The organism is Methylobacterium sp. J-043 (genome assembly GCF_022829505.1).
Taxonomy (GTDB): Bacteria; Pseudomonadota; Alphaproteobacteria; order Rhizobiales; family Beijerinckiaceae; genus Methylobacterium; species Methylobacterium extorquens_A.
Window position 1 is genome coordinate 1 of record NZ_JAKSYB010000075.1, and the last position, 112,883, is coordinate 112,883.

The window sequence follows — 112,883 nt, forward strand, 5'->3', positions numbered from 1 at the left end:
CCTTGCCGCTCTTTCGTGTTCCGGGATGGCTCGTGCCGCGCATGGTTCCTCCGCTTCAGAGTGCCTCACGACACTCCCGATGACCGATCGTCTCCGTTCTGGGCACGACGGCGCAGCGGGAGTTTCGTGAGAGACAATCAACCTCGCGCCGGACAACGCGGTGCGGGGGCCGGCGTTGCCGATGGACTGCCCCCCGGCCTGCACCCAACGGTTCACGCCGCGGCGCCTTCCCGCGAAAGAATCGCCCTGGATACCGGATCCAGGCAGAGTCCCTCGGCACTTGTTTTTGCATCATCTTTTTCCAAAAGCCGGCAACCACCGTTCGGGACGATGCTCTAGGCTCGCAGGAGCGCGAACGGGAAAGAAGCCGAATGCCGGATCGGAAACCGGAGATCCACGTCCTTGCGGTCGCCGCCGTCCTGACGGGCCTCGGGATGGGGGTGCTGCCGACCACGGGGATGGCAATCCTGATGCCGTGGGTGATGCAGCAAGGGGCGTTCCCGGTCGCCACGGCCGCGCTGGTTCAGGGGATGCACACCTACGGGTTGATCCTAGGCGCGCTGCCGATGGCGGCGCTCGCCGCGCGCCTCGGGCCGCGCCGCAGCTTCCTCGCCGCGATCCTCGCGCTGACCGGGCTCGTCCCCGCCGCCTCCCTGCCGCTCGACCTCGTGCCGCTGCTGGCTTTGCGCTTGGCGCAAGGCGCGGCTTCCGCGCTTCTCCTTTGCGCGGGCTGGAGCCTGCTGCGCCGCCTCTTCGGCGAGGCGCGCCTCGGGCTCGGCCTCGGCATCGTGGAACTTGCCGCCCTGCCGGCGCTGCTGGTGCTTCAGATGTCGGCGGGGTTCGCGCTCTCGTTCCTGGGAAGCCTCGGCATCGTCGCCCCCACGCTCCTCCTGGCGGGGCCGAGCCTGATCCTCGGGCTTATCGCCCTGCCGACGGAGAACGCGCCGCGGCCGCGCTTCGACGGGCTCGGCGCGCTCCTCTCGGTGCTCTGCCTCGGGCTGTTGCTGACCGCCGTGCCGCTTGCGGCAATCAGGCCGGTGATGGCCCTGCTGTTGCTCAATCTCGGCCTGATGCTGTCGGCGCTGTGGATCTGGCAGCAATGGCGGCGGCCGGCACCACTGCTGCCGCTCGATCTTCTCGCGCGCCCCGGGCTCGCGTGGCCGCTGGCCGCCGCGTTCGCGGGCACCATCGCCCTCACCGCGGCGGACACGGCCCTGCTCTCCGGCCTCAACGCCTTCGACGGCCTGTCGCAGGAGGGCGTGGGCTTCGTGTTCCTGGGGCTAGCCGCCCTCACCGCCGGGGCGGGCTTTCTCGCCGGCCGGTCCGGCGCCCCGCGTCTCGCCCGGATCGGGATGGGGCTCGCCGCACTCGGCCTTGCCGCGCTCGCCATGGGAGCCGCGGATGGCGGGACGGCGCGCGCCTGGGCGATCCTGGCCGCCGGCCTTCTCGCCTTCGGCATCGGCCGCGGCCTGTTCACCGTCGCCAACACCCTGGCGCTGCTGCGGGCAGCACCACCCGAGCGCACGGCCGCGGCGACCGGGCTGTTCGTCCTCGCGGGCGGGCTCGGGACGCTGCTCGGCCCGGTCACCCTCATGCAGCTCCCGGCCCTGGTCTTTCCGTCCGCCGAGGTTTCCGTCGGGCTTTGGCTCGGGCTCGCGGCAGGAGCGGCAGGGGTCGCGGCCCTGCTCAGCCGGTCCGGCGCGAAGACCGAGCCGCACAGCGGACGCGTCGCGCGAGAACCTGTCTGAGAGACGGTTTGCCCGGCCTGTCCCGGCCCATATGGCCCCGCCCGTAAACCGCGTTCGAAAAGGCTCAGGCCGTCGGACCGGTGCGCAGCGCGACGTTCAGGCCGCCGCCTCGATCTCGCCGCTGACCTCCAGCCACTCCTCTTCCGCCTTGGCCAGGGCGTCGGCGGCCTCGGCGCGCATGCGGGCGATGTCGCCGGCCTTGGCCGCGTCCTTGAGGAAGGCGGTGCCGTCGGCCAGAGCCGCGTCGATCTTCTCGATCGCCGCCGAGAGCTTGGCCATGCGCGCCTCGATCCCGTCGAGCCGCTTGCGCAGCGGCGCCAGCGCCGCGCGGCGCTCCACCGCCGAGCGGCGGGCCTCGGCCTTCTGTCCGCCGGTGCCCTCGCCGGACGTGTCCACCCGCTCCGGGCCGGCGAGCACGAGGCGGCGGTAATCGTCCATGTCGCCGTCGAAGGACTTCACCGAGCCGTCTCCGACGATCCAGAGCCGGTCGGCGCAGGCCTCGATCAGGAAGCGGTCGTGGCTGACGAGGATCACCGCCCCCTCGTAGTCGTTGATTGCCTCGACCAAGGCCTGCCGGCTCTCGATGTCGAGGTGGTTGGTCGGCTCGTCGAGGATCAGCAGGTGCGGCCCGTCGAAGGCGGCAAGCCCCATCAGGAGCCGCGCCTTCTCGCCGCCGGAAAGCTTCTCCACCGGCGTATCAGCTTTCGAGGCCGGGAAGCCCAGCCGGGCGGCGGCCGAGCGCACCTTGGCCTCGGGCGCGTCGGGCATCCGGTCGCGCACATGCGCCACCGCGCTCTCGGACGGGCGCAGCTCGTCGAGCTGGTGCTGGGCGAAGTAGGCGACCTCCATCTTCGAGGAGCGCCGCATCTCGCCCGCGAGCGGGGGCAGCCGCCCGCCGATCAGCTTGCAGAAGGTCGACTTGCCGTTGCCGTTGGCGCCCAAGAGCGCCACCCGGTCGTCGGGGGCGAGGCTGAGATTGAGGCCCGACAGCACGATGCGCTCGCCGTAGCCGGCATTCACCCGCTCCATCGCCACGATCGGCGGCGAGAGCGGCTTTTCCGGGCTCGGCAGGTGGATCACCGGCACCTCGTCTTCGAGAAGTGCTGCGATCGGCTCCATCTTGGCGAGCCGCTTCATCCGCGACTGGGCCTGACGGGCCTTCGTGGCCTTGGCCTTGAAGCGGTCGATGAAGCTTTGCAGATGCGCCCGCTCCACCTCCTGCTTGGCCTTGGCCTTGGCCTGGAGCACCCGCTTCTCGGAGAGCTGGCGGGCAAAGCTGGTGTAGCCGCCGCGGTAGATCGTGAGCTTGCCGCGGTCGAGATGCAGGATGTGATCGACGGACGTGTCGAGCAATTCCCGGTCGTGGCTGATGATGACGGCGGTGCGCGGATACTTCTCGAGGTAGTCGTAGAGCCAGAGCGTGCCCTCGATGTCGAGATAGTTGGTGGGCTCGTCGAGAAGCAGCAGGTCGGGTTCGGAGAACAGCACTGCGGCCAGCGCCACCCGCATCCGCCAGCCGCCGGAGAAGTCCGCGCAGGGGCGCGCTTGCGCCGCCGCGTCGAAGCCCAGCCCGTGCAGGATCGCCGCGGCGCGGGCCGGGGCGGAGTGCGCGCCGATATCGACCAGCCGCGTCTCGATCTCGGCCCGGCGCAACCCGTCGGCGGTGTCCGCCTCCTGCATCAGCCGGGCGCGCTCGGTGTCGGCGGCGAGCACGACCGCGTGCAGGGTCTCGGGGCCGGCGGGGGCCTCCTGCGCCACCGCGCCGATGCGCATGCCCTTGGGCAGCGAGACCGCACCGGCATCGGTCGGCAATTCGCCGAGGATCGCCCGGAACAGCGTGGTCTTACCCGCCCCGTTGCGGCCGACGAGGCCGACCCGCGCCCGATCGGGAATCGCGAAGGTCGCGGCATCGAGGATGACCCGCTCGCCGATGCGGTAGGTGAGATCGTTGACGCGCAGCATGAGCGGCGTTCTGGGGGCGGGCGCCGGGAAGCGCAAGAGCAGCGACAGCGCGCAGGCCTTCCGCGGATCCTGCGCGAACGTTTTGCCAACTTGAGCGTTCGCGTCGGGCGAGCACGACGAGAATCGAGGGGGGAACCATGGGCAAGCCGGGCTTCAAGGCGCCACGCCCGCCGGAACTGCACTCGCCCTGGCGCACGGAGAAACGCGCGGCGCTCCAAGAGGAGGCCCGCGCCTTTGCCCGCGACGTGATCCTGCCACTGGCCGACGAACTCGACCCACAGAAGGGCGAGATGCCCCGCTCGCTCATCGACGCGATGGCGCAGAAGGGCTGGTTCGGCATCACCATCCCCGCCGAGTACGGCGGGATGGGTCTCGGCGTGTTCGAGTACTGCCTGATCTCGGAGGAACTCGCCCGCGCGTGGCTCTCCACCGGGTCGATCCTGGCCCGCGGCCAGGGGCTCGGCACCCAGACGCTCGACGACGAGAGCCGCCGGGCGCTGCTGGCCAAATCCGCCAAGGGGCAGTGGATCGGCTCGATCGCGCTCTCCGAACCCACCGCCGGCTCGGATCTCGCTGGCGTGCAGACCCGCGCCGTGCGCGAGGGCGACGAATGGGTGCTCACCGGCACCAAGCGCTGGGCCGGCTTCGCGAAAGGAGCCGACTTCATCGAGGTGCTGGCCCGCGTGCGCGACCCCGAGCCCGGCGAGCCGCGCTCGGCCGGCTTGGAGCCCTTCCTCGTGGTCAAGGAACCCGGCACCTTCCCCAAGGGCATGACCGGCACCGTCATCGACAAGATCGGCTATCACGGCTTCCTCACCTTCGAGCTGAACCTCGACGGGGTGCGGGTGCCCGAGCGCGACCGGCTCACCGGTCTCTACGGCGACGAGGGCGCGGATGCGGATTCCGGCGGCTTCGCCTCGGTGCAGCGCGGGCTCAACATCGCCCGCGTCCACACCGCCGCCCGCGCGGTCGGCGTGGCCCGCGCCGCGGTGGAGGATTGCACCGCCTACCTTCAGGAACGCGAGCAGTTCGGCCAGCCGATCGGCCAGTTCCAGGCCCTGCGCTTCGCGCTCGCCGACATGGCGGCGGAGGTGGCGCAAGCCCGCGCCTACTGGCAACAGGTCGCCCACCTCCTCGACGAGGGCCTGCCCGCCGAGAGCGAATCGGCCGGGGTGAAGCTGCTGGCCACCGAGATGGCCGTGCGGGTGACGAACCAGGCGATGCAGTTGCACGGCGGCAACGGCTACACCACCGAGCGGCGGGTCGAGCGCTACTGGCGCGATGCGCGCCTCACCACGATCTTCGAGGGCACCAGCGAGATCCAGCGCCGCATCATCAGCGACCGGATGCTGCCGCGGGGGTGACCAGGGATGAGGATACCGGGCCCGCTCGCCTATCGGGCGGGCGGCAGGCCGCCTATATTTGGTAGGCCATGTCCGCCGCCCCCCGCGATCCGCCGCGCGCCTTCGTCCGCCGCCTCGACCCGATCCTGGTCGATCGCATCGCCGCGGGCGAGGTGGTCGAGCGGCCAGCTTCCGCCGTCAAGGAACTGGTCGAGAACGCGATCGATGCCGGCGCGCGGGGCATTGAGGTGGCGATCGAGGGCGGTGGGCGCCGTCTGATCCGCGTCATCGACGACGGCATCGGCATGGGGGCCGACGACCTCGCGCTTGCGGTCGAGCGCCACGCCACCTCGAAGCTGCCCGACGGCGATCTCACCCGGATCGGCTCGCTCGGCTTTCGCGGCGAGGCGCTGCCCTCGATCGGCGCGGTCTCGCGGCTCACCATCACCTCGCGCACCGCCGACGGCGAGGGGGTGAGCCTCACCCTCGATTCCGGCGCCAAGGGCCCTGTGCGCCCGGCCCCCGCCTCGCGCGGCACCCGCATCGAGGTCACCGAGCTTTTCGCCGCGACCCCGGCCCGGCTGAAATTCCTGAAGACCGACCGAGCCGAGACGGCCGCCGTCTCCGAGATCCTGCGCCGGCTCGCGGTGGCCCAACCGCAGATCCGATTCACGCTCCGCACCGAGAGCGGCAGCCCGACGGTGTTTCCCGCCGAGAGCGAGCCGGGCCCGGCCGCCCTGCTGCGCCGGCTCGGGGCCGTGCTCGGCCCCGACTTTCCCGGCAACTCTGTCCCCGTCGACATGGGCCGCGAGGGCTTCGCGCTTGCCGGCCATGTCGGCCTGCCGACCTTCCACCGCGGGGCGGCGAACCACATCCACTTCGTCGTCAACGGGCGCCCGGTGCGCGACCGGCTCCTGCTCGGGGCCGTGCGCGGGGCCTATGCCGACACCATGAGTTCCGACCGCCACCCGGTGCTCGCGCTGCATCTCACCTGCGATCCCGCCCTCGTCGATGTGAACGTGCATCCGGCCAAGACCGAGCTGCGCTTCCGCGAGCCGGGGCTGGTGCGGGCGTTGATCGTCAGCGCGATCCACGAGGCTTTGCGCCGGGCCGGGGCGCGGTCTTCCAGCACGGGCACGCAAGCCGCCCTCGACGCGCTGCGGGCCGGCGGCAGCTTCCGCGCGGCCCCGGCGATGGCGGCGGGTGCGGGCCGGTTCGCCGTGCATTCGGGCGTCTCCACGGCCAGCGCGCTCAGTCCCCGCCCGGCGAGCCGTCTGTTCTCCGGCCCCTCGGTGGCCGCGCCCGCGGGCTACCGCCCGGCGCCGCGCCCGGCCTTCACCGAAGACCATCCGGGCTTTGCCGAGACGCCGCAGGCGCTGTTCTCCGCCGACCTCGCCCCGCCGGGCGCCGATCTGCGGCCCGAACCGGATGATGTGTTCTCGGAGGCCGAGGCCCATCCCGAGACCCATCCCCTCGGCGCCGCCCGCGCGCAGATCCACGAGACCTACATCGTCGCCCAGACCCGCGAGGGCATCGTGCTGGTCGATCAGCACGCCGCCCACGAACGCCTCGTCTACGAACGGCTGAAGCGCGAGCGGGCCGGCGGCGGCGTGCTCGCCCAGGGGCTCCTGATCCCCGACGTGGTCGAGATGGCGCCCGAGGAGGCCGACCGCCTCGTCGAGGCCGCGCCCGATCTGGAGCGGCTGGGCCTCACCCTGGAGGCGTTCGGCCCCGGCGCGGTGCTGGTGCGCTCCGTGCCGTCGGCGCTCGCGGGCGGCTCGGTGAAGGGCCTCGTGCTCGACGTGCTCGACGCGCTGGAAGCGAGCGGCCTCGAGGAGGGCGGCCCGGCCGGCGCGGGCGATCCCGACCCGGTGAGCCGGCGCCTCGACGCCATCCTCTCGCGCATGAGCTGCCACGGCTCGATCCGCGCCGGCCGCCGCCTCAAGCCCGAGGAGATGAACGCCCTCCTGCGCGAGATGGAGGCGACCCCGCTCTCCGGCTCGTGCAACCACGGCCGCCCGACCTTCGTCACGCTGGGCCTCGCCGACATCGAGCGGCTGTTCGGGCGGCGGTGACGGCCGCGTCACGGATGCCGCGGGCGACCCATTGCGTCGCGATTATCCAAGCGCGGGCGGAGGCCGGCACCGTCTCACTCGGTGTCGGCGCCGTCCGTCTCGGCATCTGACGCGCCGTCGTCCGTGGAGGGCGGCAGGTGTGGCGGCGGCAGGCGGCCGGGGCTCGGCGGCGTCGGCAGGCCGGCATCCTCGGTGGCCGGCGGGAGCGGAGCGGGTTTGGTCTCGGGCATCGATCCGTCGCAAGCTGCGGCGGCGCGGGGCGCGCCGTCTTCGCTACCTCAACGCGCAAGAACGCCGCGCGGTGTCCGACCGGGTCCGGCGGTGCCTCGTCAGCCGGGAGAGTGACATCGGCATGATCCCCTGTCCCAACCTGTTCGCCGGCCTCCCGGCGCACGCGGAGGAAGAATTCTTCGAGACCCTGCTCGCGCGTCCCGGCCTGCGGGTCGAGCGCATCGTCTCGACGGGCCAAGCGAGCCCGCCGGGCTTCTGGTACGATCAGGACGAGGACGAGTGGGTTGCGGTGCTTCAGGGCAGCGCCGAACTCCGCTTCGCCGACGAGCCCGAGCCGCGCCTGTTGTCGGCGGGCGACCACCTGCTGATCCCGGCGCATCGTCGGCATCGCGTCGAGCGCACGCAGAATCCAACGATCTGGCTCGCGGTTCACTGCGCGCCGCGCTAGCGCATCGTCTTTTTCCGAAAGCCGGCAACCACCTTTCGGGACGAGGTTCTCGATCATTGTCGTGACGCGCATTCTTGCGACGAAGCGGTTGCCACTTCGTCGGAATGCGCTCTAACGCGTTGCCCATGATCGCGTGCCGCATCGAACCGAAGGGACAGATCGAGCCGGAGGGGGAGGGCGTCTGGCGCTCCACCGGCTCCGACCCGCAGTTCCGCCTCACCCATCCTCGCGGCGGGCGGCTGTTTCCGTTTCGGCTCTCGGGGGGCTGGGTGCGCATCCGCGCCGACCTCGAAGGGCTGGGCCACACGAAGCCGGTGCCGCTGCTCTACGTCGATGACGGATCGGGCTTTCGCGAGGACGAGGCGGTCCGGCTGGAAATGCGCGACGACGGCGGCATCGACGACCTCGTGCGCCTGCCGCGCCGGGTGCGGGGCCTGCGGCTCGATCCGCTCGCCGCAAGCGGGCGGTTCCGCCTCGCGCGGGCGACGCTGGAGCCGCTGCGCGGTCCCGCCGCGGCGCTCGCCGTCGCCCGCCGGCTCCTGGCCCGCCTGCCGGAGGAGGAGCGGGGGGGCAGGGCTCTGCTCGGGCGCCTCGCGGGTCTCACCCGGGACCGCCCGCCCGCCGCCCTGTGGCGGGCGTTCTGGGACAGCGCCCGGCCGCGCCCGGCGGCCGCCTCCTACGCCGCCTGGATCGAGCGGGTCGAGCGCCTGGCACTGCCCACGCCGGAGGCGATGCGGGCGGCGATCGCGGGCTTCCGGATCAGGCCGCGCATCTCCATCGTCATGCCGGTCTACAACACGCCCAAACCCTATCTCGAGGCGGCGCTCGCGAGCATCCGGGCGCAGGCCTATCCCGATTGGGAACTGTGCCTCACCGACGACGCATCGAGCGCGCCCCACGTCGCACCGATGCTCGAGGCGCTCGCGGCGGAGGAGCCGCGGGTGCGGCTGCACCGTCGGGCCAAGAACGGCGGCATTGTCGCGGCGAGCAACGACGCCCTGGCCCTGGCGACCGGCGACTGGCTCACCCTGATCGACCACGACGACACGATCCCGCCGCACGCGTTCTACGCGCTCGTCGCCGCCCTCAACGCGGATCCGCAGATCGATTTCCTCTACTCCGACGAGGACAAGATCACGGTGGGCGGCGAGCGCTACGAGCCGTTCTTCAAGCCGGACTGGTCGCCCGAGACGCTGGAGGCCTGCATGTATACGGCCCATCTGGCGCTCTACCGCATGGATATCGTGACCCGCATCGGCGCCTTCCGGGCGCAATGCGAGGGCGCGCAGGATTACGACTTCGTCCTGCGCTACACCGAGCACGCGAGGCGCGTGCACCACGTGCGCCAAGTGCTCTACCACTGGCGCGCGATTCCCGGCTCGACTGCCCAGGCGATGGACAACAAGGGCTACGTGGTCGCCGCCGCCGTCCGCGCCCTCGAAGACCGGGCCCGGCGCACCGGCGGGCTCGATGTCGTGCGCCCGACGGCGTTTGCCGGCAGCTTCCACCTTCGCCGGCCGCTCGCCGCTCGCCCGCTGGTCTCGATCGTGATCCCCACCGCCGGCCGCGACAGCGAGGTTCGCGGCCGCATCGTCGATCTCCTGGCCGCCTGCCTCGCCAGCATCCGCGAGCGGAGTACCTACGAGGCCATCGAGATCGTGGTGGTCGACAACGGCGACCTGCGGCCGGCGACGAAGGCGGCGCTGGAGCGGTACGAGGCCCGCTCCGTCACCTGGGACCAGCCGGTCTTCAACGTCGCCGCCAAGATGAATCTCGGGGCGCGGGCGGCAAGCGGCGAGACCCTCGTCTTCCTCAACGACGACATCGAGGTCATCAGCCCCGACTGGATCGAGGCGATGCTGGCCCTGTTGCAGATCCCCGGCGTCGGCGCGGTCGGTCCCAAGCTGCTGTTCGAGACCGGCGAATTGCAGCATGTCGGCGTCACAGTGATCGATGCGACCCCCGACCATCCCCGCCGCTCCTACCCGCGGGAGGACCCCGGCCACTTCTTCTCGACCGCAGGCAACCGCAACTACCTTGCGGTGACGGGGGCCTGCGTGATGGTGCGGCGCGCCGATTTCGAGGCGATCCAGGGTTTCGACGAGGATTTCGCCGTCAACTACAACGACGTCGATCTCTGCCTGCGCCTGTGGGAGCGGAGCCTGCGCAGCGTCTATTGCGCCGAGGTCGAACTCTACCATTACGAGAGCCGCAACCGGGCCCGCACCGTCGCGGCGGACGAGCAGGCCCGCTTCCGCGCGCGCTGGGCTGACGCCATCCCGAAGGATCCCTATTATAGCGAGTGGTTCGAAGCGCTGCCGCCGACCTTCGAGCTCGATCCGGCGCGGTTCTAACTTCTCGACCAGTTTAGCGGTGTGCTTCCCCCCTCTCCCCGCACGCGGGGAGAGGGGATGCGCGCATCGATCCGCTCGTGAAGACAAGGGCTTCCACCCATCACCGCGTGTTGATCATCTCCTTGATGCGCGCGGCCAGCACTTCCATCACGAAGGGCTTGGTGATGACCTGCATGCCGGGCTCGAGGTGGCCGTTGCCCACGGCCGCGTTCTCGGCGTAGCCGGTGATGAACAGCACCTTCAGGTCCGGCCGCAGGACGCGGCCCGCATCGGCCACTTGGCGCCCGTTCATGCCGCCGGGAAGCCCGACATCGGTCACGAGGAGATCGATGCGCACATCCGATTGCAGCACCTTGAGGCCGGACGGACCGTCGGCGGCCTCGATCGCGGTGTAGCCGAGATCCTCCAGCACCTCCGTCACCAGCATCCGCACCGTCGGCTCGTCATCGACGATCAGCACCGTCTCGCCCTGCTCGGCGCGGGGCGCGGCGGCCAGATCCGGGGCCGCGTCCGGTTCCTCCGCCGCACCGTAGTGGCGCGGCAGGTAGAGGCACATCGTCGTGCCCTGGCCGACCTCCGAGTAGATCCGCACCTGCCCGCCCGACTGGCGCACGAAGCCGTAGATCATCGACAGGCCGAGCCCCGTGCCCTGGCCGATCGGCTTTGTCGTGAAGAACGGGTCGAACGCCTTGGCGATCACGTCCGGGCTCATGCCGGTGCCGGTATCGGTCACGCAGAGCGAGAGGTACTGGCCGGGATCGAGGTCGCGCTCGCGCGCGCCGCGGTCGTCGAGCCATTTGTTGGCGGTCTCGACCGTGATGCGCCCGCCATCCGGCATGGCATCGCGGGCGTTGATGCAGAGGTTCAGGAGCGCGTTCTCAAGCTGGCTCGGATCGACCAGCACCGACCACAGCCCGCCCGCGGCCACCACTTCGAGGGTGATGGAGGGGCCGATGGTCCGACGCAGCAACTCCTCCATGCCCATCACCAGCCGGTTCACGTCGGTGGGCTTGGGGTCGAGGGTCTGGCGCCGTGAGAAAGCCAGCAGGCGGTGCGTCAGCGCCGCTGCGCGCTTGGCGGCGCCCTGCGCGGCGTTGACGTAGCGGTCGATCTCGGTGATCCGCCCCTGCGCGAGGCGGGTCTGGAGCAGTTCGAGCGAGCCGGTGATGCCGGTGAGCAGGTTGTTGAAGTCGTGGGCGAGGCCGCCGGTGAGCTGGCCCACCGCCTCCATCTTCTGCGACTGGCGCAGAGCCTCCTCGGCCCGCATCAGCTCGGCGGTGCGGGCCGCGACCTGCTGTTCCAGGCTGGCGTTGAAGGCCTCCAACTGCGCCTTGGCCCGCAGCTCGCTCTCGATGTTGCGCGCCTCGATCACCGTGCCGATCGGCGCGCCGCGCTCGTCGCGGATCGGGCTCGCGGTGAAGGCGACGGGGTAGAACGAACCGTCGCGGTGGACGAAGATCTCTTGGCCCTGCTCCTGGTTGTTCTCGGGAAACGCCTGATCGATCGGGCATTCGTGGAGCGGGTAGGGGCGGCCGTCCGGCCGGGTATGGTGGACGACGTCGTGGAGCGCTTGTCCCCGCGTCTCCTCCAGCGTGTAGCCCGTCAACCGCTCGGCGGCGCGGTTCATGTAGGCGCAGTGCTGGCGCTCATCCATCATGAAGATGGCCTGCGTCGCGTTGTCGAGCACCGCGTCGAGCCGGCGCGTGGTCTCGACGAGACGCTCTTCGGTGACTTTGCGCGCGGTGATGTCGATGGCGCTTCCGACGCCGCGCAGGCAGCGGCCCTCCGCGTCGAACACGCCGCGCCCCTTGGCCGCGACCCAGCGGACCGTGCCGTCGCTGCGACTGACCGTGCGGAACTCCTCGTCGTAGAGGGCGCGGGTCGTGGGATCGAGCGCGGCGGCGAAGGCGGCGGTCACCCGCGCCCGGTCGTCCGGGTGGAGGCCGTTCGCGAAGTCGTCGAAGGTCACGTCCGCCTCCGAGGCCAACCCGAACATCGCCTTGATCCGCGGAGGCCAGAACAGGGTGCCGGCCCCCGGGTCGAAGTCCCACAGGCCGATCTCGCCGCTCTCGACGGCGAGCCGCAACCGCTCCTCGCTCTCGGCGAGCGCCAGCTCGGCGGCGCGGCGCTCCTCGATATCGACCACCGAGCCGATGTAGCCGAGGAAGCCCCCGTCGGCGGCAAAGCGCGGGCTCGCGGTGTCGATCGCCCAGCGGTAGACGCCGTCGAGGCGGCGCAGGCGGTATTCGAGGCTGAATCCCTCGCGCCGGGCATTCGCCCTCAGGAAGGTCTGGCCCGACCAGCCGCGGTCGTCCGGATGCACCGCCTCGAGCCAGCCGAGGCCGAGGGCCCCTGCCTCGCTTTGGCCGGTGAAGTCGTACCAGCGCCGGTTGAGGTACTGGCAGGCGCCGTCCGGGCCGGTCACCCACATCATCACCGGCGCGTCGTCCGCCATGGTGCGGAAGCGCGCCTCGCTCTCGGCCAAAGCCGCGTTGCCGGTGATCCGCTCGGTCACGTCCGAGCCGTCGACGAACACGCCGGTGATGGTGCCGGCCGCATCGCGCATCGGCTGGTAGACGAAATCGAGGAAGCGCCGCTCCGGTACGCCGCCCGGCACGCGCAGGAGCATCACCGGTGCGCCATGCGCCGTGTGGGTGCGGCCGGTGGCGAACACCTCGTCGAGCAGCTCGAAGAAGCCCTGGCCCTCGATTTCCGGCAGGGCCTCGCGCACCGGCCTGCCGAGGATGTCGCGGTGGGCCACGAGCCCGCGATAGGCGGCGTTGGCGAAGGCGAAGACGTGGTTGGGCCCGTCGAGCACCGCGACGAAGCTCGGCGACTGCTCGAACAGCCGCGCGAAGCGCTCGCGCTCGGCCTGCATCTGCCGGCCCGCCCGCACCGAGGCGGTGGTCTCCGAGCACGCGCAGAACATGCCCGCGACCGTGCCGTCCTCGATCCGCACCGGCGTGTAACCGAAGGCGAAGTGGGTCTCCTCCGGATAGCCGTTGCGGTGCATCGTGAAGGCGATGTCCTCCATATGCGTGGCCTCGCCCGCATAGGCCTGCAACAGGATCGGCTCCACTTGGTCCCAGATGTCGTGCCAGACCTCGTCGAAGGGCCGGCCCAGCGCCTGCGGGTGGCGGGCACCGCACATCGGCGCGTAGCCGTCGTTGTAGAGCGTGACGTGCCCCTCGCCCCAGACGATCAGCATCGGCTGCTGCGAGCCGAGCATCACGCCGACCAGGGTCTTGAGCGCGGCCGGCCACGTCTCCGGGGGGCCGAGCGGCGATGCCGCCCAATCGATTCCACGGATCACCGCGCCGGCCTCGCCTCCGCCGGCGAGGAAGAAGGGCCCGTCACTCACGCGGTGCGCCTCCGGCACGACGGATGCCGACCACCGGAACGCGGAGGGATCCGAGGACGGACGAGGGGAGCGGCCTCGGGCGGGCGTGAAGGGGCAAGGGATGAGGCAAGGGATGGGGGAGGGGATAGGGCAAGGGAGAAGCGGGACCGTATGTTCGACAGCGTTCAACGCGGAAGCCGGCCAGCCGTGCCATCGCCGGGGGCAGGAGGCGGCATCGGAAACCTCCCGGACCCATGCCATGGCGCGAACCGGTGGCGATGCCAAGGTGGTCGACGGTGAAGTTTGATCCCCCATCGACCGCATCGGCGGCTTCGAGGACGCGAGACGCCTTGCGCGGGCACACCGGCCGCGTCAGCATCCGGGGCAGGCAAGAGCCAGCGGTCGGGCTTCCTGCACCCCGGCGTGACGCCTGAGGAAACCCGTTCGTGGACGCGCTGCCTTCCTTCTACGACGACCTCGACGGCTTCCGCGCGGAGGGCTGGCGCCGCCTCGCCGAAGGCGTGGGACACCGGCACAGCCCGTTCCACACGCCGTCTCTCGCCACCGTCGATGCGGCAGGCCGCCCAAGGCTGCGCACCGTGGTCCTGCGCGCGGTGGACACCGGGGCGGGCGCCTTACGCTTCCACTGCGACCGGCGCTCGGACAAGGCGCGGGACATCGCGGCGAACGGCCTCGCCGCCCTCCACGTCTACGACGCCCGAGCCAAGCTCCAGCTCCGCATCGAGGGGCGGGCGCACCTGCACCACGACGATACGGTGGCCGCCGCCGCCTGGGCCGCCGCGCTGACGATGAGCCGGGTCTGCTACGGGGTCGAACCCGCCCCCGGCACCGCGCTCACCGCTGGCGACGCCTACGCGCTGCCCGACGAAGACCCGGAGGCGCGCATCGGCCGCGAGAATTTTGGTGCGGTGGTGTTCACAGCCGAGCGGATCGACCTGCTCTACCTCGACCGGCGTGGGCACCGGCGGGCGGTTTTTCTATGTGAAAGAGGCGCTTGGGCAGGGACTTGGGTTGCACCCTAATGGTTGCATTTCCCACCCGTTGGCGATCTAATATGTTCCTTATTTGTTCTGACTGTTTCTACTTCGGTCAGAGAGGAAACTGTCATGGCTGAGTCGAAGATCGAGTGGACCGACGCAACTTGGAATCCCGTTGTCGGCTGCTCCATCGTCAGCGCCGGATGCACCAATTGCTACGCTATGAGAATGGCGGCGCGGCTGGAGGCAATGGGTGTCCGGCGCTATGCTGGGCTGACCCGCAAGAGCGGCGGGCGTTCGGTCTGGACCGGGCGCGTTCGATGCGATGACGACGCACTCGCAATCCCTGGGCGGTGGAAAGGAAAGCGGCTCGTTTTCGTCAACTCGATGAGCGACCTTTTCCACCCGGACGTTTCGCAGGACTTCATCCGAAAAGTCTGGGCGGTAATGGAGGCCGTTCCTCAGCACACGTTCCAGATTCTTACAAAGAGGCCGGAGCGTATGCGCGAGGTACTGTCGGAGGCTGGAATCCCCATTCTGCACAATGTGTGGCTTGGGACCAGTGTCGAATCGGGCGAGGTTCTGCATCGACTCGATGAACTGAGGGAGACGCCTGCGGCTCTCCGCTTCGTTTCGTTCGAGCCACTGCTGGGATCGGTGGCGGATGCGGATCTGACTGGTATCGATTGGGCGATCGTCGGTGGTGAGAGCGGACCCCGATCCCGGGCCATTGACGTGACTTGGGTCGAAGAGATCGAGCAACTCTGCCGGATCAGCGACGCGGCCTTTTTCTTTAAGCAGTGGGGGGGGGCCAACAAGCGCAAGACCGGCCGTCATTTCCGGGGACGGACGTGGGATGAGATGCCGGTTGTAAGAATGTGATCGGCGACTTTTTTCGCAAGCGCGATCGCTTTGGCATTCGGGCTTGAGACTGCAAAGAACAGAGAGAACAGCGGCGCTCCGTTTTTCATCGTGAGCGTTCGAGGTTCTGATACGTGCGGAAAGACATCCTTGAGACGCTTCTTCACGTAATTTTCGATCGTGCGCACGTCAGCGACGCGCCGCAGCTTCGCTTGATTGTCCTCGTCGCCGAGAGATGCAAACAGGTCGTTCGCGCGCTCCTCCCGCCCATAGAATGCGCCTTCCCAATCTGGCGTACCAAGAATGCGCGTGATCGAGGCGCGCTTCTCCGGCGTGAGCTTCTCACCAGATCGCGCGGCTTGGCGGTATAGACCGCTCAAGGGAAACAGATACCAGACGTCAATGGCCTGCGTTGCTGCGATCTCCTGAAGCGTCGAGAATTCGACGTTCATCCCATATGGATCGAGGAAAAGGACAGCCCGGATCCCAGAAGAACCTTGATGTGGCCTGAGCCAAGGCGTCGTTCGACAGATGTCGATGATAGCGGCATTGGCTTCGCCGTGGTGCGTCCGTGCTTGAATATTCGGGTATTCGGCACAGAGAGCCTCAAGCGCGGCACTCCGCCCGCCATGGCGCTCGATCAGGATGATCTGCCGAAACGGAGGGGTAGTTTGAAGCGCGATGCGAGCCGATCCCGGCACGTAGACCTGTTCACGCTTGGCTTCTACACCGAGAATGAGCGGTTCGTTACTGATGACACGATCGATTAGGCGTCCACCACTGCCTGCGAAGGCGTCGATGTAGTAAAGCTCGAACCCCTTATTGCGCAGCGCCGTCGTAAAGAAGGAAAGGTACTTTCGCAGGGCATCGAGCTTCAGGTCCGTCCAACCCCCACCGAAGCGATGCCCCGCAGCCATCTCGATGCCGCCCCACCCTGCCTTATTTCAAGCAGAGGTAGCACATCGTTTCAGGATTGCGTGTGTGAAATCTTGCCTCGGCGACGGCTTCGCATGTCCTAACTTGCCGCCGCCATCCGCGCGAACCCGGCCTCCAGATCCGCCTTCAGATCCTCCGGATCCTCCAGCCCGATATGGAAGCGGAGCGCCGCGCCGTCCGGCGGCCAGCGGGTGGCGGTGCGGTAGACGGTCGGGTCGAAGGGGATGACGAGGCTCTCGAAGCCGCCCCAGGAAAAGCCCATCCCGAACAGTTCGAGCCCGTCGAGGAAGGCAGCCAAAGCCTCCTCGGAAACCGGCTTGAGGATCACCCCGAACAGGCCCGAGGCGCCGGAGAAGTCGCGCTTCCAGATCGCGTGGCCGGGATCGTCCGGCAGGCCCGGATGCAGCACGCGCAGCACCTCCGGCCGGGCCTGGAACCACTCGGCCATGGCGAGCCCCCGCGTGCCGTGCTCGCGCAGGCGCAGACCCATGGTGCGCAGGCCCCGCAATCCCAGAAAGATGTCCTCCGGGCCGGGGCAGTTGGCGAAGTGCTCGTAGGTCCGCTTGAGTGCGGGATAGTACTGGGCGTTGGCCGAGACGAGGCCGAGCAGCAGGTCGGAGCCGCCGCTGAGATACTTGGTGCCGGCCTCCACCGCGAGATCGACGCCGCGCTCGTGGGGCGGGAACAGCAGCGGCGTCGCCCAGGTGTTGTCCATCACCACCGCGCCGCCGCGGGCATGCATCGCCGCGGCGATGGCCGGCACGTCCTGCATCTCGAAGGTCTGCGAGCCCGGCGCCTCCACCAGCACCGCCCGGGTGTTGTCGCGCATCAGCCCGGCGATGCCGGCGCCGATCAGCGGATCGTAATATTCGACCTCGACGCCGTAGCGCGCGAGCACGCCGTCGCAGAAAATGCGGGTCGGGCGGTAGGCGGAATCGGTGACGAGGAGGTGGTCGCCCGCACTGACGCAGGCCATCAGCGCCAGCGTCAGGGCCGAGAGGCCGGACGGCGCCAGCACCGTGCCGGCCGCGCCCGCGATCTCGCTCCAGGCCTCGCACAGGGCGTCCATCGTCGGCGTACCCGACGTGCCGTAATTGTAGCGCCCGCGCCGGTGCTTGATGTCGTCGTAGGTCGGGTAGAGGACCGTCGAGCCGCGGTAGATGGGCGTGTTGACGAAGCCGTGCTGGGCCGACGGGTCGCGCCCGGCAAGCACGAGGCGGGTATCGGCGCCGAAGCGGCCGCGGTCGCGGGGGGGAGATTTGGACATCGGCCTCGGGAGAGTGAGCGGGCTCTTGAGCGTTGAAGCCCTTTCAGCCTCCCGAGACCGAACGCGTCAAGACGGTCTCGGGCGCCTCACGCCGCCGGGTCGTCGGTGACCGCCTCCTCGTAGGCCTGGATCCAGGCCGCGCGATCCTCGGAGCCCTCCACATAGGGGCATTCATCGATGCTCTTGCCGTAGAGACGCGCGTTGCGGCCCTGGATGAAGGGGCTGTCGCTCGCCGTCGCCTGCTCGTTCATGGCCAAATCCTGTCTCGGATGTCCTGAATAGGGCCGGTCCGCCGCGGGCCCGGTCGTCCGGTTCATTAACGACACCGCGCGCATCCTGTTTCCGGGGCCGCCGTTCACGGTCCCGCGTATCCTTGCGTATCGAGTTCCCCATCGTGAGCATCCTGCGCGTCATCGCCTTCGGCACCGTCACCGGCCTCGGGACGCTGTCGGTCGTCCTCGTGAGTGCGGATCGGCTCATGCATCAGGCGGTCGCCGCCGTGCCGGCCCCGACGATCGCACGGGTCGCCCCGGCCCTGCCCGATCCCGCTACGACCGGCACGGTGACGCAGGGGCCGGCGACCGAGTCGAAGAAGGAGCGCATGCTCACCGGCTTCGACACCGAGCGCCTCAACGCACTGATGCGCGGCGAGACGCCCCCCGCCCGCAAGCGCTGACCGCGCGCCCGGTCCGGGCTACAAGCGGCGCCCCGCCACGCCGCCGACCGTGCAACCTTGGGCCTGATCTACGCGCTCGCCGCCTATCTGAGCTGGGGCCTCGTCGTCCCGGTGCATTTCCGGCTGCTCGACGGCATTCCGCCCGGAACGATCCTGGCGCAGCGCATCGCGTGGTCGGCGCTGCTCGTGGTCGGCCTGATCGCGCTGCTGCGAAAGCGGCTCGCCAACCCGTTCCCCCTGCGCCCGCGCCACGGCCTGCTCGTCGTCTCGGCAGGGCTGATCGCGGTCAACTGGATGCTCTACCTCGTGGCGGTGTCGAGCGGGCACATGCTCGATGCGAGCCTGGGCTACTTCATCAACCCGCTGGTCTCGGTGGCGCTCGGCGCCCTCGTCCTCGGCGAGCGCCTGCGCCCGGTCCAGGTGGTGGCGGTGGCCATCGTCGTGCTCGGCGTGGTGATCGCGGTGGCGATGGCCGGGCGCCTGCCGCTGCTGTCGCTCGGCCTCGCGGTCACCTTCGCCCTCTACGGGCTCGTGCGCAAACTCGTCGCCGTCGACGGCACCGTCGGCTTCTGCGCCGAGACCTTCCTGCTCCTGCCCGCAGCTTTGGCCTATCTCTTCTTCGCCGCGCCGCCGGTGCCCGCTGACGCCCGCACCTGGGGGCTGCTGGCGCTCACCGGCGTGACCACGGCGCTGCCGCTGATCTGGTTCGCCGCCGCGGCAACCCGGCTGACCCTGGCGACCCTCGGACTGATGCAGTACATCGCGCCCTCCTGTCTGATGGGGCTCAGCACGCTGGTCTACGGCGAGACCCTGACGCCGGACCGCCTCGTGCTGTTCGGGCTGATCTGGCTGGCGCTGGTGCTCTACGCGTACGATGCGATCCGCCACGAGCGCCGACGGCGCGCCGCGCGGCCGACGGCACGGTCAGGGGAGGGGCGATGACCCGGCTCAACCGCATCACCGATATTTCCGGGCTTCGCGTCGGCCACGCGGAAGACGAAAGAATCGCGAGTGGCGTCACCGCGCTCCTCTTCGAGACACCCTTCGTCTGCGCGGTGGATGTGCGCGGCGGCGGCCCCGGCACCCGCGAGACCGACCTGCTGGATCCCGCCGCCACCGTCCAGGCGGTCGATGCCCTCGTGCTGTCGGGCGGCTCGGCCTTCGGGCTCGACGCGGCGGCGGGCGTCGTCGCCCATCTCAGGGAGGCGGGCCGGGGATTCGCGGTCGGCGATGTGCGGGTGCCGATCGTGCCGGGCGCCATCCTGTTCGACCTGCTCAACGGCGGCGACAAGGCCTGGGGCCGCTTCCCGCCCTACCGCGATCTCGGCTACGCCGCGGCGGAGGCCGCGCGCGGCGGCGCCTTCGCCCTCGGCTCGGTCGGGGCGGGGCTCGGGGCCCGCACCGCCAATCTGAAAGGCGGCCTCGGCTCGGCCTCGAGCGCGGTGCCGGGCCTCTCCGTGCAGGTTGGTGCGCTGGTCGCCGTCAACGCCTTCGGCCGGGTGACGATGGGGCAGGGGCCGCATTTCTGGGCCGCCCCGTTCGAGCGCAACGGCGAGTTCGGCGGCCTCGGCCTGCCGCAGCCGATGCCCGACGACGCCCTCTCGTGGCCGCGCGAGCCCTTGCCCGGCGCCAACACCACGCTGGCGGTCGTCGCCACCGACGCGCGGCTCACCAAGGCGCAGGCCAAGCGCCTTGCCATCGCCGCGCAGGACGGGCTCGCCCGGGCGATCCATCCGGCTCACACCCCGCTCGACGGCGACGTGGTGTTCGCGGTCGCCACCGGCGCGGTGCCGCTCGGGGATGAGGTGGCCGATCTCGCCCGCCTCGGCGCGGCGGCGGCCGAGACGCTGGCGCGGGCAGTCGCCATCGGCGTCCACGCCGCGACCCGGCTGCCATGCCTGGACCTGCCAGCGTGGCGGGATCTTTTCGCGAAACCTTGAACCGAAGGGGTTCCCCAAGGGATCATCCCTTGGGTTGGGCGGCGGGGCAATGCCCCGCCTTCCCTGCAACCAGGGCTCTGCCCTGGACCCTATGACAGGGACCTGTCCTTTCGAAACGCGAACTACAGGTTCGTATAGTTCGGCCCGCCCGGCCCCTCAGGGGTGACCCAGTTGATGTTCTGGTTCGGGTCCTTGATATCGCACGTCTTGCAGTGGACGCAGTTCTGCGCGTTGATCTGGAAGCGCACGCCGTCGCTGGCGGACTTGTCCTCCACCCACTCGTAGACGCCCGCCGGGCAGTAGCGGCTCGACGGACCGCCGTAGACGTCGTGCTCGGAGGTCTTCTGCAGCCCCATATCCTTCACCTTGAGGTGGGGCGGCTGATCCTCCTCGTGGTTGGTGTTCGAGAGATACACCGAGGAGAGCCGGTCGAAGGTGAGCCGGCCGTCGGGCTTGGGGTAGACGATCGGCGTCACCTCCGAGAGGGGCTTGAGGCAGGCATGGTCCGGCTTGCCGTGGCCCAATGTCCCGAACAGCGAGGCGTCGGCGATCGTGTTCATCCACATGTCGAGGCCGCCGAGGCCCACGCCGACCAGCGTGCCGTACTTCGACCAGAGCGGCTTGACGTTGCGCACCGGCTTGAGGTCGCGCCCGATCGGGCTGTCGCGCCAACCCTCCTCGTAGGCGGTCAGTTCGTCGCCCTGGCGGCCGGCGACGAGCGCGTCGAAGATCGCGTCCGCCGCCTGGATGCCGGACAGGATCGCGTTGTGCGAGCCCTTGATGCGCGGCACGTTCACGAAGCCCGCCGAATCGCCGACGAGGCAGCCGCCGGGGAAGACGAGCTTCGGCACCGATTGCCAGCCGCCCTCCATGATCGCACGGGCGCCGTAGCCGATCCGCTTGGCTCCCTCGAAGGTCTCGGCGATCATCGGATGGGTCTTGAAGCGCTGGAACTCCTCGAACGGCGACAGGGTCGGGTTCTCGTAGTTCAGGTGCGTGACGAAGCCGACCGAGAGCAGATGGTCGTCGAAATGGTAGAGCCACGAGCCGCCGCCGGCCTTGTTCGGCAGCGGCCAGCCCATCGTGTGCTGCACCAGCCCCGGCTCGAACTTGTTCGGGGCGAGTTGCCACAGCTCCTTGACGCCCAGGCCGTATTTCTGGTGGTCGCTGTTGCGGTTGAGCCCGAACCGATCGATCAGCGTCTTGGTGAGCGAGCCGCGCGCGCCTTCGCCGAACACCGTGTACTTGGCCCGCAACTCCATGCCGCGGGTGAAGTCGTCGCGCGCCTCGCCGGTGCGGGAGATGCCGAGATCCCCCGTGGCGATGCCGGTCACCGTGCCGCGCTCGTCGTAGAGCACTTCCGCTGCCGGGAAGCCGGGATAGATCTCGACGCCGAAGCCTTCCGCCTTGGCACCCAGCCACTTCACGGTGTTCGAAAGCGAGCCGACGAAATTGCCGTGGTTCGACAGGAGCTTGGGGAAGAACAGGTTCGGCATGGTGACGCCGCTGTTCTTGGTGAGGAAGAGGAACTCGTCGCGCTCCACCGCCGTCTTGAGCGGCCGGTCCGGGTCGTCACGCCATTCGGGGAGGAGAGTGTCGAGGCCGAGCGGATCGACCACGGCACCGGAGAGGATATGCGCGCCAACCTCGCCGCCCTTCTCGACGACGACGACCGAAAGCTCCTCACCCTTCTGCGCGGAGAGCTGCTTGAGGCGGATCGCGGCGGCGAGGCCGGCGGGTCCCGCGCCGACGATCACCACGTCGAAATCCATGCCTTCGCGTTCGGGCAGCGCCATCCTCATTCCTCCTGCGGCCGTTCGGGCATCCGGCGCCGCTCCGGCTCGATTCATTGTCAAGATGTCTCTCAAGCGATTCCAAGGTAGGAAGGCAAGGCCGTTCGGGTAGCGGCAGGCAAGCGCAGGGGGATACGCAGGGAGCGCCCGTGCGACGATCCGCAGGACGCATCCGGGCGTTGTCCACAGGTCGCTCCCACGCCACATGGAAACGATGACGGCAAACCACGCGGATACCGACGCCAGAGGCGACCTGATCTCCTACCTCGACTTCCATGTCGCGGCAGGCGTCGACGCGGCCCTCGACGAGCAGCCCCACGACCGCTTCGCCGAGACCGAGTCCGCTCAGGCGCCCGCCGCCTCGCGGGCCGAGCCGCCGCCCCGCCGCGAGGCCCTCGAACCGCGCCGCGAGCCCCTCGAACAACGCCGTGAGCCCCTCCCGCCGCGCCGCGAGCCGCCGCAGGGCGACACTCCCTCTGCGGAAGGGCCGCCCCTGGAGTTCCGGCGCGAGCTGCCGAGCCGCGACGCGCCCGCGCGTGAGCCTCCCCGCACCTACGGCAACGCGGCCGGCGCCAAGCCCGGCGAGGCAGCGGACGATGCGCGGGCACGGGCAGCGCAGATGAAGACCCTCGACGAATTGGAGGCGCTGCTGCGCGGCTTCGAGGGCTGCGGCCTGCGCTTCACCGCCAAGAACCTCGTCTTCGCCGACGGGAATCCGCAGGCGCGGGTGATGTTCGTCGGCGAAGCGCCGGGTGCCGACGAGGACCGGATCGGCAAGCCGTTCATGGGCCGCTCCGGCCAGCTCCTTGACCGGATGATGGCGGCGATCGGTCTCGACCGGACGAGCGCCTACATCTCCAACGTCGTGCCCTGGCGTCCGCCGGGCAACCGCAACCCGACCCCGCAGGAGATCTCGATCTGCCGCCCCTTCGTCGAGCGCCAGATCGAACTCGCGGATCCCGACATCCTCGTCTGTCTCGGCGCCCCCGCGACGCAGACGCTAACCGGCACGAAGGACGGCATCCTCAAAGCCAGAGGCCGCTTCTATCCCTACCGCCTCGGCGACGGGCGCGAGATCCGGGCGCTCGCCACCCTCCATCCGGCCTACCTGCTGCGCCAGCCGGTGCAGAAGCGCCTCGCCTGGCGTGACTTCCGGATGCTGAAGAGCGCCCTCGACGGGAGCGCCGCGGGCAAGTAGGCCGGGGCCGGCGCCAAGCGGAACCGTATCCTCCGCCTCGCCATTCTAGAAACCAAGTCCGGAATCCCGATGAGGCCGGGCGAGACGCGGGGCAGCGGGAGACTTCATGCGCTGGGACGATTTTCGCGCCTCTGAGAACGTCGAAGACCGGCGCGGCGAGGGCGGCGGCGGCGGGGGCGGCTTCCCCGGCGGCGGCATGGGCGGCCTCGGCATCGGCACGATCGTCATCGTGCTGCTGATCTCCTGGGTCACCGGCATCAACCCGGCGATCCTGCTCGGCGGCGCGCAGCAGATGTCCGGCGGCGGGCAGCAGCGCGAGCAGCGGGTCGATCCCGAGACGCAGGCCCGGCGCGGCGAGGCGCCGACCGACCGCGCCGGCCAGTTCGCCACGAAGATCCTCGGTAACACCGAGGATGTGTGGAACGAGATCCTGCCGAACCAGACGGGGCGGCAATACAAGCCGACGACGATGGTGCTCTACCAGGGCGGCACCCGTTCGGGCTGCGGCATGGCGCAGGCGGCGATGGGGCCGTTCTACTGCCCGCTCGACAAGAAGGTCTATATCGACCTCGGCTTCTTCAAGGAGATGCAGACCAAGTTCGGCGTGAAGGGCGATTTCGCCTATGCCTACGTCATCGCCCACGAGGTCGGCCACCACGTGCAGGACGTGCTCGGCATCCTCGGCAAGGTGCAGAGCCGCCAGCAGAACGCGAGCAGCAAGACGGAGGCGAACCAGCTCTCCGTGCGCGTCGAACTGATGGCCGACTGCCTCGCCGGCGTCTGGGCCAAGAACTCGAACGACCGCTGGAACGCGATGGACCAGAGCGACATCGACGAGGCACTGAAGGCCGCCAGCGCCATCGGCGACGACAAGCTCCAGGAGAAATCGCAGGGCTATGCCGTGCCGGATTCCTTCACCCACGGCTCGTCCGAGCAGCGCAAGCGCTGGTTCATGACCGGCTACAAGAGCGGCCAGACCAAGTCCTGCGACACCTTCCGCGCCAGCCGCGGCTGATTTTTCTGGAACCTGGGAAGGCTGATATGGCCGAGACCGCACGCGAGCTGATGCTCGCCGGAAAGCCCTATCGCGGCGACGATCCGGAACTGATCGCGCTCCGCAACGTCGCCAAGCGGCGGCTCCTGCGGCTCAACGCCATGGAGCCCGAGGATGCGGCCGGCCGCGAGGCGGTGATCCGCGAGCTGCTCGGATCGGCAGGCAGCAACCCGACGATCTGCCCCGGATTCGCCTGCGACTACGGCGGCAACATCACGGTGGGCGACGATTTCTTCTGCAACTTCAACTGCGTCTTCCTCGACTGCGCCCCCATCACCATCGGCCACCGCGCGCAGATCGCCCCGATGGTGCAGCTCTACACCGCCGAGCACCCCCTCGACCGCGCCCGTCGCGCCGCGTTCTGGGAATCGGCCCGGCCCATCACCATCGGCGACGACGTGTGGATCGGCGGCGGCGCGATCCTGCTGCCCGGCATCACTGTCGGCGATGGGGCTGTGATCGGCGCGGGCGCGGTGGTGACCCGCGACGTGCCGGCGGGCGCGGTGGTGGTGGGCAACCCGGCGAAGGTGGTGCGGTGGACGCAGGAGTAGCGCACCCTAACTCCTATAACGGAGCCGACACGTTGGCCGAGGCGTCGGTGATGCGAGGAACGGAGCCGGAGGAGGCATAAAGCGAAAGGGCACCTGCACGGAAACTTCGCGGTTGCCCGCTGCAGGCGGACGCGGCAGAGGGCTCGACAGCTTGACGGCGACGAGAGATGCCTCGTCGAACACGGTTATCCCCGAACTGCGAACGAGCGATATCGCCCCGACGTATCCGTCACCGCCAACGTCGAACTTCACAACCGAGATCGCGCCGCCCGCAGGTGTGTCGCGCGCGCGCGGATCGCGCGGATACCGAACGTTGCAGCGGACGAGGCGAGACGCCACGGCGCGCCATTCGGCCATCGTCTCCACCGCGCGAACCGGAACAGGCATGAGCGGCAGGACGGCAAGGGCCGTTACAGCTGAAATGAGTGCTCGCATCCGTCGATTCCGCCCCCTCGGGCTTGAATCCTACAGCGAGGCTCGGCAACCAAAAAGCGATACTCGCGAAAAGATGCGCCGCATGCGGGCATGTGACGGGGGCGCCGCGCGCTACTCCACCCGCATCCAGCCCTGCGGCATCAGCCGTTCCTGCGGCTTGAACTTGGCCTTGTAGTCCATCTTGCGGGAGCCATCGACCCAGTAGCCGAGATACAGATACGGCAGGCCCAGGGCGCGGGCGCGGCGGATGTGGTCGAGGATCATGTAGGTGCCGAGCGAGCGGCTGGCCTCGGCAGGATCGTAGAACGAGTAGACCATCGACAGGCCGTCGGCGAGGACGTCGGTGAGGCAGACCGCGACGGGGGCGCCGACGCCGCGGCCGTGGATCGCGCTGTCGGGCCCACGCTCGCGGTAGACGACGAGATGGGTGTCGACGTGGCTGTCCTCGATCATCATCGCGTAGTCGAGCACCGTCATGTCGACCATGCCGCCATCGCCGTGGCGGGCGTCGAGATAGCGGCGGAACAGGGCGTATTGCTCGGAGGCCGGACGGTTCGGCTCCGGCGTGCCGATGAGTTCGGCATTGCGCTGGAGGATGCGCCGCTGGCTCGCGGTGATGGCGAAATCCTCGACCACGACCCGCACCGAGACGCAGGCGCGGCAGGTCTCGCAGGCCGGGCGGTAGGCGATGGTCTGCGAGCGGCGGAAGCCGCCCTGGGTCAGGATCTCGTTGAGGTCCCGGGCACGCCGCCCGACGAGGTGGGTGAACACCTTGCGCTCCTCCTGGCCCGGTAGGTACGGGCAAGGGGAGGGCGCCGTGAGGTAGAATTGCGGTGTGTCGCGCGGATGGCTCGTCACGCTGGGAAGGCTCGCCCTCGGGGCCACGGCATCGAACGCTGGCACCACAGCCAATGTAACGGGATCGCCGCGGGGCTCAACCGGATTGATCGGGCATGACGGCGGCTTTCCGCCGCCATCCCCTCACCCGAAGGAGGGATCAGTCGCGCACGACGGCGAGACCCAGCAGCAGGTCGTGGCCGAGGCGCCGGTCGGAGCGGACGAGACCGAACACCACGTCGATGCACCAGAGCAGGAAGGTCGAGATCGCCACGTAGAACAGCAGCGCATGGATGCCCGCCGTCAGGAAATCCACCGGGCGGCCGCTCTCGGGTGCCACCACGCGCAGGCCGAGCATGCGCATCCCGAGCGTGCTCTGCTTGGGGCCGCCCACCGTGATTGCGCTGTAGAGGATGCCGCTGACGCCGAGGATCGGGAACAGCATCCACGCAAAGCCGAAGGTGAGCACGCCGAGGATCGCAATCGCCGTGGCGAGCACGGCCGTGAACACGAAGATGAAGGCGAGATCGAGCAGGTAGGCGACCGTGCGCCCGCCGAGACTCGCCCGCACATACGGCACGGGAAATCCGCCGGGACCCGGCATGCCCGCCGGGTTGGTGTAACCGGGGTGATAACCGGGCTGAAAATCCGTCATGGCCGCCGCTTCCTCGACCGTTGCGTGCACCCCGATCAAGTGGGGAGACGATGCAGTGCTGCCAAGAGAGGGCAGGCGCGATCCTCCCGCCGTCAGGTTATACCGCCACCCATCGCCATCACCGTATTCCGGGATCGGCGGCCTCGGCCTCGGGCGTCGTCAGGTAGTAATGCCTGAGCAGGTAGAGCGAGGCTCCGGTCATCGGTCCCTGCTCGGTCGTCACCGCGTTGAGGTCGTCGCCGGCGCCGAAATGGCAGACGAGGAAGCGGGGCCGGGTCGCCTCGGCCTTCGCGAGCCCACCGGCCGAGCCCGTGAGGCGGTAATCGACCCGCACGCTGCCGCTTCTCGCGCCCGATCCCACCCGTAAGAGGTCGATCGCGGCGCCGGGCGGGGCGAGCGCCGGCACCGCCCGGCGGCAGAGCGTCGCCCGGCGCGCGTCGAGCGCCGTGTCACAGCCGAATCCGGCCGCGAGCCAGAGGATGACGGCGCCCGCCAGCGCCGCCCGCTCGATGTGGATCAAGGCCGTCGCGCCTGGGGTCGGGCCGCCGTCAGGCGCCCGCGCGCAGCCGCTCGGCGACGCGGGGGGCGTAGTAAGTCAGCACCCCGTCGGCGCCCGCGCGCTTGAAGGCGAGCAGGCTCTCGGTCATGGCGCGGTCGCCGTCGAGCCAGCCGTTGCGGGCGGCAGCCTCGATCATCGCGTACTCGCCCGACACCTGGTAGGCGAAGGTCGGCACGCCGAACTCGCTCTTCACCCGGGTGATGATGTCGAGATAGGGCAGGCCCGGCTTGACCATCACCGAGTCGGCGCCCTCGGCCAGATCGAGAGCCACCTCGCGCAGGGCCTCGGCCGCGTTGCCGGGATCCATCTGGTAGGTGCGCTTGTCGCCGACCAGCGCCGCGCTGGTGCCGATGGCGTCGCGGAACGGCCCGTAGAAGGCGCTGGCGTATTTCGCGGCGTAGGCCATGATCTGCACGTCGCGAAAGCCGGCCCGGTCGAGGCCGGTGCGGATGGCGCCGACGCGCCCGTCCATCATGTCGGAGGGGGCGATGATGTCGGTGCCGGCCTCGGCCTGGATCAGGCTCTGCTCGACCAGCACCGCCACGGTCTCGTCGTTGAGGATCGCGCCGGCCTCGATCAAGCCGTCATGGCCGTGGCTGGTATAGGGGTCGAGCGCGACATCGGTCATCACGCCGATCTCGGGGACCGCGCGCTTCACCGCCCGCACCGCCCGGCAGACGAGGTTTTCGCGGTTCAACGCCTCGGAGCCGGTCGGGTCGCGCAGGGACGGCTCGGTGTAGGGGAAGAACGAGATCGCCGGGATGCCGAGCCGCGCGGCGCGCTCGGCCTCGCGCACAATCTCGTCGACGCTCAGGCGCTCGACGCCGGGCATGGAGGCGATCGGCTCGCGGCGGCCTTCGCCCTCGATCACGAAGAGCGGCCAGATCAGGTCATCAACGGTGAGGGTATGCTCGCGCACGAGGCGGCGCGACCAATCCGCCTTGCGGTTCCGGCGCGGGCGCTGGGTCAGGCTCAGCGGCCCCGCGCCGGGGGCGGCTTCGCGCGCGGTCTCGATGGCGAGCGGGCGCGGGGTGGCGTCAGACATGAGCCTCAGGACTCCGGTTGCTCCAGGACGCTCTCGAACCGAAGGGGAGACCGGTTCGGTGCGGAGGATCGCATCACGACAAAGACGTCAAACCCATGCGCGACCGCAAGCCCGACGGCGAGGGCTCGGGGCGGAGCGTTCCGAGTGCGCCCCCCCGACAACCATCCGGCGTTCGGAGGTTGCCACAAGAAGGAGAGGTGAGGAAAGCGCCACGGACCGCGCGACCATCGACGATACTCAAGCCTCTTGCTGTTGCATCGTCTTCTCGGACAGGCCGGTCTGCGCCTCTTCGGGCGGTGCCCTAGCACATTCGAATTCGGGCTCGAAAGGTGCCGTTGCCGCAGGCCGCCGAATGCGAGCGGCTCCGTCCCGAGGCCCACGCGCCGGACATCGACGGAGCGCTTCTGAAGGGTGCCGAAAGAGGTTCCATGCATGCGGACTCCGTCGGAGGGCCGGTTTTCCAAGCCGCCTCGCGAGGCGGTCGATGCGGTCCGGCGCCGTCGCACGCTCCGCGTTGACGCCCCACCCGGGAGTTCGTCTAAGAGGGCCGCGCAAGGCCCCCGGCGCAAAGCCTCCGGGCACGGGGCCCGGCTTCGAAACGGCGGGCATCCGCTCGGGTGACGATGCGGCGGAGGGGAGCGCGGCGGTGGAGCGCGGAATGTCGGGTGGGCAAAAGGCCTCGCAACAACAAGCCTTGCAACGGGACGTGCGCGAGCCGTCGGCCGAGCCCGAGATCGTGTTCGAGACCCGCGGCGAGGCCGGGCTGATCACCCTGACACGGCCGAAGGCGCTCAATGCCCTCACCCTGCCGATGGTGGAGGCGATGCACCGCCAGCTCCGGGCTTGGGCGGGGGATGCGCGGGTCAGCCGGGTCGTGGTGCGGGGCTCCGGCGGACGCGCCTTCTGCGCGGGCGGCGACATCCGCCAGATCCACGCCCTCGGCAAGGCCGGGCGCCATGCCGACGTGATGGCGTTCTGGCGCGGGGAATACTGGCTCGACGCCACGGTAAAGTTCTACCCGAAGCCCTACATCGCGCTGATCGAAGGGATCGTGATGGGCGGCGGCGTCGGCATCTCGCTGCACGGCGACGTGCGGGTCGCAGCCGGGAACTACAGCTTCGCCATGCCCGAGACCGGCATCGGCTTCTTCCCGGATGTCGGCGCGACCTACGCCCTGCCGCGCCTGCCCGGCTACACCGGGCGCTACCTCGCGCTGACGGGCGCGCGGATCGGCGCGGGCGACGCGCTCGCCGTCGGCCTCGCGACCCACGCGGCGCGGGGGCAAGACTTCGAGACCATCATCGAGCGGCTGGCGGGGGGAGGGGCCATCGCCCGCGCCTTCGACGGCCTCGACGCGCCGGAGACGGAGACCGGTCCCCTCGTCGCCGAGCGGGCGCTGATCGATGCCTGCTTCTCCGCCGACACCGTCACGGAGGTGCTCGCCCGGCTCGACGCGTCGGCGCGGGATGGCTCCGCCTTCGCGAAAGCGACCGCGGCGACGATCCGCACCCGCTCACCCACCAGCCTGACCATCGCCCTGGCGCAGATGCGCCGCGGGGCCGGCTTGAGCTTTGCCGAGGCGATTCTGGCGGAGTACCGGCTGTGCGAGCGGGTGATGCGTGGGCATGATTTCTACGAGGGCGTGCGAGCGGTGATCGTCGACAAGGACAACCGGCCGGCCTGGCAACCTGCGACCCTGGACGCGGTCGATGCCGAGGCGATCGAGGCCGCCTTCGGCCTGCTCGACGGCCCCGAGCCGCTCTTCGACGGCAGCCAGGGCCCGCACGAAGCGGCGCCTGCTGTGGAGGCACGGTCGTGAGGGCGCTCGCCAAGGTCGGCTCGACGCTCGACGGGCGCGGACGCCCGAGCGCCGGGGCCGGCGACCGGATCGAGGGCACCGCGCCGCGGGCGCAGACCCGCTGGGACGTGGTGCTCGTCTGGTTCATGCGCATCACCGCGCTGGTCTGGCTCGTCAAAGGACTCGCGACCTGGGGCGAGATCCTCGATCTGATCCCCGGCCGGACGCCGTTCGCCGACCTGCCGATGGGACGGCAATCGGCGATCGTCTACTTCGCGGTGATCGACTTCGTGGCCGCGGTCGGCCTGTGGCTGACGAGCGCCTGGGGCGGCGTGGTCTGGCTGCTCGCCGCGACCTCGGCGCTGACACTGGCGCTGCTGACGCCGCAGCTCCTGCCGATGTCGGTGCCGGTGATCGCAGTGCAGGCAAGCATTGTCGCTGTTTACTTCGTGTTATCCTGGCTGGCGGCGCGCGATGTAGGCTGAACAAGAGGTCAACATCATCGTTTCATTTTGCATTTACCGACAGAAGTAAATCGCGAGTTCATCCTGTCGCTTAAATCGGCTTTCATCGGTGGGGGCTAGGTTCACCTCATAAGCGAGGCCGGCCAGCAAGAGCCGGCACGAACCGACAGGAAGGCACCACGATGAGCACGAAGGCCGCCAACACCGCCCTCAAGACCACCGACGCCGCCCCGGAGCTTCAGGGCGCCGCCGGCTCCTATCTCGAGGCGCTGCACCTCGTGGAGCGGCTGCACCGCCGCCTCCTCGACGTCATCAAGGACGAGTTCGACCGGCGCGGCCGCGAGGACGTCAACAGCGTCCAGGCGCTGCTGCTCTACAACATCGGCGACAAGGAGCTGACCGCGAGCGAGCTGCGCTCGAAGGGCTACTATCTCGGCTCGAACGTGTCCTACAACGTCAAGAAGCTGGTCGAGGCCGGCTTCCTGCACCACGCCCGCTCCAAGACCGACCGGCGCTCGGTGCGCATCAGCCTGACCCCAAAGGGCCGCGAGATCCACGACCTGATCCAGGGCCTCTACGACAAGCACGCCCGCACGATCCAGCCGATCGGCGGCATCTCCGAGGACGATTTCGGCCGCCTCAACCTCGCGCTGTCCCGCCTGGAGCGCTTCTGGACCGACCAGATCCGCTACCGTCTCTGAGCAAGGCACCGGGATATCGAAAGCAGGAAGGCCGGAGGGTTCTGTCGCGAACCCTCCGGCCTTCCTGCTTTTTCGTCGCGTCGCACCGCAAACGAAAAGGGCGCCGCCCTCTCAGGCAGCGCCCCTGGTCTCACCGGATCGAGTCCGGCGACGCCTTCTTAGTTGAAGGTGTCGATCTCAGCGGACTCGTAGGAGGTGACTTCCATGCCGACGCAGATCTCGGCAACGACGGGAGCGGACCACTTCATGATGTTTCTCCTGATAAACGAAAGTGATGGAAACCGAACCAGCCTAAGCTGGCGACGCCTTCTTAGTTGAAGGTGTCGATCTCGGCGGACTCGTAGGACGTGACTTCCATGCCGACGCAGATCTCGGCAACAACGGGGGCAGACCACTTCATGGCGTGTCTCCTGATGAGGTTTTGAATACGAAGGTCGGTCTTTCAACCGGCCCGACCTCGAACTGAGGTGGACCGTTCGTGTGCCCGGTCCCTCGTGTTCGACGCCCTTGATATAGACAATCCGTTGGGCGCAATTCAAGCGGGCCCTACACTTATATTTCTCATAGATTGCTCTCAGAAACGCCCAGGCCGACGGTTGAGAGCAGCATCTTCTTGCAGGATGCGCGGAAAAGTGCTGGCCTATCAGGGATATGGTGCCGGTGACCGCGATTCACAAGCGCAATGGCCGGGACGGTTCGCACGATCTTTTGCCGAATTCTCCCGATCATTTTTATCGGACGGCAGCGGCTCCGGGCCTGTGCCGACACGTGCGAGGGCCAGCCTTAGCGTGAGCCCGTGCCGATGCGGCCACTCTTGTGATGCCGGGGGCGATGCGGCAAAGCGGGGCTCTCGCGCGCACACGACTTCGAGAGCCCCGAAATGCACGACATCCGCGCCATCCGCGAGAACCCGGAGGCCTTCGACCGCGATCTGGAGCGCCGCGGCCTCGCCCCCCTGAGCGCCGAGCTCATCGCCCTCGACGACACCCGCAAGGGCGCGGTCTCGGCGGCGCAGGCGGCCCAGGAGCGGCGCAACGCGCTCTCCAAGGAGATTGGCGCCGCCAAGAAGGCCAAGGACGAGGCCCGCGCGACCGAGCTGATGGCCGAGGTCGCCCGCCTGAAGGAAGAGGCACCGGGCCTCGAAGCCGCGCAGGGCGAGGCAGGAAAAGCCCTCGACGCGCGCCTTGCCGCAATCCCGAACCGTCCGAAGGAGGACGTGCCCCCCGGCGCCGACGAGCACGGCAATGTCGAGTACCGCCGCTTCGAGTCCTCCCGTGAGCGCCTGGAGCAAGGCCGCCAGCACTTCGAGCTCGGCGAGGCCACCGGGCTGATGGATTTCGAGGCGGCCGCGAAACTCTCCGGCTCGCGCTTCGTCGTGCTGAAGGGCCAGCTCGCCCGGCTGGAGCGGGCGCTCGGCCAGTTCATGCTCGACCTGCACACGGGCGAGCATGGTTATTTGGAAGTTGCGCCGCCGATTCTCGTCCGGAATGAGGCGATGTTTGGCACGGCACAGTTGCCCAAATTCGAGAACGACCAATTTTCCGTCTTTAATGGCTTGGATTACATCAAAACATTGAAAATTATGGCCGAAACGCAGCGGCAAGAGCCATACGTCGATCCAGATCAGGTGAACGACAAAAATTTCTGGCTCGTCCCCACCGCCGAAGTCCCGCTCACCAACCTCGTGCGCGAAAGCATCCTGGCCGAGGACGAACTCCCCCTGCGCTTCACCGCGCTCACCCCGTGCTTCCGCGCGGAGGCCGGGGCGGCGGGGCGCGACACCCGCGGCATGCTGCGCCAGCACCAGTTCAACAAGGTCGAGCTGGTCTCGATCACCGCGCCCGAAAAGTCGGCCGAGGAGCACGAGCGGATGCTCGCCTGCGCCGAGGCGGTCCTCAAGAAACTCGATCTTACCTATCGCGTCATGACGCTCTGCACCGGCGACATGGGCTTTGCCAGCCAGAAGACCTACGACATCGAGGTCTGGGTGCCGGGACAGCAGACGTATCGCGAGATCTCGTCCTGCTCGGTCTGCGGCGAGTTCCAGGCGCGGCGGATGAATGCGCGCTACCGGGCGAAAGAGGGCAGGGGGGTCGGCTTCGTCCACACCCTGAACGGCTCGGGCGTCGCGGTCGGCCGCGCCCTGATCGCCGTGATGGAGAACTACCAGAACGCCGACGGCAGCGTCACGATCCCGTCGGCGCTTCAGCCCTACATGGGCGGCCTGAACCGGATCGAGGGACCGAACCACTGATGCGCATCCTGGTCACGAACGACGACGGCATCCACGCGCCGGGCCTGGAGACGCTGGAAGGCATCGCCCGCGCGCTCAGCGACGACGTCTGGGTGGTGGCACCCGAGACCGATCAATCGGGCGTCTCGCACTCGCTCTCGCTCAACGATCCGCTGCGCCTGCGCCAGATCGCGGAGAAGCGCTTCGCGGTGAAGGGCACGCCCTCGGACTGCATCATCATGGGGGTGGCCCACATCCTCAAGGACCATAAGCCCGATCTCGTGCTCTCCGGCGTCAACCGCGGGCAGAACGTGGCCGAGGACGTGACCTATTCCGGCACCATCGCCGGGGCGATGGAGGGCACGATCCTCGGCATCCGCTCGATCGCGCTGAGCCAAGCCTACGGCGCGGGCGGGCGGGCCAACCTGAAATGGGCCTGCGCCGCCGCGCACGGGCCGCGGGTGATCGAGAAGATCCTGGAGATCGGGATCGAGCCCGGCATCCTTGTCAACGTCAACTTCCCCGATTGCGAGCCGGAGGACGTGCAGGGCGTGGCGGTCTCGGCGCAGGGCCAGCGCAACCAGGCGCTCCTGCAGATCGACGCCCGCCATGACGGGCGCGGCAATCCCTATTTCTGGCTCGCCTTCGCCAAGGCGCGGTTCGAGCCCGGCAACGGCACCGATCTCAAGGCGATCGCCGAGAACCGCATCTCGGTGACGCCGCTGCGGCTCGACCTCACCGACGAACCGGAACTCACCCGTTTCGCCGCGGCGTTCCGGGCGTGAGCGGGGGCGGCCGTCCGGGCCCTCATGCCGCCTGAGGCCCGAGAGCCCGACGAACGGGCCGACAGGCTGTCCGCAGGGCTGGCGGAGGCGACCGGCAACGCCGCCTTCGTGCTGGCCCTGCGCGAGCGGGGCGTGCGCGACACCGCCGTGCTGCGGGCGATGGAGCAGGTGCCGCGCGAGCGCTTCGCGCCGCCGGCCCTGCGCCCCCATGCGCGGCGCGACATCGCCCTGCCGCTCGCCTGCGGCCAGACCATGACCGCACCGAGCATCGTCGCACAGATGCTCGGCGCCCTCGACCTCGCCCCCGGCCAGCGCGTGCTGGAGGTCGGCACGGGCACGGGCTACGTCACCGCCCTGCTGGTGCGGCTCGGGGCCGCCCATGTGCGCAGCCTGGAGCGCTACGAGGGGCTCGCCCGCGCGGCGCGGGCGCATCTCGGGCCCGACCTCGCCGACGTGACCGTCGAGACCCATGACGGGCTCGCACCCGAAGTCGTGCGGGGCGGAAGCTACGACCGCATCCTCGTCAACGGCAGCCTCACCGCGCTGCCGCCGCACCTGCCCGCCGCGCTCAAATCCGGCGGCCGGCTGGTGGCGGGCCATTGGACCGGGCGGGGGAGCCGGCTCGTGACGCTGACCCGCGACAGCGCGGCCGCCTACGCCCGGACGGAAGGGGCAGCCCTGCGCCTCGGCCCCCTGACGCCGGGGCGTGCGCTGGGCTCCTAGCGGCCCGACCAACGGTTCGGCGCGTGCGCGTCGCGGGGAGGTCTCGCCCGCTCGGACGCGCAATCGGCCCCGTTGCCAGACTTCCTCAACCTTTACGGAACCCGCGCGAAACCGATCCCTGTGACGATCTCGGGAACGGTTGCTTAACCTGAATCCCGTTTGAATAGCTCATCACGTTGCGTCAGTGTTCAAGCGGGTGCGTCGATGCGGGTTCGGGGGAAAAGACTGGGCTTGAGGACGCTTTCGCGCTTCGCCCTCATCGGTATGATCGGCGGTGGCACCGCTGCCTGTTCGTCGGACGCCTCGCGTCTCGGCGATCCCTTCACCAACCCGTTCGCCTCGCTGACGGGTGAGCCCTCGGCCACCGGCAGCCTGCCGGAAGACGGCGTGGACGGTGAGATGGCGCCGGCGCCCGCGATCCGCACGCCGCGCATCCAGTCGCAGGCGCTGCCCGCCCCCGGCCCGGCCCTGTCGCCGCGCCCCGGCGCGATCAGCGCCGCCCCGACCGCGCCGAGGACCGTGACCCGCGTCGCGACGGCCGAGCCGATCTCCGGCGGTATGGCGAGCAACGTGGCCGGCCTGAACCCCGATGCGGGCCGTGCGATGACGCCGCGCGCCTCCGCCCCAGCGCCGCAGCCCAAGCTCCAGTTCGGCAAGCCCGTCGACAAGGCTGCCGAGAAGCGTGCCGCCGAGGCCGCCGCCGCGAAGGCCACCGAGGCCCGCCGCGACGCGGAGCGGCAGGCCGCCGCCGCGAAGGTCGCCGAAGCCAAGGCGGCCGAAGCCAAGGCCGCGGAGAAGGCCGCGCAGTCGAAGAAGCTCTCCGACGCCAAGGCGGCCGAGGCGAAGAAGGCGGCGGAGGCTGCCAAGCATCCGCGTCCGGGCCAGAAGGGGCCTGAGAAGGTCGCCAAGGCCGAGACGAAGGCCGATCCGAAGGATGCAGCCAAGGAGGCTGCGAAGGCGGACGCCGCCCGCAAGGCCGAAGCCGAGGCCAAGCAGGCCAAGGCGGACGCCGCCAAGAAGCTGGCCGAAGCCCGCGCCGCGGAGACGGCGGCGAAAGCTGCCGCCAAGGAGAGCAAGGAGGCCGCCAAGGCTTCCGCGAAGGAAGCGGCGCCGGCTGCCCCCGTGAAGGTCGCCAGCGCCGACGCGGCGGCCCCGATCCCGGCCGCCGCCCCGGCAGCCCCGGCCGAGTCGTTCCGCTGGCCCGCCAAGGGCCGGATCATCAATGCCTACGGGTCGTCCGGCAACGAGGGCATCAACATCGCCGTGCCCGAGGGTACGCCGGTCAAGGCCGCCGAGGACGGCACCGTGGCCTATGCCGGCTCCGACGTGAAGGGCTACGGCAAGCTCGTGCTGGTGCGGCACACCAACGGCTACGTCTCGGCCTACGCCCATAACGGCGAGCTGGACGTGCGCCCCGGCGAGAAGGTGAAGCGCGGCCAGACCATCGCCAAGTCCGGCGCCACCGGCAATGTCACCTCGCCCCAGCTCCACTTCGAGCTGCGCAAGGGTGCGACCCCGGTCGATCCGATGCCCCATCTCGGCGGCTGATCCTTTCTCCCGACATGAAACGAAAACGGCGGCTCCGCGAGGAGCCGCCGTTTTCGTTTTGGGTCTCGTCGGCGCGGTCGGCACACCCCTCTCCCCGCCTGCTGGGCGAGGGGATACTCGGCAATCCGGTTGCGGGGACGAAAAAACTATCCCTCCAGCCGTTGTCCCAACCGTCCGGCCAGATCCTGAATGAACTGGAACGCGGTGCGCCCCGAGCGTGAGCCGCGAGTGGTGGCCCATTCGAGCGCCTCAGCCCGCAGACGCTCCGGCTCCACGTTCAGGCCGTAGCGATCCACGTAGGCGGAAATCATCGCCAGATACTCGTCCTGGCTGCATTTGTGGAAGCCGAGCCAGAGGCCGAAGCGGTCGGAGAGCGAGACCTTCTCCTCCACTGCCTCGCCCGGATTGATCGCCGTGGAGCGCTCGTTCTCGACCATCTCGCGGGCGAGCAGGTGGCGGCGGTTCGAGGTGGCATAGAACAGCACGTTGCCCGGCCGCCCCTCGATGCCGCCGTCGAGCGCCGTCTTGAGCGACTTGTAGGAGGTGTCGTCGGCATCGAACGAGAGGTCGTCGCAGAACACCAGCCAGGGATGCGGATCGTTCCGGAGCAGGCTCATCAGCTCGGGCAACGCCTCGATGTCCTCGCGGTGGATCTCCACGAGCTTCATCGGCAGGCTGCCGTCGGGCCGGCGGGCGTTGATCTCGGCATGGGCCGCCTTGACCAGCGAGGACTTGCCCATGCCGCGCGCGCCCCAGAGCAGGGCGTTGTTGGCCGGCAATCCGCGGGCGAAGCGCTCGGTGTTCTCCACCAGGGTGTCGCGGGCCCGATCGATGCCGGTGAGGAGACCGATCTCGACCCGATTGACCCGCGGCACCGGGATCAGCCGCCGCTCGGGCCCCCACAGGAAGGCGTCGGCGGCATTCGTATCCACCTTCGGGACGGTGGGCGGGGCGGCGCGCTCCAGGGCTGCGGCGATCCGCTCCAGAAGCGGCAGGAGATGCGGGATCGGGTCGGCAGGCGTCGGCTCTGAGGCCATGATCTCGGGTCCGGTTGCGGCGGAGGGCGGCCGCCCTCGCTGAGGTGGCGCCTTGTAGGCGAAGGCCGAAAGAAAGGGGAACCGCAACGGCACGGGCCCGGATGCATCGCCCGCCGTTGCTTTCGAATCGCCCGTCGCTATAGTCCGCGCGCTTTCCGGCAGGTCGGTTCTGCCCTGCCGGTCCTGGCAAGTCTCTTTTTGGCAAGTCGCTTTCGGCAAGCCGATTTTGACAAGCCCGTCGTCGCAAGGCACCGGTCCCGCCGGGCCTCACGGGCCGTCTGCCCTCGATCAGGAGTTTCTCGCGTTGATCACCCCCGCCTTCGCGCAAGGAGTCGGTGCCGGAAGCGGCGCGGATGTCGCGTTGCAGTTCGTGCCCTTCGTCCTGATCTTCGTGATCATGTATTTCCTGATCCTGCGCCCGCAGCAGCGCCGGCTCAAGGATCACCAGAACATGGTGAAGAACGTGCGCCGCGAGGATACCATCGTGACCACGGGAGGCCTCGTCGGCCGTGTCACGAAGGTCGCGGACGACGCCACCGAGATCGAGGTCGAGATCGCCCCGAACGTCCGTGTGAAGGTGGTGCGCACGATGATCTCCGAGGTTCGCGTCAAGGGCGCCCCGGTCAAGGCCTCCTGAGAGGTCACATGAGGGTGTCGGCGCACAGGCCCGGCACCTTTCGGTAAAACCAGTCGGAACCGGGCGGATGCTGCGCTTCTCGAGAACCAAGATCGTCGCGACGCTCGCCGTCATCCTGATCGGCCTCAGCCTCGCGGTGCCGAGCTTCATCCCGGCCGACAGCCGCAAGGCCTTCATGGCCTCGCTGCCGTCGTGGTTCCCGAGCTGGATCATCCCGCAGCGGGCGATCGTGCTCGGCCTCGACCTCCAGGGCGGCTCGCAGATCCTGCTGGAGATCGACCAGCCCGACCTCGTCCGCTCGATGGTCACCGGCCTGCGCGACGACGTGCGCCGCATCCTGCGCGAGGCCGCGGTCTCGCCCGACGGCGGCATCCGCGTCATCAACCGCGGCGTCGAGCTGCGCATTCCCGATGCGGCGGCCCGCGCGAAGGTGATGCCGAAGCTGCGCGAACTCGCAGCGCCCATCAACAACCCGCTGGCCGCCGGCGGCCAGACGCTGACGGTCAACGAGGCCGAGAACGGCGCGATTCAACTCGTCCTCACCGAGGCCGGCATCAACGACCGCACCCGCCGTGCGGTCAGCCAGGCGATCGAGGTCGTGCGCAAGCGCATCGATTTCGGCGGCACGAAGGAGCCTTCGATCCAGCAGCAGGGCGCCAGCCGCATCCTCGTCCAGGTTCCGGGCCTGCAGAACCCGCAGGAGTTGGAGGACCAGCTCGGCAAGACCGCCAAGCTCGAATTCCGCATGCTGGCCGATTCGCCCTCTGGCGACGTCGATATGCTCGCCTCCAAGGACGAGGGCGGCGCCAAGGTGCCGGTCGAGCGCCGGGTCATGGCCGACGGCAGCGATCTCACCGACGCCCAGCCCGCCTTCGACCCACAGACCCACGAGCCGATGGTGAGCTTCAAGTTCAACCTGCGCGGGGCCCAGCGCTTCGGTCAGGCGACGAGCGAGAATGTCGGCCGGCGCATGGCGATCGTGCTCGACAACGTGATCCAGTCGGCCCCGGTGATCCGCTCGGCGATCACCGGCGGCACCGGCCAGATCACCGGCAACTTCACCGTCAAGGACGCCAACGACCTCTCGGTGCTGCTGCGGGCCGGCGCCCTGCCGGCCAAGCTCACCGTCGTCGAGCGCCGCGTCGTCGGCCCCGGCCTCGGCCGCGATTCGATCGAGGCCGGCAAGCTCGCGACCCTGGTCGCGGGCGGCCTCGTCATCGCCTTCATGTTCGCAACCTACGGCACCTTCGGCTTCATCGCCAACATCGCGCTCATCGTCCACGTGGGACTGATCCTCGGCCTGATGTCGGTGCTGGAGGCGACGATGACGCTGCCGGGCATCGCCGGCATCGTGCTCACCATCGGCACGGCGGTCGATTCGAACGTGCTGATCTACGAGCGCATGCGCGAGGAATCCCGCTCAGGCCGCTCCCTGGTCTCGGCGCTCCAGGCCGGCTTCGACCGGGCCTTCGCCACCATCATCGACTCGAACTCGACCATGGCGATCGCCGCCCTGCTCCTGTTCTTCATGGGCTCGGGCCCGGTGAAGGGCTTCGCCGTGGTGTTCATCCTCGGCATCCTCACCACCGTCATCACCGCCGTGACCCTGACGCGCATGATGATCGCGGTGTGGTACAACTGGTTCCGGCCGAAAGCCCTGCCGTTCTAGGGACGCCGCCGCCTCGTTCCCGGCGCGGCCTGCCCGCCGCGCAAGAGCTGAAATCTCAGGGGATGCGCTCGGAGCGCCCCCTTCGCTTCGAGACCGACCATGCGCCTGCTTCGCCTCTGGCCCGACGAATCGCATTTTGACTTCATGCGGTTCCGGCACGTCACCTTCCCGCTCTCGGCGGTGATGTCGGTCGTGACGCTGGTGCTGTTCATCACCGTCGGGCTCAACTACGGCATCGACTTCAAGGGCGGCACCCTGGTCGAGCTTCAGGCCAAGGCCGGCCGGACCGCGGACGTCGCCGAGATCCGCCACACCGCCAACGGCTTCGGCTTCGGCGAGACCGAAGTGCAGGAACTCGGCGGTGAGGGTCAGGTGCTCGTACGCTTCCCGCTCCAGGCCGGCGAGCAGGGCCAGACCGCGGTGATGCAGAAGGCCCATGCCGCCTTCGACGCGGGCTATGATTTCCGCCGCACCGAGACGGTGGGGCCGCGCGTCTCGGGCGAGTTGGTGCAGTCCGGCACGATCGGCGTCGTGCTCTCGGTGCTCGCCGTGCTGCTCTACCTGTGGTTCCGCTTCGAGCGGGAGTTGGCGCTCGGCGCCATCGTCGGCACCCTGCACGACATCGTGCTGACGGTGGGCGTGTTCATCATCACCCGCATCGAGTTCAACATGACCTCGATCGCGGCGATCCTCACCATCGTCGGCTACTCGCTCAACGAGACCGTGGTGGTGTTCGACCGGACCCGCGAGCTGATGCGCCGCTACAAGACAATTCCCGTCGTCGAGCTGCTCAACCTCTCGATCAACTCCACCATGTCGCGCACGGTGATGACCTCGCTCTCCACCACCCTGTCGCTCGTGGCGCTGGTGCTGTTCGGGGGCGAGGCGATCAAGGGCTTTGCCGTGGTGATGCTCTGCGGCGTGGTGATCTGTACCTACTCCGCGATCTTCGTCTCGACCCCGTCGCTGATCTATATCGGCCTGCGCCTGTCCGGCGCGAAGGCGTCGCAGCGCGAGTCCGGCCTGCCGCAGGCGGCCGAGTAGGGCGCGACGTGCGGCGGAGCGTGGGACAGCGATCCGGGACGTCTTTCTTCGCCCCGGCGGCTGAGAGGAGCGCCCACGCCCCCGACATCCGGGACGGAATGCGGGCGAGCGGAGGCATGGCGTGAGCGAGGGACGGGTACCGGGTCAGATCCATGACGGCTTCCTGCCCGGCCGCCACGGCATCGACGCCTACGGCAATGGCGGCTTCCGCTTCGGGCAGATGTCCCACCGGGGCTCGATCCTGCTGCTGCCCTCCGGCGTGCGCGCCTGGGAGGTGAACGAGCCCGGCGGCATCGACGGCACGAGCCTCGGCCCGGTTCTCGCCGAGGCCGAAGCGATCGAACTACTTCTGATTGGCACCGGCGCCGAGATCGTGTTCCTGCCCGAGTCTTTGCGCCAGCGCCTCAAGGCCGCAGGCATCGGCCTCGACACGATGCAGACGGGGGCGGCGGCGCGGACCTACAACATCCTGATGGCCGAGAACCGCAAGGTCGCGGCCGCGCTGATCGCCGTCTAGAGCCGTATCCGGCCTGATTGCATTGGGCCGGCGTCTCTAGTCTTTGTCATGACGCGCATCCCGACGAGCCGGTAACCACTTCGTCGGAATGCGCTCTCAGTTCCGAACGCCGCGTGAGCCCCGCTCCATGACGCGCCCCGAGACCCGAACCGAGACGAGCCCGGAGGCCGGCAACGGCGGGCTGGCCTTTGCCTTCCGGCACTGCGAGGAACTGGTGCGCGCGAGCGACCCGGACCGCTACTTCGCGGCTCTGTTCGCGCCCGCGGCCTTCCGGCCGCACCTCTTCGCGCTCGCCGCCTTCAGCCTGACCATCGCCCGCGTCCGCGAGGCGGCCTCGAACCCGATGGCGGGGGAGATCCGCCTGCAATGGTGGCGCGACGCGCTTCAGGGGGAGGCACGGGGCGACGTCCGGGCCAATCCCGTCGCCGCGGCCCTCGACGATGCGATCGTCACGCGCCGCCTCGGACGCCAGCCCTTCGTCGATCTGATCGATGCCCGCGTCTTCGACCTCTACGACGACCCGATGCCGCGGGTGAACGATTTGGAGGGCTATTGCGGCGAGACCGCCTCGGCGCTGATCCGCCTCTCCGGACTGGTGCTCGCCGACGGGGCCGAGCCCGGCGGCGCGGCCGCCGCCGGCCATGCGGGCGTCGCCTACGGGATCACCGGCCTGCTGCGGGCTCTGCCGTGGCACGCGCGTCAGGGGCAGGTCTACCTGCCCGGCGACCTGCTGCGGCAAAATGGAGTTACGCGCGAGGACATCGTCTCGGGCCGCGGCGGACCGGGACTGGTCCGCACCTGCACCGAATTGCGGGCGCTGGCACGGCGCCACCTCGCCGCCTACGAGGCGGCCCGCGGCACCATCGCTCCGGCGGCGCGCGCCGCCTTCCTGCCGACGGCTTTGGTCGAGCCCTATCTCGCGGCGATGGAGCGGGCCGGCTACGATCCGCTCAACAGCGTGATCGAGATCCCCCGCTGGCGCCGCCTGTGGCGGCTGTGGCGGGCGGCACGCACGGGGCGATAAGAATTCTCAGACGCACACGGAGGCTCCTCCCCGCGAGGGGGGAGGAGTTTGGTGGGGCGTGGCGTCAGCGCGCCTTCTTCGTCAGCTTCTGCGCGATCTCGAACATCTCCTCCGGCGCATAGTCGGGCGCGAAGGCCGAGGGGATGCCGGTGAGCTGGTGGATCTTGCCGCCATCGGGCATGCCCTCCACGATCTCGAGTTCGCCCGGCGGATCGCCCGGCAGGGCGTGCTCGCTGCTGTTCCAGATCCCGGCGATGTCACGGTAATCGTTCGGGCTCCAGGTGTAGAGCCGGCGGTGCGAGCCCTCCTGCAGGTACTTCTGGCACTCGGGAATCTTGTCGAGGTTGATGTTCGGGGTCGGCAGGAACTTGTCGAGATCAACCCCGGTGATCTGCTTGAGCGCCAGTGCGTAGGCGTGGGCGTGGACCGAACCGCGCACCAGCAGGTAGCCGCACACTTCGCGTCCGGTCGGGTCGGACAGGGTCTCGTAGACCCGCAGCTTATGCAGCCGAGCGCCGCATTCGAGGTGGAAATTGTGCAGCAGATCGACGACGACATTGCCCGTCGAGGTGATGAAATCGTTGTTCCACGAGGCGCCGTTGCTGTTGATCGGCGCCGCACCGCCGCCGTTCGACAGGAAGGCCGCTGCGAGGCGAATGTCCTTCATGTCCTCGAACGGCGCGCCTGAAATGTCGCCCCCGTCCGTCTCGTCACCGTCGTTGTCGGGCCCGTTGTTGAGCATGGCCACGCCGTTGCTCACGAGTTCGACGTGGCCGAGTTCTTCCGCCGTGATGCTGGAGACGAGGCTGTAGAACGGCTTGAGCTTGTCCTTGCTACGGAAATTGAAGCTCTGGAACATGTAGTTCCCGAGCGTGGACATCTCGCCGTATTTGCCGCCCAGCAACTCCTGCAGCGCGGCGGCGGCGTTCGGATCCTTCCGTTTCGGTGCGGGAAGCTCAGCCTGGAGCTTGTCGACGCGCATGAACATGTGAGGGCCTCTCGGTGATGCCGGTCGTCGCCGGAACGTGCCCCACACGGATGCCCGAACCACCCGCAGCCGAGGGCGGCCCGGTGATCGGGAGTTCGGCAGGGCACTGGGACGTGTTGCCGGAACCGCGGTTCGGATGGGTCTGTTCCCGAACTCTTCGAAGCCGGCCCCTGCCGTCGGCCCGGTCATCGACGCCGCGTTACGATGCGAAAAAGCGTCACCCGACAAAGTTCGATTGCGAGGTGGATTGAATACATGATGCCTTGCGTTGAGCAGGCTAGACGGCTCTGTTAGCACCCTGTGCCAGAAGGTCCCGGCGGAAGATCGGGGCTTGGGAGGAGGGCAAGGCCCGTGACACCCTGGAATCAGGTCTACGATCCGTTCGGGAGCCAATGGCTCTCGACCTTCATGGCGTCGCTGCCGGTCATCGCTCTGCTCGGCATGATCGCGAGCGGCAAGATCAAGGTCCACATCGCCGCCATCCTCGCCCTGATCGTCGCCTTCCTCGTGGCGGTGGTCGCCTTCGGCATGCCGACCGACCTCGCCGTCCGGGCGACCCTCCTCGGCGTGGTCACGGGCATGTTCCCGATCGGCTGGATCATCCTCAACGTCATCTTCCTCTACCGGCTGACGGTGGAGAAGGGCTGGTTCGCCATCCTCCAGCAATCGGTGGCCGGCATCACCGAGGACCGGCGCATCCAGCTCCTGCTGGTGGCCTTCGCCTTCGGCGCCTTCTTCGAGGGCGCCGGCGGCTTCGGCACCCCGGTGGCCGTCACCGGCGCCATCCTGATCGGGCTCGGCTTCTCGCCGCTGGCCGCCTCCGGCCTCTCGCTGATCGCCAACACCGCGCCCGTTGCCTATGGCGCGCTCGGTGCTCCGGTGCAGGGCTTGGCCTCGGTGACGGGCTACGACCCCTACATCCTCGGCGCGATGATCGGCCGTCAGCTGCCGTTCTTCTCGGTGATCGTGCCGTTCTGGCTGATCTGGGTGTTCGCGGGCTTCCGCGGCATGATCGCGATCTGGCCTCCGATCGCGGTCTGCGGCATTTCGTTTGCCGCGGCGCAGTTTCTGATCTCGAACTACATCAACCCCTGGATCGTCGATATCGGCGCCTCGCTCGTCTCGATGGCCGCCCTCGTCGCCTTCCTGAAGGTGTGGCGGCCGGCCCAGATCTGGGCCTCGCCTGCTCTGCGCGGCCACGACCCGTCGGTCGGCTACGGTCAGCCGCGTCCGGCCTCCCTCGGCGCGGGCGTCCCCGGCGATCTGCCCAAGGCGCATGTCGGCGGCCGCACCGCCTCGTCGAGCGAGATCTTCATGGCCTGGGTGCCGTGGATCATCCTCTCGATCATCGTGGCGATCTGGGGCACCGGCTGGTTCAAGGGCATCGTCAACCCGATCTTCTCGTGGAAATACGAGGTGCCGGGCCTACACAACATGATCATGAAGGTGCCGCCCGTGGAGGCTGCGCCGAAGGCCGAAGCTGCGATCTTCAACTTCACCTACATGTCCTACACCGGCACGGGCGTGCTGTTCGCCGCGATCATCTCCGGCATCATCATGCGCTTCTCGCCGGTCCGCCTCGTCACGGCGTATTTCGAGACGATCTGGGTGCTGCGCTACTCGCTCATCACCATCGCCGCGATGCTGGCGCTTGGCGTGCTCACCCGCTACGCCGGCGTCGATGCCACGCTCGGCCTCGCGTTTGCCGGCACGGGCATCCTCTACCCGTTCTTCGGCACGCTGCTGGGCTGGCTCGGCGTCGCACTCACGGGTTCGGACACGGCCTCGAACGTGCTGTTCGGCGGCCTGCAGCGGATCACCTCCGAGCAGCTCGGACTGTCGGGCATCCTCATGGCCTCGGCGAACTCGTCCGGCGGCGTGATGGGCAAGATGATCGACGCCCAGTCGATCGTCGTGGCCTCGACGGCGACGGGCTATTTCGGCCAGGAGAGCAAGATCCTGCGCTTCGTGTTCTGGCACTCGATCGTGCTGGCCTGCCTCGTCGGCGGCCTCGTGATGCTCCAGGCCTACGTCTACCCATTCACCGAGATGGTGATCCACCCGGCCGCCACGGCACCCGCCGCGCACTGACCGGACGGATCGAAAGTACGCGAAAAAGCCCGCCCCGAGCGCTCGGGGCGGGCTTTTTCTTGGGCTAGAGCATCGTCCCGAAAGGTGGCCACCGGCTTTCGGAAAAGACGATGCAAAAACAAAAACCTAGAGCATCGTTCTGGATCCGATATCCAGGACGATGCTCTAAGTTAGCGTGGGCCGGGCGCATCCGGCTTAGCGACCTCGACCGGCGGTACCGTCCTCGCGAGCCGGCCCTCCTCGGCGCGGTGAACGTATTGGCTCGCCACCAGCCAGCCCTTGAAGAAGCGCAAGGGGAGGGTGCAGGCGATCAGCACGACGGGCAGGGTCAGGGCGAAGTGGAGCCAGACCGGCGGGTCGTAGGTCAGTTCCAGCCACAGGCCGAAGGCGACGGCGGGGATCGCCGTGGTCATCATCACGAAGAAAGCGGGGCCGTCGGCGGGATCGGCGAAGGAGAAGTCGAGCCCGCAGGCGTCGCAGCGCGGGGCGATGCTCAGAAACCCCTTGAACAGGTGTCCCCGGCCGCAGCGCGGGCAGGCGCTGCGCGCCGCCACGGAGAGCGGCGCCTGGGGCTCGTACCGGGTCTCGGTCCGAATCGGGTCACGGGTGTCGGTCATCACGGTCTCCTGGCGAGGCAACCGACGCCCGCAGCGATGGTTCGCCAGCGCCCCGCAGGCCACCCATGCGGGACCGGGTGGATTTTTTCGAGCCGAGTTTTTCTCGACAGCCCCGGATTAAACGGCGACGACAGGGCGTTTATGATCTCACGCGCGAAAGCATCCTGCGAAATGTTTTTCCGCCGCCTCCGCCGCGACAGCTTGAGCGACCTTCCCGGTCTCGAAACCGGGCGGCTGGCGATTGCGCCACTTGGCGCGGGTGACGCGCGGGCCGTGCACGCGCTCACCGACGATCCGGCGATCACCGGCGCGGTCGACTTCCTCGCCAACCCCTTCACCCTGGCTGATGCCGAGGCGCTGATCGCCTCCGGCCGGCACGGGCGCGACCGCTTTCTCGGCGCCTGGAGCCGTGAGCCCGCTGTCCCGCTCGTCGGCGTCGTCGGCACGCATCTGCGGGGGGAGGGCGCGGTCGAGATCGGCTACTGGATCGGCGGGGCCGCCCGCGGACGCGGCTTCGGGACGGAGGCGGTCTCCGCCATCGTCGGCCTGCTGCGCCGCCGCTTTCCCCGCCGGGCGATCGTGGCCGAATGCCGCCCCGGCAACGTCGCCTCCTGGGGCCTGTTGCACAAGATCGGCTTTCGCGAGACCGGCTCGGAGGGGCACCGCCCCGGCCGCCGCCAGCTCGTCCTCGAAGGCGCGTGACGCGCCAAGCTGTCCCGACCGGGGATGGACCAAAGACCGGGAAGCGGTCGATCTCGAATCGGCTTAAGATCGGCGCATGGGCCCTCGCCGGCCGGTGCCGGCGCGCCGGAAGACATGATCGCGATGACGGCCAGCGCACAATCGGATATCGGCGGCCACCCCGACGCAGTGGCTCCCCTGGAAGGCGGACAGGCCCTGCGCCTCTTGATCGTCGACGATCACCCCCTGTTCCGCGAGGCGCTGGCGAGCGCCATCGCGCTCGCCTTTCCCGAGGCCGTCTTGCACGAGGCGGATGGCATCGGCACGGCCTGCGAGACCTTAAGCCGGAACCCCGCCATCGACCTGACGCTGCTCGATCTCTCGATGCAGGGCGTGACCGGGTTCGAGGGGCTTGCCGCGATCCGCACGTGCTTTCCCCGCGTCCCGATCCTGATCGTCTCCGGCGTCACCGATCCGCGCATCATGCAGGAGGCCCTGCGCCACGGCGCGGCCGGCTTCGTGCCGAAGGCCGTCGACAAGGCGACCCTGACCCGGGCGATTTCCGAGGTACTCGGCGGCGCCCTGTTCATGCCGCCCGATCTGGCTGCCGCGCCGGCCCCGGCGCGGGGCGGCGACAAGGCGCCGATCGCCGAGCGGGTCGCCCGCCTGACCCCGCAGCAGATGCGGGTGCTCGGCATGATCCGCCAGGGCAAGCTCAACAAGCAGATCGCCTACGAGCTGCAGGTCGGCGACTCGACGGTGAAGGCTCACGTCTCCGAGATCCTGCGCAAGCTCGAAGTCATCAGCCGCACGCAGATCGTGATCGAGACCGCCTACGTCGATTTCGATCAGGCGGGCGGGGGGTTCTGAGCCACGCGTTACGCGAACCGTTTCGCGGCGACGACGCACAGCACCACCCCGGCGGCGACCGCGATCATCGCCCCCTCGACCGGCTCGCCCAGCAGCAGGCCGGCGAGCGCAAGGCCGAAGAAGGGCTGAAGCAGCTGCAATTGCCCGGCCCCGGCGATGCCGCCGAGCGCCAGCCCGCGATACCAGAACACGAAGCCGACCAGCATGCTGAACACCGAGACGTAACCGAGCCCGGCCCAGGCCGGCAGGCCGATTCCGGTCCATGAATCCGGCAGGGTGGCGAGCGCCAGAACGGCCATGGCGGGCGCGGCCAGCACGAGCGCCCAGGAGATGACCTGCCAGCCTCCGAGCCGGCGCGACAGGCGGGCGCCCTCGGCATAGCCGAGGCCGCACAGCAGGATCGCTCCCAGCATCAGCCCGTCGCCCGTCAGGTCGGCGCCATCGCTGCGCGCCAGAGCGAAGCCCGCCACCAGCACGCTGCCTACGATCGAGAAGAGCCAGAAGGCGGGCTTCGGTCTGTCACCGGCGCGCAGCAGACCGAACAGGGCGGTCGCGAGCGGCAGCAGTCCGATGAAGACGATGGAGCGGGCCGAGGTGATGTGACGGAGCGCCAGCGCGGTGAGCAGGGGAAAGCCGACCACCACGCCGAGGGCCACCACGGCGAGCGGCCCGAGATCGCCCCGCGCCGGCCGCTTCTGCCGCAGCAGAGCCAGCAGCGCGGCGCCGAGCCCGGCGGCGATCACCGCGCGCGAGGCGGTGAGGAAGAGCGGAGTGAAGCCGCCGACCGCCGCCCGCGTCGCCGGCAGCGAGCCGCTGAAGATGAGCACGCCGAGGAGGCCGTGGCCCCACCCCTCCCAGGATTGTTTGCCGGTCTGCTGCATCGTCCGTCCTCGAAACCGGCCCGAGGATAAGGCGGCCGGCCCTGGCGGTGACAGGTACGGTTCCGTACAGTTACGGCCGAACTGTATGGCTGCTTGCACCCGCACGGATGATGCGTGACATGATGGAGGAGGCGGGCGGCCGCACCGGGGCGGTGATGGCGGCGATCCGCAAGAGGCTCGCCGCGCGGGTGCTGGCGCCGGGGGAGCGGCTGCCCTCGATCCGGCGCTTCGCCGCCGCGATGCAGGTCTCGCCCTCGACCGTGGTCGAGGCCTACGACCGGCTGGCGGCGGAGGGGCTGATCCGGGCGCGTCCGGGCTCGGGCTTTTTCGTCTCCGGGCCGGTCTCGCCGCTGGCGCTCACCGAGGCGGAGCCACGGCGCGACCGGGCGATCGATCCGCTCTGGGTCTCGCGCCAATCGCTCGATGCCGGGCCGGAGATGGTCAAGCCGGGCTGCGGCTGGCTTCCGGCCGCGTGGATGCCGAACGCGGCGATCCGCCGGGCGGTGCGCGGCCTCGCGCAGGCCGGGGACGCGGTGCTGACCGATTACGGCGCCACCCGCGGCGCACTCACCCTGCGCCGACACCTCGTGCGCCGGCTGGCGGGGGAGGGGATCGAAGCCGGGGCGGACCAGGTGCTACTCACCGCCTCGGGCACGCAGGCCATCGACCTGATCGGCCGCTTTCTCCTGCGGCCCGGCGACACGGTGATCGTGGACGATCCGTGCTACTTCAACTTCCAGGCCCTGCTGCGCGTCCACGCGGTCCGGATCGTCGGGGTGCCGTACACGCCGACGGGGCCCGACCTCACGGCCTTCGCCGCTTCGCTCGCCGAGCATCGCCCGCGCCTCTACGTCACCAATTCGGCGCTCCACAACCCGACCGGCGCGACGCTCTCGCCGCAGACCGCCCACCGGCTCCTGACGCTCGCGGCAGCGCACGACCTGACCATCGTCGAGGACGACATCTTCGCCGATCTGGAGCCCGAGCCCTCGCCCCGGCTCGCCGCTCTCGACGACCTCACCCGCGTCATCCGCATCGGCAGCTTCTCGAAGACGCTCTCGGCCTCGATCCGCTGCGGCTTCATCGCCGCGCGCGCCGACTGGATCGAGGCCCTGGTCGATCTTCAGGTGGCGACGAGCTTCGGCGGCCCGAGCCCGGTCGCCGCCGAGATCATCGCCGGCACCCTCGCCGACGGCAGCTACCGCAAGCATCTGGACGCCTTGCGCCGCCGCCTGTCACGGGCGCGCCGGGAGGCCGCCGCCCGGCTCGGCTCGTTCGGCATCACACCCTGGATCGTGCCGCGCGGCGGCTTCACCCTCTGGTGCCGCCTACCCGACGGGTACGACGCGGCGGCTCTCGCTCGCGCCGGCCTGGGGCAGGGTCTGGTGCTGGCCCCCGGCAACGTCTTCAGCGTCTCGCAGACCGCCTCCGGCTTCATGCGCTTCAACGTGGCGCAGATGACCGATCCGCGGGTCTACGACGGGCTCGCGCGGGCGATGGAGGAGACGAAAACCGGTATCCTGACCCAGCCCTCACCGTGAGGTGCCCGCGTCATCGGGCCTCGAAGGGGTTTCCAGCAGCCGCGCGATGGCTGGAGGCCCCTTCGAGGCCGCTTCGCGGCATCTCAGGGTGAGGCGGTGGGTCGGAAGGAGCAGGCAAAACCCTACGGCGACAGCTTGTCGATCAAGCTTTGGATCTGGCCCGGCAGCGGCATGCCGTCCTGTCGGCTGTAGAGATCGCGCAATTGCCGTCCGATGTCGGAGAGAGACATCGAGCCCTTGATGATGAGCCGGTCGGCCTGGGCGCCCAAGCTCTCCTTCTCCGAGGCGGTGATCTCCTTGGCGGTGAGCACCACCACGGGGATGCTGTCGCCGTCCGGGCGGCCGCGGAGGGCCCTCAGGAAGGCGAAGCCGTCCATCACCGGCATCATCAGGTCGAGCAGGATCAGGCTCGGGCGGACCTGATCCAGGCTCTCCAGGGCGAGGGCGCCGTTCTCGGCCTCGCGCACCTGCCAGCCGTCGCGCTGCAGCGTGCGGCGCACTCGGTCGCGGGCGTCGGCGTCGTCATCGACCACGAGCACGCTGCCCTCGCGGTCCACGGGGCGGTAGCGCTCCATCGTATCCTTGAGCGCCCCCCAATCGATCGGCTTGACCATGTAGTCGGTGGCGCCGAGCACGTGGGCGAGGCTGAACTCGTTGACGACGCTGGTGATGATGACCGGCGTGTCGGCGATGTCGGGATCGGTGCGGATCGCGTGCAGCACCGCCCAGCCGTCCATGCGCGGCATCTCGATATCGAGCAGGATCGCCCGCGGCTTCAGCGCCCGGGCCAAGGTCAGCCCGGCCCGCCCGTCATTGGCGGTGCGCACGCGGAACCCCTCGCGTTCGAGGAAGCGCTGGAGCAGGTCGCGGGCGGCCGGATCGTCGTCGACGAGCAGCACCACGTCGTGCAGATGCGCCTCGCCGTCGGTGATCTCCTGCACGCGGGCGGCGACGCTTTCCGCCTCCACCTCTTCCTCGTAGGCGGCGAGTTCGGCCGGAAGGCGGATCGTGAAGGTCGCGCCCTCGCCGAAGGTGCTCTCGACGCCGATCGTGCCGCCCATGCGCTCGACGAAGGCGCGGGTGATGGCGAGCCCGAGGCCGGTGCCGCCGAACTGGCGCGTGGTCGATTCGTCGGCTTGAGAGAAGCGCTCGAACAGCCGGCCGATCTGCTCGTCGGTCAGGCCGATGCCGGTATCCGAGACGGAAAAGCTCAGCCAATCGGCGCCGTCCTTCCGCTGGCGCCGCACACCGAGGATGATCTCGCCGTCCTCCGAGAACTTGGCGGCGTTGCCGATCAGGTTGATCAGCGACTGGCGCAGCTTCAACTGGTCCTGATGCATCGCGCCCAGATCCCCCTCGAAATCGAGGCGGAAGTGGTTGCGCTTCTTCGTGATCAGGCTCTGCGTGGCGGCCGTGACGTCCTCGATCAGGGACACGACATCGAAGGTCTCCGCCGCCAGGGTCAGGCGACCGGCCTCGATCTTGGAGATGTCGAGGACATCGTTGATGAGGCCGAGCAGGTGGCGGGCCGAGGACTCGATCTTGCGCAGGTCCGGCAGCAACTCGGCCTGGCCCAGATCCTCCAGCTCCTCGCCGAGCATCTCGGAATAGCCGATCACCGCCGAGAGCGGCGTGCGCAGCTCGTGGCTCATGTTGGCCAGGAACTGGCTCTTGGCGAGGTTGGCGGCCTCCGCCGCGGCACGGGCCTGCTCGATCGCAGCCTCGGCCTCCTTGCGGGCGGTGATGTCGATGTTGAGCCCGACCCATTCGCGGATGGAGCCGTCCTCGGCGAGCACCGGCACGCCGCGCACCTCCATGTCGCGCCAGACCTCGTCGTGGCGGCGCAGGCGGTACTCGACCTCGAACACCTTCACCCGCTCGACGCATTCGGCCCAGACCTCGGCGACGCGCGCCCGGTCATCGGGATGGATCACGTCGATCCAGCCCCAGCCCTGATAGGCCTCGTCGCCCTGGCCCGTGTAGGCGGCCCAGCTCGGCTGGGGCGGCATCAGTTCGCCTTGCGCGGTCGTGTTCCAGATCACGGCGGCCGACGCATCCACCAGTGCGCGGAAGCGCTGCTCGGAATGGCCGAGCGCGTCCTGCGCGAGCCGCGTCTCGGTGACGTCGGTGTTGGTGCCGTACCAGCGCACGATGCTGCCGTCCCGATTGCGGACCGGTTCGGCCATCGACAGGAACCAGCGGTAGCGGCCGTCCCGGCCGCGCAGGGGGAAGGTGTCCTGCCACGATTCGCCCGCCGCGATGCAGGCGACGAAGCGCGCGGCGGCGCGTTCGAGATGATCCGGGTGGTGCAGCTTGCGCCAGCCATGGTCGGCCATCTCGGCCGGCGTCGTGCCGGTGTAGTCGTACCAGCGGCGGTTGTACCAAACGAGGTTGCCGTCGGCCTCGGCGATCCAGGCGAGTTGCGGCAGCGCGTCGGCGAGATTGCGGAAATCGGCCATGGTCGGCCCGGTTTCCGGCACCTTCCCGTCCTGTACGGTCACGGTGATGTCTCCCGTCCTGTCATCGTCGTCTTGACGTCGTCGTCTTGGCATCGCCCCGACCGGTGTGGCCGGCTTTCGCTCGGATGCGAAATCACAAGTCAGCGGCGCAGCCGGTTGCCGAGAACGAAGCCGAACAGACCCATCAGCACGATGCCCGCCGCCCCCTGCAATCCGACCAGCAGGTTGGTGACGCGCCCCAGCGGCTTTACCCCGATCTCTGGCGGGTTGGCGGTCATCATGTTGAGCGCGCTGTAGCTCACGAGATCGAGCGGATTGTAGGTCGGCGTGTTCTCGCCCTCGTGGAAGAGCCCGCCCGTCGCCCCGTAGGCCCCGGCGAACAGAAAGATTCCGACGAGGAAGGCGCGGGCGATCCGCGACAGGCTCTCGCCGTAATCGCACAGCCACTCGACGAAGCGGTCGGCGATCCAGCGGTAGCCGTCGCTCAGCGTCCCTCGAACATCGCGGGCGAGAAAGGCCTCGCGGGTGCGCACGCCGGCGTGGCGGCGGCCCATGCGGCGCCCGCGCTTGTAGGCCCAGCTCGCGCCCTCGGGGCTGCCGATGCTCTGAAGGTTGCGCTCGAGCGCGAGATAGCTCGCCTGCGCGGCCTCGTACTCGCCGGCCGCCTCTTCGCCGACCATGCCGCCGATCTGCTCGACGGAGAGCCGCACACCCTCCAGCCACGCTCCGGCAAAGCGCGCATGGCGCAGCTTGCACGTCGTGAGGTCGAGCCGCACGAGGCTGGTGCGGGAGAAGTCGGCCTCCGACAGGTCCGCCCCGTCGAGCCGGGCGCCGGAGAAGTTGGCCCCGCGCAGCCGCGAGCCGACGAGCCGCGCCTTCTTCAGGCTGGCACCCTCGAAATCCGCCCCGGTGAGGTTGCAGTCAGAGAGGTTGGCCTCGTCGAGTCGGGCCCTTCGGAACACGGAATCGTCGGCATCCGCCCCGGTGAAGTCGGTGCCCCAGAGGTCGGCGCCCTCGAAGCGGGCGCCGTCGAGCAAGGCTTTGTCGAGCCGGGCGAAGCGCATGGTCGCGCCCGAGAAATCGGCATCCTCCAGCATTGCCTCGCGGAAGGAAGCCTGCCCGCCGGCGACTCCGGCAAAGCGCGCGCCGCTGAGGTCGGCGCCCGCAAAATCCGCCTCCTCCAGGCAGGCACTCGCGAAGCCGGCCGAGCGCGCGAGGGTTCCGGCGAGCGAGGCCCGCCGCAGGTTGGCCCCCGACAGGTCCGTCTCTTCCAGCCGGGCATCGGCGAGGTCCGCCTCCGCCAGATCGAGCCCGCCCGCGCCCTTCACCCACCAGCGCGGCGGAGCCTGCGGGTCGATCCGTGAACTCAGGGTCGCGCGTCCGAGCGCGAGCCCGGCGAGGTCGTCGCGGTCCCTGATCGAGAACGGCGCCTCACGCCCCGCGAGATGCGCGAGCAGCGCCGTGACGCGCGGGTCGCCGCTCTCCGCCCCGCCATCCCGCACCGCGTCCGCCCCGCATGATCCGCCCTGGCGCACCCCTTAGCCGTGCGGGGCCGAGCGAGACAAGGCGACGAAGATGACAAGGGATACGGATTGCGCGCGGGCCCATGACACCGCAACGGCTTTCCGCGCGTTAGGTCGCGGAGCGCGTATCGGCGCGAGTAAGGGGTTTCGGGCGTGTCGGGAAAAATCCTGCTGGTGGAAGATCACGAGGAGATCTGGGACTTCCTGTCCCGCCGGCTCAAGCGCCGCGGCTACGAGGTGGTGCTCGCCCATGACGGCGAGGCGGGCGTGCAGCAGGCCCGCGCCGCCCAGCCCGACGTGATCCTGCTCGACATGAACCTGCCGATCCTCGACGGTTGGTCGACCGCCCGCGCCCTGAAGGCCGCGACCGACACCCGCGCCATCCCGATCATTGCGCTCACCGCCCACGCCATGTCGGGCGACCGCGACAAGGCGATCCAGGCCGGCTGCGACGACTACCACCCGAAGCCGATCGACTTCCCCAAGCTGCTCACCCAGATCGGCGCGGCGATCGGGGCAGGGGATTGAGGCCTCCGGCCCGCCCCACCGCTCCTAACGATCCATCACCCGAACGGGCCCGGTTGCCCATGAGGACGCCATGACCACCGATCCGGTCACCACGCGGCTCCTGCGGCAGGCGCTGCCGGTGGTGACGACGCTCGCCTCGCTGCTGCTGGTCGTGACGCTCGCCAGCGCCCTGTATTTCGGCCGCGACATCCTGGTGCCGGTGGCACTCGCCATCCTGCTGAGCTTCGTCCTCGTACCCGCCGTGAGAGTCCTTCGGCGTGTCCGGGTGCCACGGGTGGCGGCGGTGCTGCTGGTGGTGGTGCTCGCGTTCGGCCTGCTCGGGGCGATCGGCAGCCTGATCGCCCGCGAGGCGGCACAGCTCGCGACCGATCTGCCGCGCTACTCGCTGACCCTGCGCGACAAGATCACGGCCCTGCGCGCCGCCACCGCCGAGCGCGGAAGCCTGTCGGACACCTTCTCCGGCTTCTTCGACATGGCCGAGGAGATCGGCAAGGAGTTGCAGCCGCCCGCCGCGAAGACCGAATCCGAGACGAGTGCGGCGCTCGGCACGGCGGGGCGGCCGATGCAGGTCGAGATCCATGCCCCCCGCACCGGCCTGCTGACGACGCTCGGCAGCGTGGCGGGCGGGGTGCTGCATCCGCTGGCGACGCTCGGCCTCATCCTGCTGTTCACGATCTTCATCCTGCTCCAGCGCGAGGATCTGCGAAACCGCGCGATCCGGCTTGCGGGGTCGAGCGACCTTCGCCGCACCACCGCGGCGATCGACGACGCCACGAGCCGGCTCAGCCGGTTCTTCGTGGCGCAGCTCATCCTCAACGTCGCCTTTGGCCTCGTGATCGGCGTCGGCCTGTGGTTCATCGGCGTGCCGAGCCCGATCCTGTTCGGGGTCATCGCCGGCATCTCGCGCTTCGTGCCCTATGTCGGCGCGGTGATCTCGGCGGTGCTGCCGCTCGCCATCGCCGTGGCCGTCGATCCCGGCTGGTCGATGGCGATCCAGGTCGCGATCCTGTTCCTGATTGTCGAACCGATCGCCGGCCACGTCGTCGAGCCGCTGCTCTACGGGCACTCGACCGGCATCTCGCCAATTGCGGTGATCTTGGCTGCAACGATCTGGACCTTCCTGTGGGGACCGATCGGCCTTCTGCTCGCCACCCCGCTGACCGTCTGCCTCGTGGTGCTCGGCCGCCATGTCGAGCGATTGTGGTTCCTCGACGTGATCCTCGGCGACCGCCCGGCGCTCGGCCCCCAGGAGATCTTCTACCAGCGCATGCTGGCGGGCGATCCGGCCGAGGCCATCGACCAGGGACGGCTGTTCCTGAAGGAGAGGGCGCTCGTCACCTACTACGACGAGGTCGTGCTTCCGGGCCTACGCATGGCCCAGGAGGATGCGGCACGCGGCATGCTCGACCGGGAGCGGCAGGGCGAGGTCGGTGCCGGCTTCCGCACGGTGGTCGAGGCGCTGGGGCTGGCGCGCAAGCGCGGCATGCCGCGGCGCTCGCGCAAGCCCGTCGGCGCCGAGGCCGAGGCCGCCTTCGCCGCGGTGGGGCCGGACCGGCGCGCGGCCGGCATCGTGCTCGGCCCCGACGACCTGGCGCCGGCCTGGCGCGGAGAGGTGCCGGTCCTGTGCGTGCCGAGCGGGGGCGCCTTCGACGAGGCCGCGACGTTGATGCTCGCTCAGACGCTCTCCCGCCACGGGCTCGGGGCGCGAGTGGTGCCGGGCGACGCGCTACGGAACGGTCTGCCCGAGGGCGAGCGCCCGGCGATGATCTGCTTCTCCTATCTCGACCCGATCAGCCTGTCGCAGATCCGCCTGACCATCCGCCGCGCCCGCAAGGCCGCACCGGGGGCAACCATCCTCGTCGGCTTCTGGCGCGAGCGCGATCCGGCTTCCCTCAGCCGCCTGCGCCGGGCGATCTCCGCCGACCTGCTCGTGACCTCGCTGAGCGACGCCCTCGACGCGGCGCTGGCACGGGCGCGGACCGGGAACGCTGCTCCGGCCTCGCCCCGGCTCCGTCAGGCGGCGGAGTAGGGCAGGCCGGGGCGGCACTTCGTCAGGACAGGGCCACCAGAGCGACGCCCGCGATCATCAGCGCCCCGCCGAGAAGGCGCGTGATGCTCGCGGGGTGGACGGCGAAGCCTTCGAGCCCGAAATGGTCGAGCGTGATCGAGGTAACGACGCCCGCGGTGACGAGAAGGCCGAGGAAGGACGCCGCGCCGATCCGCTGCGCGACGAAGAGCTGGGCCAGGATGACGCCGGCACCGAGCGCACCGCCGAACCATGCCCAGACCGGTGTCTGACCAGCCTGCTGAAGGCTCGGCAGGTGCAGCCGCCCGCTCGCGAGGCCGATACCCAGCATGGTGACGGTGCCGACCAGCATCGACACGAGCCCTGCCGCGAAGGGCTGCGCGCCGAAGGATTTCGCGAGTTGCGTGCTCTGGCCGGGCTGCACGGCCGTGGCGATGCCGGCAAGCAGGGCGATGCCGTAGAGGGCGATCATCGGTTCGGGTTCCTGCGGCGAGCCGCGATGAGGGGACCGGCTCCCGCGCGATCCGTGGATGACTCCTCGAAGCCTCCGTTGAAGGCTCCTTTTGCCGAGGCAGGATGCCCGGGAAACCGGGGCCGACCCGCCCCGTTCCGTGGTGCGAGACCATCAGCCGCGGTTCATCAAGCGCAGCTTATGCAGGCGCAGCGCCGCGCGGAGTCCGCCTTCCGGCACCTCCCATCGGCTTTCCTGGAGCCCGTCCGTGCCGCCCGTTTCCCCCACGCCGTCGCGCCTCGACACCCTCATCGCCATCCCCGTGCGCAACGAGGCCGAGCGGATCGCCCGCTGCCTGACGGCGATCGACCGGCAGACCGGCTTGGCGCCAGGGCGGCTCGGCCTCGTGCTGTTCCTCAACAACTGCACCGACGACACGGCGGCGATCGTCGCCGGTCTCGTGCCGGCGCTGTCGATTCCCGTCCGGGTGATCGAGCGCGTTCATGCCGGGGCGCATGCGGGCTGGGCGCGCCGCGCGGCGATGGGCGCGGCGGTCGCGTGGCTCGAAGCGGAGGGGACGGCCTCCACGACGGCGACGCTCCTGACGACCGACGCCGACAGCATCGTGCCTCCGGACTGGGTCGCGGCCAACCTCGCCGCCCTGGAAGCCGGCGCCGACGCGGTCGCCGGACGGGTCGAGCTGATCCCGGAGGAGGCGGCCCTGCTGCCGCCCTCGCTGCCCGCCCGCGGCCGGCTGGAGGACACCTACGACGCGCTCATCACCGAGATGGAGGCGCGCATCGATCCCGATCCGCACGATCCCTGGCCCTGCCACCGCACCACCATCGGCGCTTCGCTCGCCGTGCGGCTTCCTGCCTACCGTGATGTCGGCGGCATGCCGGAAATCCCGCTCGGCGAGGACGGCGCCTTCGTCGGTGCCCTGCTCCAGCGGGGCTTTCGCGTACGTCATGACCGGGCGGTGCTGGTTCTGATCTCGGCCCGCCTCACCGGCCGCGCGGCCGGCGGGGTCGCCGACACGATCCGCTCCCGCTGCGAGGAGCCCGACGCCCTGTGCGACGCGCGCATGGAGGCGGTGCCCCGCGCGCTTCACCGCTACGTCTGGCGGGCACGGCTGCGCCGCCTTCACGACGAGGGCCGCCTCACCCGCGATCTCGCCTGGGCGCGGCGGCTCGGCATCCCTGAAGGCGAGGCTCGCCGCATCGCCGCCCTGTCGCGGGTCGGCGAGATCGTCGCGGCGGTCGATCGCGCCAGCCCGCGCCTCGCCTACCGCCCGCTGATGCCGCGGCAGCTCCCCGGCCAGATCCGGTTCGCCCGCCTCGTCCTGCCGCTGCTGCGCGCGGGCCTGCGGCTGCGCCGGTCGGCACCGTCCGCACGCCCGGTCGCCCCAACGGCCACCGCCGACGCGTAAAGTCCGCGATCCCAAAGGGGTCACCCCTTTGGCGGGGCGCCTGGGCAGCGCCCCGGCTCACCCACCACCAGGGCTCCGCCCTGGACCCGCGAAAGGGATGATCCCTTTCGAAACCCGGATTTCAGGCCTCGTCGCGTGTCGGGCCGAAGATCGGCTCGAAGGCGGCGCGCAGCGCCATGTCCACCTCGGGCAGACTGACGATGCGGCCGAGGTCGGCCAAGCTCGTCACGCCGTGCTCGCGCACGCCGCACGGCACGATGCCGGAGAAGTGGGCGAGGTCCGGCTCGACGTTGAGGCTGATGCCGTGCAGGCTCACCCAGCGTCGCACCCGGATGCCGATCGCCGCGATCTTGTCCTCAACGGTCGGCCCCTTGTCCGGCCGCCGCACCCAGACCCCGACCCGGTCCTCGCGGCGCTCAGCCCGGATGTTGTAGGCGTCGAGCGTCGCGATCAGCCACGCCTCCAGGCTCGCCACATAGGCCCGCAGGTCGGGCCTGCGCCGGTTGAGGTCGAGCATCACGTAGGCGATGCGCTGGCCGGGCCCGTGATAGGTGTACTGCCCGCCCCGGCCCGTGCGGTGGACGGGGAAGCGCTCCGGCTCGACGAGGTCAACGGTCTTGGCCGAAGTGCCCGCCGTGTAGAGCGGCGGATGCTCCAAGAGCCACACCAACTCGTCCGCCTCGCCCCGGGCGATCGCGGCGGCGCGGGCCTCCATCTCGGCCTCCGCCTCCTGGTAGTCGATAAGGCTGTCGGTTACGCGCCAAGCCACCGGCGGTGCGTCCGCGCACGGCAGGAATGTCGCGGGTGCGATCGAAAGCCGGGAAGCGGGTGCCGTGAAGGAATTGTTTACCAAGACTTCACCATCGCGTGCGGAAGGTTTTCCGGGCTTTAAGAAACGGAGCATCCGCGCGTGGCGGTCCTGGACGAATTGCAGGTCGATCTCAAGGTCGTGCTGGGGCGCAGCCACATGCCGCTGCACATGCTGCTGCGCATGGGCCGCGGTGCGGTGATCGAGTTGGAGGCCACCGAGACCGACATGGTCGAGATCCTCGCCAACGACCACCCCATCGCCCGCGGGCAGATCGTGGTGACCGGCAACCGCATCTCCGTAGAGGTGACCGAGCTGATCCGCAAAGCCGAGGTCGTGCGCACCCCCGGCGTGACCATCGGCGAGGGCGCCGTGCCGATCCTCGACGATGCGGGCACGATGCCCTGAGCGGATTTCGAGGCGGCAAAACGCGAAGAAGCGCATCCGGCGCTTGTGCAGGCCCCGGGCATCTGTTATCCGCTGCGCCGCCCACACAAGACACCGGCCGCCACAAGCGGCACGGCGGCAAGGGCGGCCATGGCGGAATTGGTAGACGCGCTAGCTTGAGGTGCTAGTCCCGCGAGGGGTGGAGGTTCGAGTCCTCTTGGCCGCACCAACCTACTTCCTGTTGGAAGTCATAAGGTTGGTCTTTACAATGGGTTGATGAAGACCGCGCTTTTACACAGCGGCTTCACGCATGACCCTCATGACAGCCTGATCGTGGAAGCACCCGAAGACCGGGACCTACTACCTGCGCCAGCGCACGCCACATGACCTTCTCTACAGCGTGAAGGGTCAGAGCGTGGCTCTTCCGGTGGGCGATGCCTTCTCACCGTAATGGTCGGTGACGCCATCCAAGCTTCCCTCCTGACCACGGACATAGCCGAAGCTCGAAGCCGCCGCTCGGTCGCTGATGGAGCTTTTAAGCGGTTCTGGGAGGCCCAGCGGAAAGGGCCGACACGGCTCAACCAACGACAGATCACAGCCCTTGGCGGCTTAGCCTACCGGGAGTGGGTCCACGCCATGGCTGATGAGCCGGGGCCGTCAGGCGTCTATGCCGAGGTTCTGCGCCTTCACGCGACGTGGAGGGCGTTCATCCCAGTGCCATCAACCGGAACGACCTCGTGGCCGTCAGGTCCGTGTTCGCCTGGGCCTGCGGGCTTCACGGTGGAAAGCTGTTGCTATCGAAACCGGTCACGGGCGAGAGCCCGGAGGAGCCCAAGAGGGTCGCCAAGCGGGAGCGCACGTTCCGGGACGGTGAGGTGGCTGCGATCCTCTCAGCGGCCTCAGCGGTCGGCCTAACGCACGAAACCCCACCTTCGCCGCTGCTCGTCGTTGGTGCCCGCGGCTGGCCGCTGACCTGACCGGCTGGCTTTGGACCGGGCTAATTGAGAGGACCGGCATCATCACCACGGACCTGATGCGTCTCGAAACGTCTCAGCGCGCCTTGATCGGTAGGGATCGGGAGCGCAGTCGGCCGCTGACAAACGCCCTGGACCACTGCAACCGCCGCCACGGACGGGGGAGCGTGGTTCTGGCATCGTCCGGTTGGGTTAAGGCCCGACCATGGTTCACTAAGTTCGATATACGTTCGCCCCGCTACACGACGCGAATCAATGAACTTCCCACGATCCGACAACCACGCGTGGAAAATGCTTTTGCAACGCGGGACCTACATACATCAATCACGCTTTATGATCATTCGATACAATCAATGAGCCACGCAATGTCACTGGTAGTGCGCCATGGGGATTCGCCGATCGCGCCATCATTGATGATGCTTAGTTTGAGTTTTGTGCGAGTGAACGATGCTAGTTGCAGCGATATCACTAGCTACGGGGGCCCTTATCGGGCGGACGTATCAGACAAACACCCTAATCCTTGCATCCATCGCCATCGCTAGCATATGGATTACGGCGTCGATTATACGCTGGTCATTTTCGTTGGTTGATGTGCTGTTGTTCTTGTCATACTTATCAGCACTTCAAGGGGGTTTTCTTATAGGCGCCTACCTACAGACGAGGTATGAAGAATCAAAAGTTGATTAGAAAAGTATTATGCGACCTTCGATGTAAGACGCCAGTCCACACAGTGTTAACGAAAGCATGATCGAAGCGACACCACCGATGAGTCGCGCCCGTTGGATATCCATGACGTTGTGTCGTTCCCGTCCATATTGTGCGCAACCTATCTGCGGGGAAATTGTCGGAATTGTGTTATCCAGCGCAGGTTATATTGATTTATAATTCCAACTACGGGACAAATTTGCTTTTTATTTCAAGTTAAGATCTGTGGGATTGAATTCTTTCAGATGGCGCGGTGGGACGAACGCTTTCCGATCCGCGGGAACATGTGGGGAGGGCAAAAAACGCCCCGTCGTTGTCTCTATCACGTTGCGTCAGACGACAGTTTGTCGGTCGGGCAATAGCAACAACTGTTGTACGATTCCTCCCGATCAGCCGGTAGACCGAAGCTTGGCTAACCCCGAGTTCCTTGGCGATGGCGGTTTCGCCCATGCCGGATGCTGCCAGCTCCCTCACACGAGTTGCGTCGATGGAAGGCTTGCGGCCCTTGAACGCCCCTTCGGCTTTGGCCTTCGCGATACCCTCCATCTGACGCTCGCGCCCTATGGCATTCTCGAACGCAGCGAAGACCCCAAGCATCTGTGGGAAGCAGCGACCGGCAGGCGTTGACGTCTCGATGGGTTGCTCAATGGCGACAAGAACCACTCCCGCAGCCTCCATCCGCTTTACGATACCAGACAGGGCAGCGATGGAGCGTGCAAGGCGGTCTATGCGGGTGACGACGCTAACCTGACCGGTATATTGGACCGAGCCGATTGAGCGACTGTCTTGCTGGTCAAGCGGGTTGCCATGGCGTTCCGTCTCTCAGGATGGCTCCGCGCGTAGCAGCGCAAGTCGTCATGTGGTCGTCAAGCCGGCATCGCCCCCCATGCGATGGCATCGTACCACCGGCTGTGCGGCTCCGACCGCAACAGCCAGTTGGTGGCTGTCCTCGTCATGCAAGGCAGCCGCCGGCTTCACTGTCCCATCCGGGGACATCCGGTGGCGCCCTCGCCTCGGGCCGGGGAGGAGGGAGCCCGGCAGGGCGGCGCCGTCCACCACCCCCGCTCGAGATCGTCCCGAAACCGGGACTGCGAACCGTGTTTCGGCGTCGAGGGCGGCTCTTTTCCGTCCTGCCAACCAATCAGCGCATTGACCCCGCGAGACGCAAGATCTAAGCGCAATTTTATTGCCGAAAGATCCCGATCTAAAATGCCTAAATGACTGAAGCGTAAGCAGTTTCGGCTGAAAAATGTTGCAGATCTGGCACAGCCGCACACGATCATGAGAGAAAAATAATCCGACCAGCAAATAACCCGTCTCGATGGATTGTCGGCGTCGCAGGTTCCCCGCATGTTCGGACCGTGACCGAAAGCAGAGTTAGAGCAAGGCAGCGTTGAGGCCGCAGGCGCTCCTGAAATGGAGCCCATCTCTCTGCATTCCGTCGCCGAATGATCGCCCGGCGCATAACTGAAGACAAAAGCGCCCGCTCAAAACGGGAGGGATGAACTATGGCTTTGCCGATCACTTTCAACAATACGACGTATTCTGCCGGCTTCCTCGGAACCGACGACGGTGGTGCATCTGGAAATTTTCAGGTCGATACCGCTTCGACCTATTCCGTGAGCGTAAGCGGCACCATCAACGTTGTAGGCGATCCAGTAACGCTGACCTATGGAGCCGATGCTCCAGCTGGTTTTGCCGGAACGTCCATTCAGTTGACCTCGACGCAGTTCGACAATTCTGGCCAGATCCTGTTCGTGAGCAGGGCCATCCCGCCCGGTGAGACGGCGGCCGGCAACTACCGCTACCTTCTCTCGAACACGCAGGTAGTCGGCTCGAACCCGCCTGCGGGCTCCACCCGGACACGCTTCCTCGCCGACGGCAACAACACGCTCGGCGATTACAACGTCCAGGCCGCGCCCTGCTTCACCACCGGCACGCTCATCCGCACCGCCCGCGGCGAGGTGGCGGTCGAGGATCTGACCGTCGGCGATCTCGCCGTGACGGCCTCCGGCACGCTGCGTCCCATCACTTGGATCGGCAACCGCGCCCTTGATGCCAAGAGCGAGGCGCTGCCCCACAACGAGCAGCCCATCCGGATCCGCGCAGGCGCCTTCGGCCCCGGCCTCCCGGCGCGCGATCTGCGCCTCTCGCACGGCCATCCGGTGCTCGTCGGCGCCGATGCCAACGGCGAGGGCGGCGTGCTGGTGCCCGTGATGTGCCTGATCAACGGCACCTCCATCGTCCGCGAGCCGGCGACGCAGGTGACCTACTGGCATGTCGAGCTGGATGCGCACGACATCCTGCTCGCCGAAGGTCTGGCCGCCGAGAGCTACTACGACATGGGCAGCCGCGTGTGGTTCGCCGGCGAGGACGGCATGCTGACGGATCCGAACTTCGTGCCGGCCGGCGAGCACGGCCGCTGCCGCCCGGTGGCGGTGGACGGTGCCTTCGTCGAGCGGGAGCGTGCACGGCTCGACGGCGTCTTTGCCGCGGAGCTTGATGGGCACAGCGCCTGGACCGACATGCCGGCGTGGCTCGCCGCGTAATCCTTCGACGGCGTTGACGTTGCGAGCGCCCCTGCCGGGTTCGGCAGGGGCGCTTTCGTGCGACGCGCCGACATCCGCGCAGGAGCCCCAAACCGTAAGGACACCGGTGGGGTGCGGGCCCAGCGAATTCGGAACGCTCCGGCGTTTCGTGCTCGGATCCCGATCGGGATGATGTTCCGGGCGAGCGGCCATCCCCTGCCGCCTGCCGCCCGCGTCACCTCGCTTCGGCAAGACGCTCGGCAAGACGCGTGGCCAAACTGACCAGCGCCTCATCCTGCCCGTGCGCCGCGATCGCCGAGAGGCCGATCGGGCAGCCGTGTGAGGTCGCGAGCGGCAGCGAAAGTTGAGGCAGGCCAGCATGCCCGGCGAGGCAGAGCATCCGATGGGCGCGGTCGCGGATGTCGTCGCGCTCGGCTTCCGATGAGTCGAGGCGCGGAGCGATATCCGGAGCGGTCGGCAAGACGAGAAGGGTTCCGGGCACGACGAGCCGGCTCATACGCGCCCGAACCTCGTCGCGGACCGCCTGCGCTCGCGCCACGACGTCCGCATCGAGATGCTCCCCTTCCTCGATATGCTCCCGGATATCCGTTCCGAAGGATGGGTCGGTCCGCTGAATCCAGTCGCGGTGCGTGGTCCATGCCTCCCGCGCTTGGATCGTTCGAAAAGCGTCGCGCCACACGGGGGCGTCCCCGTCGGCGACCGTGACGTGCTCGACCCGTCGCACGCGGGCGGCGAGCCGCTCGACGGCCGGGCTCAGGGCCGCACGGATCGCGGGCGAGGCCAGGGCGAACAGGTCGTCCGCGATCACCAGCCGCTCGGTCGGCGCCACCTCGCCCGCAGCGCCGAGCATGACTTCGGAGACCGCCCGAAGAACCTGCGGATCGCGTGCGAACCAGCCGATGGTGTCGAAGCTCGGGGCCAGCGGAACCACGCCCTCCGACGGAATGCGGCCATGGGTGGGGCGTATCCCGTAGAGGCCGCAGAAGCTGGCCGGCAGGCGTACCGACCCGCCCGTATCGGTGCCGATGGCGAAATCGCACAACCCGGCGGCAGTCGCGGCGGCCGATCCCGACGACGAGCCGCCCGGTATCCGCCCCGGGGCGGCGACGTTGACGGGCGTGCCGTGATGCGCGTTCTCGCCGTCGAGATCCCAGGCGAGTTCGTCGGTGATCGTCTTTCCGACGAGCCTTGCACCCGCATCGAGCAATCGGGCGACGCTCGGCGCGGTTCGCTCCGGCACCGCGTGCGTCCGGCGCCAGTCCGGGTTGCCCGCCCCGGTTGGCACGCCCGCGACGTCGAGCAGGTCCTTCACCCCGAAGGTCATTCCGCTCAAGCGGCCGTCGGAGGCGTGGCGGGACGCAATCTCGCAATCCGTCACGAAGGCGTTGATGGGTGTGGATGTCATCGTTGATCCGGGCCGGCAGCGGGTTCGGAAGAGCCGAACCGCTGCGGAGGTTGCGAAGGAGGGGCGAGCCTCGATGTCTCTCACAACACGCCCGCCGCGCTGTCGTGCCCGGAGAGGAAGCGGCCCGCGACCGGAAGTCTCGTGAGGCACCGAACGAGGACGCGATCGCGCCGGCTGGGTTCCTCTCGCTCTTCCCTTTCACCGAATCTCCGCCTCTCGCCGAATATCCGGTAGCAGGGGCATTCCACGGGCGAGGCCGACCGGCGGTGTTCGGCCGGAGCCGGGGTGCCGCACGCGTGCAGGACCTATATGAAGGCCATCCCTCGTACGGAGATGGCCATGGACCTCGACGTTTCGCTTCACATCGCCGGCCGCTGGCGTCCCGGTGGCGGCGGCGAGACCCTGGCCGTTCTCAACCCGGCCACGGGCGAGGCGATCGGCCGGGTCGCGGTCGCGACGCGAGCGGACCTCGATGAGGCGCTGGAGGCGGCCGAGCGGGGCTTTGCCGCCTGGCGGCGGGTCTCCGCCTTCAACCGGTCCAGGGTGCTGCGCCGGGCCGCCGCGCTGCTGCGCGAGCGCGCGGAAGACATCGCCCGCACCATGACCGTCGAGCAGGGCAAGCCGCTCGCCGAGTCGCGGGTCGAGACCGGGGTGGCCGCCGACATCATCGAGTGGTTCGCCGAAGAGGGCCGGCGCGCCTACGGCCGGGTCATCCCCGCCCGCGCCGAGGGCGTGCTGCAGATCGTCACCCGCGAGCCGGTCGGGCCGGTGGCGGCCTTCACGCCCTGGAACTTCCCGATCAATCAGGCGGTGCGCAAGCTCTCGGCGGCGCTCTGCACCGGCTGCCCCGTGATCCTCAAGGGGCCGGAGGATACCCCGGCCTCCTGCGCAGAACTGGTGCGCGCCTTCCTCGACGCGGGCGTACCGGGCGACGCGCTCGCGTTGGTCTACGGCGATCCGGCCGAGATTTCCGGCTATCTCATCCCGCATCCGGTGATCCGCAAGATCACCTTCACCGGCTCGACCTCGGTCGGAAAGCAGCTCGCGGCGCTCGCGGGCCAGCACATGAAGCGGGCGACGATGGAACTCGGCGGCCATGCCCCGGCGATCGTGTTCGATGATGCCGACATCGAGACCGCCGTGCGGGTGCTGTCCGCCAACAAGTACCGCAACGCCGGCCAGGTCTGCGTCGCCCCGACCCGCTTCCTCGTGCAGGAGGGTGTGTACGACCGCTTCGTCGACGGCTTCGTGGCTGCTTCGAAAGCGCTCAAGGTCGGCGACGGCCTCGATCCCGAGACGCAGATGGGCCCGCTCGTCCACGGCCGTCGGGTGGAGGCGATGGAGGCGTTCGTGGCCGATGCCGAAGCCAAGGGCGCGCGCCTCCTCACCGGCGGCAGCCGCATCGGCAATCGCGGTCACTTCTTCGAGCCGACCGTTTTCGCCGACGTGCCGCTGGAGGCCCGGATCATGAACGAGGAGCCGTTCGGGCCGATCGCGGCGATCCGGCGCTTCTCCGATGAAGCGGAGGCGCTCACCGAGGCCAACCGTCTGCCCTACGGGCTGGCGGCCTACGCCTATACCCGCTCCGGCACCCGGGCGAACCGGGTCGGGGCGGGGGTCGAGGCAGGTATGATCTCGATCAACCATCACGGCATCGCGCTGCCCGAGACGCCCTTCGGCGGCGTGAAGGATTCCGGCTACGGCAGCGAGGGCGGCTCGGAGGCGATCGAGGCCTATCTCACGACGAAGTTCGTGACGCAGGCCAACGCCTGACCGGGCCGGGTGCGCCGTGGCCCGCCGCCCCGGCCGCCGCGTCACCCGTTAAGCCCGCCTTCCACGACGTCCGGTCACCCGTCGTCGCCCCTACAGGAGCGGCGGCGCAGCGGGCGTTGTGTGAGACGCGTGGCGTCCGCCAAGCCGATAGAGCGCGACTTATGATACGGTTTCCGCTTGATCCAAGCGGGGACCGGATCAGCAAGCCCGCGCGGCGACTGAGCGAAGCTCAAATCCGCCATCCCGAAGGGATCAACCGGATTTGGCATGAGAGGGGTGAAACTGTCCTGATCCACAGCCCCACTTGAGCAAACGAAACTTTTTCTAGGGTTCGGGAGTTTTAGCCCTCACGAACTCAAGAAAAGGACAGCTTGATTCAAGCGAGCTGCTCCCAGGGAAGCGCTCGCATGCTGTATCCTCTTTACGAGGCCGGCCATCTCATGCTCGCACCGATGCGCTTGGCGGTGGAAGCCACCAAGCTTGCCTGCGAGAACCCGTTCAATCCCTTCGCCTACGCCCCGCAGAGCCGGACCATGGCCGCGGGCTGCGAGATGTTCGAGCGTGTCACCCGCGTCTACGCCAAGCCGGCTTTCGGGCTCGGCGTGCCGGAACGCATCGTCTGGAAGCGCCCGTTCTGCCGCGTCGTCGCCTTTGGCGAGCCTTCCCCGGAGCTGGATGCTAAGCCGAAGCTGCTGATCGTCGCACCGATGTCGGGCCATTACGCCACGCTGCTGCGGGGCACGGTCGAGGCGTTCCTCCCCAGCCATCAGGTCTTCATCACCGATTGGTCCGACGCCCGTCAGGTGCCGGCCAGCGCCGGCCGGTTCGGCCTCGACGACTACATCGATACCTGTATCGCCCTGTTCGCGGCGCTCGGGCCGGATCTCCACGTCGCGGCCGTGTGCCAGCCCTCCGTGCCGGTGCTCGCTGCCATCGCCCGCATGGAGGCGGAGGATCACCCGCTCACGCCGCGCTCGGCCGTGCTGATGGGCGGTCCGGTCGATACCCGCCGCTCGCCGACCGCCGTCAACACCATGGCCGAGGAAAAGGGCTTCGCGTGGTTCGAGCGGCACTGCATCCACACTGTGCCGGGCGGATATCCAGGCGCGGGCCGCGCGGTCTATCCGGGCTTCTTGCAACTCGCCGGCTTCATGGGGATGAATCTCGAGCGCCACCGGGACGCCCACCACGCGATGTTCGACCATCTCGTGCGCGGCGATGGCGACTCGGCCGCCCGCCACCGCGCCTTCTACGACGAGTACCTCGCGGTCATGGACCTGACCGCCGAGTTCTACCTCGAGACAATCGAGCGGGTCTTCATCCGTCACGATCTGCCGCGCGGCACCCTGCGCCATCGCGGTGAGCCCGTCGATCTTAGCGCGATCCGCCGATGCCACCTGATGGCCGTGGAGGGCGAGAAGGACGACATCACCGGACTTGGCCAGACCAGGGCGGCGCTCGACCTCGCGGTGAACCTGCCCGAGGCGGCCAAGACCTACCACATGCAGCCGGGCGCCGGGCATTACGGCATCTTCAACGGCTCGCGTTTCCGCCAGGACATCGTGCCGCTGGTGCGCGGCTTCATGGAGCGCAGCCTGCGGCTCGCCGCGCCGCGTCCGGCACCGGTCGTGCCGGCACCGGAACCAAACCCGATCCTCCTGCGCCAGGCCCCCGTCATGCAGTCTCCGCGCGCTGTGTCCGCCCGCGCCATCGTGCTGCCCGAGCCCATGGTCGATCGGCAGGATCGACCGGACGCGATCCCGCAGCGGATCGCCCTGTAACCGGTGCTCCCAACCGTTCTCCAACACCCACCCGTCGAAGCGGCCGCCGATCCCCTCGGCGGCCGCTTTGCCGTGGAAGGGACGCTGCGATCCCGCCGCGTTTGACCCGACCTCGCGCAAGAATTATGCATTCAAAAAGCCATGCGCTCGTACAGGGTGTGGCGCGGGGAGGGAGGTTCCACTTGGGCGCGAGCGCGAAACCGGCCGAGGCGGCGTCCGAGGCACCGGCCTCCAGCGCGCGTGCGAAGGCCCGCAACGCGGCCGGATTGCCGCGCAAGCTCGCAGAGGTGCTGCAGGGCGAAGCCCGCTTCGACGCCTTCACCCGCGGACGCTACGCGACCGACGCCTCGATCTACCAGATCATGCCGGCGGGCGTGGTCTTCCCCAAGAGTGCCGCCGACATCGCCGCGACATTGAAGGTGGCGGCCGACTACGACGTCCCCGTGATCCTGCGCGGCGGCGGCACCTCGCAGAACGGCCAGCCGATCGGCTCCGGCCTCGTGGTCGATTGCTCGCGCCACTTCAACGGCGTGCTCGCCTACGACGCGGAAGGCGGCACGGTCACGGTCGAGCCCGGCCACGTGCTGGAACGCCTCAACGCCCGGCTGAAGGCGGATGGCTGGTTCTTCCCCGTCGAGCCCTCGACCGCGACCCGCTGCACCATCGGCGGCATGGCCGGCAACAATTCCTGCGGCGCCCGCTCGCTGCGCTACGGCAAGATGAGCGACAACGTGCTCGCTCTGGAGGCGTTGTTCCACGACGGCGCCGCCTTCGGCTTCGGGCTCACCGGCAACGCGGCGAGCGCCGTGACCGGCGGCGCGCGGGCGGAGGATCTGGCTCGACGCATGGTCGCTCTGGCGGAGGCCCACCGCGACGAAATCGAGACGATGTACCCGAAGGTGCAGCGGCGGGTCGGGGGCTACAATCTCGATTCCCTGATCGAACCGCGCCCGAACCTCGCCCACCTCCTCGTCGGCTCGGAGGGGACGCTGGCCGCCACCACTGCGGTGACGCTCAAGCTCTCGCGCCTGCCGGTCCACCGGGCGATGGGCGTGTGCCACTTCCCCTCGTTTCGCGCCGCGATGGAGACGACGAAGGCGATCGTCGGCCTCGACCCCGTGGCGGTCGAACTCGTCGACAACAACGTGCTCGTGCTCGGCGCCGACATCCCGCTGTTCCGCACGACCCTGGCCGACATCACGAAGGGCGCCCCGAACTGCCTGCTGCTGACCGAGTTCGCGGGCGACGACCTCGCCACACTGAAGCGCGACCTGAAGCGCCTCGACCAGTGCATGGCCGATCACGGCTTTCCCGACGCCGTGGTCGAGGTGGTGGAGCCGAACCGTCAGAAGGCGGTCTGGGAGGTGCGCGAGGCCTGCCTCAACATCATGATGTCGATGAAAGGCGACGCCAAGCCGGTATCCTTCATCGAGGATTGCGCCGTCCCCCTGGAGCATCTGGCCGACTACACCGACGCGGTCACCGAGGTGTTCTCGCGGCACGGCACCCGCGGCACGTGGTACGCGCACGCCTCCGTCGGCTGCCTGCATGTGCGCCCGATCCTCGACATGAAGCAGGGCGGCGATGTGCGGAAGATGCGTGCCATCGCCGAGGAGACGGCGGAACTGGTGCGCCGCCACAAGGGCTCCTACTCGGGCGAGCACGGCGACGGCATCTCGCGCTCGGAATTCGTGGAGCCATTGTTCGGCGCAACACTCACACGCGCCTTCGAAAGGGTGAAGGACGGCTTCGACCCCGACAACCGCCTGAACCCGAACAAGATCGTCCGCCCGCTCAAGATGGACGACCGCACGCTGATGCGGTTCGGCCCCGACTATGCCGTGAGCGCCCCGCACAAGACGGCGCTGGATTGGTCGGACTGGGGCGGGTTCGGCCCGGCGGTGGAGATGTGCAACAACAACGGCACCTGCCGGAAGCTCGCCGGCGGCGCGATGTGCCCCTCCTACCGCGCCACCCGCGATGAGCAGCATCTGACCCGCGGACGAGCCAACTCGCTGCGCCTCGCGATCTCGGGCCAGCTCGGGCCGGACGCGTTCCTGTCGCCTGAGATGAAGCGCACGATGGACCTGTGCGTGTCGTGCAAGGCCTGCCGCCGGGAATGCCCGACCGGCGTCGACATGGCCAAGATGAAGGTTGAGTTCCTCCACCACTACCATGCCCGGCACGGCCTGCCGCTGAAGGAGCGGCTGGTCGCCGAGATGCCGCGCTACGCGGGCGTCGCCGCCGCCCTCGCACCCCTGCTCAACCTGCGCAACCGCTATCCGGCGCTCGCCCGGTTCGGTGAGGCCTGGGCCGGCTTTTCGGCCCGTCGCTCGCTGCCGGAATGGCGCCGGCCCTGGCGCGAGACCGGCGAGGTTGCCCACCCGCAGGACGTGGCGGGCGACCACCGCGATCTCGTCCTGTTCGGCGACACCTTCAACCGCGCGTTCGAGCGCGAGAACCTGGAAGCCGCCGAGCGGGTGCTGCGGGCCGCTGGCTACCGCCTGCATCGCGTCGTCGCCCACGGGGGCCGCCGCCCGCTCTGCTGTGGCCGCACCTATCTCGCCTCCGGCCAGACCGACCGGGCGCGGGAGGAAGCCCGGCGCACCCTCGACACGCTGCTGCCCTTCGTGCGGGCCGGCGCCCGCGTGGTCGGCCTGGAGCCCTCCTGCCTCCTCACCTTCCGCGACGAATTCCTGTCGTTGCTGCCGCGCGAGGAGGCGAGCGAACTCGCCGGCCAAGCCTTCCTGTTCGAGGAACTGCTCGCCGCCGATCTCGCGGCGGGCCGCATCAGCCTTCCGCTCGCCGATCAGGGCGGCCGGGTCGCCCACCTGCACGGCCACTGCCACCAGAAGAGCTTCGGGGCGTTTGCGCCGGTGGAGGCGGTGCTGCGCGCGGTACCGGGGCTCGATGTGCGCGTCATCGAATCGAGCTGCTGCGGCATGGCCGGCGCCTTCGGCTACGGTAAGGACACCATCGACGTCTCCCTCGCCATGGCCGAGCTGTCGCTGTTCCCGGCCCTGCGGAAGGCGTCCGCCGCCGACATCGTGGTCGCCGACGGCACGAGTTGCCGCCACCAGATCCACGACGGCCTCGGCCGCGACGCGATCCACGTCGCCCGCGTGCTCGACGCAGCCCTCGTGCCGGCGGGCTGACCGCGGCTCAGGGTCGCCGCTTCGGAACGGAGGCCCTCTCATCCGGTTGTCGCGGCGATCCCCGAACAGGAGCCGTGATGACCGATCCGCTGACGAAGTACCCGCGCCCGCCCTTCGAGACGCCGCCCCAGAGCTTTCCCGGCCAAACGGGTAAGATGGCGCCCGAGCCGGATCACGGTGAGGAGAGCTACAAGGGCTCCGGCCGGCTCACCGGCAAAGCGGCCCTGGTGACGGGCGGCGACAGCGGCATCGGCCGTGCGGTGGCGATCGCCTATGCCCGCGAGGGCGCGGACGTCGCGATCTCGTACCTCCCCGACGAGCAGAAGGACGCGGAGGCCGTCGGGGCCTGGATCGAGCGGGCGGGCCGGCGCGCCCTGCTGCTCCCCGGCGACATCAAGGACGCGGCCTATGCCCGCGAGATCGTCGACCGCACGGTCAGGGAATTCGGTCGGCTCGATATCCTGGTGAACAACGCCGCCTTCCAGCAGCCGAACCAGGGCGTCACCGACATCGACGACGCGATCTTCGAGAAGCACTTCCAGACCAACATCTTCGGCCCGTTCTACGCCACCAAGGCGGCACTCGCGCACCTGAAGCCCGGCGCGTCGGTGATCTTCACCTCCTCGGTCAATTCCAAGCACCCGGTGCCGACCCTGTTCGCCTACAGCGCCACCAAAGGCGCGCTCAGCAACATGGTGCTCGGCCTCGCACAGTTGCTGGCCGAGAAGGGCATCCGCGTGAACGGCGTGCTGCCGGGCCCGATCTGGACCCCGTTCATCCCGGCCGGGATGAGCAAGGAGGCGGTGAAGACCTTCGGCAGCCAAGTGCCGTTCAACCGCCCCGGCCAGCCGGCGGAGCTCGCCTCGGCCTACGTGATGCTGGCGGCCGAAGAGAGCAGCTACACTTCCGGCGCCCTCATTACCGTCGCGGGTGGCATGCCGATCTTCTGAACAACGCTCCGCCGCCTCGATCACGGGGCGGCGGACTTGAACCGGTCAGGGTCCGGCCTCCCGGATCTGGCCGGCCAGAAACACGCCGGCGCGGCGCCACGCCTCGTCGGTATCGCCGCGGAAGTTGAGGTCGCGGGTCAGCAGAGCATGACCGGTGCGGGCATCGGCCACCCGTGCGAAGAGCTGCAAGATGAGCGTGCTGCTTTTGTGGACCACGCCGACGAAGACACGGCTCGCACCGGCCTCCCGCGCCGCCTCGAGGAGGCAGTCCGGCCGCTCGTCCGGACAGCGGCCGCGCAGCGTCGCCGCGGTGACGAGCAGGGTGCGATAGCCCCCGCCCGCGTCGAGATCCTCCGCGAGACCCCGCGCCATCGCCGCGAGTCGTCGAGCGTGCTCGGGCCCTTGGTCGATCGGCTCGCCCGAGGTGTCGAGGAGCTTGAGCGGCAGGATCGCCAGTGTGGGCGGTCGCGGTTCGGCACGCGGAGCCGACAGCAACGCCGCGAGGATGAAACCGGCCGCAGCGAGCCGCCCCGCCGATCTGGTAGAACGCAGTCCGTTCATGCTCACCCCACCTCGGCGACGCCGCACGCGGCGGCTCGGGCGGACGCTACGACGCTCGGCGCGTGGGCTCTTGCCATTCGATGCCACCCGGCCGAGCCTGCTCCTCGGGAGGAGGGCGCATGAACAGGCTCGGACTGACGCGGGCCTGCACGATGGGCCCGATCGTGACAGCGGTGGAGGCGAGGGGCGGCTCGGTTGCGCGGGTGTTCCGGAGGGCCGAGATGCCGTTTGCCGTGATGGATACGCCCGACCGTCTCATCCTGCTGCGCGACCAGTTTCGCCTCGTGGAAGAGGCGGTTCGCGAAAGCGGCGACCCCGCGCTGCCCGCGCGGCTCGCGACCGCCACCGGCATCGGCGGCCTCGGTGCCATCGGCCGGCATGTGCGGGCCTGCGCGACCCTCGGCGAGGCGCTGGCGCGGGTCGAGACGATCACACCGACACTCCTTCAGACCGCGACTTGGACCGGCCTGCTGCGCCGGGAGGGCGAGGGCGCCGTCTACGGCTACGCCGTCACCGAGCGGATCGAGGCGGGGCGGCAGACCAACGAGATGCTGGCGCTCGGCTACCTGCTCGGCACCGTGCGCCACTTTCTCGGGCCGCGCTGGCGGCCGCAGCGGGCGGTGCTGACCGGCGCGGTCCTTCCCGATCGGGCCGAGATCGAGCGGGTCTTCGATTGCGACCTGGGCCTCGGCCCGCACGCGGGCCTGCACTTCGACGCCGCGCTTCTGGCGACGCCGAACCCGGCCCCCGGCCCGCTCCTCGAAGCGGCGCCCTCAGTGCCGCCCGGTGGGCTGACGGCCTGCGTTGCCGGTCTGATCGAACTTGCGCTCTTCGACGGCCGTCCCTCGATCGATGGGGTCGCCCGCCGGCTCGGCCTGTCGCGGCGCAGCCTGCAGCGCCGGCTGGAGGGGGAGGGCACGGGCTTCGCACCGATCCTCCAAGGCGTCCTACGGGCGCGGGCCGAGGCGCTGCTGGCGGAGGGCATGGCGCCCATCGGCCGGATCGCCCTCGATCTCGGCTACGCCGACGCGGCCCACTTCACCCGCGCCTTCCTCGGCTGGACCGGCGTGACCCCGAGCCTGTGGCGGCGCCTGCACCGCAAAAGTCCAGGTTTCGAAAGGACGAGTCCTTTCGCGGGTCCAGGGTAGAGCCCTGGAAGAATGCCGGGGCGCTGCCCCAACACCCCGCCAAAGGGATGATCCCTTTGGAATCCCGGGACTATCTGTAGGCCGACATCCAGCCGAGGCCCACCTCGGTGCGGGCCGCGGGGATGTATTCGCAGCCGATGAGGCCAGCGTAGCCCGAGGCGTCGAGGGCCGCGAACGCAGCGGAAAAGTCGATGCGGCCGGTGCCGGGCTCGTGGCGGCCGGGGGCGTCGGCGATCTGCACGTGGGCGATGCGGGCGCGGTGCGTTGTGAGTTCCGTGGCCAGATCCTCGCCCATCATCGCCATGTGGTAGAGGTCTGCCTGGATGAAGAGATTTTCGGAGCCTAACCCCTCGATCACGCGAGCGGCGTCGGCAAGGCGGTTCAGGAAGAAGCCCGGCATGTCGCGGTCGTTGATCGGCTCGATCAACAGCCGGATGCCTGCCTTGCCCAGCGCGTCGGCGGCGTAGGCGAGGTTTTCGGTCAGTGTCACGAGAAGGCGCGCTCGCTCGGCGCCCGGCGGTGCGAGGCCGGCGAGACAGTTGATCTGCCGGCATCCGAGCGCCCCGGCATAGTCGATCGCCCGCGCGACGCCCTCACGAAACTCAGGCACCCGGTCGGGTAGGATGGCGATGCCGCGCTCGCCCGCCGCCCAATCGCCGGGCGGCAGGTTGTGCAGCACCAGCGGCAAGCCCGTCTCCGCGAGGCGGTGCGCCAGCGCGGCCTTCGTCTCGGCATAGGGAAACTGCATCTCCACCGCTGCGAACCCGGCGGCGCGGGCCCCCGCGAACCGGTCGAGCAGCGGCATCTCGGTGAACAGCAGGCTCAGGTTGGCGGCAAAGCGAGGCATATCCGGGCCGTTCGGTCGCGCAAAGTGCATTCAAAAATGATGGGTTTTGCCGACATCACTTGCTGTCGGCGGTTGCCGGCTCGCTGGCAGCAGGCTGCGAGGCCTCCCTGTCAGCGGCAGCCTTCCGTTTGTTGCGCAGGTGGCGGAACAGGATGTCGCTGAGCTCCGCCCCGGCCCGGCGGCGCAGGGCATCGAGGATTTCCTCGTGCTCGCGCATCGCCTCGCCCCAGCGGTCGCGGTTGGCATCGAGATTGGCCGAGTAGCGCGCCCGCCGCAGACGTCCCGCGAAGCTGGCATAGGTGGCGCTCAAGGGAGCGTTGTCGGCGGCCTGGACGATGCGGTCGTGGATCGCCTGATTGCAGGCGAAGTAGCCGTGCAGATCGCGCCGCAGATAGTGGCCGTACATCTCGTGATGGAGCCGTTCGACCTCGGCATAGGCCTCGTCCGTCATGCGCTCGCAGGCAAGCCGCCCGGCTAGGGCCTCCAGCCCGCCCATCACGTCGAACAGCTCGACGATCTCTCCCTCGCCGATCCGGCGCACCCGCGCGCCGCGGTTCGGCAGCAGGTCGATCAGCCCCTCCGAGGCCAGCACCTTCAGCGCCTCGCGCAGGGGCGTGCGCGAGATGCCGAAGCGCTCGCACAGGAGCCGTTCGGGGACGCGGACACCCGGCGCGAGATTGCCCTCGACGATGAACTCGCGCAGCCGCGCCAGCACCGCGTCGTGGAGGGAATGGACGAGGTTTTCCCGAGGCGTCGCCTGAACCTTGGCCTGGACCTTGGCCTGAAGTTCGACCGGGAGCGGGACCGGGCCGTCCGCGCCCTCCGATTCGCGTTCGGCGCGTGTCATGGCGGAAGTCATGGCCGATTGGTAGCAGCGGGCTCAACCGCCGTCGATGGGACGAATGTAGGCATGATACTTCTTGTCTCGGCTAAAAATGAATGCAAACTTGCAGGATGAAATGACCGGGCGTGACGTGAAACGCCCGGCATCTGGCCGAACGGGAGGACCCATGACGCGCCGCACCGGACGACACTTCCTGCACATTCCGGGACCGAGCCCGGTGCCGGAGCGGGTGCTGCGTGCCATGGACCGGCAGGTGATCGACCATCGCGGACCGGAATTCGGCGTGCTCGGCCGCGAGGTGCTGGAGGGGTGCCGCACGATCTTCCGCACGAAGGGGCCGGTGGTGATCTATCCGGGCTCCGGCACGGGGGCCTGGGAGGCGGCGATCGTCAACACGCTCTCGTCCGGTGACCGGGTGCTGATGTTCGAGACCGGGCACTTCGCCACCCTGTGGCGGCAGATGGCGGCGCGGTGGGGCATTGAGGTCGAGTTCGTGCCCGGCGATTGGCGCCACGGCGTCGATCCGGCCCAGGTCGAGGCGCGGCTCGCCGAGGATCGGGGCCATTCCTTCAAGGCGGTGATGGTGGTCCACAACGAGACCTCCACCGGCGTCACGAGCCGCATCCCCGCCATCCGCCGGGCGATCGATGCCGCCGGCCACCCGGCCCTGCTGCTGGTCGATACGATCTCTTCCCTCGGTTCGGTCGATGTCCGCCACGACGAGTGGGGCGTCGACGTCACCGTCAGCGGCTCGCAAAAAGGGCTGATGCTGCCGCCGGGCCTCGGCTTCACCGCGATCTCGGACAAGGCGCGGGCGGCCGGAAAATCCAACAACCTCCCCCGCTCCTACTGGGATTGGGAGGAGATGCTGAAGCCCAACGCCAACGGCTACTTCCCCTACACGCCGGCCACCAACCTGCTCTACGGCCTGCGCGAGGCGGTCGCGATTCTGCTCGAAGAAGGGCTCGACAACGTCTTCGCCCGCCACCAGCGGCTCGCCGCCGCGACCCGCGCCGCGGTCGAGGCCTGGGGCCTCGAAGTGCTGTGCCGGAACCCGGACGAGCACTCGCCGGTGCTCACCGCGGTGATGATGCCGGAAGGCCATAGCGCGGACGCCTTCCGCGCGCGGGTGCTCGAGAAATTCGACATGTCCCTCGGCGCCGGGCTGTCGAAGCTCGCCGACAGAATCTTCCGCATCGGCCATCTCGGCGAGACCAACGATCTGACTCTGATGGGCGCGCTGTCCGGCGTCGAGATGGGCTTGGCGGCCGCCGGCGTGCCGCACCGGCCGGGCGGCGTGCTCGCCGCCATGACGACTCTGCGCGCCGGCCTCGACGGCTGATCTTTCCCCGAACGCCCACGCCCCGGGCCGAGCCGCGCGTCAGATGCGGAGCCAGGGGTGATTGCTCATGAGAACCGGAGGAAGCCCCGATGATCACGATCCCACGCCGCGTGACGGCGCCGGGCATGGTGCTGTTCCTGCTCTGCCTGATGTACTTCATCACCTATGTCGATCGGGTCAACGTCGGCACCGCCGCCCCGGAGATCAAGCGCGAACTCGGCCTCAGCAACACCGAACTTGGCCTCATCTTCTCGGCCTTCGCCTACCCCTACGCGGTGTTCCAGATCATCGGCGGCGCCATGGCCGACAAGTGGGGTGCGCGGCGCACGCTGTTCATCTGCGGCCTGATCTGGGCGGCGGCGACGGTGGCAACCGGCTTCGTCGGCGGCGTGGTCTCGCTGTTCCTGGCCCGCTTCGCCCTCGGCTTCGGCGAGGGCGCCACCTTCCCCACCGCCACGCGGGCGATGCAGTCCTGGGTGGCCAAGGACCAGCGCGGCTTCGCGCAGGGCATCACCCACTCTTTCGCCCGCTTCGGCAACGCCATCACGCCGCCGATGGTGGTGCTGATGATGGCCTATGTCGGCTGGCGCGGCGCCTTCGTCGTGCTCGGCATCGTCAGCTTCGCCTGGGTGCTGGTGTGGGTCTTCTACTACCGGGACGATCCGCGCGAGCATAAGGCCGTCACGAATGAGGATCTGGAGCGGCTGGCGATCCATGACCGGACGGCGAAGCCCGCCGCCAAACCGCCGGTGCCGTGGCGCCGGCTGATCCCGCGCATGGCACCCGTCACGCTGACCTATTTCTGCTACGGCTGGTCGCTGTGGCTCTACCTCAACTGGCTGCCCTCGTTCTTCAAGGACGGCTACGGCCTCGACATCAAGAATTCGGCCCTGTTCGCCTCGGGCGTGTTCTTTGCCGGCGTCGTCGGCGACACGCTCGGCGGCGTGATCTCTGACCGTATCCTGAAGAAGACCGGCGACCTGCAGAAGGCGCGCCGCAACGTGATCTGCTTCGGCATGCTGGGCGCCGCCGCCTGCCTCGCGGGCGTGTTCTTCACCAAGGAACTGACCCTGGTGGCGCTGCTGCTCAGCGGCGGCTTCTTCTTCCTCGAACTGGTGATCGGGCCGATCTGGTCGGTGCCGATGGACATCGCGCCCCAATATGCCGGCACCGCGAGCGGGCTGATGAATTTCGGCTCGGCGTTTGCCGCGATCGTCTCGCCGCTCACCTTCGGCCTGATCGTGGATCTCACCGGCAACTGGATCCTGCCGTTTGCCGGGTCGGTCGGCCTGCTACTTTTGGGCGCGGGCCTCGCCTTCACCATGCATCCCGAGCGCCCGTTCGAAGATGAACCGGCGCCGCTGACACCGCAGGTGGTGCCGGCGGAGTAGGACCGTCCCGTCGCCGCGCTCTCCCCGCGGCGACGGTTCAGGGCAGGGGGAAGCGGCGCTGGAGGTCCGCCAGCATCTCGACCGCCTCGTTCGAGATGCCCGCCTCCCGTACGGCCGTGAGGCTGCGGTCCTCGAGTCCCGTTGCGGTCGCCGGCTCGAACTGACGGCGATGGGCCTGATCGAGGATGTCGGCGATCCGGTCGCCGACCGCCAGGGCGATCGCGGTTGAATCCGGCCCCTCCGAGCGGTGGGCGTGCATGCGCTGGAGCGCGTCGGCGATCTGCCGCTCGAAGGCTTCGAACAGGGCCCCGGCCGCCTGCGGGCTCATCCGCATCAGGGCGCCCGCAGCGGCGCAGTACGTCTCCTTGAGCATGTACAGGGTCAGGCGGTCGATGGCCTGCTCGTCTTCGTCCCCCGGCTTCGCCATGCGCTCTGTGTCCCGTATCCTCGGTTCCGAACCCATGGCCCTGCCGCGACGAAGGGACAAGGGACCGGTGCCCCTTTAAAGGATCAGGCACGGGACCTGCCAAGCCCGAGACGGAGCGGAAAGCGAGCGCGGGGCCGTCGGCGTGCCGCGCCTCCGCCGTCGAACGGACGGATCGTCACCGGCGGGTTGGCCCGGCTCACCACGCTCAGCGCCGCGTTGGTGTCAGCGGGGAGAGGGCGTTCGGCGGCATTGCATCACCGCTTCGTCGAACCGCGCTCGCGTCCGGCCTTCAAGCGGGACGGGGCAGGCGTCCCCGCCGTCCACTCGGAGACGGCGGGGGGTGTCGTTCGCACGACCGAGCCGATACGCAACGTGGCTCCCCGGTAGAATGACCGCGACCGGTTAGCTGACGGTCAATGCCGGAAACGGGCCGCGTGCCGGAACGGGACCGTCTCACGCATCCGGCGTGGCCGGCCGGGGAGCGGGCGCGAAGACGAGGCGCTGGTAGACGAGACCGATGCCGATCAGGCAGCCGCCGAGCCCGAGGAAGGACAGCGCCCGCAGCGGCCCCTCCAGGCCTGAGAGGTCGAACAGGAACACCTTGAGCGTCGCCAGCCCCACCAGCACGGCGGAGGCCAGCCGCGCGGTCGCCGACCCGCGCAGGATGCCGTAGCCGAGGGCGACGAGGCCCAGGCCGAGCCATACCGCCGAGTAGGCGTACCACTCCGCCTGTCCGGTCTCCCGGTCGAGCCCGAGCCGCTCGCCCTGGAAGCCGTGGCGTACGGCAAGGCACAGGGCGAGGAAGCTCAGGGCCAGCCCCAGACCACCGGCCATGCGCACGAACCAGACGGGCCGCACGTCTTGTCCCGCTTGCCGCGCCGCCCGCGCCAGGGCGAAGGCCGCCGCCGCCGGCAGGGCGTAGGCGAGCACGGCGTCGTTCAGGATGAGCCCGCCCGTGACTGGCTCGTCGGTCAGGAGCGGGTTGGCGGCGAGCCCGAGGCCGAGCGCGCCCTGGAACAGGGCGAGGCAGGCGAAGGCGAGGCCAGCAAAGCGGATCACCGGCGAGGCCGAGGGCCCGGAGAACCGCACCAGCACCAGGGAGAAGCCGAGGGCGGTCAGCGTCGTCAGACCCTGTTCCAGCACGCTCGTACCTGGATCGGCCAGGGTGCCGCCATGGAGCGTGTGACGGATCTCCAAGAAGACGAACAGGCCCGAGAGCAGAAGGCTCAAGGCCTGCGCTACCTGCTCCGGGATGTCCGCCGGGCGATCCGGTCGGCGGATCGCCCAGGCGGCAAGGCCGAAGCACAGGGCCGGCAGGCCGTAGGCGGTCACGAGCCCGTTGAGGATGAGCCGGTCCGACAGGCCGCCCTGGATCAGCGCCGGATCCCAGGCGAGCCGCGCGGCGACGATGACGGCCAGACCTGCCACGCACCAGCGCAGGGCCGGGATATCGAGGCGCCGGGCGATCAGGCCGGTGGCGAGCGCCGCCCCGGCGAGGGCCGGCGTCAGCGAGCCGCCCGCGAGGGCGAAGACGAGGCCGAGGCACAGGCTCGCCACCGCCGCCGCGGCGAAGGCGGCGAGCCCGAGGGTGAGGGCCGGGGAGGGGGTCGCGTCACCCTGCCGTCGGCACAGGACGGCAAGACCGCAGAATCCGGCGGCCAGTGCCCCCGCGGCGGCGGCGAAGTCCGGCGCCACCGCGCCGCCCGCGAGGCGCAGATAGGCCAGGGCGAGTGCCACGAGGGGCGCCCCCGCCGCGCCCGCCGCGAAGGCCAGCGCGGTGACGTAGGGCAGGCGGCTGGCCCCCAGGAGCCGCAGCGCGCCGAGACCCGCGACCGCGAGCGATCCGGCCAAAGCCAGTGCCAGCAGCAAGCCGGGATGATCCGTGCCGGACCAGAGGAAGAAGAAGGGGGCGTTCAAAGGCTCGGCCGCCTCCGGCCAGAGCACGAGGGCGCCGGCGAGCGTCAGGGCCGCGACGACGCCCCCTGCGGCGGCGGGCGCGGCGACGAACCCCGCAAGCGCGGGCAGCACGATCGCCGCCAGGGCAGCGGCGGCCCAACCCAGGCCGCCGCCCGCATGCGCCGTCAGGCCGAGCACCGCCAGCGCCACGCCCCCCGTCACCGTGAGGGCGAGGGCGGCGAAGCGGTCGAGGCGCGCTTGCTCATCGGGCACGCCGCGCCCCGGCAGGACGGCGAAGACGAGGATCGCCAGCGCCTGCTGCAGCACGAGGTGAACCTGCACGGCGACACTCTCACCGGGCAGGACGGTGAGGAACAGGGCCCAGGCCGCCGCGCCGACGCCGCCCGCCACCGCGAGCGCACGCCAGCCCTTCAGCCAGGCGAAGGCGTAGGCGCTGCCTGCCACCACAGGCAGGTAGAGGGCGAGCGGCCAAAGGCTCGTCCCCCCGCCCCCGACGAGAAGCGGCGTGGCGAGCGCCCCGACAAGGCCGATCCCGGCGAGCGCCGGCCCGTGCAGCAGGGCGGCGACCATGGCGGCGAGGCCCGTCGCCGCCAATCCCGCGAAGGCCAGGCCCGGCCCGATGAAGCCGTAGAGGGCGTGCGCGGCGTAGACCGCGCCGAACAGGCCGACCGTGCCGGCGGCGGTGACCATGGCCGGCACATCGGGCCAGATCGGAGGCACGGGCTCCGATCCGCGCAGGCGCCGTCGCAGGAACTCTCCGAGCCCGACGAGGCCGAAGGCGAGGGCAAGAGCGCCCGCGATACGCACGCCCGGCCCGAACAGGCCGCGCTCGGCCGAGTAGCGCACGAGCAGCACCGCGCCGAAGGCGAGGGCGAGGCCGCCGACCCACACGGTCCAGCGGGTGCCGAAGCGCTCCTCGATGGAGGGGGCGGGGGCCGAAATCGGCCGCTCCCGTGCCACGGCTGGAACGGCACCGCGCGGCGGTGCGGGCGGGGAGACGGGCGACGGAGCGGGTGGCACCGCTTCAGGCGCCGCTTCCGGACGAACCGGCTCCGGCGCAGGGATCGGGGCTGCGATGGGCTTGGCGCCGGCGATCGGACGCGCCTCCACCAGAGCGAGGCGCCGCTCGAGCACCCGGATATGGTGGCGCTGCCGCAACGCCAGCAGCAGGCCGGCCGGACCGGACAGCGCGAGCGCCAGCACGATCAGTGCCGCGCTCAGGAAAAAACTATCGTCCATAGGCCGACCGTCCGATACGGGAGCGGCGAAGCTAGAGCGCATTCCGACGACGTGAAAACCGGTTCGTCGAAAGAATGCGCGTCAAAACAAGGATCTAGAGACGCCGGCCTGATGCAATCAGGTTGGATACGGCTCTAGCCTCGTTTCCGGCCCTTACGGGTGCGGGGGCTCACACGCTCGTGAAATCGCGGTGTCACGATTCCTACGGATCGCGCGATCTTGCAAATGCTTGGCGGTTCAGGTGTTCGCAGCGGATGCCCGCGCGATGCCGCCTCAGCGAACGAAGGCGAGATGAAGACGGCAACCCTCGCGTTCGACGACGGCGCAACGACAATCGATCTTCAGGCAGTCGATGGATAAGCGCACAGAATCAGGAACGACGACACCTGGGCCAACCTCAACATCGACACCATCGGGTGTCTCATCCCAAATGAGACATCCGATATCATTGCGACTCCCTGAGGATGAAATCAGTCCTACTTTGAAAGCGTCCTGCAGAAATAAGTCACGGTAACCTGCTAACATCGGTTAACTCCGCGATTGTTTCAGATCCGCGTCCAAACTTTACGGTTAATAACCACTGAAATCACGCGGAAAATGATTACTTGAAGTACAAAAAATCTGTTGCACAACGGGCAAGTTCATGGAAGCCGACCAGGGAGTCCCAATTCGTTCTTCAGCTAAGTGCTTCTCATTCTGGTCTTTCGGCGCCATGACGGTCACACGACGCGCGCCCATCGAGAGAGGGAATCGGGGCATCGGGCCTGCCCCACGCGGAACCGCTGCCGGCCGAAGGCCCGCGCCGTCCACGTCAATCGTCCGGCCGCCGCGCCCAGCGACTTGACCCGCCCCGGCAGGAGCCTCACCATTCAGTCTACGCGCGTAGACTAAGGTACAAGAGGCGTGGCGACAGGCCGGTTGGCGAGCATCCCGTTCTTCAAGGAACCGGGTGTCGATCTCTCCCCATTCGAGACGCGCTGCCACTGGCGGCGCTTCGACGAGAACGAGACGCTCGTCGATTACGACGACATCTCCACCGACGTGTATTTCCTCGCCATGGGGGAAGTACGCATCCTCAACCGGTCACAATCCGGCAAGGAGGTCATCCTCGGCGAGATGCGCACCGGCGCCTTCTTCGGCGAGTTGGCGGCGCTGGATGGCATCGGCCGTTCGGCCAACGTCACGGCGCTCACCCGCGGCGAGGTCTGCGTGGTGCCCGCCCCCGTCTTCCGCCAGATCGTGTTCGCCTCCGAGGCCATCGCCGACCGGCTGTTCCGCCTGCTCGCCAAGCGGGTGCGTGAGTTGAACACACGGCTGATGGAGCACGCGCTGCTCGACCTGCGCCACCGTCTCTACGCCGAACTGTTGCGCCTCTCCGTGCCGCGGGCCGGGCAGGGGAGCGATTCCGTGGGCGAGCGGGTGGTGACGCCGCCGCCCTACCACCACGTGCTGGCCGCCCGCATCGGATGCCGCCGGGAGCAGGTGACTCGCGAGTTCACGGTGATGGCGGGCGAGGGCCTGATCGACCGTACGCGCGGCGCCCTCGTCATCCGCCGCCCCGACCTGTTGGAGGCTCGGGTGCAGGAGGCGCTGCGCGAGGACGCCTGAGGCGTTCCGAGGCGCAGCTTCTCAGGGCAGGCTTCCCAAGGTACGTCGCCGAGATCCGTCGCGGCACCGGTTCGAAGATCCATCTTGCACGCAAGCACTCCCCTTCCGAACCAGAGGCTCCGCCTGGAGCGGGTCACCAAGCGCTTTTCCGCGCAGACGGCCGTCGATGCGGTCTCCCTCGACCTCGCGGAAGGTGAGTTCTTCTGTCTGCTTGGGCCGTCCGGATGCGGCAAGAGCACCCTGCTGCGGATGGTGGCGGGGTTCGAGACCCCGGATTCCGGCACGATCCGCCTCGGCGAGACCGATCTGACGGCGCTGCCGCCCCACCGGCGACCGGTCAACATGATGTTCCAGTCCTACGCGCTGTTCCCGCATATGAGCGTGGCGGCCAACCTCGCCTACGGCTTGAAGGGTCTGGGCCTGAGCCGGGCGCAGGCCGCCGGGCGGCTGAAGGATCTCCTCCGGCTCGTGCGGCTCGAAGGCTTCGAGGGGCGCCGCCCCGACACACTCTCGGGCGGCCAGCGCCAGCGGGTGGCCCTAGCCCGCGCACTCGCCCGCGAGCCGCGCCTCCTGCTTCTCGACGAGCCGCTCGGAGCACTCGACCGCGCCCTGCGCGAGGAGACGCAAGCGGAATTGCGGGCGATCCAGCGGCGGCTCGGCACGAGCTTCATCGTCGTCACCCACGATGCCGCGGAAGCGATGGCACTCGCCGACCGGATCGGAGTCATGGAGCGTGGACGCCTCGTGCAGGTGGGGCCAGCGCGCGCGCTCTACGAGAGACCGGCAAGCCGCTACGTCGCGGGCCTGCTCGGCGACGTGAACCTGATCGACGGCCGTCTCGGGCGGGCCGAACCCGGCGGAATCCGCAGCGTCGAGACGGCTCTCGGCATCCTGCGCGCGAGCGGCGAGGGCGAGGCGGGCAACGCGGTGGTGATCGCGGTTCGGCCCGAGCGTCTGATCGTGCGCGGGGAGGGGGCCTCCGATGGGTTGTCCGGCCTTCTGACCGAGGCGACCTTCCTCGGCGACCGCATCCGCTACCGAGTCGAGATGGCGAACGGCACGACGTTACGCGCCTCCGCCGCCCTGCCGGCACCCGGCCCGATCCCGGCCATCGGCAAGACCGTCACCCTCGAGGTGCCCGCCGAATCCGCGTGGATTCTGCCGGCATGAGCGGGCTCTCTGAGCGTCTGGGCCGTGGTCTCGTCCGGGGCTTGCCGCTGCTGTGGCTGGCTTTGTTCTTCCTCGTGCCCTTCGCGGTGACGCTGAAGATCAGCTTCTCCTCGCCAGCCACCGCGCAGCCGCCCTACCTGCCGGTGCTCGAATGGGATGGCGGCCTGGAGGGATGGCGCGAGTTCTTCGAGGCGCTCGACTTCCAGAACTACCAGATGATCGCGGCCGACGCGCTCTACCGCGATGCCGCTCTCTCCTCGCTGGGCTATGCCGCGCTCGCCACCACGATCCTTGTCCTGATCGGCACGCCGACGGCCTACGCCATGGCCCGCGCCTCGGCGCGCTGGCAGCCGATCCTGGTGGCGCTCGTCATCGTGCCGTTCTGGACGAGTTTTCTGATCCGGGTCTATGCCTGGATCGCGATCCTGAAGCCCGAGGGACTGCTCAACGCGGCCCTCCTGAAACTCGGCCTGATCGCCGCGCCGCTGCCGATCCTCGATTCGCCCTTCGGCGTGCTGATCGGTCTCGCTTACGCCTACCTGCCCTTCATGGTGCTGCCCCTCTACGCGGTGATGAGCCGGCTCGACCCGGCGCTCACCGAGGCCGCCGCCGATCTCGGCGCCTCGCGGGCGCGGGCCTTCTTCACCGTCACCCTGCCGCTCAGCCTGCCCGGCCTCGCCGCCGGGGCGCTCCTCTGCTTCATCCCGATGGTCGGCGAGTTCATCATCCCCGATCTGCTCGGCGGCTCCGACACGCTGATGCTCGGGCGCGTGCTGTGGAGCGAGTTCTTCTCCAACCGCGACTGGCCGCTCGCCTCCGCCGTGGCGGTGCTGCTGCTGATCCTCGTGGTCGGCCCCGTGGTGCTGTTTCGCGAGGCCGAGCTGCGCCGCGAGGAAGCGGCGGAGGGGGGAAGGCGATGAGCCTCTTCGCCCGCACGGCGCTCGCCCTCGCGCTGGCCTTCCTCTACGCGCCGATCCTCGTGCTGGTCGCCTATTCCTTCAACGATTCGAAGCTCGTGACCGTCTGGGGCGGGTTCTCGACGCGCTGGTACGGGGTGCTGTTCCGGGACGGGCCGCTGATCGCCTCGGCACTCGTCTCGCTCAAGGTCGCCGTCCTGTCGGCCGCGATCGCCGGGGTGCTCGGCACATGCGCGGCGCTGGCGCTCGACCGGCACGGGCGTTTTTGGGGACGCGGCGCCTATACCGGGCTGCTCTACGCGCCGATGGTGATGCCGGAAGTCATCACCGGCCTGTCGCTGCTGCTCCTCTTCGTCGGCATCGGCCTCGACCGGGGCATCGCGACCCTCGTCATCGCGCATGCGACCTTCGCCACAGGCTTCGTCGCGGTGGTGGTGGGTGCGCGCCTGAAAGGGCTCGACCGCTCGCTGGAGGAGGCTGCCGCCGACCTCGGCGCGGGGCCGGCCCGCGTCTTCCTCAGTATCACCCTGCCGCTGATCGCGCCCTCCGTCGCCGCCGGGTTCCTGCTCGCCTTCACCCTGTCTCTGGACGATCTCGTGATCGCGAGCTTCGTCTCGGGGCCCGGCGCCACCACCCTGCCAATGCGGATCTACAGCCAGGTCCGCCTCGGGGTGAACCCGGAGATCAACGCCGCCTCGACCCTGATGATCGCTGCCGTCGGCCTCGTGGTGCTGGGGGCCTCATGGCTGACCGGGCGCAAGGGCACGGCGGTCTAGAGCATCGTCCCGAAAGGTGGTTGCCGGCTTTCGGAAAAAGACGATGCAAAAGCAATGGGCTAAAGCATCGTCCTGGATCCGATATCCAGGATGATGCTTTAGCGATGGTCGCGCCCCGTCTCCCACTGTGCTAGCCCGCAATCCATGTCGAGCGATGCGCCGCGGGGCGTCTTCATCACCTTCGAGGGCGGCGAGGGGGCGGGCAAGTCCACCCAGATCGCGCGACTCGCCGAGACCTTGCGAAGGGTGAGCGGGCGCGAGGTCGTGACCACCCGCGAGCCCGGCGGGACGGACCGGGCGGAAGCCCTGCGGGCGGCGCTGTTGCGGGGCGTGGCCAAGCCTTACGGGCCCTTCGCCGAGGCGCTGATGTTCGCCGCCGCCCGCATCGACCACATCGAGAATTTGATCAGCCCGGCCCTGAGCCGCGGCGCGATCGTGCTGTGCGACCGCTTCTCCGACTCGACCCGCGCCTATCAGGGCGCGGCCGGCGGCCTCGATCCGGCGCTGATCGACAGCCTGGAGCGGGTGACGCTCGAGGATTTGCGCCCCGACCTCACCCTGATCCTCGATCTGCCGCCCGAGGCCGGCCTCGCCCGGGCACAGCGGCGCGGGGCGGGCGAACCGGCCGACCGCTTCGAGGCCGAGGGCATGCGGTTCCACGAGCGTCTGCGGACGGCCTTCCGCGGCATTGCCGAGGCCGAGCCGGAGCGCTGCCGCGTCATCGACGCGGATCTCGGACCCGATGCGGTCGAGGCCGCCATCGCCGCCGCCATCGCCGCCCGGTGGCCGGATCTGCTGCCAGCCGCGGGAGAAGGGCAGGGGGAAGTGGGTAAGGAGCGGGAAGGACAAGGTCATGCGGCCTGATTCCACCCGGACCGCCCGCGACGCCCGCACCGAGGCCGAGGCGGGCGATCTCGCCCACGTCCCGCGCCCGCGCGAGCAGACCCGCCTCCTCGGGCACGCTCACGCGGAGGCCGCCTTCGCGGGGGCGCTCGCCGCGGGCCGGCTCCATCATGCGTGGCTGATCGGTGGTCCCGCGGGCATCGGCAAGGCGACGCTGGCCTACCGGGTCGCGCGCCGGCTCGTAGCCGACCCGCGCACGCTCCCCTCCCCCGATTCCCTCGACGTACCGGAGGACCACCCGGCCGCGCGGCAGGTGACGGCCCTTTCGCACCCGAATCTGGTGGCACTGCGCCGGGTCCAGGCGCCGGGCGCCAAGACGCTGCCGACCCGCATCTCGGTCGATGCCGCCCGCGAGGCGCTCGCCCTGTTCGGGGCCACCGCGGGCGGGGAGGGCGGCTGGCGCGTCTGCATCGTCGACAGCGCCGAGGATCTGAACGCCAACAGCGCCAACGCGCTCCTGAAGATGATCGAGGAGCCGCCGCCGCGCGCCATCTTCCTTATCGTCTCTCACGCGCCGGGCCGCCTGCTGCCGACGATCCGCTCGCGCTGCCGGGCGCTGGCGCTGCGTGCGCTGCCCGAGGCGGACGTGCGCGCGGTGATCGAGGGGTTTCCGGCGCCCTTCCCCCGGCCCGAGCCGGCGGCTCTGGCGCGCGCCGTCTCCCTCTGCGAAGGCTCGGTCGCCCGCGCGGTGGCGCTCCTCGACCCCGCCACCGCCGCGGTCGAGGCCGAGGTTTCGGCCCTTCTCGCCGGGCTGCCCGAGCCGGACGGGCGGCGCGTGCTCAAGCTCGCCGAAACGCTCGCCGGCCGCGACGCCGAACCCTTGCTCGCCACGGTGCTCGATGCGATGCAGCGCCACGTCGCCGCCGAGATCAACCGGCGCAAGGGGGAGGGCCCGGCCTCTCTGCTGGCCCTGGTCGAGGCCGCCGAGCGCATCGCGTCCACGGCCCGCGAGGCAGCGATCTACAATCTCGACCGCCGGCCGCTGGTGCTCGCGGCCTTCCGGGAGTTGTCGGGCGCAACGCGGCGTCCGTCGCCGTCTTGATGAGCTGAAAAGGGCGCCTGCCGACTCGAGCGCAGGTCGTTAGATCAAGGCACCGATGAGGGTGGTGGCACCGATCAGGGCCACGCAGGCGCCGATTTGCACAAAACGAAAGATCTCGGCGGGCGGACGGCGGTTGTCGTTCGCGGCACGGCGGCATGAGCGCAGCATGTAAAGGTCAAGATTCGGCTCAGGGAGCTCGATCCACTGCTCCTCGGTCTGGCGAAGCTTGGCGACTGACATGCAAACCGTCCTCGAAGTCGTCGGCGAGGGTGGACCGACGCTTGTGGCCTACGCTGGGATCTTACCGGCCGGTCGCAGCGCTGCCGAGGATTAACCCGATGATCCCGGCCGTGTCCATGCAGAATAAAGCAATTCACTGAGCATTATAGCACCATAATGCAAAATGCTCGGGTCTCAGGCTTCGCAGCGCCCGACACATGCATCCAGCGAATATCTGGCATTTGGTGCTTGGTATACCAGAAAGGCCTGTTTGGTGGCACATACGCTGCAACGCAACAAACCGCACGGGATGCCCCCCATGATCTCCCTGGCTCTGCTCGCCGCCCTCACTGCCGGTGTCGCCAACATCGCTCTGGTCACCCTGGTGGCCAACCGTCTGGGTCCGAAGGCCGATACCGCTGCTGCCGGCGAGTTCGTGGCTGTCGGCGGGGCCGCGCCTGCTTCCGCGAAGCGCGCTGCCGTCAGGATCGGCAACGAGAACGTCCTGCCCGTCGCCGCCCAGCGCGCCGCCTGAGCGTCCTCGACCCCGCAAGAGCACGTGTTGTCAAAGAGCCCTGCCGGGTCCCGGCAGGGCTCTTTTGCGTCCTCAAGGGAGCCCGGCTTCGGGCCGAGCGCCGACGGCGCGATACCCGGCAGGCCGGTTGCGTCGCGGGACGTTGCGCGCCACAAGGCATGACAGTCCGACCCCTGCACCCGGGACAACTTCTGACGTGAGCGCGAGCGAGAAGGCGAACGAGCCCTTCCTCATCACCACGGCGATCTCCTACCCCAACGGCGCGCCGCATATCGGCCACGCCTACGAGGTGATCGCCACCGATGCCATCGCCCGCTTCCACCGCCTCGACGGGCGCGACGTGCTGTTCACCACCGGCACCGACGAGCACGGCCTCAAGATCCAGCAGACGGCGGCCAAAGCCGGCGTGACGCCGCGCGCCTTCGTCGACGACATGGCCGGGCGCTTCAAAGCGGTGGCCGACCGGCTCGACTGCACCTACGACCGCTTCATCCGCACAACGGAAAGCCAGCATTACGCCGCGGCCCAGGAGCTGTGGCGGCGGATGGAGGCCAACGGCGACATCTACCTCGCCAAATATGCCGGCTGGTACTCGGTGCGCGACGAGGCCTATTACGACGAGGCGGAGACCGCGCTCGGCCCCGACGGCAACCGCCGCTCGATCAAGACGGACACGCCCGTCGAGTGGATGGAGGAGGAGAACTACCTCTTCCGTCTCTCGAAGTACCAAGAGCCCCTGCTCAAGCTCTATGCGGAGCAGCCGGACTTCCTCAGCCCCGAGACGCGGATGAACGAGGTCGCGAGCTTCGTGCGCTCCGGCCTCAAGGATCTTTCGATCAGCCGCACCACCTTCGATTGGGGCGTGCCGGTGCCGGACCGGCCGGGCCACGTCATGTATGTCTGGGTCGATGCCCTGACCAACTACCTGACGGTGACGGGCTTTCCCGATGCCGGGGCAGCCAACGCCCGGTTCTGGCCGGCGAGCCTGCACATCATCGGCAAGGACATCGTCCGCTTCCACGCGGTCTACTGGCCGGCCTTCCTGATGTCGGCCGGGCTGCCGCTGCCCAAGCGCGTCTTCGGCCACGGCTTCTTTCTCAGCCGCGGCGAGAAGATGTCGAAGTCGCTCGGCAACGTGGTCGATCCGCTCGATCTCGTCGGCACCTACGGCGTCGATCCGGTGCGCTACTTCCTCCTGCGCGAGGCGCCCTTCGGCGGCGACGGCAATTACGACCACGAGGCGATCATCAACCGCATCAACGCGGACCTCGCCAACGACCTCGGCAATCTCGCCCAGCGCTCGCTCTCGATGATCGCCAAGAACTGTGAGGGCACGGTGCCGGCGCCCGGCGCCTTCACCCAAGCCGACGAGCGCCTGCTCGCCGCCGCCGCAGCCCTGCCGGAGAGGGCGCGGGAGTTGATGCAGAACCTCGCCCTGCACGCGATCCTGGCCGAAATCTGGACCGTGGTCGGCGAAGCCAACCGCTACTTCGCCTCCGAAGAGCCGTGGAAGCTGCGCAAAAGCGATCCGGCGCGCATGAATACGGTGCTCTACGTCACGATCGAGACCCTGCGCCGGGTCGGCCTGATGGTGCAGCCCTTCGTGCCGACGGCGGGTGCCGCCTTGCTCGACCTGCTCGCCGTGCCGGTGAACGAACGCAGCTTCGCCTTTGCCGGCGCCGAGCACAGCCTGCAGGGCGGCACGGCGCTGCCCGCCCCGGCCCCGATCTTCCCCCGCTTCGAGAAGCCGGAGGCGGCGGCCTGACGCGGCCGCTTCCCCGCATCGCTCACCCCGAAAAGAATTCGCCGAAGAGACCATGCTGGTCGACAGCCACTGCCACCTCGATTTCCCGGACTTCGCGCAAGACATTCCGGGTGTGATCGCCCGCGCGGCCGAGGCCGGCGTGACGCGCCTGCTCACCATCTCGACGCGGGTCGCCAAGGCCGACAGCTACCGCGCGCTCGCCGAGGCGAACGCGGCGGTGTGGTACACGGTGGGCACCCACCCGCACGGCGCCGCCGAGGAACCGGACGTGCCGGCCGACACCATCGCCGCCCTGGCCGAGGCCCCGCGCTGCGTCGGCATCGGCGAGGCGGGACTCGACTACCATTACGAGGACGCCGCACCGGAGGTGGTGCAGGAGCGGGTGCTGCGCGCCCATATCGGGGCCGCCCGCCTCTCCGGCCTGCCGCTGGTGATCCATTCCCGCGACGCCGACGCGCATATGGAGGCGGTGCTCACCGACGAGATGGCCAAAGGGCCGTTCAAGGCGGTGCTGCACTGCTTCTCGTCCGGTGCGCGGCTCGCTGAAGTCGGGGTCGAGCTCGGCCTGTCGGTCTCGTTCTCCGGCATCGTCACCTTCCGCCGCTCGGACGCCCTGCGCGACATCGCCCGCAGCGTGCCCCTCGACCGCATCCTGGTCGAGACCGACGCGCCGTTCCTGGCGCCCGAGCCGCACCGGGGCCGGCGCTGCGAGCCGGCCTACACCGCCGACACCGCCCGCGTGCTGGCCAAGGCACTCGGCCTGCCCTTCGAGGATTTTGCCGCGCGTACGACGGCCAACTTCTACCGGCTGTTCTCGAAGGCCGCGGCGATCGAGGGTGTCAGCGTATGATGATGGGGGAGGGCGCATGGCGAGTCTGACCCTGCGCATCCTCGGCTGCGGCTCGTCCGGCGGCGTGCCGCGGGTCGGCTACGGCTGGGGCGCCTGCGACCCGTCCGAGCCGCGCAACCGCCGCCGCCGCTGCTCGCTGCTGGTGGAGCGCCGACAAGGGGCCGGCAACGGGCAAGGGGAGGGGGCCACGACAGTGCTGGTCGATACCTCGCCGGACCTGCGCGAGCAGCTCATCGATGCCGGCGTCACCCGCCTCGACGCCCTGCTCTACACCCACGCGCATGCCGACCACACCCACGGCATCGACGACGTGCGCCCCCTCGTCATCCACATGCACCGGCGCATCCCGGTCCATGCCGATCCCCTCACCCACGCGCTGCTGATCAAGCGCTTCGGCTACGCCTTCGAGACGCCGCCGGGGAGCCTCTACCCACCGATCCTCGACCTGCACGAGATGAGGACGGACGAGCCCCTGACCATCGACGGCGGGGGCGGTCCGATCAAGGCGGACGCCTTCGCGATGGAGCACGGCAACGAGATCGCGCACGGCTTCCGCTTCGGCCCCGCCGCCTACGCGCCGGACGTGAGCCTGATGCCGGAGGCGGCCAAGGCCCGCCTGCACGGCCTCGACCTGCTCATCATCGATGCCCTGCGCGAGACCCCTCACCCGTCGCACTACTCGGTCTCGGACGCGCTCGCCCTGATCGAGGAGGTGGCGCCGCGCCGCGCCATCCTGACGAACCTCCACACCGATCTCGACTACGCGACGCTGGCCAAGAAGCTGCCGGGACACGTGGTGCCGGCCCATGACGGGCTGACGGCGACCGTCGATCTCTAGAGCATCGTCCTGGATATCGGATCCAGGACGATGCTCTAACTTTTTACCTTTGCATCATCTTTTTCCGAAAGCCGGCAACCACCTTTCGGGATGATGCTCTAGAGACGATCAGGGCCTTACGGTCCGCATCTCCGGTCGGAAGAACAACCCGGATTTCAGGCTGTCGCCGATGCGATGCGCCCGCTCGACGATCTCTCCCGCGATCTCCGGCACGAAGACCTCCGCGGCCGTCTCCTCGAACAGGCCGAGCCAGCGCGCGAAATGCGCAGGGTTGATCCCCTCGATGCCGAGATGGCGGCCGAACGGGTTGCCCTTGTAGCGTCCGGTCTTGAGCAGCACCGAGGACCAGAAGTCGCGGATCGTGGCGAGATGGCGCGGCCACGCCGCGTCCGGGATCTTGGCCGCGAAGACGGGGCCGATCAGCGGATCGCGGCGCACCCGGGCGTAGAAGGCGTCGAGGAAGACGGCGAGCGCCGCCTCGGTGAGTTCGGCCTGCTTCATGCAACAGCGCGAGATGCAACAGCACGGGGAGGGGGCTTCATGGTCGCGAAAGCCACCCCTGCCCCGGTCAGTTCCGGGCGAGCGAGGGCTGGATTAGGCCGGCGCCGACGAGGATCTGGGCGGCGGCGGCCTTGGCGAGCTGGCGGTAGCCGGCATCGGTCATGTGAAGGCCATCGGGGCCGATCATCTGGGCCGGGGTCAACAGGCCGTGCGAGACCCAGGACTGCATCAGGGCGCGGCGGCGGATCACCGGCACGCGGAGTTCTGTGGCCAGCGCGTGCAGGGCCTCGCCGTACCGCTCGGCGCCGTCCATGCCCGAGAGCTTGCTGCACCATTGCTGATCCATCAGCACCACGTCGGCCCCCGTGGCGCGGATCGCCAGGATGCCCGCACGGGTCAGTTCGACGAAGCGCTCCAGCGGCACCCCGGCGAGCGGATCGTTGCTGCCGGTCTGCCAAACCACCAGGTCCGGGCGCTCGGCCAGCACGTCGCGCTCCAGGCGCCGCGCCATCGCCTCGGCGGTGTCGCCGCCTTTGCCGCGATTGATCACGGTGATCGAGCGCCGGCTCGATGCGCCGATCTGGAGGCGCTCCTCCAAATCGCGCTCGAGCAGGGCAGGGTAGGCCATGGCCGGGGACGAGGCACCCGCCCCTTCCGTCGAGGAGGAACCGAAGGCCACGATCCGTACGTCGCCGTCGCGCCCGAGCTGTGAGGCGAGCCGCGCCAGCTTCGTCGGCAGGCGCTCGACGGAGGCCGGCATCTGCGGCGCGACGATCGGCGGCGCATCGGGCTGCGCGCAGGCGCCGGACAAGCCGAGCGGACCGGCGAGGGCGGTGGCGAGGAGGAGACCGAAGAGCGGGCGGTGGAACATGTCGAAACGTCTGGCAGCTGATTCTGTTTCCCGATGTCTCCGGCTGTTGCCCGACGATTGTGACGATTGCGAGAGCTTCGCCCCGATCCGGTGTGCTGCGGGCCGAGTCGGCATCGAAGAGCCGAAAACCGGGAAATTGCCGGGGATTTATGGTTAATGGATGCCTACCACGGGACCTGCGCCCGCCATCATGTTCCATAATATATCTTATGCGAACAGCTTCGATGGGCTTTGGGAGCTGTGACCGGGTGCCTCACCATGGCTTGAATCGGCGCCGGCACCATGGTGAACGCATGAGCCTGTGTTGGGCTTGCGCCTCATCCAAAGGCGCCCTGCCCGGTCCGGCCGCGATCGATCGAGACCGTTCTGTCAAGCGGCGGTCGGACCGGTGGCGAAGACGAGGCGGACCACCGTGCCGCTCTCGCTGGCGTAGGTCAGCGTGCCGTCGAGCTGGCCGGCGAGTCCCTGAACGATCCGGAAGCCGAGACTGCGGCTCGTGGCGGGATCGAAGGTTGCGGGGATCCCTGGCCCGTTATCGGCGATGCTGAGCGACGCCTGCCCGGCTTCGAGGGTTTCGAGCCGGATGGTGATGGTGCCGCGCTCGGTCCCGTGGAAGGCGTGCTTGAGGGCGTTCGTCACCACCTCGGCCACGAGGAGCGACAGGGTGGTCAGGCGGGCGAGATCGAGGCGCACGGGAGGCCCATCGACGAGGCAGACGATGTTGCGCGCGCCCGTTGCGTCGAGCAGGTCGGAGCAGAGTTCCTGCAGGTACTGACCCACGGGCTGGTCGGCCCGCGCGGGGTCGTAGAGGCGGCGATGGATGCGCGCGATCGTCTGCAGCCGGGCCTGCGCCTCATCGAAGACGCCGGCCGCGTCCTGCGGATGGTCGATGACCTTGCGCTTCTGAAGGGCGAGGAGAGCCGCCACGAACTGCATGTTGTTGGCGACGCGGTGCTGCAGCTCCTGGAACATGGTGCGCTGCTGCTCGTAGAGCTGCGCGCTCACCGCCCGCTCTGCGCTCAGCCGTTCGCCCGCGACGCGCATCAGGTGGATGAGCGCGATGTCGACCGTGACGATGAAGGCATAGAAGCCGAGCGCCAGGGCGGTCTGCGCATCGAGCAGGAAGATGTTCGCCTCGCCGATGAAGAAGTACCACGCGGCGAGCCCCGAGAGCACCGCGCAGACGATCCCCGGCCGCAGGCCGAAGAAGAACGTCGTCAGGATCACCGCCGGAAAGAAGGTCAGGAACGGAAAGCCCGGTGGCAGCACGTCGTTGAGCGCGTGACGCAGGACGATGGCAATCCCCGTCGCGCCCAGGGCTGCGACGTCGCCGAACCACGGCGGCGCAGGCAGCCGTCCGGCGGCAGGGGCGAGAGAGGACGGCATCTGGAGGGGGAGGATCCGAAATGTGATTCGGACGAACTTTAGCTGGTTTTCAGTCTCGATCTGTGTCCTGCCGACCGCGGTGCAGGTTTTTCCGCCCGTCGTTCGGGCCAGGGCGGATGAAATAACGCTCGCCCCTCGGGGCCGTGCCCGATCGCACTGCAATCGCGCACGGTTCCACATCCGTTTTCTTCACCGCCTTTGCACGCCCAGCGGGCATCCCTTTCGGCGCACAGGGATCTATTTCGGGATTGGCTGCGGCGGGAACAGTGCCCTCCCCCTCACCTATCGTTGTACTTGCCGCCGCCCCTCCCTGGCCCGCTTCAACGGCCCAGGGATCGTGCCGCGCGCCGCCCGGCGATCTCAGCGATGAGGATGCCGCCGAGAACGAGGAGCAGCGCTAGGGTCTCGGCTCCGCCGAAGGGTTCGCCCGCCAGCAGCACGGCGAGCGCCGCGCCGAAGACCGGCACGAGGTTCACGAACAGCCCGGCCCGGTTCGGGCCGATCAGCTCGACGCCACGGATGAAGGAAAGCTGCGCCAACAGCGAGGGACCGAGCGCAACGAAGGCGACGATGGCCCAGGCCGTCGCGGTGGTGGGCCAGATCGCGCGGCCGAGCGCCCATTCGGCGGCCAGCGGCGGGAGCGACGTGAGGAAGGCGGCCAGCGCCAGCGCGGTGAAGAAGGCGAGCCCCGAGACGGCGGGGCGCCCGGCGAGCGCCACGGTGTAGCCGGCATAGACGAGGCTTGCCGCGAGCATCAGCCCGTCGCCGAGGTTGAGGCCAAGATGCGCCAGCACGGCGAGATCGCCGTGGGTGGTCGCCACCGCGACGCCCACCAGGGTCACGGCCGCGCCGATCACCTGCCCTGCCCTCACCGGCACATGGCGCACGGCGAAGTTCAGCGCCATGACGAAGACGGGAACCGCCCCCTGGATCAGGGCGACGTTGACCGCGCTGGTATAGGTGCCGGCGGCGTAGAACAGGCTCGCGAAGATGGTGAAGCCGCACGCGCCCATCAGGAACAAGTAAGGCCAGCGCTGCACCAGCCGGTCTCGATCCGCCAGAATGGGGCGGCGTGCCACCACGAGCAGCACGGCGAAGGCGAAGGCCCAGCGCAGGGTGGTCAGCACCTGTGGCGAGACCTCCCCGACTGCCCATTTGCCGGCCACGGTGTTGCCCGCCCAGAGGAGGGTGGTCAGCGTCAGGATCGGGTAGGCTGCCGCGGAGGCGCGGGCGCCGGTGGTGCCTTGGGTCACGCTGGAAGATCCGTGTGCGAGGCTCGTTCCGGTCCGATGCCATGCCGCGCCGGCCCCGGAATAGCCAGGGGAGGGCACGGCAGCTAGAGCATCGTCCTGGATATCGGATCCAGGACGATGCTCTAGCTTCTTGTTTTTGCATCATCTTTTTCCGCAAGCCGGCGACCACCTTTCGGGATGATGATCTAGTCGGTGAAGGGATCGCCCTCCCCCGCGGCCGGGTTCACCCTTTCGTCGGCTTGACGTTCCCCCGCGCCTGCCCGACTCCTCGCGCCGCACCGGAGCCGAACCCCTGCCCTGTTATCTTCCCTCGCGCCGCCACGCCGACCTCGGACCCGACTTCTACGACGTCGTGGCCCCGGCCGACTTCCCCTCGGCGATCCTGCGTTATCGCAATCAGGCATGGGCGCGGCGCGTCGGGCTCGACGATCTGTCGGACGAGGCCTGGATCGCGCATTTCGCGCGCTTCACACCCCTGCCCGGCTCGTTCGAGCACCCGCTGGCCTTGCGCTATCACGGCCATCAGTTCCGCTCCTACAACGCGGATCTCGGCGACGGGCGCGGCTTCCTGTTCGCGCAAGTCCACGACCGGCGCGATCGCCGGCTGCTCGATTTCGGCACCAAGGGCAGCGGCACGACACCCTGGTCGCGCGGGGCGGACGGGCGGCTCACCCTGAAGGGCGGCGTGCGCGAGGTGCTTGCCACCGCCATGCTGGAGGCGCTCGGCGTCGAGACCTCGAAGTCGTTCAGCCTGATCGAGACCGGCGAGGCGCTGGAACGGGGCGACGAGCCCTCTCCCACCCGCTCGGCGGTGCTGGTGCGGCTGTCGCATTCGCACCTGCGCATCGGCACCTTCCAGCGCTTCCAGTTCCTCGAACAGCCCGAGGCGATCGCCTGCCTCGTCGAGCACGTGGTCGAGACCTACTATCCTGGCATCCAGGAGGCGGACGCGACCGAGCGGGCGGCCCTGTTCTTCGAGGCGATGGTGGCGCGGGTGGCGCGGATGGGGGCGCAGTGGATGGCCGCGGGCTTCGTCCACGGCGTGCTCAACACCGACAACATCAACGTCACCGGCGAGAGCTTCGATTACGGCCCCTGGCGCTTCGCTCACGCTCACGATCCGGCCTTCACCGCGGCCTATTTCGACGAGTGGGGCCTCTACAGCTTCGGCCGCCAGCCCGAGGCGCTGTTCTGGAACCTGAGCCGGCTGGCCGATTGCCTGCTCGGCCTCGCGCCGAAGGAGCGGCTGGAAGCGGGGCTCAAGACCTTCGGCCCGGCGCTTCAGGATGCCTTCGCCGAGGCGATCCTGTTCCGGCTCGGCGTCACGCCCGAGCAAGGGGAAGGCGAGGGCGCGGTGCACCGGCTGGTGGGTGCGTTCTGGGCCTTCCTCGAGAAAAGCCGCGCGCCGTTCGAGCAGGTCTTCTTCGACTGGCGCGGCGGTCTGGCGAGCGAGTCCCGCGCCGCCCGGAGCCCGGCGGGCGAGCATTACGCCGGCGACGCCTTCCGCCCGGTCCACGCCGCGCTCCGGGCGATGCGGCCCTCGGCGGCGGCAAACCTTGACCATCCCTACTTCGCCCGCGAAAAACCCTGCACGATGCTGATCGACGAGGTCGAGGCGCTCTGGGCGCCGATCGCGGAGGCCGACGACTGGTCGGCGCTCCATGCCAAGCTGGCCGAGATCGAGACCATGGCCGAGGCCTATGGCACGCGTCCCCTCCCCCCGGAGACCTGAGGCGCGATGGGACAGCGTTTCGTTCTGCGGGGCCGCACCGCCCTCGTCACGGGAGCGGCGAGCGGCATCGGCGCGGCGCTGAGCCTCGCGCTGGCCGGACGCGGCTGCGCCCTGGCGCTGGCCGACTGCGACGCGCAAGGCCTCGCCGAGACGGCGCGCGCCGCCCGCGCTTCCGGCGTCACGGTCAGCGAACACGTCCTCGACCTCGCCGACCGCGAGGCGCTCATCGCCCTGCCGGAGGCGGTCCAGGCCCGTCACGGCGGTCTGCACCTCCTCGTCAACAATGCCGGCGTGGCGCTCGGCGGCCGGTTCGAGGACACGGATCCGGCCGACATCGACTGGCTGATGGACGTGAATCTGCACGCGGTGATGCGGCTGACCCATGCCTGCCTGCCGCTGCTGCGGGCCGCACCCCAGGCGCAGATCGTTAATCTGTCGAGCGTGTTCGGCATCATCGCGCCTGCGGGGCAGGCGGCCTATGCAGCGAGCAAGTTCGCCGTGCGCGGCTTCACCGAGGCGCTGCGCCACGAATATGAGGGCACCGGGCTCGGCGTGACGCTGGTGCATCCGGGCGGGGTCGCCACCGCCATCGCCCGCAACGCCCGCCGGCCCCGCCACCTCGATCCGCATGACGCCGCCCAGGCACATCTCGCCTTCGAGCGCCTTCTGACGATGAGCCCGGAGAAAGCCGCCGAGGCGATCCTGCGCGGAATCGAGACGCGGGCGCCCCGCGTGGTGATCGGCGCCGACGCCCGCCGCGCCCTGTTGATCCAGCGCCTGATGCCGGTGCGCTACTGGTCGCTGATCCGCCGCGCCGTTCGAGACACGTGACCATGGCAAGCCTGCGCGCCCACCTCTACGATCTCACCATCCGCCTCGCGGTGAAGGGGCGGCTCGGCGGCACCCACAACGTCTACGCGATCCGCCGCGCCTTCGAGGGCGCCCGGTTCCCGACGCCGGCCGGCGTCGCCTTCACGCCCGGCGAGGTCGGCGGCGTGCCCGGCGAGTGGGCGGAGGCCCAAGGAGCAAAGACGGAAGGCGCGGATGGGAATGGCGAGCGCCCCACCCTGCTCTACTGCCACGGCGGCGGCTTCATCGCCTGCTCGGCGCAATTGTACCGCCCGGTCACCGGGCGCCTCGCGCGAGCCGGCTTCCGGGTGTTCACGCCGGATTACCGGCTGGCGCCGGAGCACCCCTTCCCCGCCGCGGTCGAGGATTGCGCGCGCGTCTGGGCTGCACTCGCGAAAGCCGGCCCGGCGGTCGTGGCCGGGGATTCCGCGGGCGGCACCCTGGCGCTCACCACGATCATCGAGGCGCGCCGCCTCGGCCTGACCCCGCCCGCGGCGGCGGCCCTGTTCTCGCCGGCCACCGACCTGATCGGCCGCAGCGCCTCGTTCCGCACGAATGGGCGGCGCGACGCGATGTTCCGCCCCGAGGCGCTGATGCGGCTGGTTCCGGCCTATCTCGCCGGGGCGGACCCCGCCGACCCGCGCGCCTCGCCGATCGAGGCGGACTTTTCCGGGTTTCCCCCGCTCCTGGTCCATGTCGGCGCCCGCGAGATCCTGCGCGACGATTCCCTGCGCCTCGCCGAGAAGGCGAAGGCCGCGGGCGTGCCGGTCGACCTCACGGTGTTTCCCGTGGTGGCGCATGCCTGGCAGCTCGCCGAAAGCTTTCTGCCCGAGGCACGCCGCTCCCTCGACGGGGCCGCGCTGTTCCTGCACCGCGCCTTGGAAGCGAGCCCCCATCCCGAGATGGAGGCCACCGCGTGAGCGAGGCACCCCTCGATCTCGTCATCGTCGGCGCGGGCTTTTCCGGCCTCGCCATGGCGATCCGCGCGCGGCAGGCCGGGTTCAACCGCCTCCTCGTGCTGGAGAAGGCCGCGGGCGTCGGCGGCACGTGGCGGGAGAACACCTATCCGGGGGCTGCCTGCGACGTGCCCTCGCAGCTCTACTCTCTCTCCTTCGCGCCGAAATCCGACTGGTCGCGCCTCTTCGCGCCGCAGCCCGAGATCGAGGCCTATCTCGAAGGGCTGGTGGCGGAACACGGCCTCGCGCCGTTCCTGCGCCTGGAGACGTGCGTGAAACGGGCCGTCTTCGATGCGGCGGCCGGCCTGTGGCGGGTCGAGACCGACAGAGGCGTCGTCTCCGCCCGCGTGCTGGTCAGCGCGATGGGCGCGCTGCACCACCCGGCCCTACCCCGCCTCCCCGGCCTGGAGCTTTTCTCGGGACAAGCCTTCCACTCGGCGACCTGGGATCATGCCTGCGACCTGAGGGGTAAGCGCGTCGGCGTCATCGGCACGGGGGCGAGCGCGGTGCAGTTCGTGCCGGAGATCGTCGGGCGCGTCGCCCACCTCACCCAGTTCCAGCGCTCGCCCCCCTGGATCCTCCCCCGCGGCGACCGCCCGACCGGGCGCGGTCTCCGGCGGCTGATGCGGATCGCCCCTCTGCGCCGTCTCCACCGCGCCTCGCTGTTCTGGCGCCGCGAGATCGCGGCGCTCGCGGGCTTCACCCGCGTCTCGCGCGTGACGGCTTTGGCCGAAGCGTGGTCCCGTCGACACCTCGCGGCTTCGATCGCCGATCCGACGCTGAGACGAAAGCTCACGCCCGACTACCGGCTCGGATGCAAGCGGGTGCTGCTCTCCGACGACTACTACCCGGCGCTGGCCCGGCCCCATGCGAGCCTCGTCACCGCGCCGATCCGCGCTGTGCTGCCCCACGGCATCGTCACCGCCGACGGCACCGAGCACCCGCTCGACGTGCTGATCTTCGCCACCGGCTTCTCCCCCGGCGGCAGCGTTCTGCGCACGGAGGTGATCGGCCGGGACGGGTATAGTTTGCTGCAGGCGTGGAAGGACGGGGCGGACGCCTTCCGCGGCGTGTCGGTCGCGGGCTTCCCGAACTTCTTCCTGCTCCTCGGCCCTAATACCGGGCTCGGCCACAACTCGGTGCTGCTGATGGTCGAGGCGCAGGTCGCGCACGTGCTCGGCGCGCTGGACCGGCTGCGTGACCAGCCCGGCAGCGTGCTGGAGGTGCGCCCCGAGGCTCAAGCCGGCTTCCGCGCCGAGGTCGATGCGCGGATGCAAGACAGCATCTGGACGCGGGGCGGCTGCGGGAGCTGGTATCTCGACCGCTCGGGGCGCAACCGCACGCTCTGGCCCGGGACGGTCGGCGATTACGTGCGCGGCACCGAGCAGATGCGGGCGGAGGATTACCGGCTCACCGATCCTCCGGGGCACTGCCCTGGACCCACGAAAGGACTTGCCCTTTCGAAACTCTGATTATCTCGGCCCATCCTGCTTGCGCTCGACCTCCAGGCGTATGCCCCGGCCGGCGAGGAGGATTTCGGCGAGGAAGGCCAGGATCGCCAGGATGGTGCAGGCGAGCGCAAGGCCGAAGCAGGCGAACAGCACGGAGGCGGCGGAGGCGTCCCTAAGCGCGCCGACGAACAGAGTCAGCGCGGCCGCACCCGTCATCACGCCGCCGAGGCTCGCCAGCACCACGGCACCGTCGAGCAGGAGCGAGCGCTGGCGCAGGTAGGCGAGGCGGCGGGCCAGCGTCGCCCGCGCCGCCTCGTCCGCGCCGGGCAGGCTGGCCGAGAGCGCATCGACCTTGTCGGCGACGCGCCCGAGCCGGGTCGAGAACACGTTAAGCAGGGTCGCCAGGGCCGAGAGCAGGAAGGCCGGGGCGAGCGCCACTTGGATGATGTGGGCGATGCTGTCGGGATCGCCCGTCGCGGTCTGGAACATAGCGCCGGGCTCGTCTCAGGCCCGACGGGCGCGGCGCCGCTCGCGGAAGATGAGGGCGAGGTTGCGCAGGTAGATGAAGGTGGACAGCCCCTGCCCGATGATGATCACCGGCTCCCGGCGCACGAAGCCGTAGACCAGGGTCATCAGCCCGCCGATGATCGACAGGAACCAGAACGAGAGCGGCATCACGCTCTTGCCCGCCCGCTCGCTGGCGATCCATTGCAGGATGAAGCGCGAGCCGAACACGAGCTGCGCCCCGATGCCGAACACCAGCCAGAAATCGAAGCGGGTGACGAACACGTCGTAGAAGTAAGCCGGCAGGTCTTCGGCGAGCTGGATCAGCATGGGGTCACCGGCTCTCGCTGTGCGGGATTTCCTCGGCAAGCGGCGCTGGGCGCCGCCGCCGGATCAGCCACCACACCCCGGCCAGATCGAGGATGCCGACCCAGAGCCGGTCGAACATCCCGTACTTTGAGTGTCCGGTGAAGCGCGGCCGGTCCACCACGTCGCGGTGGACCACGCCGAACCCCTCGCGGGTGACGAGCGCGGGCATGAAGCGGTGGAGCGCGTCGAAATAGGGGAGCGTCAGGTAGACCTCCCGGCGAAACACCTTGAGCCCGCAACCGGTATCGCGGGTGGCATCCTTCAGGATCTTTCCGCGCACCCCGTTGGCGATCCGCGATTGGAACTGCTTCCAGGCTCCCTTCCGGCCGATCCGCTGCCCCTGGGCCAAGCCGGCCGTCGGGCCGCCCTGTTCGAGAGCGGCATAGAGCACGGGGATGAACGACGGATCGTTCTGGCCGTCGCCGTCGAGCGTGGCGATGACGGGCGCGCGGGCGCGCAGGACGCCGCTGCGCACCGCCCCGCTCTGGCCGCCGCCGCTTTCGTGGCGCACCACCCTGAGCCATGGATGCTTCGACCGGAGGCGCTGGAGCGTGGCCAGGGTGTCGTCGCTCGAGCCGTCATCGACGTAGATGACCTCGAAGGGTGCGAGGGTCCGGCAGGCATGGCCGATCTCGGCCACCAGGGCCTCGATGTTGCCGGCCTCATTCTTCACCGGCACCACCACGCTGAGGCGCGTGAGTTCGGACTCGGTCGTCATGCTCATGGTGTGGCGCCCGGCAGCGCGGCGTAGGCGGAGACCCCGACCGGCTTGCCGCCGTTGATGTTGAAGCCCGTGACGCGGCCGGCGGGGCGAAACGGCTGCCCGCCTTCGACCGCCGCGAATTCGGCGGCGAACCGGTCCTCGATCAGCACGAGGCGGCAACCCCCTTCGCGCAGGAAGGCGGCGGCCTCGGCGCCGGAATTCAGCATGGCCAGATCCGTGCCGACGGTGAAGACGAGGCTCGGCTCGCGAAGCCCGAGGCTTGCCACACGCGGCGCCTCGCAGGGCAGGGCGTCGCGGATCGCGGCGAGCCGCGGCGAGACCTTGAGGCTTTGCAGCACCGGCTGGGTCAGGCCGAACACGGCGCCCGACAGCACCACCGAGGTGGCGACGGCGAGCACAAGAGCGCCCTCTCTGGCGCCCTCCCCTGCCCCGCGGGCGAAGGCGGCCCAGGCGAGGCCGGCGAGGATGCAGGCGGCGAGCAGCAGCGGCAGGGCGGCCAGAGGCAGCGCGTGATCGAGACGCCACGCGGCGAGGCTCAAGGCCAGCGTCAGCCCGACCGGGATCAGCACGACGAGCCCCGCCACCCAGCGCGCGCCCGGACGGCGCGGATCGAGCCCGCCGCGTGACAGCGCCAGCACGGTGAGGATCGCCACCGCCGGCATCAGCGGCAGGACGTAATGCGGCAGCTTGGTCGGCACCGCCTCGAAGATCAGCCACATCGGCACGATCCAGGCCAGCAGCAGCGCCACCGCCTCCTCGCCCCGCCGTGCCCAGGCGAAGGGAAGGCTGAGGGCGGCGAAGGCCGCCCCCGGCCAGAAGGTGGCGAAGAAGGCGAGCGCGTAGGCGCCAGGCGGGCCCCAGTGCTTCTCGGCGCCGGTGCCGACCTTACCGAGCATGTCGCGCCCCACCGCCTCGCCGAAGAAGGCGCCGCCGCTCTTCCAAGCGATCGCCAGGAACCAGGGCGCCACGACGGCGAGCGTGATGAGAATCCCTAAGCGCGGGCGCAGGTCGAGTAGCCAGCGGGCCGAGCCCTCGCGTAAGGAGAGGACGAGGGCCGCGAGCCCGGCGAACAGCGGCACCATCGGCCCCTTCACGAGGATGCCGAGCGCGATTCCGAGCCAGAAGACCAAGGCCGTCCCGAGCGAGGCCGGGCCGCGGCGCCGCTCCAGCCGGGCGCGCCCGAGCCATGCGCGGGCGAGCGCGCCGAATGCGGCGACCGAGCAGGCGGTGAGCAGCGCGTCGGTCTTGGCAAGGCGCGCTTCCGCCGAGAGCATAATGCAGGCGGCAAACAGCGCTGCGGCCAGCAACGCCCCGCGCCGGTCGAGGAGGGCGAGGCCCGCCCAGTAGGTCAGCAGGATCGCGGCCAGTGCGCCGAGGAGCGAGGGGATCCGGTAGAGCCCGATCTGCGTGCGCGCCCGCGGCACACCGAGCGCCTCGCCGGCCGCGACGGCGGCGGCCTGGGCCCAGTAGATCCCGACCGGCTTCTTGTGGCGGGCCTCGGCCTGGAAGCGGATATCGACGAGGTCGCCCGTCTCCAGCATCTGCTTGGAGGCCTGGGCGAAGCGCGGCTCGTCCCGGTCCATCGGCTGGAGCGAGGCAAGGCCCGGCAGGAAGCTGGCGAGGCCGATCAGCACGAGCAGGAGGCAGGCGCGGAGATGGCTCGCGGAGCCGAAGGACAGAACCCGGTCCGCGAGACGCAGCGCGCCAACGAGCGGCCGGACACCCTCCGCCGGTGACAGCGCGGCCGGCGCGACGCCAAGGCGCGTCATCGGCGGGGCCCGCCCCCGATGGGTGCGGTCCGGCTCTGGCGGGGAGGAACGGGCATCGGCGGCTCGGGCGCGGATAAAATGGGCCGGCGGACGGCCCGCGCCCCGGCCGGGGGCCGTGTCGATGATCCGCTTCGGATTGTCAAATGCGGACATCCGAAGCGCCACCGGATGCGGGGCCACCTGCAAAAAGCAACGTGACCATGCACTGGGTGGGTAGCCGGACCGGAAGGGCGACCCTATATCCCCGTTATGGCAAACAACAGCGCAAATCCCTACACCCTCGAAATCGAAGCCTGCGAGCGCCCGGCCGGGCACTTCACCTGGGCCATCCGCCGGAACGGCAAGCTCTTCCAGCGCGCGGATCGCGTGCAGACCACGGAAGAGGCCGCCGAGCGCAGCGGGCTCGCCGCCCTGGAAAAGCTCCTCAGCGGCCGGGAGCGTTGATCGGCCTTTTCGGCCGCATTCGCCCCCAACTCCTCCTACCTGACCAGACAAGGCTCCCGGGCTCGCGCCCGCGGGGCCTTTTCTATGCCGTTGATCGCCCGCGGGGCTCGGATAATCTCCTCTGGAAACGGGAGGCGAGACCATGGCGCGCACGACGATCTACGACCGCGATCTCGACCGGAACCCCGCGAACTTCCAGCCGCTCACGCCGCTGACCTATCTCGACCGCGCCGCCCGCACCTTCCCGGATCGGGTCGCGGTGATCCACGGGCCCCTGCGCCGCTCCTACGCCGAGCTTTATGCCCGCTGCCGCCGTCTCGCCGCGGCGCTGGCCGCCCGCGGCATCGGCCGCGGCGACACGGTGGCGGTGCTGCTCGCCAACACGCCGGCCATGATCGAGTGCCACTACGGCGTGCCGATGACGGGGGCGGTACTCAACACCCTCAACACCCGCCTCGACGCGACGGCTCTGGCCTTCTGCCTCGACCATGGCGAGGCCAAGGTCTTCATCGTCGATCGCGAGTTCGCGCGGGTCGGCCGCGAGGCGCTCGACCGGGCCGGGGTCTCGCCCCTCGTCATCGACTACGACGATCCGGAATTCACCGGGGACGGCGCCTCCGTCGGCGAGACCGACTACGAAGCCTTCCTCGCCGCAGGCGATCCCGCTTACGATTGGGCGATGCCCGGCGACGAGTGGGACGCGATCTCGCTGAACTACACCTCCGGCACCACCGGCGACCCGAAAGGCGTGGTCTACCACCACCGCGGCGCGGCCCTGCTCTCGCTCGGCAACGTCATCACCGCCGGGCTGCCGCAGCACGCGGTCTACCTCTGGACCCTGCCGATGTTCCACTGCAACGGCTGGTGCTTCCCCTGGACGCTTTCGATCGTGGCCGGCACCCATGTCTGCCTGCGGCAGGTGCGGGCGCCCGCGATGTACGCGGCGTTGGCCGAGCACGGTGTCACCCACCTGTCGGGCGCGCCGATCGTGATGTCGACGCTGCTGAACGCCCCCGATGAGCAGAAGCGCCCCCTCCCCCGCCGCGTCCACTTCCTCACCGCCGCCGCGCCGCCGCCCGAGGCGGTGCTCGCCGCCATGGGCGAGGCCGGTTTCGACGTCACCCATCTCTACGGCCTGACCGAGACCTACGGCCCGGCGGTCGTGAATGCGTGGCACGAGGATTGGGACACGCTGTCGCCCGACGAGCAGGCCAGGAAGAAGGCCCGCCAGGGCGTGCGCTACCCCGTTCTGGAGGGGCTCGACGTGCGCGACCCTGAGACGATGGAATCGCTGCCGGCCGACGGGACGAGCATCGGCGAGGTGATGTTCCGCGGCAACGTGGTGATGCGCGGCTACCTGAAGAACCCGGCCTCGACCGAGGCTGCCTTCAAGGGCGGCTGGTTCCGCTCCGGCGATCTCGGGGTGAAGCATCCCGACGGCTACATCCAACTGAAAGACCGCTCGAAGGACATCATCATCTCGGGCGGCGAGAACATCTCCTCGATCGAGGTCGAGGACGCGCTATTCAAGCACCCGGCGGTCGCGGCAGCCGCCGTCGTCGCCAAGCCCGACGCGAAGTGGGGCGAGACGCCCTGCGCCTTCATTGAGCTGAAGGAGGGGCGGGAGGCGACCTCCGATGAACTGGTCGCGTGGTGCCGCGAGCGGCTCGCGCCCTACAAGCTGCCGCGCCACATCGTGTTCGGCGAGTTGCCGAAGACTTCGACGGGCAAGGTGCAGAAGTTCCTGTTGCGGGAGAAGGCGCGGGAGGGCGACTCGTGAAGGCCACTTTCGGCACTGTGTCCACCTCGATAGAATGGACCTCATGACGGACCTTCTCGAACGAGCGGTCGCCACCGCGCGGGGACTCTCCCCGGAAATGCAGGACGAGATCGCGCGTCTCGTGCTCGCCTATGCGGGTGAGGAGCAATCGGTCATTCCGCTCACGCCCGAGGAAGAAGCGGATCTTGCGGAGTCGGATCTGGAAGAGGCGCGCGGCGACTTCGCAACGGAGGACCAGATGCGCGCCATCTGGGCGAAGTATGGTCGGTGAGAGTTCGCTACACTCTTACCGCTGCTCGGCAAATCGAGGCGGCGCTCGACTTTTTTGCACACGAGTCGCCCCAAGCCGCATCCAGGCTTCAAGAGCGCATTCTATCGGTCGTGGCCCTCTTGCAAGCGCATCCCCAGGCAGGGCGTTTGACGAGTAAGCGGGGGATCCGGCGATTTCCGCTCAACTCGTTTCCCTACCTGATCGACTATCGCGCCACGGACCGAGACATCGTCGTGCGCCGCTTCCGCCATACGGCACGTCGCCCTCTGTCATGATCCGCAGCCAGCTTCACTCCACGCCCAAATGCTGCGCGGCGCTCATGATCGCCGTCATGCGGTAGGGCTTCATCACCAGCACGCTCTCGCTCACCTGCCGGGGCTGCTCGGCGCTGTAGCCGGTCACGTAGATCACCGGCAGGGCCGGGTGCAGCGCGCGGGCGCGCTCGGCGAGGTCCCAGCCGTCGAGCTGGCCCGGCAGGCGGATGTCGGTGAACAGGAGATCGACCCGCTCGGCACCCTGAAGCAGGCCGTAGGCCTCCTCCGCGGTGCCGGCGCTGAGCACGGCGAATCCGGCATCCTCGAACTCCATGGTCACGGCGTTGAGCAGCATCTCTTCGTCCTCGACGACGAGCACCGTCCGCTTGTCGGCCATACGCCCCCCCCTCTCGCGTCTTCTTTTTATTCGAAAGGCCTGCACCGGGAAGGCGCAAGAGCCGCAAGGCATTTCGCGTGCGGTCTCACCCCCACCACCTCCATCCGAGAGCCGGCGGCCACCTTTCGGGACGATGCTCTTCGCTTTTGTTTTTGCATCGTCTTTTTTCCGAAAGCCGGAGGCCACCTTTCGGGACGATGCTTTAGCCCGCGACCGCCACCAGCGGCGGCCCAAGGCTTGGCTCGGCATCCGGTGCCGGCCGCGCCGCCGGACGGCCCACGGCTGGCGCCTGTGCCGGAAAGGACAGGCGCACCGTGGTGCCGGGCCTGCCGCTGCGCACGAAAGCGGCGCTGCCGCCCGATTGCTGCGCGAAGCCGAACACTTGGCTCAGGCCCAGGCCGGTCCCCTGCCCCAACGGCTTCGTCGTGAAGAACGGCTCGAAGGCCCGCGCCTCGACTTCCGGCGCCATCCCGGCTCCGGTGTCGGACACTTCGACGGCGAACCCGTCGCCTTCAGGCAGCGGCCGGGTGGCGAGGGTGAGCGTGCCGCCCTCCGGCATCGCATCGCGGGCGTTGACCACGAGGTTGAGGATCGCGCTCTCGAACTGGTTCGGATCGATGTTCACCCGCGGCAGGTTCGGGGCGAGATCGGTCTCCAGACGGATGCGCGGGCCGATCGTGCCGCGCAGGAACTCGGCGAAGGAGGCGACCTGCGCGTTGACGTCGGTGCTGACCGGTGAGAGCGGCTGGCGGCGGGCGAAGGCCAGCAGCTTGTGCGTCATCGTCGCCGCCCGCTCGGCGCCCTTCACCGCATCGCGCAGGCGCGTGCGCAGGGGGCTCGCCTCGGGCAGGCCGCGCTCGACCCGGTCGAGGTTGAGCAGCACCACGTTGAGCAGGTTGTTGAAGTCGTGGGCCACACTGCCGGTGAGCTGCCCGATCGCCTCCATCTTCTGGCTCTGGCGCAACGCCTCCTCGGCGCGTGCGCGCTCGGCATTGGCGGCCTCCAGGGCGGCGAGCGCCGCGTCGCGCTCGGCGATACGGGCCTGCAGCGATTCGTTGGCATGCCGAAGCTGGGTCGGCGACGGCAGCGTCAGCGCCTTCGGCATCAGAACCCAGAGTGCCACCGCCGTGCCGATGGAGGCCAGGCCGGTGAGGAGCTTGACCGCCGCCTCCAGCCCGTAATCCGGCACCCAGAGCGTCCAGATCGCCATGAGATGCGTCGCGCCGCAGGCGGTGATGAACACCGCGAACGACCAGAACATCCAGCCGAACACCACGTCGCGGCGGCGCGACACGAAATAGGCCAGTCCGACGGGGATCGAGAAATAGGCGAAGGCGATCAGGCTGTCGGAGACGACATGCGTCCAGATTAGCTCCGGGCGCCAAAGCAGACAGATACCGTGGGGCGAAAGGTTATCGACCTCCCACAGCCGCCGCAGAAGTTCGAGCATCAACCCCGGTCCCCCGCTCCGCCGCGCGCGATCCCGAAGGCGGCGCAGGCCCATGCGACAGCATCGTCCCGAAAGATGGCCCCAGGCTTTCGGGACGATGCTCGAACAAAAACCGGAACCTCGTTCCGGATTCGATTTCCAGGACGAGGCCCGAGACATGAACGATCGGGTACGCCGACGAATGCGGCCTCCCCTTGCACCAATTCTCTACGCGAGACGCTCGCACCAACCAATCGTTAAGTCTTGCTTAACCCTATTCGCTCATCACCAGGGGTGGCTTTCGAGGGCGGGCGCGAGTGTCGGCGCAACGGGCAATCACGCAGGTTGAGGCGTCGCAGAGGGTCTTGCAGGAAGCCTTGAAAGGCGCCCCGCAGGGAACCCCGAACGCGGCCTCACATCAGGCACCGGCCGACGCTCCGCTGCGGCGCGTCAGCCTCGGCAGCCTCCTGACCGCCACGGCGCGGCGCCATCCTGACCGGATCGCGGTGGTCGACCCCGCCGATAAGCCGGACTGGAGCGACCGGCCCGCCATCACCTGGACCTACGCCGCGGCCGCCGAGATCGTGGAGCGCCTCGCCCGCGGCTTGCGGAGCTGGCGCCTGCCGCCGGGGAGCCGCATCGGCCTGTGTCTGCCGGGCTCGGCCGAGAGCGCGCTGGCGATCCTCGCCGTCGAGGCCGCCGGCCATGTCGCCTGCCTGCTCCCGGTCTCCTGGGACGAGGATCGCCTGCTCGCCGCAGCGCAGAACGTCGCGCTGAGCGCCGTGCTGACCCAGGCCCGGCTCGGCTCCGCCGCACCCGCCGAACGCCTCTGCGCCGTCGCCGCGCGCTATTTCGGCCTGCGCTACCTCGCCGCCTTCGGCCCCGACGTGCCGGACGGCGTGATCAACCTCGACCGGTTCGTCCTCGACGGCCCTGCCGGAGAGCCGACCGGCCCGGCACCCGCTGCGGCCGGCATCGTCAGCTTCATCGGCGGTGCCCCCGAGCGGCCGGTCTACCGCAGCGGCGAATCGGTGGTGGCGGCCGCTGCCGCCCATCTCGTGGCGATGCGGGTCGCGCCCGGCGAGCGCATCCTCAGCCTGATCGGCCCGCACGACCTGCGCGGCCTGGCCACCGGGCTCGCCGCCGCCCTCGTCGCGGGGGCTACGCTGGAGACGCTGCCGCTTTTCGACGGGGCCGCCTTCGCGACGGCCCTGTGCCGCCCGGGCCCGACGCATCTCGTCGCCCCTGCCTTCCTCGAAAAGAACCTCGCCGGCCGCGACCTGCCGACGGATCTACGCTCCGTCGCCCTGGTGCACCGGGCGCCGACGCGCTTTCCCAACCGCAGCCGCTCCGTGGACCGGCCTCAGGGCTTGCGCCTCGATACGGTGATCGACACCATTGCGTTCGACGAGACGTCGCTCCTCTCCGGCCGACGCGGGACGGCGGGTGACCTCTCGCTGGTACTCGGCAAGCCGGAGCGGCTCTCCCTTCCCGCGGCCCTGCTGTCCGTGCGACGCGACGCGGACGATCGCCTCGCCTTCCGCGGCCAAGCCTGCACCGTGACGCCGTTGCAGCGCGGGAATCGGCAGGTGATCCCGAGCGGGGTGTGGCACGAGACAGCTTATGCGCCGGTGCTGTTCGCGGGCCTTGCGACGGCGATCGAGGTCCTTGAACCGTCCGATTCCCCCGAAGCGGCAGAAATTTTTGCGCCTGCGTAATCAGGCCTGCGAACGGCACCTTCCTAGGTGCCGGCGCCCCACGCAGACATATGAAAAGCCGTTTGGAGAAAATGATTTAGGCGGGGAATGGCGCCGGCAAAGGCACCCGCCCGCAACCTGTGCGGTGCAGTTCATCCAGCCTTCAGCCCAGCGATTCCATGTTCACCCTATCTGCATGGCCGGCGAACCAATCGTGGCCATGCGGGTTATCCGGGGTGCCCCTTCACACAGGGCGCAACATGGGGTAACGCTGAAGCTTATGGGTGCGCTGCAACAAGTGCTTGTCGTCGACGATGGCCGCCGCGCCGTCGATCGCTCTCTTGCCGCCGACCTCGCCGGGCTCGGCTATGCAAGCGTCACCGCTTCCATCGAAGCGGCGGACGATGTCCTTGCCGTGATCGCCCGTCCTGCGGCGATCCTCCTTCAGCTCTCGTCCAGCACGAACCCGCATCTCGCTGCACTCGCCGAACGGCTGCGCGCCCGGATGCGGGCTGGCGGCATTCCGGTGATCGAGATGGACGACGCGGGTCCCCGCACCGGCGCACCGGTCGATCTCAAGAGCTGCATCGGCCCTTACGTGCTCGCTGAGCCCGAGCTTTAGATCTCTCCCATAACGGGACCATGACGGCGGGCCTCGGGCCCGCCTTTTTCATGCGCGCTCCGGCAATTACGCCGCTGCGATGATCTCGCTCTCGCGGACGGCGCGTTCAGCTGAGCCGGAGCGGATCCGGTAGGAGGGCTCGCCAGTCGGGTCGTCGGGCATCAGGCGGACGACTTCGCTGATCGTGCCGAACCCCAGCCGCTCGTCGGTGGGGGACGATTGAGCGC

At 69.3% G+C, this 112,883-nt stretch carries 103 protein-coding genes and 1 tRNA gene (1 of these 104 running past the window's edge); 63 read left to right on the forward strand and 41 right to left on the reverse strand.

Annotated features, from left to right (window positions below):
• Window positions 1-371: 371 nt before the first annotated feature.
• Window positions 372-1,748, forward strand: a complete 1,377-nt coding sequence (locus tag MKK50_RS23240) for an MFS transporter (RefSeq protein ID WP_499025548.1) — start codon at window positions 372-374, stop codon at window positions 1,746-1,748.
• 96 nt (window positions 1,749-1,844) lie between these two features.
• Here MKK50_RS23240 and MKK50_RS23245 read toward each other — a convergent pair whose 3' ends face one another.
• A complete protein-coding gene (locus MKK50_RS23245; RefSeq protein WP_499025549.1) occupies window positions 1,845-3,710 on the reverse strand; it encodes an ABC-F family ATP-binding cassette domain-containing protein in 1,866 nt (621 codons plus the stop codon).
• Window positions 3,711-3,847: 137 nt separating this feature from the next.
• Here MKK50_RS23245 and MKK50_RS23250 point away from each other — a divergent pair, with 137 nt between their 5' ends.
• On the forward strand, window positions 3,848-5,074 hold the full coding sequence (locus MKK50_RS23250; RefSeq protein ID WP_499025550.1) for an acyl-CoA dehydrogenase family protein: 1,227 nt from the start codon (window positions 3,848-3,850) through the stop codon (window positions 5,072-5,074).
• A gap of 68 nt (window positions 5,075-5,142) precedes the next feature.
• Window positions 5,143-7,128 (forward strand): DNA mismatch repair endonuclease MutL, encoded by a 1,986-nt coding sequence (gene mutL, locus MKK50_RS23255; protein WP_499025551.1) that lies wholly within the window; start codon window positions 5,143-5,145, stop codon window positions 7,126-7,128.
• Between the two features lie 74 nt (window positions 7,129-7,202).
• On the opposite strand, the gene MKK50_RS23260 is transcribed toward mutL, so the two are convergent.
• Window positions 7,203-7,358: a hypothetical protein gene (locus MKK50_RS23260; protein ID WP_253369546.1), complete on the reverse strand. Its 156-nt coding sequence runs from the start codon at window positions 7,356-7,358 to the stop codon at window positions 7,203-7,205.
• Between the two features lie 122 nt (window positions 7,359-7,480).
• On the opposite strand from MKK50_RS23260, the gene MKK50_RS23265 reads away from it, so the two are divergent.
• Together MKK50_RS23265 and MKK50_RS23270 are read left to right on the forward strand one after the other, a co-directional pair.
• Window positions 7,481-7,807 (forward strand): cupin domain-containing protein, encoded by a 327-nt coding sequence (locus MKK50_RS23265; protein ID WP_253369548.1) that lies wholly within the window; start codon window positions 7,481-7,483, stop codon window positions 7,805-7,807.
• A gap of 125 nt (window positions 7,808-7,932) precedes the next feature.
• The gene (locus MKK50_RS23270; RefSeq protein ID WP_499025552.1) at window positions 7,933-10,161 is read left to right on the forward strand and encodes a glycosyltransferase family 2 protein; all 2,229 of its coding nucleotides are present in this window, start codon (window positions 7,933-7,935) and stop codon (window positions 10,159-10,161) included.
• Between the two features lie 100 nt (window positions 10,162-10,261).
• Here MKK50_RS23270 and MKK50_RS23275 read toward each other — a convergent pair whose 3' ends face one another.
• Window positions 10,262-13,522, reverse strand: coding sequence for a PAS domain-containing hybrid sensor histidine kinase/response regulator family protein (locus MKK50_RS23275; protein ID WP_499025553.1), 3,261 nt, complete (start codon window positions 13,520-13,522; stop codon window positions 10,262-10,264).
• A 425-nt stretch (window positions 13,523-13,947) separates the two neighbouring features.
• Between MKK50_RS23275 and MKK50_RS23280 the strand changes: the two genes are divergently transcribed.
• On the forward strand, window positions 13,948-14,544 hold the full coding sequence (locus tag MKK50_RS23280) for a pyridoxamine 5'-phosphate oxidase family protein (protein WP_499025554.1): 597 nt from the start codon (window positions 13,948-13,950) through the stop codon (window positions 14,542-14,544).
• A gap of 84 nt (window positions 14,545-14,628) precedes the next feature.
• Complete coding sequence (locus MKK50_RS23285; protein ID WP_499025555.1) at window positions 14,629-15,381, forward strand: DUF5131 family protein; 753 nt, start codon at window positions 14,629-14,631, stop codon at window positions 15,379-15,381.
• Here MKK50_RS23285 and MKK50_RS23290 read toward each other — a convergent pair.
• The 3 genes from MKK50_RS23290 to MKK50_RS23300 form a co-directional block, all read right to left on the reverse strand.
• Window positions 15,333-16,277: a three-Cys-motif partner protein TcmP gene (locus tag MKK50_RS23290; RefSeq protein ID WP_499025556.1), complete on the reverse strand. Its 945-nt coding sequence runs from the start codon at window positions 16,275-16,277 to the stop codon at window positions 15,333-15,335. The genes MKK50_RS23285 and MKK50_RS23290 overlap by 49 nt on opposite strands.
• A 98-nt stretch (window positions 16,278-16,375) precedes the next feature.
• On the reverse strand, window positions 16,376-17,563 hold the full coding sequence (gene metC, locus MKK50_RS23295) for a cystathionine beta-lyase (RefSeq protein WP_499025557.1): 1,188 nt from the start codon (window positions 17,561-17,563) through the stop codon (window positions 16,376-16,378).
• Window positions 17,564-17,649: 86 nt separating this feature from the next.
• Window positions 17,650-17,814, reverse strand: coding sequence for a ribosome modulation factor (locus MKK50_RS23300; RefSeq protein WP_499025558.1), 165 nt, complete (start codon window positions 17,812-17,814; stop codon window positions 17,650-17,652).
• Between the two features lie 143 nt (window positions 17,815-17,957).
• Here MKK50_RS23300 and MKK50_RS23305 point away from each other — a divergent pair, with 143 nt between their 5' ends.
• From MKK50_RS23305 to MKK50_RS23315, 3 genes are read left to right on the forward strand one after another with little or no spacing between them, the layout of a single operon-like run.
• Window positions 17,958-18,239 carry a hypothetical protein gene (locus MKK50_RS23305; protein WP_499025559.1) on the forward strand — a complete coding sequence of 94 codons (282 nt, stop codon included), beginning with the start codon at window positions 17,958-17,960 and terminating at the stop codon, window positions 18,237-18,239.
• Between the two features lie 57 nt (window positions 18,240-18,296).
• A complete protein-coding gene (rarD, locus tag MKK50_RS23310) occupies window positions 18,297-19,181 on the forward strand; it encodes an EamA family transporter RarD (RefSeq protein ID WP_499025560.1) in 885 nt (294 codons plus the stop codon).
• Entirely contained in the window at window positions 19,178-20,179 is a 1,002-nt protein-coding gene (locus tag MKK50_RS23315; RefSeq protein WP_499025561.1) for a P1 family peptidase, read from the forward strand. The genes rarD and MKK50_RS23315 overlap by 4 nt, the downstream gene beginning before the upstream one ends.
• 122 nt (window positions 20,180-20,301) lie before the next feature.
• On the opposite strand, the gene MKK50_RS23320 is transcribed toward MKK50_RS23315, so the two are convergent.
• The gene (locus MKK50_RS23320; RefSeq protein WP_499025563.1) at window positions 20,302-21,975 is read right to left on the reverse strand and encodes an electron transfer flavoprotein-ubiquinone oxidoreductase; all 1,674 of its coding nucleotides are present in this window, start codon (window positions 21,973-21,975) and stop codon (window positions 20,302-20,304) included.
• Window positions 21,976-22,177: 202 nt separating this feature from the next.
• On the opposite strand from MKK50_RS23320, the gene MKK50_RS23325 reads away from it, so the two are divergent.
• The 3 genes from MKK50_RS23325 (at window position 22,178) to MKK50_RS23335 (ending at window position 24,775) form a co-directional block, all read left to right on the forward strand.
• Window positions 22,178-23,170: a uracil-DNA glycosylase gene (locus MKK50_RS23325; RefSeq protein WP_499025564.1), complete on the forward strand. Its 993-nt coding sequence runs from the start codon at window positions 22,178-22,180 to the stop codon at window positions 23,168-23,170.
• A 106-nt stretch (window positions 23,171-23,276) separates the two neighbouring features.
• On the forward strand, window positions 23,277-24,185 hold the full coding sequence (gene ypfJ, locus MKK50_RS23330; protein ID WP_499025565.1) for a KPN_02809 family neutral zinc metallopeptidase: 909 nt from the start codon (window positions 23,277-23,279) through the stop codon (window positions 24,183-24,185).
• A 26-nt stretch (window positions 24,186-24,211) separates the two neighbouring features.
• Window positions 24,212-24,775 carry a sugar O-acetyltransferase gene (locus tag MKK50_RS23335; RefSeq protein ID WP_499025567.1) on the forward strand — a complete coding sequence of 188 codons (564 nt, stop codon included), beginning with the start codon at window positions 24,212-24,214 and terminating at the stop codon, window positions 24,773-24,775.
• A 6-nt stretch (window positions 24,776-24,781) separates the two neighbouring features.
• Here MKK50_RS23335 and MKK50_RS23340 read toward each other — a convergent pair whose 3' ends face one another.
• From MKK50_RS23340 to hemB, 5 genes are all read right to left on the reverse strand, one after another.
• The gene (locus MKK50_RS23340; protein WP_499025568.1) at window positions 24,782-25,210 is read right to left on the reverse strand and encodes a TonB family protein; all 429 of its coding nucleotides are present in this window, start codon (window positions 25,208-25,210) and stop codon (window positions 24,782-24,784) included.
• Window positions 25,211-25,321: 111 nt separating this feature from the next.
• Window positions 25,322-26,068 carry an arginyltransferase gene (locus MKK50_RS23345; protein WP_499025569.1) on the reverse strand — a complete coding sequence of 249 codons (747 nt, stop codon included), beginning with the start codon at window positions 26,066-26,068 and terminating at the stop codon, window positions 25,322-25,324.
• 139 nt (window positions 26,069-26,207) lie between these two features.
• Window positions 26,208-26,702 (reverse strand): RDD family protein, encoded by a 495-nt coding sequence (locus MKK50_RS23350; protein ID WP_253369574.1) that lies wholly within the window; start codon window positions 26,700-26,702, stop codon window positions 26,208-26,210.
• A 118-nt stretch (window positions 26,703-26,820) separates the two neighbouring features.
• The gene (locus MKK50_RS23355; RefSeq protein ID WP_499025570.1) at window positions 26,821-27,222 is read right to left on the reverse strand and encodes a hypothetical protein; all 402 of its coding nucleotides are present in this window, start codon (window positions 27,220-27,222) and stop codon (window positions 26,821-26,823) included.
• Between the two features lie 28 nt (window positions 27,223-27,250).
• On the reverse strand, window positions 27,251-28,306 hold the full coding sequence (hemB, locus tag MKK50_RS23360; protein ID WP_499025571.1) for a porphobilinogen synthase: 1,056 nt from the start codon (window positions 28,304-28,306) through the stop codon (window positions 27,251-27,253).
• A gap of 658 nt (window positions 28,307-28,964) precedes the next feature.
• Between hemB and MKK50_RS23365 the strand changes: the two genes are divergently transcribed.
• The 3 genes from MKK50_RS23365 to ldtR all read left to right on the forward strand — a co-directional run bounded on the left by MKK50_RS23365 (window position 28,965) and on the right by ldtR (window position 31,269).
• Window positions 28,965-30,125: an enoyl-CoA hydratase/isomerase family protein gene (locus tag MKK50_RS23365; RefSeq protein WP_499025572.1), complete on the forward strand. Its 1,161-nt coding sequence runs from the start codon at window positions 28,965-28,967 to the stop codon at window positions 30,123-30,125.
• Window positions 30,122-30,589, forward strand: coding sequence for a DUF6163 family protein (locus MKK50_RS23370; RefSeq protein WP_253369581.1), 468 nt, complete (start codon window positions 30,122-30,124; stop codon window positions 30,587-30,589). The genes MKK50_RS23365 and MKK50_RS23370 overlap by 4 nt, the downstream gene beginning before the upstream one ends.
• A 161-nt stretch (window positions 30,590-30,750) precedes the next feature.
• The gene (gene ldtR / locus MKK50_RS23375; protein ID WP_056199484.1) at window positions 30,751-31,269 is read left to right on the forward strand and encodes a transcriptional regulator LdtR; all 519 of its coding nucleotides are present in this window, start codon (window positions 30,751-30,753) and stop codon (window positions 31,267-31,269) included.
• Between the two features lie 158 nt (window positions 31,270-31,427).
• Here the strand turns inward: ldtR and pqqA (MKK50_RS23380) are convergent, their stop codons facing one another.
• Both pqqA (MKK50_RS23380) and pqqA (MKK50_RS23385) read right to left on the reverse strand, forming a co-directional pair.
• Window positions 31,428-31,517, reverse strand: coding sequence for a pyrroloquinoline quinone precursor peptide PqqA (gene pqqA / locus MKK50_RS23380; protein ID WP_015857429.1), 90 nt, complete (start codon window positions 31,515-31,517; stop codon window positions 31,428-31,430).
• A gap of 62 nt (window positions 31,518-31,579) precedes the next feature.
• Complete coding sequence (pqqA, locus tag MKK50_RS23385) at window positions 31,580-31,669, reverse strand: pyrroloquinoline quinone precursor peptide PqqA (RefSeq protein WP_015857429.1); 90 nt, start codon at window positions 31,667-31,669, stop codon at window positions 31,580-31,582.
• Window positions 31,670-32,149: 480 nt separating this feature from the next.
• Between pqqA (MKK50_RS23385) and serS the strand changes: the two genes are divergently transcribed.
• The 4 genes from serS (at window position 32,150) to MKK50_RS23405 (ending at window position 36,558) form a co-directional block, all read left to right on the forward strand.
• Complete coding sequence (gene serS / locus MKK50_RS23390; RefSeq protein WP_499025573.1) at window positions 32,150-33,523, forward strand: serine--tRNA ligase; 1,374 nt, start codon at window positions 32,150-32,152, stop codon at window positions 33,521-33,523.
• On the forward strand, window positions 33,523-34,287 hold the full coding sequence (surE, locus tag MKK50_RS23395; protein ID WP_135297463.1) for a 5'/3'-nucleotidase SurE: 765 nt from the start codon (window positions 33,523-33,525) through the stop codon (window positions 34,285-34,287). Before serS ends, surE begins: the two co-directional genes overlap by 1 nt.
• Before the next feature lie 24 nt (window positions 34,288-34,311).
• Window positions 34,312-35,010 (forward strand): protein-L-isoaspartate O-methyltransferase family protein, encoded by a 699-nt coding sequence (locus tag MKK50_RS23400; protein ID WP_499025575.1) that lies wholly within the window; start codon window positions 34,312-34,314, stop codon window positions 35,008-35,010.
• A gap of 204 nt (window positions 35,011-35,214) precedes the next feature.
• Entirely contained in the window at window positions 35,215-36,558 is a 1,344-nt protein-coding gene (locus MKK50_RS23405; protein ID WP_499025577.1) for a murein hydrolase activator EnvC family protein, read from the forward strand.
• A 146-nt stretch (window positions 36,559-36,704) separates the two neighbouring features.
• Here MKK50_RS23405 and MKK50_RS23410 read toward each other — a convergent pair whose 3' ends face one another.
• A complete protein-coding gene (locus MKK50_RS23410) occupies window positions 36,705-37,595 on the reverse strand; it encodes an ATP-binding protein (RefSeq protein ID WP_499025579.1) in 891 nt (296 codons plus the stop codon).
• A gap of 304 nt (window positions 37,596-37,899) precedes the next feature.
• On the opposite strand from MKK50_RS23410, the gene yajC reads away from it, so the two are divergent.
• From yajC to MKK50_RS23435, 5 genes are all read left to right on the forward strand, one after another.
• Window positions 37,900-38,232, forward strand: a complete 333-nt coding sequence (gene yajC, locus MKK50_RS23415) for a preprotein translocase subunit YajC (protein ID WP_253369590.1) — start codon at window positions 37,900-37,902, stop codon at window positions 38,230-38,232.
• Between the two features lie 67 nt (window positions 38,233-38,299).
• Window positions 38,300-39,901, forward strand: coding sequence for a protein translocase subunit SecD (gene secD, locus MKK50_RS23420; protein ID WP_253369592.1), 1,602 nt, complete (start codon window positions 38,300-38,302; stop codon window positions 39,899-39,901).
• A 99-nt stretch (window positions 39,902-40,000) separates the two neighbouring features.
• The gene (secF, locus tag MKK50_RS23425; RefSeq protein ID WP_499025581.1) at window positions 40,001-40,945 is read left to right on the forward strand and encodes a protein translocase subunit SecF; all 945 of its coding nucleotides are present in this window, start codon (window positions 40,001-40,003) and stop codon (window positions 40,943-40,945) included.
• A gap of 121 nt (window positions 40,946-41,066) precedes the next feature.
• Window positions 41,067-41,462 (forward strand): Mth938-like domain-containing protein, encoded by a 396-nt coding sequence (locus MKK50_RS23430; protein ID WP_499025582.1) that lies wholly within the window; start codon window positions 41,067-41,069, stop codon window positions 41,460-41,462.
• Window positions 41,463-41,589: 127 nt separating this feature from the next.
• Window positions 41,590-42,486 (forward strand): phytoene/squalene synthase family protein, encoded by an 897-nt coding sequence (locus MKK50_RS23435; protein ID WP_499025583.1) that lies wholly within the window; start codon window positions 41,590-41,592, stop codon window positions 42,484-42,486.
• 64 nt (window positions 42,487-42,550) lie between these two features.
• On the opposite strand, the gene MKK50_RS23440 is transcribed toward MKK50_RS23435, so the two are convergent.
• Window positions 42,551-43,474, reverse strand: a complete 924-nt coding sequence (locus MKK50_RS23440) for a manganese catalase family protein (RefSeq protein ID WP_253369600.1) — start codon at window positions 43,472-43,474, stop codon at window positions 42,551-42,553.
• A 351-nt stretch (window positions 43,475-43,825) separates the two neighbouring features.
• On the opposite strand from MKK50_RS23440, the gene MKK50_RS23445 reads away from it, so the two are divergent.
• A complete protein-coding gene (locus tag MKK50_RS23445; protein WP_253369602.1) occupies window positions 43,826-45,565 on the forward strand; it encodes an L-lactate permease in 1,740 nt (579 codons plus the stop codon).
• Between the two features lie 170 nt (window positions 45,566-45,735).
• Here MKK50_RS23445 and MKK50_RS23450 read toward each other — a convergent pair whose 3' ends face one another.
• The gene (locus MKK50_RS23450; RefSeq protein WP_253369603.1) at window positions 45,736-46,182 is read right to left on the reverse strand and encodes a DUF983 domain-containing protein; all 447 of its coding nucleotides are present in this window, start codon (window positions 46,180-46,182) and stop codon (window positions 45,736-45,738) included.
• A 171-nt stretch (window positions 46,183-46,353) separates the two neighbouring features.
• Between MKK50_RS23450 and MKK50_RS23455 the strand changes: the two genes are divergently transcribed.
• On the forward strand, window positions 46,354-46,884 hold the full coding sequence (locus MKK50_RS23455) for a GNAT family N-acetyltransferase (protein ID WP_499025585.1): 531 nt from the start codon (window positions 46,354-46,356) through the stop codon (window positions 46,882-46,884).
• 114 nt (window positions 46,885-46,998) lie between these two features.
• Window positions 46,999-47,733 carry a response regulator gene (locus MKK50_RS23460; protein ID WP_499025587.1) on the forward strand — a complete coding sequence of 245 codons (735 nt, stop codon included), beginning with the start codon at window positions 46,999-47,001 and terminating at the stop codon, window positions 47,731-47,733.
• 8 nt (window positions 47,734-47,741) lie between these two features.
• Here the strand turns inward: MKK50_RS23460 and MKK50_RS23465 are convergent, their stop codons facing one another.
• Window positions 47,742-48,614 (reverse strand): DMT family transporter, encoded by an 873-nt coding sequence (locus tag MKK50_RS23465; RefSeq protein ID WP_499025588.1) that lies wholly within the window; start codon window positions 48,612-48,614, stop codon window positions 47,742-47,744.
• Window positions 48,615-48,733: 119 nt separating this feature from the next.
• Between MKK50_RS23465 and MKK50_RS23470 the strand changes: the two genes are divergently transcribed.
• Window positions 48,734-50,155: an aminotransferase-like domain-containing protein gene (locus tag MKK50_RS23470; protein ID WP_499025767.1), complete on the forward strand. Its 1,422-nt coding sequence runs from the start codon at window positions 48,734-48,736 to the stop codon at window positions 50,153-50,155.
• Window positions 50,156-50,277: 122 nt separating this feature from the next.
• Here the strand turns inward: MKK50_RS23470 and MKK50_RS23475 are convergent, their stop codons facing one another.
• Both MKK50_RS23475 and MKK50_RS23480 read right to left on the reverse strand, forming a co-directional pair.
• Window positions 50,278-52,614 (reverse strand): response regulator, encoded by a 2,337-nt coding sequence (locus tag MKK50_RS23475; RefSeq protein ID WP_301288743.1) that lies wholly within the window; start codon window positions 52,612-52,614, stop codon window positions 50,278-50,280.
• 140 nt (window positions 52,615-52,754) lie between these two features.
• Window positions 52,755-54,116, reverse strand: coding sequence for a pentapeptide repeat-containing protein (locus tag MKK50_RS23480; protein WP_499025589.1), 1,362 nt, complete (start codon window positions 54,114-54,116; stop codon window positions 52,755-52,757).
• Window positions 54,117-54,290: 174 nt separating this feature from the next.
• On the opposite strand from MKK50_RS23480, the gene MKK50_RS23485 reads away from it, so the two are divergent.
• Window positions 54,291-54,665 (forward strand): response regulator, encoded by a 375-nt coding sequence (locus MKK50_RS23485; protein ID WP_060771448.1) that lies wholly within the window; start codon window positions 54,291-54,293, stop codon window positions 54,663-54,665.
• 70 nt (window positions 54,666-54,735) lie between these two features.
• Window positions 54,736-56,694, forward strand: a complete 1,959-nt coding sequence (locus MKK50_RS23490; protein WP_499025590.1) for an AI-2E family transporter — start codon at window positions 54,736-54,738, stop codon at window positions 56,692-56,694.
• 22 nt (window positions 56,695-56,716) lie between these two features.
• On the opposite strand, the gene MKK50_RS23495 is transcribed toward MKK50_RS23490, so the two are convergent.
• Window positions 56,717-57,163 (reverse strand): DMT family transporter, encoded by a 447-nt coding sequence (locus MKK50_RS23495; RefSeq protein WP_499025591.1) that lies wholly within the window; start codon window positions 57,161-57,163, stop codon window positions 56,717-56,719.
• A 247-nt stretch (window positions 57,164-57,410) separates the two neighbouring features.
• Here MKK50_RS23495 and MKK50_RS23500 point away from each other — a divergent pair, with 247 nt between their 5' ends.
• Window positions 57,411-58,571 (forward strand): glycosyltransferase family 2 protein, encoded by a 1,161-nt coding sequence (locus MKK50_RS23500; RefSeq protein WP_499025592.1) that lies wholly within the window; start codon window positions 57,411-57,413, stop codon window positions 58,569-58,571.
• A 121-nt stretch (window positions 58,572-58,692) separates the two neighbouring features.
• Here MKK50_RS23500 and lipB read toward each other — a convergent pair whose 3' ends face one another.
• On the reverse strand, window positions 58,693-59,424 hold the full coding sequence (gene lipB, locus MKK50_RS23505; RefSeq protein ID WP_499025594.1) for a lipoyl(octanoyl) transferase LipB: 732 nt from the start codon (window positions 59,422-59,424) through the stop codon (window positions 58,693-58,695).
• Window positions 59,425-59,481: 57 nt separating this feature from the next.
• Here lipB and MKK50_RS23510 point away from each other — a divergent pair, with 57 nt between their 5' ends.
• From MKK50_RS23510 to MKK50_RS23520, 3 genes are all read left to right on the forward strand, one after another.
• Window positions 59,482-59,787: a FliM/FliN family flagellar motor switch protein gene (locus MKK50_RS23510; RefSeq protein WP_253369623.1), complete on the forward strand. Its 306-nt coding sequence runs from the start codon at window positions 59,482-59,484 to the stop codon at window positions 59,785-59,787.
• 123 nt (window positions 59,788-59,910) lie between these two features.
• Window positions 59,911-59,995 (forward strand) — tRNA-Leu (locus MKK50_RS23515).
• A gap of 804 nt (window positions 59,996-60,799) precedes the next feature.
• Entirely contained in the window at window positions 60,800-61,282 is a 483-nt protein-coding gene (locus tag MKK50_RS23520) for a DUF4113 domain-containing protein (protein WP_499025595.1), read from the forward strand.
• 379 nt (window positions 61,283-61,661) lie between these two features.
• On the opposite strand, the gene MKK50_RS23525 is transcribed toward MKK50_RS23520, so the two are convergent.
• The gene (locus tag MKK50_RS23525) at window positions 61,662-62,219 is read right to left on the reverse strand and encodes a recombinase family protein (protein ID WP_499025769.1); all 558 of its coding nucleotides are present in this window, start codon (window positions 62,217-62,219) and stop codon (window positions 61,662-61,664) included.
• Window positions 62,220-62,953: 734 nt separating this feature from the next.
• Between MKK50_RS23525 and MKK50_RS23530 the strand changes: the two genes are divergently transcribed.
• The gene (locus MKK50_RS23530) at window positions 62,954-63,994 is read left to right on the forward strand and encodes a Hint domain-containing protein (protein ID WP_499025597.1); all 1,041 of its coding nucleotides are present in this window, start codon (window positions 62,954-62,956) and stop codon (window positions 63,992-63,994) included.
• Between the two features lie 214 nt (window positions 63,995-64,208).
• Here the strand turns inward: MKK50_RS23530 and MKK50_RS23535 are convergent, their stop codons facing one another.
• A complete protein-coding gene (locus MKK50_RS23535; RefSeq protein ID WP_499025598.1) occupies window positions 64,209-65,399 on the reverse strand; it encodes an amidase in 1,191 nt (396 codons plus the stop codon).
• 339 nt (window positions 65,400-65,738) lie between these two features.
• Between MKK50_RS23535 and MKK50_RS23540 the strand changes: the two genes are divergently transcribed.
• The 4 genes from MKK50_RS23540 to MKK50_RS23555 all read left to right on the forward strand — a co-directional run bounded on the left by MKK50_RS23540 (window position 65,739) and on the right by MKK50_RS23555 (window position 73,058).
• Window positions 65,739-67,172 carry an NAD-dependent succinate-semialdehyde dehydrogenase gene (locus MKK50_RS23540; RefSeq protein ID WP_499025599.1) on the forward strand — a complete coding sequence of 478 codons (1,434 nt, stop codon included), beginning with the start codon at window positions 65,739-65,741 and terminating at the stop codon, window positions 67,170-67,172.
• Window positions 67,173-67,579: 407 nt separating this feature from the next.
• Window positions 67,580-68,953, forward strand: coding sequence for a polyhydroxyalkanoate depolymerase (locus tag MKK50_RS23545; protein ID WP_499025601.1), 1,374 nt, complete (start codon window positions 67,580-67,582; stop codon window positions 68,951-68,953).
• Window positions 68,954-69,135: 182 nt separating this feature from the next.
• Complete coding sequence (locus tag MKK50_RS23550) at window positions 69,136-72,108, forward strand: FAD-binding and (Fe-S)-binding domain-containing protein (RefSeq protein WP_499025602.1); 2,973 nt, start codon at window positions 69,136-69,138, stop codon at window positions 72,106-72,108.
• Window positions 72,109-72,185: 77 nt separating this feature from the next.
• The gene (locus MKK50_RS23555) at window positions 72,186-73,058 is read left to right on the forward strand and encodes an SDR family oxidoreductase (RefSeq protein WP_499025604.1); all 873 of its coding nucleotides are present in this window, start codon (window positions 72,186-72,188) and stop codon (window positions 73,056-73,058) included.
• Between the two features lie 45 nt (window positions 73,059-73,103).
• On the opposite strand, the gene MKK50_RS23560 is transcribed toward MKK50_RS23555, so the two are convergent.
• Window positions 73,104-73,619, reverse strand: coding sequence for a DUF2380 domain-containing protein (locus MKK50_RS23560; protein WP_499025605.1), 516 nt, complete (start codon window positions 73,617-73,619; stop codon window positions 73,104-73,106).
• Between the two features lie 119 nt (window positions 73,620-73,738).
• Here MKK50_RS23560 and MKK50_RS23565 point away from each other — a divergent pair, with 119 nt between their 5' ends.
• On the forward strand, window positions 73,739-74,767 hold the full coding sequence (locus tag MKK50_RS23565) for an AraC family transcriptional regulator (RefSeq protein ID WP_499025607.1): 1,029 nt from the start codon (window positions 73,739-73,741) through the stop codon (window positions 74,765-74,767).
• Between the two features lie 70 nt (window positions 74,768-74,837).
• On the opposite strand, the gene hyi is transcribed toward MKK50_RS23565, so the two are convergent.
• A complete protein-coding gene (hyi, locus tag MKK50_RS23570; RefSeq protein WP_499025608.1) occupies window positions 74,838-75,614 on the reverse strand; it encodes a hydroxypyruvate isomerase in 777 nt (258 codons plus the stop codon).
• A gap of 55 nt (window positions 75,615-75,669) precedes the next feature.
• Window positions 75,670-76,461, reverse strand: a complete 792-nt coding sequence (locus MKK50_RS23575) for a GntR family transcriptional regulator (RefSeq protein ID WP_499025610.1) — start codon at window positions 76,459-76,461, stop codon at window positions 75,670-75,672.
• A 163-nt stretch (window positions 76,462-76,624) separates the two neighbouring features.
• Between MKK50_RS23575 and MKK50_RS23580 the strand changes: the two genes are divergently transcribed.
• The gene (locus MKK50_RS23580; protein WP_499025611.1) at window positions 76,625-77,800 is read left to right on the forward strand and encodes a pyridoxal-phosphate-dependent aminotransferase family protein; all 1,176 of its coding nucleotides are present in this window, start codon (window positions 76,625-76,627) and stop codon (window positions 77,798-77,800) included.
• 89 nt (window positions 77,801-77,889) lie between these two features.
• Window positions 77,890-79,191 carry an MFS transporter gene (locus tag MKK50_RS23585; protein ID WP_253369646.1) on the forward strand — a complete coding sequence of 434 codons (1,302 nt, stop codon included), beginning with the start codon at window positions 77,890-77,892 and terminating at the stop codon, window positions 79,189-79,191.
• Between the two features lie 37 nt (window positions 79,192-79,228).
• Here MKK50_RS23585 and MKK50_RS23590 read toward each other — a convergent pair whose 3' ends face one another.
• Window positions 79,229-79,618 (reverse strand): hypothetical protein, encoded by a 390-nt coding sequence (locus MKK50_RS23590; protein ID WP_499025613.1) that lies wholly within the window; start codon window positions 79,616-79,618, stop codon window positions 79,229-79,231.
• 453 nt (window positions 79,619-80,071) lie between these two features.
• Entirely contained in the window at window positions 80,072-82,774 is a 2,703-nt protein-coding gene (locus tag MKK50_RS23595) for a DUF2339 domain-containing protein (RefSeq protein WP_499025614.1), read from the reverse strand.
• A 903-nt stretch (window positions 82,775-83,677) separates the two neighbouring features.
• On the opposite strand from MKK50_RS23595, the gene MKK50_RS23600 reads away from it, so the two are divergent.
• The 6 genes from MKK50_RS23600 to MKK50_RS23625 all read left to right on the forward strand — a co-directional run bounded on the left by MKK50_RS23600 (window position 83,678) and on the right by MKK50_RS23625 (window position 89,190).
• Window positions 83,678-84,382 carry a Crp/Fnr family transcriptional regulator gene (locus MKK50_RS23600; protein WP_253369651.1) on the forward strand — a complete coding sequence of 235 codons (705 nt, stop codon included), beginning with the start codon at window positions 83,678-83,680 and terminating at the stop codon, window positions 84,380-84,382.
• Window positions 84,383-84,466: 84 nt separating this feature from the next.
• A complete protein-coding gene (locus MKK50_RS23605) occupies window positions 84,467-85,552 on the forward strand; it encodes an ABC transporter ATP-binding protein (protein ID WP_499025615.1) in 1,086 nt (361 codons plus the stop codon).
• Window positions 85,549-86,472, forward strand: coding sequence for an ABC transporter permease (locus MKK50_RS23610; RefSeq protein ID WP_499025616.1), 924 nt, complete (start codon window positions 85,549-85,551; stop codon window positions 86,470-86,472). The genes MKK50_RS23605 and MKK50_RS23610 overlap by 4 nt, the downstream gene beginning before the upstream one ends.
• Complete coding sequence (locus tag MKK50_RS23615; RefSeq protein ID WP_499025617.1) at window positions 86,469-87,245, forward strand: ABC transporter permease; 777 nt, start codon at window positions 86,469-86,471, stop codon at window positions 87,243-87,245. Before MKK50_RS23610 ends, MKK50_RS23615 begins: the two co-directional genes overlap by 4 nt.
• A 144-nt stretch (window positions 87,246-87,389) precedes the next feature.
• Entirely contained in the window at window positions 87,390-88,109 is a 720-nt protein-coding gene (gene tmk, locus MKK50_RS23620) for a dTMP kinase (protein WP_499025618.1), read from the forward strand.
• Window positions 88,099-89,190, forward strand: a complete 1,092-nt coding sequence (locus MKK50_RS23625; RefSeq protein WP_499025619.1) for a DNA polymerase III subunit delta' — start codon at window positions 88,099-88,101, stop codon at window positions 89,188-89,190. Before tmk ends, MKK50_RS23625 begins: the two co-directional genes overlap by 11 nt.
• Before the next feature lie 39 nt (window positions 89,191-89,229).
• On the opposite strand, the gene MKK50_RS23630 is transcribed toward MKK50_RS23625, so the two are convergent.
• Window positions 89,230-89,430: a hypothetical protein gene (locus tag MKK50_RS23630; protein WP_253369662.1), complete on the reverse strand. Its 201-nt coding sequence runs from the start codon at window positions 89,428-89,430 to the stop codon at window positions 89,230-89,232.
• Between the two features lie 298 nt (window positions 89,431-89,728).
• Here MKK50_RS23630 and MKK50_RS23635 point away from each other — a divergent pair, with 298 nt between their 5' ends.
• The 4 genes from MKK50_RS23635 to MKK50_RS23650 all read left to right on the forward strand — a co-directional run bounded on the left by MKK50_RS23635 (window position 89,729) and on the right by MKK50_RS23650 (window position 93,397).
• Complete coding sequence (locus MKK50_RS23635; RefSeq protein ID WP_499025621.1) at window positions 89,729-89,944, forward strand: hypothetical protein; 216 nt, start codon at window positions 89,729-89,731, stop codon at window positions 89,942-89,944.
• Between the two features lie 196 nt (window positions 89,945-90,140).
• A complete protein-coding gene (metG, locus tag MKK50_RS23640) occupies window positions 90,141-91,709 on the forward strand; it encodes a methionine--tRNA ligase (protein ID WP_499025622.1) in 1,569 nt (522 codons plus the stop codon).
• A 52-nt stretch (window positions 91,710-91,761) separates the two neighbouring features.
• Window positions 91,762-92,559 (forward strand): TatD family hydrolase, encoded by a 798-nt coding sequence (locus MKK50_RS23645; RefSeq protein ID WP_499025623.1) that lies wholly within the window; start codon window positions 91,762-91,764, stop codon window positions 92,557-92,559.
• A 16-nt stretch (window positions 92,560-92,575) separates the two neighbouring features.
• The gene (locus tag MKK50_RS23650; RefSeq protein ID WP_499025624.1) at window positions 92,576-93,397 is read left to right on the forward strand and encodes an MBL fold metallo-hydrolase; all 822 of its coding nucleotides are present in this window, start codon (window positions 92,576-92,578) and stop codon (window positions 93,395-93,397) included.
• A gap of 108 nt (window positions 93,398-93,505) precedes the next feature.
• Here MKK50_RS23650 and MKK50_RS23655 read toward each other — a convergent pair whose 3' ends face one another.
• From MKK50_RS23655 to MKK50_RS23670, 4 genes are all read right to left on the reverse strand, one after another.
• Entirely contained in the window at window positions 93,506-93,898 is a 393-nt protein-coding gene (locus MKK50_RS23655) for a group III truncated hemoglobin (RefSeq protein ID WP_253369672.1), read from the reverse strand.
• A gap of 67 nt (window positions 93,899-93,965) precedes the next feature.
• On the reverse strand, window positions 93,966-94,769 hold the full coding sequence (locus MKK50_RS23660) for an SGNH/GDSL hydrolase family protein (RefSeq protein ID WP_499025625.1): 804 nt from the start codon (window positions 94,767-94,769) through the stop codon (window positions 93,966-93,968).
• A 369-nt stretch (window positions 94,770-95,138) separates the two neighbouring features.
• On the reverse strand, window positions 95,139-96,155 hold the full coding sequence (locus MKK50_RS23665) for a sensor histidine kinase (RefSeq protein ID WP_499025626.1): 1,017 nt from the start codon (window positions 96,153-96,155) through the stop codon (window positions 95,139-95,141).
• A 320-nt stretch (window positions 96,156-96,475) separates the two neighbouring features.
• Entirely contained in the window at window positions 96,476-97,408 is a 933-nt protein-coding gene (locus tag MKK50_RS23670; RefSeq protein ID WP_499025627.1) for a DMT family transporter, read from the reverse strand.
• A 292-nt stretch (window positions 97,409-97,700) separates the two neighbouring features.
• Between MKK50_RS23670 and MKK50_RS23675 the strand changes: the two genes are divergently transcribed.
• Genes MKK50_RS23675 through MKK50_RS23690 form a run of 4 tightly spaced genes read left to right on the forward strand, consistent with a single transcriptional unit; the run spans window position 97,701 to window position 102,417 of the window.
• On the forward strand, window positions 97,701-99,140 hold the full coding sequence (locus tag MKK50_RS23675) for a protein adenylyltransferase SelO (protein ID WP_499025771.1): 1,440 nt from the start codon (window positions 97,701-97,703) through the stop codon (window positions 99,138-99,140).
• 6 nt (window positions 99,141-99,146) lie between these two features.
• Complete coding sequence (locus tag MKK50_RS23680) at window positions 99,147-99,971, forward strand: SDR family NAD(P)-dependent oxidoreductase (RefSeq protein WP_499025628.1); 825 nt, start codon at window positions 99,147-99,149, stop codon at window positions 99,969-99,971.
• A gap of 2 nt (window positions 99,972-99,973) precedes the next feature.
• The gene (locus MKK50_RS23685) at window positions 99,974-100,909 is read left to right on the forward strand and encodes an alpha/beta hydrolase (RefSeq protein ID WP_499025629.1); all 936 of its coding nucleotides are present in this window, start codon (window positions 99,974-99,976) and stop codon (window positions 100,907-100,909) included.
• Window positions 100,906-102,417, forward strand: coding sequence for a flavin-containing monooxygenase (locus MKK50_RS23690; protein WP_499025630.1), 1,512 nt, complete (start codon window positions 100,906-100,908; stop codon window positions 102,415-102,417). The genes MKK50_RS23685 and MKK50_RS23690 overlap by 4 nt, the downstream gene beginning before the upstream one ends.
• On the opposite strand, the gene MKK50_RS23695 is transcribed toward MKK50_RS23690, so the two are convergent.
• From MKK50_RS23695 to MKK50_RS23710, 4 genes are read right to left on the reverse strand one after another with little or no spacing between them, the layout of a single operon-like run.
• Window positions 102,418-102,885 (reverse strand): DUF2721 domain-containing protein, encoded by a 468-nt coding sequence (locus tag MKK50_RS23695; RefSeq protein WP_253369688.1) that lies wholly within the window; start codon window positions 102,883-102,885, stop codon window positions 102,418-102,420.
• Window positions 102,886-102,900: 15 nt separating this feature from the next.
• Window positions 102,901-103,230 (reverse strand): lipid-A-disaccharide synthase N-terminal domain-containing protein, encoded by a 330-nt coding sequence (locus tag MKK50_RS23700; RefSeq protein ID WP_003599063.1) that lies wholly within the window; start codon window positions 103,228-103,230, stop codon window positions 102,901-102,903.
• Window positions 103,231-103,234: 4 nt separating this feature from the next.
• Window positions 103,235-103,993: a glycosyltransferase family 2 protein gene (locus MKK50_RS23705; protein WP_499025631.1), complete on the reverse strand. Its 759-nt coding sequence runs from the start codon at window positions 103,991-103,993 to the stop codon at window positions 103,235-103,237.
• Complete coding sequence (locus tag MKK50_RS23710; protein WP_499025633.1) at window positions 103,990-105,762, reverse strand: ArnT family glycosyltransferase; 1,773 nt, start codon at window positions 105,760-105,762, stop codon at window positions 103,990-103,992. Before MKK50_RS23710 ends, MKK50_RS23705 begins: the two co-directional genes overlap by 4 nt.
• A gap of 249 nt (window positions 105,763-106,011) precedes the next feature.
• Here MKK50_RS23710 and MKK50_RS23715 point away from each other — a divergent pair, with 249 nt between their 5' ends.
• The 4 genes from MKK50_RS23715 to MKK50_RS23730 all read left to right on the forward strand — a co-directional run bounded on the left by MKK50_RS23715 (window position 106,012) and on the right by MKK50_RS23730 (window position 108,532).
• Window positions 106,012-106,206 carry a hypothetical protein gene (locus tag MKK50_RS23715; RefSeq protein WP_003599068.1) on the forward strand — a complete coding sequence of 65 codons (195 nt, stop codon included), beginning with the start codon at window positions 106,012-106,014 and terminating at the stop codon, window positions 106,204-106,206.
• 142 nt (window positions 106,207-106,348) lie between these two features.
• Entirely contained in the window at window positions 106,349-107,986 is a 1,638-nt protein-coding gene (locus MKK50_RS23720; protein WP_499025634.1) for an acyl-CoA synthetase, read from the forward strand.
• Between the two features lie 43 nt (window positions 107,987-108,029).
• Window positions 108,030-108,257 carry a hypothetical protein gene (locus MKK50_RS23725; RefSeq protein WP_499025636.1) on the forward strand — a complete coding sequence of 76 codons (228 nt, stop codon included), beginning with the start codon at window positions 108,030-108,032 and terminating at the stop codon, window positions 108,255-108,257.
• Complete coding sequence (locus MKK50_RS23730) at window positions 108,254-108,532, forward strand: type II toxin-antitoxin system RelE/ParE family toxin (protein ID WP_499025637.1); 279 nt, start codon at window positions 108,254-108,256, stop codon at window positions 108,530-108,532. The genes MKK50_RS23725 and MKK50_RS23730 overlap by 4 nt, the downstream gene beginning before the upstream one ends.
• 13 nt (window positions 108,533-108,545) lie before the next feature.
• Here the strand turns inward: MKK50_RS23730 and MKK50_RS23735 are convergent, their stop codons facing one another.
• Window positions 108,546-108,908: a response regulator gene (locus tag MKK50_RS23735; protein WP_499025638.1), complete on the reverse strand. Its 363-nt coding sequence runs from the start codon at window positions 108,906-108,908 to the stop codon at window positions 108,546-108,548.
• A 202-nt stretch (window positions 108,909-109,110) separates the two neighbouring features.
• Entirely contained in the window at window positions 109,111-110,358 is a 1,248-nt protein-coding gene (locus tag MKK50_RS23740; RefSeq protein ID WP_499025639.1) for an ATP-binding protein, read from the reverse strand.
• A 296-nt stretch (window positions 110,359-110,654) separates the two neighbouring features.
• On the opposite strand from MKK50_RS23740, the gene MKK50_RS23745 reads away from it, so the two are divergent.
• The gene (locus MKK50_RS23745) at window positions 110,655-112,055 is read left to right on the forward strand and encodes an AMP-binding protein (RefSeq protein ID WP_499025641.1); all 1,401 of its coding nucleotides are present in this window, start codon (window positions 110,655-110,657) and stop codon (window positions 112,053-112,055) included.
• 259 nt (window positions 112,056-112,314) lie between these two features.
• The gene (locus MKK50_RS23750) at window positions 112,315-112,656 is read left to right on the forward strand and encodes a hypothetical protein (protein ID WP_367399420.1); all 342 of its coding nucleotides are present in this window, start codon (window positions 112,315-112,317) and stop codon (window positions 112,654-112,656) included.
• A 66-nt stretch (window positions 112,657-112,722) separates the two neighbouring features.
• On the opposite strand, the gene MKK50_RS23755 is transcribed toward MKK50_RS23750, so the two are convergent.
• Window positions 112,723-112,883, reverse strand: partial view of a hypothetical protein gene (locus tag MKK50_RS23755; RefSeq protein ID WP_012255296.1) — the 3' portion only. 37 nt of this gene lie beyond the right edge of the window; only the last 161 of its 198 coding nucleotides appear in the window; the start codon falls outside the window, past its right edge; the stop codon is at window positions 112,723-112,725.

Coding starts and splice junctions, on each gene's coding strand:
- MKK50_RS23650 (WP_499025624.1), top strand. CDS start 92,576: ATGGCGAGTCTGACCCTGCGCATCCTCGGCTGCGGCTCGTCCGGCGGC.
- MKK50_RS23240 (WP_499025548.1), top strand. CDS start 372: ATGCCGGATCGGAAACCGGAGATCCACGTCCTTGCGGTCGCCGCCGTC.
- MKK50_RS23265 (WP_253369548.1), top strand. CDS start 7,481: ATGATCCCCTGTCCCAACCTGTTCGCCGGCCTCCCGGCGCACGCGGAG.
- MKK50_RS23555 (WP_499025604.1), top strand. CDS start 72,186: ATGACCGATCCGCTGACGAAGTACCCGCGCCCGCCCTTCGAGACGCCG.
- MKK50_RS23335 (WP_499025567.1), top strand. CDS start 24,212: ATGGCCGAGACCGCACGCGAGCTGATGCTCGCCGGAAAGCCCTATCGC.
- MKK50_RS23540 (WP_499025599.1), top strand. CDS start 65,739: ATGGACCTCGACGTTTCGCTTCACATCGCCGGCCGCTGGCGTCCCGGT.
- secF (WP_499025581.1), top strand. CDS start 40,001: ATGCGCCTGCTTCGCCTCTGGCCCGACGAATCGCATTTTGACTTCATG.
- MKK50_RS23720 (WP_499025634.1), top strand. CDS start 106,349: ATGGCGCGCACGACGATCTACGACCGCGATCTCGACCGGAACCCCGCG.
- MKK50_RS23365 (WP_499025572.1), top strand. CDS start 28,965: ATGTCGGGTGGGCAAAAGGCCTCGCAACAACAAGCCTTGCAACGGGAC.
- MKK50_RS23750 (WP_367399420.1), top strand. CDS start 112,315: ATGGGTGCGCTGCAACAAGTGCTTGTCGTCGACGATGGCCGCCGCGCC.
- MKK50_RS23660 (WP_499025625.1), bottom strand. CDS start 94,769: ATGTTCCACCGCCCGCTCTTCGGTCTCCTCCTCGCCACCGCCCTCGCC.
- MKK50_RS23290 (WP_499025556.1), bottom strand. CDS start 16,277: ATGGCTGCGGGGCATCGCTTCGGTGGGGGTTGGACGGACCTGAAGCTC.
- MKK50_RS23300 (WP_499025558.1), bottom strand. CDS start 17,814: ATGAACGAGCAGGCGACGGCGAGCGACAGCCCCTTCATCCAGGGCCGC.
- ldtR (WP_056199484.1), top strand. CDS start 30,751: ATGAGCACGAAGGCCGCCAACACCGCCCTCAAGACCACCGACGCCGCC.
- MKK50_RS23680 (WP_499025628.1), top strand. CDS start 99,147: ATGGGACAGCGTTTCGTTCTGCGGGGCCGCACCGCCCTCGTCACGGGA.
- MKK50_RS23630 (WP_253369662.1), bottom strand. CDS start 89,430: ATGTCAGTCGCCAAGCTTCGCCAGACCGAGGAGCAGTGGATCGAGCTC.
- MKK50_RS23700 (WP_003599063.1), bottom strand. CDS start 103,230: ATGCTGATCCAGCTCGCCGAAGACCTGCCGGCTTACTTCTACGACGTG.
- MKK50_RS23405 (WP_499025577.1), top strand. CDS start 35,215: ATGCGGGTTCGGGGGAAAAGACTGGGCTTGAGGACGCTTTCGCGCTTC.
- MKK50_RS23740 (WP_499025639.1), bottom strand. CDS start 110,358: ATGCTCGAACTTCTGCGGCGGCTGTGGGAGGTCGATAACCTTTCGCCC.
- MKK50_RS23270 (WP_499025552.1), top strand. CDS start 7,933: ATGATCGCGTGCCGCATCGAACCGAAGGGACAGATCGAGCCGGAGGGG.
- MKK50_RS23455 (WP_499025585.1), top strand. CDS start 46,354: ATGTTTTTCCGCCGCCTCCGCCGCGACAGCTTGAGCGACCTTCCCGGT.
- hyi (WP_499025608.1), bottom strand. CDS start 75,614: ATGCCTCGCTTTGCCGCCAACCTGAGCCTGCTGTTCACCGAGATGCCG.
- MKK50_RS23470 (WP_499025767.1), top strand. CDS start 48,734: ATGATGGAGGAGGCGGGCGGCCGCACCGGGGCGGTGATGGCGGCGATC.
- pqqA (WP_015857429.1), bottom strand. CDS start 31,517: ATGAAGTGGTCCGCTCCCGTCGTTGCCGAGATCTGCGTCGGCATGGAA.
- MKK50_RS23320 (WP_499025563.1), bottom strand. CDS start 21,975: ATGGCGCTGCCCGAACGCGAAGGCATGGATTTCGACGTGGTGATCGTC.
- MKK50_RS23475 (WP_301288743.1), bottom strand. CDS start 52,614: ATGGCCGATTTCCGCAATCTCGCCGACGCGCTGCCGCAACTCGCCTGG.
- MKK50_RS23645 (WP_499025623.1), top strand. CDS start 91,762: ATGCTGGTCGACAGCCACTGCCACCTCGATTTCCCGGACTTCGCGCAA.
- MKK50_RS23580 (WP_499025611.1), top strand. CDS start 76,625: ATGACGCGCCGCACCGGACGACACTTCCTGCACATTCCGGGACCGAGC.
- MKK50_RS23535 (WP_499025598.1), bottom strand. CDS start 65,399: ATGACATCCACACCCATCAACGCCTTCGTGACGGATTGCGAGATTGCG.
- MKK50_RS23450 (WP_253369603.1), bottom strand. CDS start 46,182: ATGACCGACACCCGTGACCCGATTCGGACCGAGACCCGGTACGAGCCC.
- MKK50_RS23325 (WP_499025564.1), top strand. CDS start 22,178: ATGGAAACGATGACGGCAAACCACGCGGATACCGACGCCAGAGGCGAC.
- MKK50_RS23340 (WP_499025568.1), bottom strand. CDS start 25,210: ATGCGAGCACTCATTTCAGCTGTAACGGCCCTTGCCGTCCTGCCGCTC.
- serS (WP_499025573.1), top strand. CDS start 32,150: ATGCACGACATCCGCGCCATCCGCGAGAACCCGGAGGCCTTCGACCGC.
- MKK50_RS23460 (WP_499025587.1), top strand. CDS start 46,999: ATGATCGCGATGACGGCCAGCGCACAATCGGATATCGGCGGCCACCCC.
- MKK50_RS23705 (WP_499025631.1), bottom strand. CDS start 103,993: ATGAGCATGACGACCGAGTCCGAACTCACGCGCCTCAGCGTGGTGGTG.
- MKK50_RS23490 (WP_499025590.1), top strand. CDS start 54,736: ATGACCACCGATCCGGTCACCACGCGGCTCCTGCGGCAGGCGCTGCCG.
- MKK50_RS23615 (WP_499025617.1), top strand. CDS start 86,469: ATGAGCCTCTTCGCCCGCACGGCGCTCGCCCTCGCGCTGGCCTTCCTC.
- MKK50_RS23245 (WP_499025549.1), bottom strand. CDS start 3,710: ATGCTGCGCGTCAACGATCTCACCTACCGCATCGGCGAGCGGGTCATC.
- MKK50_RS23735 (WP_499025638.1), bottom strand. CDS start 108,908: ATGGCCGACAAGCGGACGGTGCTCGTCGTCGAGGACGAAGAGATGCTG.
- MKK50_RS23695 (WP_253369688.1), bottom strand. CDS start 102,885: ATGTTCCAGACCGCGACGGGCGATCCCGACAGCATCGCCCACATCATC.
- tmk (WP_499025618.1), top strand. CDS start 87,390: ATGTCGAGCGATGCGCCGCGGGGCGTCTTCATCACCTTCGAGGGCGGC.
- MKK50_RS23315 (WP_499025561.1), top strand. CDS start 19,178: ATGACCCGGCTCAACCGCATCACCGATATTTCCGGGCTTCGCGTCGGC.
- surE (WP_135297463.1), top strand. CDS start 33,523: ATGCGCATCCTGGTCACGAACGACGACGGCATCCACGCGCCGGGCCTG.
- MKK50_RS23545 (WP_499025601.1), top strand. CDS start 67,580: ATGCTGTATCCTCTTTACGAGGCCGGCCATCTCATGCTCGCACCGATG.
- MKK50_RS23565 (WP_499025607.1), top strand. CDS start 73,739: ATGAACAGGCTCGGACTGACGCGGGCCTGCACGATGGGCCCGATCGTG.
- MKK50_RS23520 (WP_499025595.1), top strand. CDS start 60,800: ATGCGTCTCGAAACGTCTCAGCGCGCCTTGATCGGTAGGGATCGGGAG.
- MKK50_RS23635 (WP_499025621.1), top strand. CDS start 89,729: ATGATCTCCCTGGCTCTGCTCGCCGCCCTCACTGCCGGTGTCGCCAAC.
- MKK50_RS23350 (WP_253369574.1), bottom strand. CDS start 26,702: ATGACGGATTTTCAGCCCGGTTATCACCCCGGTTACACCAACCCGGCG.
- MKK50_RS23655 (WP_253369672.1), bottom strand. CDS start 93,898: ATGAAGCAGGCCGAACTCACCGAGGCGGCGCTCGCCGTCTTCCTCGAC.
- MKK50_RS23610 (WP_499025616.1), top strand. CDS start 85,549: ATGAGCGGGCTCTCTGAGCGTCTGGGCCGTGGTCTCGTCCGGGGCTTG.
- pqqA (WP_015857429.1), bottom strand. CDS start 31,669: ATGAAGTGGTCTGCCCCCGTTGTTGCCGAGATCTGCGTCGGCATGGAA.
- MKK50_RS23590 (WP_499025613.1), bottom strand. CDS start 79,618: ATGGCGAAGCCGGGGGACGAAGACGAGCAGGCCATCGACCGCCTGACC.
- MKK50_RS23285 (WP_499025555.1), top strand. CDS start 14,629: ATGGCTGAGTCGAAGATCGAGTGGACCGACGCAACTTGGAATCCCGTT.
- MKK50_RS23400 (WP_499025575.1), top strand. CDS start 34,312: ATGCCGCCTGAGGCCCGAGAGCCCGACGAACGGGCCGACAGGCTGTCC.
- MKK50_RS23595 (WP_499025614.1), bottom strand. CDS start 82,774: ATGGACGATAGTTTTTTCCTGAGCGCGGCACTGATCGTGCTGGCGCTC.
- MKK50_RS23260 (WP_253369546.1), bottom strand. CDS start 7,358: ATGCCCGAGACCAAACCCGCTCCGCTCCCGCCGGCCACCGAGGATGCC.
- MKK50_RS23665 (WP_499025626.1), bottom strand. CDS start 96,155: ATGCCGTCCTCTCTCGCCCCTGCCGCCGGACGGCTGCCTGCGCCGCCG.
- MKK50_RS23250 (WP_499025550.1), top strand. CDS start 3,848: ATGGGCAAGCCGGGCTTCAAGGCGCCACGCCCGCCGGAACTGCACTCG.
- MKK50_RS23410 (WP_499025579.1), bottom strand. CDS start 37,595: ATGGCCTCAGAGCCGACGCCTGCCGACCCGATCCCGCATCTCCTGCCG.
- MKK50_RS23715 (WP_003599068.1), top strand. CDS start 106,012: ATGGCAAACAACAGCGCAAATCCCTACACCCTCGAAATCGAAGCCTGC.
- MKK50_RS23495 (WP_499025591.1), bottom strand. CDS start 57,163: ATGATCGCCCTCTACGGCATCGCCCTGCTTGCCGGCATCGCCACGGCC.
- MKK50_RS23625 (WP_499025619.1), top strand. CDS start 88,099: ATGCGGCCTGATTCCACCCGGACCGCCCGCGACGCCCGCACCGAGGCC.
- MKK50_RS23585 (WP_253369646.1), top strand. CDS start 77,890: ATGATCACGATCCCACGCCGCGTGACGGCGCCGGGCATGGTGCTGTTC.
- mutL (WP_499025551.1), top strand. CDS start 5,143: ATGTCCGCCGCCCCCCGCGATCCGCCGCGCGCCTTCGTCCGCCGCCTC.
- MKK50_RS23685 (WP_499025629.1), top strand. CDS start 99,974: ATGGCAAGCCTGCGCGCCCACCTCTACGATCTCACCATCCGCCTCGCG.
- hemB (WP_499025571.1), bottom strand. CDS start 28,306: ATGTCTGACGCCACCCCGCGCCCGCTCGCCATCGAGACCGCGCGCGAA.
- MKK50_RS23530 (WP_499025597.1), top strand. CDS start 62,954: ATGGCTTTGCCGATCACTTTCAACAATACGACGTATTCTGCCGGCTTC.
- ypfJ (WP_499025565.1), top strand. CDS start 23,277: ATGCGCTGGGACGATTTTCGCGCCTCTGAGAACGTCGAAGACCGGCGC.
- MKK50_RS23465 (WP_499025588.1), bottom strand. CDS start 48,614: ATGCAGCAGACCGGCAAACAATCCTGGGAGGGGTGGGGCCACGGCCTC.
- MKK50_RS23560 (WP_499025605.1), bottom strand. CDS start 73,619: ATGAACGGACTGCGTTCTACCAGATCGGCGGGGCGGCTCGCTGCGGCC.
- MKK50_RS23575 (WP_499025610.1), bottom strand. CDS start 76,461: ATGACACGCGCCGAACGCGAATCGGAGGGCGCGGACGGCCCGGTCCCG.
- MKK50_RS23435 (WP_499025583.1), top strand. CDS start 41,590: ATGACGCGCCCCGAGACCCGAACCGAGACGAGCCCGGAGGCCGGCAAC.
- MKK50_RS23725 (WP_499025636.1), top strand. CDS start 108,030: ATGACGGACCTTCTCGAACGAGCGGTCGCCACCGCGCGGGGACTCTCC.
- MKK50_RS23440 (WP_253369600.1), bottom strand. CDS start 43,474: ATGTTCATGCGCGTCGACAAGCTCCAGGCTGAGCTTCCCGCACCGAAA.
- MKK50_RS23710 (WP_499025633.1), bottom strand. CDS start 105,762: ATGACGCGCCTTGGCGTCGCGCCGGCCGCGCTGTCACCGGCGGAGGGT.
- metC (WP_499025557.1), bottom strand. CDS start 17,563: ATGTCCAAATCTCCCCCCCGCGACCGCGGCCGCTTCGGCGCCGATACC.
- secD (WP_253369592.1), top strand. CDS start 38,300: ATGCTGCGCTTCTCGAGAACCAAGATCGTCGCGACGCTCGCCGTCATC.